Origin of the sequence: Kocuria turfanensis (assembly GCF_001580365.1) — a bacterium.
GTDB classification, from domain to species: Bacteria; Actinomycetota; Actinomycetes; order Actinomycetales; family Micrococcaceae; genus Kocuria; species Kocuria turfanensis.
Genome location: NZ_CP014480.1, coordinates 2,982,946 through 3,094,252, shown reverse-complemented (window position 1 = coordinate 3,094,252; position 111,307 = coordinate 2,982,946). Strand labels below are relative to the sequence as shown.

107 protein-coding genes and 1 tRNA gene (2 of these 108 running past the window's edge) are annotated in these 111,307 nt (G+C 74.4%); 49 read left to right on the top strand and 59 right to left on the bottom strand.

Translation table 11 applies throughout. From position 1 onward, the window contains the following. From folE to dacB, 7 genes are all read right to left on the bottom strand, one after another. Window positions 1–42, bottom strand: partial view of a GTP cyclohydrolase I FolE gene (gene folE, locus AYX06_RS14245; protein WP_147017518.1) — the beginning only. The gene continues 702 nt to the left of window position 1, outside the view; the window shows 42 of its 744 coding nt (coding positions 1–42); the start codon lies at window positions 40–42; its stop codon lies off the left edge, out of view. 12 nt (window positions 43–54) lie between these two features. Further along, on the bottom strand, window positions 55–2,163 hold the full coding sequence (gene ftsH / locus AYX06_RS14240; protein WP_062736330.1) for an ATP-dependent zinc metalloprotease FtsH: 2,109 nt from the start codon (window positions 2,161–2,163) through the stop codon (window positions 55–57). Between the two features lie 204 nt (window positions 2,164–2,367). Next, window positions 2,368–2,919 carry a hypoxanthine phosphoribosyltransferase gene (gene hpt / locus AYX06_RS14235; RefSeq protein ID WP_047804729.1) on the bottom strand — a complete coding sequence of 184 codons (552 nt, stop codon included), beginning with the start codon at window positions 2,917–2,919 and terminating at the stop codon, window positions 2,368–2,370. Further along, window positions 2,909–4,039, bottom strand: a complete 1,131-nt coding sequence (gene tilS / locus AYX06_RS14230; protein ID WP_062736329.1) for a tRNA lysidine(34) synthetase TilS — start codon at window positions 4,037–4,039, stop codon at window positions 2,909–2,911. The genes hpt and tilS overlap by 11 nt, the downstream gene beginning before the upstream one ends. Continuing rightward, complete coding sequence (locus AYX06_RS14225) at window positions 4,036–4,515, bottom strand: hypothetical protein (RefSeq protein WP_062736328.1); 480 nt, start codon at window positions 4,513–4,515, stop codon at window positions 4,036–4,038. Before AYX06_RS14225 ends, tilS begins: the two co-directional genes overlap by 4 nt. A gap of 162 nt (window positions 4,516–4,677) precedes the next feature. After that, window positions 4,678–5,835: a zinc-dependent metalloprotease gene (locus tag AYX06_RS14220; protein WP_062736327.1), complete on the bottom strand. Its 1,158-nt coding sequence runs from the start codon at window positions 5,833–5,835 to the stop codon at window positions 4,678–4,680. Between the two features lie 46 nt (window positions 5,836–5,881). Next, entirely contained in the window at window positions 5,882–7,309 is a 1,428-nt protein-coding gene (gene dacB / locus AYX06_RS14215; RefSeq protein WP_186815624.1) for a D-alanyl-D-alanine carboxypeptidase/D-alanyl-D-alanine endopeptidase, read from the bottom strand. 208 nt (window positions 7,310–7,517) lie between these two features. Here dacB and AYX06_RS14210 point away from each other — a divergent pair, with 208 nt between their 5' ends. The 4 genes from AYX06_RS14210 (at window position 7,518) to AYX06_RS14195 (ending at window position 13,455) form a co-directional block, all read left to right on the top strand. Beyond that, window positions 7,518–8,045 (top strand): inorganic diphosphatase, encoded by a 528-nt coding sequence (locus AYX06_RS14210; RefSeq protein WP_047804724.1) that lies wholly within the window; start codon window positions 7,518–7,520, stop codon window positions 8,043–8,045. Between the two features lie 409 nt (window positions 8,046–8,454). Continuing rightward, window positions 8,455–12,072, top strand: coding sequence for a TM0106 family RecB-like putative nuclease (locus AYX06_RS14205; RefSeq protein ID WP_062736325.1), 3,618 nt, complete (start codon window positions 8,455–8,457; stop codon window positions 12,070–12,072). Continuing rightward, window positions 12,069–12,740 (top strand): hypothetical protein, encoded by a 672-nt coding sequence (locus AYX06_RS14200; RefSeq protein ID WP_147017525.1) that lies wholly within the window; start codon window positions 12,069–12,071, stop codon window positions 12,738–12,740. Before AYX06_RS14205 ends, AYX06_RS14200 begins: the two co-directional genes overlap by 4 nt. A 52-nt stretch (window positions 12,741–12,792) precedes the next feature. Beyond that, window positions 12,793–13,455, top strand: coding sequence for a hypothetical protein (locus AYX06_RS14195; RefSeq protein WP_062736323.1), 663 nt, complete (start codon window positions 12,793–12,795; stop codon window positions 13,453–13,455). On the opposite strand, the gene AYX06_RS14190 is transcribed toward AYX06_RS14195, so the two are convergent. From AYX06_RS14190 to AYX06_RS14175, 4 genes are read right to left on the bottom strand one after another with little or no spacing between them, the layout of a single operon-like run. Then, the gene (locus tag AYX06_RS14190) at window positions 13,413–14,393 is read right to left on the bottom strand and encodes a glycine betaine ABC transporter substrate-binding protein (protein WP_062736322.1); all 981 of its coding nucleotides are present in this window, start codon (window positions 14,391–14,393) and stop codon (window positions 13,413–13,415) included. The two genes, AYX06_RS14195 and AYX06_RS14190, sit on opposite strands and share 43 nt — an antisense overlap. Next, window positions 14,390–15,202, bottom strand: a complete 813-nt coding sequence (locus tag AYX06_RS14185) for an ABC transporter permease (protein WP_084271644.1) — start codon at window positions 15,200–15,202, stop codon at window positions 14,390–14,392. The genes AYX06_RS14190 and AYX06_RS14185 overlap by 4 nt, the downstream gene beginning before the upstream one ends. Further along, window positions 15,199–16,437, bottom strand: a complete 1,239-nt coding sequence (locus AYX06_RS14180; protein WP_062736320.1) for an ABC transporter ATP-binding protein — start codon at window positions 16,435–16,437, stop codon at window positions 15,199–15,201. The genes AYX06_RS14185 and AYX06_RS14180 overlap by 4 nt, the downstream gene beginning before the upstream one ends. Continuing rightward, complete coding sequence (locus AYX06_RS14175) at window positions 16,430–17,071, bottom strand: ABC transporter permease (RefSeq protein WP_062736319.1); 642 nt, start codon at window positions 17,069–17,071, stop codon at window positions 16,430–16,432. The genes AYX06_RS14180 and AYX06_RS14175 overlap by 8 nt, the downstream gene beginning before the upstream one ends. 150 nt (window positions 17,072–17,221) lie before the next feature. Between AYX06_RS14175 and AYX06_RS14170 the strand changes: the two genes are divergently transcribed. Next, window positions 17,222–18,646: a dihydrolipoyl dehydrogenase family protein gene (locus AYX06_RS14170; RefSeq protein WP_062736318.1), complete on the top strand. Its 1,425-nt coding sequence runs from the start codon at window positions 17,222–17,224 to the stop codon at window positions 18,644–18,646. A gap of 10 nt (window positions 18,647–18,656) precedes the next feature. On the opposite strand, the gene AYX06_RS14165 is transcribed toward AYX06_RS14170, so the two are convergent. Continuing rightward, window positions 18,657–19,655 carry an HAD family hydrolase gene (locus AYX06_RS14165; RefSeq protein ID WP_062736317.1) on the bottom strand — a complete coding sequence of 333 codons (999 nt, stop codon included), beginning with the start codon at window positions 19,653–19,655 and terminating at the stop codon, window positions 18,657–18,659. A 74-nt stretch (window positions 19,656–19,729) separates the two neighbouring features. Further along, window positions 19,730–21,034: a serine--tRNA ligase gene (gene serS, locus AYX06_RS14160; protein WP_062736316.1), complete on the bottom strand. Its 1,305-nt coding sequence runs from the start codon at window positions 21,032–21,034 to the stop codon at window positions 19,730–19,732. 164 nt (window positions 21,035–21,198) lie between these two features. Between serS and AYX06_RS14155 the strand changes: the two genes are divergently transcribed. Beyond that, complete coding sequence (locus tag AYX06_RS14155; protein ID WP_062736315.1) at window positions 21,199–22,140, top strand: diacylglycerol/lipid kinase family protein; 942 nt, start codon at window positions 21,199–21,201, stop codon at window positions 22,138–22,140. Between the two features lie 44 nt (window positions 22,141–22,184). On the opposite strand, the gene AYX06_RS14150 is transcribed toward AYX06_RS14155, so the two are convergent. From AYX06_RS14150 to AYX06_RS14135, 4 genes are all read right to left on the bottom strand, one after another. Beyond that, complete coding sequence (locus AYX06_RS14150) at window positions 22,185–22,502, bottom strand: hypothetical protein (RefSeq protein ID WP_062736314.1); 318 nt, start codon at window positions 22,500–22,502, stop codon at window positions 22,185–22,187. A 143-nt stretch (window positions 22,503–22,645) separates the two neighbouring features. After that, complete coding sequence (gene pheA, locus AYX06_RS14145) at window positions 22,646–23,620, bottom strand: prephenate dehydratase (RefSeq protein WP_186815626.1); 975 nt, start codon at window positions 23,618–23,620, stop codon at window positions 22,646–22,648. Next, complete coding sequence (locus tag AYX06_RS14140) at window positions 23,617–23,952, bottom strand: rhodanese-like domain-containing protein (protein ID WP_062736312.1); 336 nt, start codon at window positions 23,950–23,952, stop codon at window positions 23,617–23,619. The genes pheA and AYX06_RS14140 overlap by 4 nt, the downstream gene beginning before the upstream one ends. 180 nt (window positions 23,953–24,132) lie before the next feature. Continuing rightward, a complete protein-coding gene (locus AYX06_RS14135; protein ID WP_062736311.1) occupies window positions 24,133–25,551 on the bottom strand; it encodes an NAD-dependent succinate-semialdehyde dehydrogenase in 1,419 nt (472 codons plus the stop codon). A gap of 206 nt (window positions 25,552–25,757) precedes the next feature. On the opposite strand from AYX06_RS14135, the gene AYX06_RS14130 reads away from it, so the two are divergent. From AYX06_RS14130 to gabT, 3 genes are all read left to right on the top strand, one after another. Beyond that, entirely contained in the window at window positions 25,758–27,233 is a 1,476-nt protein-coding gene (locus AYX06_RS14130) for an APC family permease (protein WP_062736310.1), read from the top strand. A 350-nt stretch (window positions 27,234–27,583) separates the two neighbouring features. Then, the gene (locus tag AYX06_RS14125; RefSeq protein ID WP_062736309.1) at window positions 27,584–29,122 is read left to right on the top strand and encodes an NAD-dependent succinate-semialdehyde dehydrogenase; all 1,539 of its coding nucleotides are present in this window, start codon (window positions 27,584–27,586) and stop codon (window positions 29,120–29,122) included. 87 nt (window positions 29,123–29,209) lie between these two features. Further along, window positions 29,210–30,565 carry a 4-aminobutyrate--2-oxoglutarate transaminase gene (gene gabT, locus AYX06_RS14120; protein WP_062736308.1) on the top strand — a complete coding sequence of 452 codons (1,356 nt, stop codon included), beginning with the start codon at window positions 29,210–29,212 and terminating at the stop codon, window positions 30,563–30,565. Window positions 30,566–30,669: 104 nt separating this feature from the next. Here gabT and AYX06_RS14115 read toward each other — a convergent pair whose 3' ends face one another. Next, complete coding sequence (locus AYX06_RS14115) at window positions 30,670–31,071, bottom strand: hypothetical protein (protein WP_062736307.1); 402 nt, start codon at window positions 31,069–31,071, stop codon at window positions 30,670–30,672. Window positions 31,072–31,205: 134 nt separating this feature from the next. On the opposite strand from AYX06_RS14115, the gene AYX06_RS14110 reads away from it, so the two are divergent. Next, complete coding sequence (locus AYX06_RS14110) at window positions 31,206–32,696, top strand: amidase (RefSeq protein WP_062736306.1); 1,491 nt, start codon at window positions 31,206–31,208, stop codon at window positions 32,694–32,696. A 192-nt stretch (window positions 32,697–32,888) separates the two neighbouring features. Here AYX06_RS14110 and AYX06_RS19890 read toward each other — a convergent pair whose 3' ends face one another. Then, window positions 32,889–33,047 carry a hypothetical protein gene (locus AYX06_RS19890; RefSeq protein WP_157093468.1) on the bottom strand — a complete coding sequence of 53 codons (159 nt, stop codon included), beginning with the start codon at window positions 33,045–33,047 and terminating at the stop codon, window positions 32,889–32,891. Window positions 33,048–33,221: 174 nt separating this feature from the next. Here AYX06_RS19890 and pgm point away from each other — a divergent pair, with 174 nt between their 5' ends. Then, complete coding sequence (gene pgm, locus AYX06_RS14105; RefSeq protein ID WP_062736305.1) at window positions 33,222–34,856, top strand: phosphoglucomutase (alpha-D-glucose-1,6-bisphosphate-dependent); 1,635 nt, start codon at window positions 33,222–33,224, stop codon at window positions 34,854–34,856. 16 nt (window positions 34,857–34,872) lie between these two features. Here the strand turns inward: pgm and AYX06_RS14100 are convergent, their stop codons facing one another. From AYX06_RS14100 to AYX06_RS14090, 3 genes are read right to left on the bottom strand one after another with little or no spacing between them, the layout of a single operon-like run. Next, entirely contained in the window at window positions 34,873–35,538 is a 666-nt protein-coding gene (locus AYX06_RS14100; protein WP_062736304.1) for a metal-dependent transcriptional regulator, read from the bottom strand. 43 nt (window positions 35,539–35,581) lie between these two features. Further along, window positions 35,582–35,836 (bottom strand): CDGSH iron-sulfur domain-containing protein, encoded by a 255-nt coding sequence (locus AYX06_RS14095; RefSeq protein WP_307725494.1) that lies wholly within the window; start codon window positions 35,834–35,836, stop codon window positions 35,582–35,584. Beyond that, on the bottom strand, window positions 35,833–36,894 hold the full coding sequence (locus tag AYX06_RS14090; protein ID WP_062736303.1) for an iron-containing redox enzyme family protein: 1,062 nt from the start codon (window positions 36,892–36,894) through the stop codon (window positions 35,833–35,835). The genes AYX06_RS14095 and AYX06_RS14090 overlap by 4 nt, the downstream gene beginning before the upstream one ends. 212 nt (window positions 36,895–37,106) lie before the next feature. On the opposite strand from AYX06_RS14090, the gene AYX06_RS14085 reads away from it, so the two are divergent. From AYX06_RS14085 to AYX06_RS14060, 6 genes are all read left to right on the top strand, one after another. After that, window positions 37,107–38,468, top strand: coding sequence for a uracil-xanthine permease family protein (locus tag AYX06_RS14085; protein WP_062736302.1), 1,362 nt, complete (start codon window positions 37,107–37,109; stop codon window positions 38,466–38,468). A 145-nt stretch (window positions 38,469–38,613) separates the two neighbouring features. Beyond that, the gene (locus AYX06_RS14080) at window positions 38,614–39,033 is read left to right on the top strand and encodes a hypothetical protein (RefSeq protein WP_062736301.1); all 420 of its coding nucleotides are present in this window, start codon (window positions 38,614–38,616) and stop codon (window positions 39,031–39,033) included. A 45-nt stretch (window positions 39,034–39,078) separates the two neighbouring features. Further along, complete coding sequence (locus AYX06_RS14075; protein WP_062736300.1) at window positions 39,079–39,504, top strand: hypothetical protein; 426 nt, start codon at window positions 39,079–39,081, stop codon at window positions 39,502–39,504. A gap of 1 nt (window position 39,505) precedes the next feature. Continuing rightward, on the top strand, window positions 39,506–41,926 hold the full coding sequence (gene ppsA, locus AYX06_RS14070) for a phosphoenolpyruvate synthase (RefSeq protein ID WP_147017526.1): 2,421 nt from the start codon (window positions 39,506–39,508) through the stop codon (window positions 41,924–41,926). Beyond that, the gene (locus tag AYX06_RS14065) at window positions 41,923–43,827 is read left to right on the top strand and encodes a heavy metal translocating P-type ATPase (RefSeq protein WP_084271643.1); all 1,905 of its coding nucleotides are present in this window, start codon (window positions 41,923–41,925) and stop codon (window positions 43,825–43,827) included. Before ppsA ends, AYX06_RS14065 begins: the two co-directional genes overlap by 4 nt. Before the next feature lie 140 nt (window positions 43,828–43,967). Continuing rightward, window positions 43,968–44,474 (top strand): hypothetical protein, encoded by a 507-nt coding sequence (locus tag AYX06_RS14060; protein WP_147017528.1) that lies wholly within the window; start codon window positions 43,968–43,970, stop codon window positions 44,472–44,474. Window positions 44,475–44,496: 22 nt separating this feature from the next. Here AYX06_RS14060 and AYX06_RS14055 read toward each other — a convergent pair whose 3' ends face one another. Both AYX06_RS14055 and AYX06_RS14050 read right to left on the bottom strand, forming a co-directional pair. Beyond that, complete coding sequence (locus tag AYX06_RS14055) at window positions 44,497–45,822, bottom strand: erythromycin esterase family protein (RefSeq protein ID WP_062736298.1); 1,326 nt, start codon at window positions 45,820–45,822, stop codon at window positions 44,497–44,499. Beyond that, on the bottom strand, window positions 45,819–47,168 hold the full coding sequence (locus tag AYX06_RS14050) for a phosphoribosyltransferase (protein WP_186815627.1): 1,350 nt from the start codon (window positions 47,166–47,168) through the stop codon (window positions 45,819–45,821). The genes AYX06_RS14055 and AYX06_RS14050 overlap by 4 nt, the downstream gene beginning before the upstream one ends. 270 nt (window positions 47,169–47,438) lie before the next feature. On the opposite strand from AYX06_RS14050, the gene AYX06_RS14045 reads away from it, so the two are divergent. Next, entirely contained in the window at window positions 47,439–47,993 is a 555-nt protein-coding gene (locus tag AYX06_RS14045) for a hypothetical protein (RefSeq protein ID WP_062736297.1), read from the top strand. A gap of 19 nt (window positions 47,994–48,012) precedes the next feature. On the opposite strand, the gene AYX06_RS14040 is transcribed toward AYX06_RS14045, so the two are convergent. The 4 genes from AYX06_RS14040 to AYX06_RS14025 form a co-directional block, all read right to left on the bottom strand. Then, window positions 48,013–49,065 (bottom strand): enoyl-CoA hydratase/isomerase family protein, encoded by a 1,053-nt coding sequence (locus AYX06_RS14040; protein WP_062736296.1) that lies wholly within the window; start codon window positions 49,063–49,065, stop codon window positions 48,013–48,015. A gap of 39 nt (window positions 49,066–49,104) precedes the next feature. Further along, window positions 49,105–49,929, bottom strand: coding sequence for a glycerophosphodiester phosphodiesterase family protein (locus tag AYX06_RS14035; protein WP_062736295.1), 825 nt, complete (start codon window positions 49,927–49,929; stop codon window positions 49,105–49,107). A 10-nt stretch (window positions 49,930–49,939) separates the two neighbouring features. Next, window positions 49,940–50,821: an HAD family hydrolase gene (locus AYX06_RS14030; protein ID WP_232319319.1), complete on the bottom strand. Its 882-nt coding sequence runs from the start codon at window positions 50,819–50,821 to the stop codon at window positions 49,940–49,942. Between the two features lie 121 nt (window positions 50,822–50,942). Further along, on the bottom strand, window positions 50,943–51,872 hold the full coding sequence (locus AYX06_RS14025; protein WP_062736294.1) for a carbohydrate kinase family protein: 930 nt from the start codon (window positions 51,870–51,872) through the stop codon (window positions 50,943–50,945). Between the two features lie 204 nt (window positions 51,873–52,076). Between AYX06_RS14025 and AYX06_RS14020 the strand changes: the two genes are divergently transcribed. Further along, the gene (locus AYX06_RS14020) at window positions 52,077–53,528 is read left to right on the top strand and encodes a glyceraldehyde-3-phosphate dehydrogenase (RefSeq protein ID WP_084271642.1); all 1,452 of its coding nucleotides are present in this window, start codon (window positions 52,077–52,079) and stop codon (window positions 53,526–53,528) included. 122 nt (window positions 53,529–53,650) lie between these two features. On the opposite strand, the gene AYX06_RS14015 is transcribed toward AYX06_RS14020, so the two are convergent. The 4 genes from AYX06_RS14015 to fdhD all read right to left on the bottom strand — a co-directional run bounded on the left by AYX06_RS14015 (window position 53,651) and on the right by fdhD (window position 57,789). Beyond that, complete coding sequence (locus AYX06_RS14015; protein WP_062736293.1) at window positions 53,651–54,976, bottom strand: M18 family aminopeptidase; 1,326 nt, start codon at window positions 54,974–54,976, stop codon at window positions 53,651–53,653. Between the two features lie 9 nt (window positions 54,977–54,985). Then, window positions 54,986–56,083 carry a CPBP family intramembrane glutamic endopeptidase gene (locus AYX06_RS14010; protein WP_084271641.1) on the bottom strand — a complete coding sequence of 366 codons (1,098 nt, stop codon included), beginning with the start codon at window positions 56,081–56,083 and terminating at the stop codon, window positions 54,986–54,988. A 66-nt stretch (window positions 56,084–56,149) separates the two neighbouring features. Next, window positions 56,150–56,884 carry a glutamine amidotransferase gene (locus AYX06_RS14005; RefSeq protein WP_062736291.1) on the bottom strand — a complete coding sequence of 245 codons (735 nt, stop codon included), beginning with the start codon at window positions 56,882–56,884 and terminating at the stop codon, window positions 56,150–56,152. 41 nt (window positions 56,885–56,925) lie between these two features. Continuing rightward, on the bottom strand, window positions 56,926–57,789 hold the full coding sequence (fdhD, locus tag AYX06_RS14000) for a formate dehydrogenase accessory sulfurtransferase FdhD (RefSeq protein ID WP_062737089.1): 864 nt from the start codon (window positions 57,787–57,789) through the stop codon (window positions 56,926–56,928). A gap of 387 nt (window positions 57,790–58,176) precedes the next feature. On the opposite strand from fdhD, the gene AYX06_RS13995 reads away from it, so the two are divergent. From AYX06_RS13995 to AYX06_RS13980, 4 genes are all read left to right on the top strand, one after another. Continuing rightward, a complete protein-coding gene (locus tag AYX06_RS13995; protein WP_062736290.1) occupies window positions 58,177–58,764 on the top strand; it encodes an alternate-type signal peptide domain-containing protein in 588 nt (195 codons plus the stop codon). Between the two features lie 86 nt (window positions 58,765–58,850). Next, window positions 58,851–59,447 carry a hypothetical protein gene (locus tag AYX06_RS13990; RefSeq protein ID WP_062736289.1) on the top strand — a complete coding sequence of 199 codons (597 nt, stop codon included), beginning with the start codon at window positions 58,851–58,853 and terminating at the stop codon, window positions 59,445–59,447. Between the two features lie 15 nt (window positions 59,448–59,462). After that, on the top strand, window positions 59,463–60,431 hold the full coding sequence (locus tag AYX06_RS13985; protein WP_062736288.1) for a hypothetical protein: 969 nt from the start codon (window positions 59,463–59,465) through the stop codon (window positions 60,429–60,431). Further along, a complete protein-coding gene (locus AYX06_RS13980) occupies window positions 60,428–61,045 on the top strand; it encodes a signal peptidase I (RefSeq protein ID WP_062736287.1) in 618 nt (205 codons plus the stop codon). Before AYX06_RS13985 ends, AYX06_RS13980 begins: the two co-directional genes overlap by 4 nt. Here the strand turns inward: AYX06_RS13980 and AYX06_RS13975 are convergent. Continuing rightward, window positions 61,035–61,400 carry a DsrE family protein gene (locus AYX06_RS13975; RefSeq protein ID WP_062737088.1) on the bottom strand — a complete coding sequence of 122 codons (366 nt, stop codon included), beginning with the start codon at window positions 61,398–61,400 and terminating at the stop codon, window positions 61,035–61,037. The two genes, AYX06_RS13980 and AYX06_RS13975, sit on opposite strands and share 11 nt — an antisense overlap. 163 nt (window positions 61,401–61,563) lie before the next feature. Here AYX06_RS13975 and AYX06_RS13970 point away from each other — a divergent pair, with 163 nt between their 5' ends. Beyond that, window positions 61,564–62,316 (top strand): PIG-L deacetylase family protein, encoded by a 753-nt coding sequence (locus tag AYX06_RS13970; RefSeq protein WP_062736286.1) that lies wholly within the window; start codon window positions 61,564–61,566, stop codon window positions 62,314–62,316. Window positions 62,317–62,341: 25 nt separating this feature from the next. Here AYX06_RS13970 and AYX06_RS13965 read toward each other — a convergent pair whose 3' ends face one another. The 3 genes from AYX06_RS13965 to AYX06_RS13955 all read right to left on the bottom strand — a co-directional run bounded on the left by AYX06_RS13965 (window position 62,342) and on the right by AYX06_RS13955 (window position 65,840). Beyond that, entirely contained in the window at window positions 62,342–63,565 is a 1,224-nt protein-coding gene (locus tag AYX06_RS13965) for an MFS transporter (protein ID WP_062736285.1), read from the bottom strand. Beyond that, on the bottom strand, window positions 63,558–64,844 hold the full coding sequence (locus AYX06_RS13960) for a glycosyltransferase family 87 protein (RefSeq protein ID WP_062736284.1): 1,287 nt from the start codon (window positions 64,842–64,844) through the stop codon (window positions 63,558–63,560). Before AYX06_RS13960 ends, AYX06_RS13965 begins: the two co-directional genes overlap by 8 nt. 198 nt (window positions 64,845–65,042) lie before the next feature. Continuing rightward, window positions 65,043–65,840, bottom strand: a complete 798-nt coding sequence (locus AYX06_RS13955) for an SDR family oxidoreductase (protein WP_062736283.1) — start codon at window positions 65,838–65,840, stop codon at window positions 65,043–65,045. Between the two features lie 181 nt (window positions 65,841–66,021). On the opposite strand from AYX06_RS13955, the gene AYX06_RS13950 reads away from it, so the two are divergent. After that, window positions 66,022–66,693 carry a hypothetical protein gene (locus tag AYX06_RS13950; protein ID WP_084271639.1) on the top strand — a complete coding sequence of 224 codons (672 nt, stop codon included), beginning with the start codon at window positions 66,022–66,024 and terminating at the stop codon, window positions 66,691–66,693. 64 nt (window positions 66,694–66,757) lie between these two features. Here the strand turns inward: AYX06_RS13950 and AYX06_RS13945 are convergent, their stop codons facing one another. Beyond that, window positions 66,758–67,687: an NADP-dependent oxidoreductase gene (locus AYX06_RS13945; protein WP_062736282.1), complete on the bottom strand. Its 930-nt coding sequence runs from the start codon at window positions 67,685–67,687 to the stop codon at window positions 66,758–66,760. 173 nt (window positions 67,688–67,860) lie between these two features. On the opposite strand from AYX06_RS13945, the gene AYX06_RS13940 reads away from it, so the two are divergent. Both AYX06_RS13940 and AYX06_RS13935 read left to right on the top strand, forming a co-directional pair. Continuing rightward, window positions 67,861–68,307, top strand: coding sequence for a VOC family protein (locus tag AYX06_RS13940; RefSeq protein WP_062736281.1), 447 nt, complete (start codon window positions 67,861–67,863; stop codon window positions 68,305–68,307). Continuing rightward, on the top strand, window positions 68,289–68,741 hold the full coding sequence (locus AYX06_RS13935; RefSeq protein WP_062736280.1) for a VOC family protein: 453 nt from the start codon (window positions 68,289–68,291) through the stop codon (window positions 68,739–68,741). The genes AYX06_RS13940 and AYX06_RS13935 overlap by 19 nt, the downstream gene beginning before the upstream one ends. 64 nt (window positions 68,742–68,805) lie before the next feature. On the opposite strand, the gene AYX06_RS13930 is transcribed toward AYX06_RS13935, so the two are convergent. From AYX06_RS13930 to moaC, 5 genes are all read right to left on the bottom strand, one after another. Continuing rightward, a complete protein-coding gene (locus tag AYX06_RS13930) occupies window positions 68,806–69,264 on the bottom strand; it encodes an SRPBCC family protein (protein ID WP_062736279.1) in 459 nt (152 codons plus the stop codon). Window positions 69,265–69,377: 113 nt separating this feature from the next. Next, entirely contained in the window at window positions 69,378–70,556 is a 1,179-nt protein-coding gene (gene moeB / locus AYX06_RS13925) for a molybdopterin-synthase adenylyltransferase MoeB (RefSeq protein ID WP_062737086.1), read from the bottom strand. A gap of 5 nt (window positions 70,557–70,561) precedes the next feature. Continuing rightward, entirely contained in the window at window positions 70,562–71,014 is a 453-nt protein-coding gene (locus AYX06_RS13920) for a molybdenum cofactor biosynthesis protein MoaE (protein WP_062736278.1), read from the bottom strand. Then, window positions 71,011–71,634 carry a molybdopterin-binding protein gene (locus AYX06_RS13915; RefSeq protein ID WP_307725495.1) on the bottom strand — a complete coding sequence of 208 codons (624 nt, stop codon included), beginning with the start codon at window positions 71,632–71,634 and terminating at the stop codon, window positions 71,011–71,013. The genes AYX06_RS13920 and AYX06_RS13915 overlap by 4 nt, the downstream gene beginning before the upstream one ends. Beyond that, window positions 71,631–72,128 (bottom strand): cyclic pyranopterin monophosphate synthase MoaC, encoded by a 498-nt coding sequence (gene moaC, locus AYX06_RS13910; RefSeq protein ID WP_062736277.1) that lies wholly within the window; start codon window positions 72,126–72,128, stop codon window positions 71,631–71,633. The genes AYX06_RS13915 and moaC overlap by 4 nt, the downstream gene beginning before the upstream one ends. A 156-nt stretch (window positions 72,129–72,284) precedes the next feature. Here moaC and AYX06_RS13905 point away from each other — a divergent pair, with 156 nt between their 5' ends. Together AYX06_RS13905 and AYX06_RS13900 are read left to right on the top strand one after the other, a co-directional pair. Continuing rightward, window positions 72,285–72,752 carry a pyridoxamine 5'-phosphate oxidase family protein gene (locus AYX06_RS13905; RefSeq protein WP_062736276.1) on the top strand — a complete coding sequence of 156 codons (468 nt, stop codon included), beginning with the start codon at window positions 72,285–72,287 and terminating at the stop codon, window positions 72,750–72,752. Further along, window positions 72,745–73,611, top strand: coding sequence for an alpha/beta fold hydrolase (locus tag AYX06_RS13900; RefSeq protein ID WP_084271637.1), 867 nt, complete (start codon window positions 72,745–72,747; stop codon window positions 73,609–73,611). The genes AYX06_RS13905 and AYX06_RS13900 overlap by 8 nt, the downstream gene beginning before the upstream one ends. Before the next feature lie 4 nt (window positions 73,612–73,615). Here the strand turns inward: AYX06_RS13900 and AYX06_RS13895 are convergent, their stop codons facing one another. Together AYX06_RS13895 and AYX06_RS13890 are read right to left on the bottom strand one after the other, a co-directional pair. After that, on the bottom strand, window positions 73,616–74,026 hold the full coding sequence (locus tag AYX06_RS13895; RefSeq protein ID WP_232319318.1) for a hypothetical protein: 411 nt from the start codon (window positions 74,024–74,026) through the stop codon (window positions 73,616–73,618). A gap of 110 nt (window positions 74,027–74,136) precedes the next feature. Continuing rightward, the gene (locus AYX06_RS13890) at window positions 74,137–75,366 is read right to left on the bottom strand and encodes a molybdopterin molybdotransferase MoeA (protein ID WP_062736274.1); all 1,230 of its coding nucleotides are present in this window, start codon (window positions 75,364–75,366) and stop codon (window positions 74,137–74,139) included. A 63-nt stretch (window positions 75,367–75,429) separates the two neighbouring features. On the opposite strand from AYX06_RS13890, the gene AYX06_RS13885 reads away from it, so the two are divergent. From AYX06_RS13885 to AYX06_RS13860, 6 genes are all read left to right on the top strand, one after another. Continuing rightward, a complete protein-coding gene (locus tag AYX06_RS13885; RefSeq protein ID WP_062736273.1) occupies window positions 75,430–75,759 on the top strand; it encodes a hypothetical protein in 330 nt (109 codons plus the stop codon). A 170-nt stretch (window positions 75,760–75,929) separates the two neighbouring features. Beyond that, window positions 75,930–77,105: a GTP 3',8-cyclase MoaA gene (locus AYX06_RS13880; RefSeq protein WP_062736272.1), complete on the top strand. Its 1,176-nt coding sequence runs from the start codon at window positions 75,930–75,932 to the stop codon at window positions 77,103–77,105. A gap of 6 nt (window positions 77,106–77,111) precedes the next feature. After that, on the top strand, window positions 77,112–77,381 hold the full coding sequence (locus tag AYX06_RS13875; protein WP_062736271.1) for a MoaD/ThiS family protein: 270 nt from the start codon (window positions 77,112–77,114) through the stop codon (window positions 77,379–77,381). A gap of 4 nt (window positions 77,382–77,385) precedes the next feature. Further along, the gene (gene mobA / locus AYX06_RS13870) at window positions 77,386–77,979 is read left to right on the top strand and encodes a molybdenum cofactor guanylyltransferase (protein WP_062736270.1); all 594 of its coding nucleotides are present in this window, start codon (window positions 77,386–77,388) and stop codon (window positions 77,977–77,979) included. Between the two features lie 39 nt (window positions 77,980–78,018). Continuing rightward, window positions 78,019–78,315: a DUF6457 domain-containing protein gene (locus AYX06_RS13865; protein WP_062736269.1), complete on the top strand. Its 297-nt coding sequence runs from the start codon at window positions 78,019–78,021 to the stop codon at window positions 78,313–78,315. Beyond that, window positions 78,315–79,679 carry a molybdopterin molybdotransferase MoeA gene (locus AYX06_RS13860; protein ID WP_062736268.1) on the top strand — a complete coding sequence of 455 codons (1,365 nt, stop codon included), beginning with the start codon at window positions 78,315–78,317 and terminating at the stop codon, window positions 79,677–79,679. The genes AYX06_RS13865 and AYX06_RS13860 overlap by 1 nt, the downstream gene beginning before the upstream one ends. Window positions 79,680–79,806: 127 nt before the next feature. Here the strand turns inward: AYX06_RS13860 and AYX06_RS13855 are convergent, their stop codons facing one another. Continuing rightward, complete coding sequence (locus AYX06_RS13855) at window positions 79,807–80,307, bottom strand: DUF456 domain-containing protein (protein ID WP_062736267.1); 501 nt, start codon at window positions 80,305–80,307, stop codon at window positions 79,807–79,809. A gap of 83 nt (window positions 80,308–80,390) precedes the next feature. On the opposite strand from AYX06_RS13855, the gene AYX06_RS13850 reads away from it, so the two are divergent. Beyond that, window positions 80,391–81,017 (top strand): lytic transglycosylase domain-containing protein, encoded by a 627-nt coding sequence (locus AYX06_RS13850; protein ID WP_062736266.1) that lies wholly within the window; start codon window positions 80,391–80,393, stop codon window positions 81,015–81,017. A gap of 129 nt (window positions 81,018–81,146) precedes the next feature. Here the strand turns inward: AYX06_RS13850 and AYX06_RS13845 are convergent, their stop codons facing one another. From AYX06_RS13845 to AYX06_RS13825, 5 genes are all read right to left on the bottom strand, one after another. Further along, entirely contained in the window at window positions 81,147–82,601 is a 1,455-nt protein-coding gene (locus tag AYX06_RS13845; protein WP_062736265.1) for a phytoene desaturase family protein, read from the bottom strand. An 8-nt stretch (window positions 82,602–82,609) separates the two neighbouring features. Next, window positions 82,610–87,535: an NAD-glutamate dehydrogenase gene (locus tag AYX06_RS13840; protein WP_084271636.1), complete on the bottom strand. Its 4,926-nt coding sequence runs from the start codon at window positions 87,533–87,535 to the stop codon at window positions 82,610–82,612. A 134-nt stretch (window positions 87,536–87,669) separates the two neighbouring features. Continuing rightward, window positions 87,670–88,248 carry a histidine phosphatase family protein gene (locus AYX06_RS13835; RefSeq protein ID WP_062736264.1) on the bottom strand — a complete coding sequence of 193 codons (579 nt, stop codon included), beginning with the start codon at window positions 88,246–88,248 and terminating at the stop codon, window positions 87,670–87,672. Window positions 88,249–88,335: 87 nt separating this feature from the next. Further along, window positions 88,336–88,542 (bottom strand): hypothetical protein, encoded by a 207-nt coding sequence (locus tag AYX06_RS13830; protein WP_062736263.1) that lies wholly within the window; start codon window positions 88,540–88,542, stop codon window positions 88,336–88,338. Between the two features lie 46 nt (window positions 88,543–88,588). After that, entirely contained in the window at window positions 88,589–88,882 is a 294-nt protein-coding gene (locus AYX06_RS13825; RefSeq protein WP_062736262.1) for a hypothetical protein, read from the bottom strand. A 152-nt stretch (window positions 88,883–89,034) separates the two neighbouring features. Between AYX06_RS13825 and AYX06_RS13820 the strand changes: the two genes are divergently transcribed. Further along, window positions 89,035–90,417, top strand: a complete 1,383-nt coding sequence (locus AYX06_RS13820; RefSeq protein ID WP_062736261.1) for a TIGR01777 family oxidoreductase — start codon at window positions 89,035–89,037, stop codon at window positions 90,415–90,417. Window positions 90,418–90,482: 65 nt separating this feature from the next. Here AYX06_RS13820 and AYX06_RS13815 read toward each other — a convergent pair whose 3' ends face one another. Further along, window positions 90,483–92,708, bottom strand: coding sequence for a catalase (locus AYX06_RS13815; RefSeq protein WP_232319317.1), 2,226 nt, complete (start codon window positions 92,706–92,708; stop codon window positions 90,483–90,485). A gap of 229 nt (window positions 92,709–92,937) precedes the next feature. After that, window positions 92,938–93,846, bottom strand: a complete 909-nt coding sequence (locus tag AYX06_RS20255) for a YsnF/AvaK domain-containing protein (protein WP_084271635.1) — start codon at window positions 93,844–93,846, stop codon at window positions 92,938–92,940. Between the two features lie 145 nt (window positions 93,847–93,991). On the opposite strand from AYX06_RS20255, the gene AYX06_RS13805 reads away from it, so the two are divergent. Genes AYX06_RS13805 through AYX06_RS13795 form a run of 3 tightly spaced genes read left to right on the top strand, consistent with a single transcriptional unit; the run spans window position 93,992 to window position 95,936 of the window. Continuing rightward, on the top strand, window positions 93,992–94,255 hold the full coding sequence (locus AYX06_RS13805) for a PLD nuclease N-terminal domain-containing protein (protein WP_062736259.1): 264 nt from the start codon (window positions 93,992–93,994) through the stop codon (window positions 94,253–94,255). Window positions 94,256–94,299: 44 nt separating this feature from the next. Next, a complete protein-coding gene (locus AYX06_RS13800) occupies window positions 94,300–94,983 on the top strand; it encodes a tetratricopeptide repeat protein (protein WP_062736258.1) in 684 nt (227 codons plus the stop codon). Next, window positions 94,980–95,936, top strand: a complete 957-nt coding sequence (locus tag AYX06_RS13795; RefSeq protein WP_084271634.1) for an aldo/keto reductase — start codon at window positions 94,980–94,982, stop codon at window positions 95,934–95,936. The genes AYX06_RS13800 and AYX06_RS13795 overlap by 4 nt, the downstream gene beginning before the upstream one ends. 6 nt (window positions 95,937–95,942) lie before the next feature. Here the strand turns inward: AYX06_RS13795 and AYX06_RS13790 are convergent, their stop codons facing one another. Beyond that, the gene (locus AYX06_RS13790) at window positions 95,943–96,416 is read right to left on the bottom strand and encodes an acyl-CoA thioesterase (protein WP_062736257.1); all 474 of its coding nucleotides are present in this window, start codon (window positions 96,414–96,416) and stop codon (window positions 95,943–95,945) included. 264 nt (window positions 96,417–96,680) lie between these two features. Between AYX06_RS13790 and AYX06_RS13785 the strand changes: the two genes are divergently transcribed. Further along, complete coding sequence (locus AYX06_RS13785) at window positions 96,681–97,271, top strand: YdcF family protein (RefSeq protein WP_147017698.1); 591 nt, start codon at window positions 96,681–96,683, stop codon at window positions 97,269–97,271. An 18-nt stretch (window positions 97,272–97,289) separates the two neighbouring features. Here AYX06_RS13785 and AYX06_RS13780 read toward each other — a convergent pair whose 3' ends face one another. Beyond that, window positions 97,290–97,541 carry a hypothetical protein gene (locus AYX06_RS13780; RefSeq protein WP_062736256.1) on the bottom strand — a complete coding sequence of 84 codons (252 nt, stop codon included), beginning with the start codon at window positions 97,539–97,541 and terminating at the stop codon, window positions 97,290–97,292. A gap of 45 nt (window positions 97,542–97,586) precedes the next feature. On the opposite strand from AYX06_RS13780, the gene AYX06_RS13775 reads away from it, so the two are divergent. Then, window positions 97,587–97,874 carry a hypothetical protein gene (locus tag AYX06_RS13775; protein WP_062736255.1) on the top strand — a complete coding sequence of 96 codons (288 nt, stop codon included), beginning with the start codon at window positions 97,587–97,589 and terminating at the stop codon, window positions 97,872–97,874. A 10-nt stretch (window positions 97,875–97,884) separates the two neighbouring features. Here the strand turns inward: AYX06_RS13775 and AYX06_RS13770 are convergent, their stop codons facing one another. Then, the gene (locus AYX06_RS13770; RefSeq protein ID WP_062736254.1) at window positions 97,885–98,640 is read right to left on the bottom strand and encodes an alpha/beta fold hydrolase; all 756 of its coding nucleotides are present in this window, start codon (window positions 98,638–98,640) and stop codon (window positions 97,885–97,887) included. Between the two features lie 181 nt (window positions 98,641–98,821). Between AYX06_RS13770 and AYX06_RS13765 the strand changes: the two genes are divergently transcribed. Next, the gene (locus AYX06_RS13765) at window positions 98,822–99,604 is read left to right on the top strand and encodes a metal-dependent hydrolase (protein WP_062736253.1); all 783 of its coding nucleotides are present in this window, start codon (window positions 98,822–98,824) and stop codon (window positions 99,602–99,604) included. Window positions 99,605–99,608: 4 nt separating this feature from the next. On the opposite strand, the gene AYX06_RS13760 is transcribed toward AYX06_RS13765, so the two are convergent. Beyond that, window positions 99,609–100,466, bottom strand: coding sequence for a formate/nitrite transporter family protein (locus AYX06_RS13760; protein ID WP_062736252.1), 858 nt, complete (start codon window positions 100,464–100,466; stop codon window positions 99,609–99,611). A gap of 148 nt (window positions 100,467–100,614) precedes the next feature. Here AYX06_RS13760 and AYX06_RS13755 point away from each other — a divergent pair. The 3 genes from AYX06_RS13755 (at window position 100,615) to AYX06_RS13745 (ending at window position 103,841) form a co-directional block, all read left to right on the top strand. Next, a tRNA-Leu gene (locus AYX06_RS13755) sits at window positions 100,615–100,698 on the top strand. 692 nt (window positions 100,699–101,390) lie between these two features. Beyond that, window positions 101,391–102,020 carry a hypothetical protein gene (locus tag AYX06_RS13750; protein WP_062736251.1) on the top strand — a complete coding sequence of 210 codons (630 nt, stop codon included), beginning with the start codon at window positions 101,391–101,393 and terminating at the stop codon, window positions 102,018–102,020. Window positions 102,021–102,596: 576 nt separating this feature from the next. Then, window positions 102,597–103,841, top strand: a complete 1,245-nt coding sequence (locus AYX06_RS13745) for a heparan-alpha-glucosaminide N-acetyltransferase domain-containing protein (RefSeq protein WP_232319315.1) — start codon at window positions 102,597–102,599, stop codon at window positions 103,839–103,841. Between the two features lie 68 nt (window positions 103,842–103,909). On the opposite strand, the gene AYX06_RS13740 is transcribed toward AYX06_RS13745, so the two are convergent. From AYX06_RS13740 to AYX06_RS13730, 3 genes are all read right to left on the bottom strand, one after another. Beyond that, the gene (locus tag AYX06_RS13740; RefSeq protein ID WP_232319314.1) at window positions 103,910–105,076 is read right to left on the bottom strand and encodes a sensor histidine kinase; all 1,167 of its coding nucleotides are present in this window, start codon (window positions 105,074–105,076) and stop codon (window positions 103,910–103,912) included. Next, window positions 105,073–105,810 (bottom strand): response regulator transcription factor, encoded by a 738-nt coding sequence (locus tag AYX06_RS13735; RefSeq protein ID WP_062736250.1) that lies wholly within the window; start codon window positions 105,808–105,810, stop codon window positions 105,073–105,075. Before AYX06_RS13735 ends, AYX06_RS13740 begins: the two co-directional genes overlap by 4 nt. Before the next feature lie 243 nt (window positions 105,811–106,053). Next, entirely contained in the window at window positions 106,054–107,238 is a 1,185-nt protein-coding gene (locus AYX06_RS13730; protein WP_062736249.1) for a M14 family zinc carboxypeptidase, read from the bottom strand. 273 nt (window positions 107,239–107,511) lie between these two features. On the opposite strand from AYX06_RS13730, the gene AYX06_RS13725 reads away from it, so the two are divergent. The 3 genes from AYX06_RS13725 to serA form a co-directional block, all read left to right on the top strand. Continuing rightward, window positions 107,512–108,144, top strand: a complete 633-nt coding sequence (locus tag AYX06_RS13725; RefSeq protein ID WP_062736248.1) for a TetR/AcrR family transcriptional regulator — start codon at window positions 107,512–107,514, stop codon at window positions 108,142–108,144. 86 nt (window positions 108,145–108,230) lie between these two features. Beyond that, window positions 108,231–110,795: an MMPL family transporter gene (locus tag AYX06_RS13720; protein WP_062736247.1), complete on the top strand. Its 2,565-nt coding sequence runs from the start codon at window positions 108,231–108,233 to the stop codon at window positions 110,793–110,795. 74 nt (window positions 110,796–110,869) lie between these two features. Continuing rightward, window positions 110,870–111,307: the 5' portion of a phosphoglycerate dehydrogenase gene (gene serA, locus AYX06_RS13715; protein WP_062737079.1), read on the top strand. The gene runs 759 nt beyond the window's last position; the window shows 438 of its 1,197 coding nt (coding positions 1–438); it begins with the start codon at window positions 110,870–110,872; the stop codon falls past the right edge of the window.

Sequence of the window (111,307 nt, the reverse complement as noted above, 5' to 3'; positions counted from 1 at the left end):
GACGCGACGGGGATGGGCGGACGCGACCGGCTGTCGCTCCATCCTAGGCCCGGCTCAGTCCGTGCCGGCGCCCGGGGCGGTCCCCGCGGCGCTCGAGGACCCGGCGCCCTCCCCCGACGGCACGGAGTGGCCGCGCTCGGGGACCTCCAGGGGGTGCTCCGGCTTCGCGGCGGCCGCCTGGTCCTGGGGCGCCAGCGTCGCGGGGTCCTGGGCGTGGATCCGCCGGGCCTCCTCGCGCTCGGCCTGGGTGACCACCGGCGGGTCCTCCGAGAGCGGGCGGGTGTCCTTGGACAGCCACACCGGGCGCAGGTCCCGCTTGCGGATGTCGTGGAAGATCTCCGCGACCTGCGCCTCGTTCAGCGTCTCCTTCTCGAGCAGCTCCAGGGCGAGGCGGTCGAGCACGGGGCGGTTGTCCATCAGGATCTGGTGGGCCTCGTCGTGGGCCTGGTCGAGCAGCGCCCGCACCTCCTCGTCCACGATGGCGGCGGTGTGCTCGGAGTACTCCCGGCCCCCGCCGGCGGCGTCGCGGCCCAGGAACGGCTCGGAGCTGTCCCCGCCCAGCTTGATGGAGCCCACCCGGGCGCTCATCCCGTACTGGGTGACCATCTTGCGCGCGGTGTCGGTGGCCTTCTGGATGTCGTTGGAGGCGCCGGTGGAGGGGTCCCGGAACACGATCTCCTCGGCGGCCCGCCCGCCCATGGCGTAGGCCATCTGGTCGAGCAGCTCGTTGCGGGTGGTCGAGTACTTGTCGTCCAGGGGCATGACCATGGTGTAGCCCAGGGCGCGGCCCCGGGGCAGGATCGTGATCTTGGTGACCGGGTCCGTGTTGCGCAGGGCCGCGGCCACGAGCGCGTGCCCGCCCTCGTGGTAGGCGGTGACCTTGCGCTCGAGCTCCTTCATGATCCGGCTGCGCTTCTGCGGACCGGCGATGACGCGGTCGATCGCCTCGTCCACGGCGCGGTCGTCGATGAGCTGGGCGTGGGACCGGGCGGTGAGCAGCGCCGCCTCGTTCATCACGTTGGCGAGCTCGGCGCCCGTGAAGCCCGGGGTGCGCTTGGCCACGCCGGCGAGGTCCACGTTGTCCGCCAGCGGCTTGCCCTGGGCGTGCACCCGCAGGATCTGCAGGCGGCCCTTCATGTCGGGGGCCTCCACGCCGATCTGCCGGTCGAAGCGGCCCGGGCGCAGCAGCGCCGGGTCGAGGACGTCCGGGCGGTTGGTGGCGGCGATGAGGATGACGTTGGTGGTGGCGTCGAAGCCGTCCATCTCGACCAGGAGCTGGTTGAGGGTCTGCTCCCGCTCGTCGTTGCCGCCGCCCATGCCGGCGCCGCGCTGGCGGCCCACGGCGTCGATCTCGTCCACGAAGATGATCGCGGGGGCGTTCTCCTTCGCCTGCTGGAACAGATCGCGGACGCGGGAGGCGCCCACGCCCACGAACATCTCCACGAAGTCGGAGCCGGAGATGGAGAAGAAGGGCACTCCGGCCTCCCCGGCCACCGCACGGGCGAGCAGGGTCTTGCCGGTGCCGGGCGGGCCGTAGAGCAGCACGCCCTTGGGGACCTTGGCGCCGAGGGCGGTGAAGCGGTCGCGCTCCACCAGGAACTGCTTGATCTCGTCGAGCTCCTGGACGGCCTCGTCCGCCCCGGCGACGTCGGCGAAGGTCACCGTGGGGTTGTCCTTGTCGAACATCTTGGCCCGGGAGCGGCCGAAGCGCATCACCTGCGAGCCGCCGCCCTGCATCCGGGAGAAGACGAACCAGAAGATGGCCAGGATGATCAGGAACGGCAGGAGGAAGCCGAGCAGGCTGGTGAACCAGTTGGACTCGACCGGCTGGTCGGTGAAGCCCTGGAGGTCGGCCGCGTTCATCGCGTCGACGACCTCCTCGCCGCGCGGGGTGACGTAGTAGAACTCGACGTTGCGCCCCAGGTCACGGCCGTCGAGGCTGAGGTCCTCCTCGAGCTGGAGCTCGACCTTCTGCTGGCCGTCGTAGATCTTGGCCTCGGAGGCCTGCCCGTCGCGCAGCAGCTTCAGCCCGACGTTGGTGTCCACGCGGTTGCCGGCGCCGGTCGTGAGGGAGCCCACGACGGGGAAGAGGACCAGAACGGCCAGAAGGACCCAGAACCAGGGTCCTCTGAAGAAGTTGTTGGGTTTTTTCGCCGTGGCCAAGCCGCTGATCCTCCCGTGGATGGTTGTCCGGGCCCCTCGAGCCGGGGCCCGCCCAGGGCCGGGGGTCCAGGGGACGCAGACCTTCAATGTACAGCCCGGACGGCGGGTCTCCCCCGGAACGGGCCGGGAGTTCCCTGTCAGCGGACAGCCGGCTCGGACGCGGGCGGGCGGGAGTGCCCGGCGGACGTCCGCCGGGCACTCCGGTCACGCGTAGACGTGCGGGGCGAGCGTGGCGATGCAGTCGAGGTTGCGGTACTTCTCGTCGTAGTCCAGCCCGTAGCCCACCACGAACTCGTTGGGGATGTCCCAGCCGACGTACTTCACGTCGATGGAGGTCTTCGCGGCCTCCGGCTTGCGCAGCAGCGCGCAGACCTCCACGGAGGCGGCGCGGCGGGACTCCAGGTTCGCGCGCAGCCAGGACAGGGTCAGCCCCGAGTCGATGATGTCCTCGACGATCAGGACGTCGCGCCCGGAGAGGTCGGTGTCGAGGTCCTTGAGGATGCGGACCACGCCGGAGGACTTGGTGCCCGAGCCGTAGGAGGACACCGCCATCCAGTCCATGGGGTACTGGCCCTGGAGCGCCCGGCACAGGTCGGCCATGACCATGACCGCGCCCTTGAGCACGCCCACGAGCAGCACGTCCCGCCCCTGGTAGTCGGCGTCGACGGCCGCCGCCAGTTCGGCGATCTTCGCCTCGATCTCTTCCTTGCTGAACAGGACCTCGGTGAGGTCCCCCTGGACGTCCTCAGCCTTCACGGCGCTCCTCGTGTGATGCGTCAATAGGATGCGGGCCGGCGGCGCCCGCCCCGGCCGCGGTGCGCGGGCGGAGCAGCTCCAGGTGTCCCGGACCACGGGTGCCTGCCGGCGGGCGGCGGCGCCACACGGACACCTTACCCGCCATCTGCACGGGCCCCGCGGCCCCGTGCTCCTCGGCGAAGGCGTCGAGGGCGCCGAGGCGCTCGTGGGCGGGGGTCTCCCCGCCGGCGGCCACCACGGCCGCGGACAGGGCGCGGCGCCGCAGCGCGGGGTGGGCCGCCCGCAGGGTCGCCAGGTCCAGGGCCAGCGCGCCCGGCAGCTCCGGGGCGGCGGCGCGGGCCCGCTCGAGCAGCTCCCGCGCGGCGCCGTCGAGGTAGTCGGCGTCCGGGCCCAGGATCGCCGCGGAGCGGGCCAGGGCGCGGGCGAGGCCGGGCCCGAGCTCCTGCTCCAGCAGGGGGAGCACCCGGTGGCGGACCCGGGAGCGCATCAGGGAGGTGTCCCGGTTCGTGGGGTCGTGCCAGGGCTCGAGCTGCTCGGCCGCGCAGATCCGCCGGGCCTGCTCGCGGGAGAGGTCGAGGAAGGGCCGGAGGTAGGTCACGCCGTCGAGCTCGCGCGCCGGGGGCATCCCGGCGAGGGAGCGGGTGCCGGAGCCGCGGGCGAGGCCCAGCAGCACGGACTCGGCCTGGTCGTCGAGGGTGTGCCCGAGCAGCACGGCGTCCGCGCCCGTGCGCGCCACGACCTCCGCGATCCCCGCGTAGCGGGCGGTGCGGGCGGCCATCTCCGGCCCGCCGCCGCCCGGGTGCACGGTCACGGCGGTGACGACGACGGGGGCCAGCCCCAGGTCCTCGAGGGTGCGCGCGGTGCGCTCGGCCACCGCGGCGGACCCCTCCTGGAGGCGGTGGTCCACCACCACCCCGCCCACGCGCAGCGTGCCGCGGCGGGCGAAGTGGGCCGCCACGGCGGCCAGGGCGAGGGAGTCGGGCCCGCCGCTGCAGGCGACCAGCACGAGCGGCGGCTCCTGCCGGGGGCGGGGGACGTGCTCCCGGACGGCGGCGAGCACACGGCGGCGCCCCGCGGCGACGTCCGGGGACAGTCGGCCGCGGCGGGCGAACTGGGTCACCGGCGGGCGTCCTCGCGGGCGCTCGCGGCCTGCTGGTTCTGGGCCTCCCGCACGGCCAGGCGCACGACCTTGGCCAGGGTCGGGGCGGTGTCGCCCAGCAGGTCGAGGGCGGCCTCCAGCTCCCGCTGCGGGACCACGTGGGCCAGGGCGGCCACGGCGTTGGTCTCGCTGTGGATGCCGGCCTGGATCTGCGTGGTCGACAGCACCGGCTGCGAGGCCTCCACCGCGGAGAGCGTCTCCTCGATGTCCGGGGTGCCGATGCGCTGCTCCAGCATCACGAGGCGCTCGTAGACCGCGGGGTTGCCGATCTTGATCCGGCGGCCGCTGTTGAGCTGTGACAGCATGGGGGCGGAGAGGCCCAGGACCTCGGCCAGGCGCCGTTGGGTGATGCCGTAGGCCTGCACCACGGTGTTGAAGCGCTCCGACAGGGGCTGGCCGTACAGCTTGACCTGCTGTTCGATATTCTCTGTGCTCACGTAAAAATACTGTCACACAAAGGTGATCCTCACCTACCGCGTGTCGGCCTGTGACCGCCGCCGGCACGCCGGTCCGTGCACCCCGAAAACTCGATGAAACTGCATGTCAGCGCGGGGTCGGCGAGGTGTAGCACATTTTCCGGCACCGTGGGCGCGGACGGCTCAGCGCGGCGGCGCGCCGGCGCCCAGGACGCGCTCGATCCAGCGCTCCGGGGCGTGGATCTCGGCCTCCGTGGGCAGGTGCTCCGGGGCCTGCCAGATCCGGTTGAACTGCTCGAGCCCCACGGCCTTCACCACGGTGGAGACGAAGCGCTGGCCGTCGCTGTACTGGCGCATCTTCGCGTCCATGCCGAGCAGGCGCCGGACGAAGCGGTCCAGGCTGCCCTGCAGCTCCGAGCGGCGCTCGAAGCGCCGCCGGATGGTCTTGACGGTGGGCACCACCGAGGCGTCCACCCCGTCCATCACGAAGTTCGCGTGCCCCTCGAGCAGGCTCATCACGGCGGTGAGGTGGGAGAGCACCTCCCGCTCGCGCCGGCCCATCAGCAGGCCCACCACGCCGAGCGAGGGCTGGGGCTCCCCGCGGCCGGTGGCCCGCCCCGGCAGGGACCGGACGGCCTCCGTGAGCCGGGCGCCCAGCGTCTCGGCCTGGCCCATGAGCGAGTCGGCGAGCTCGTCGATCTGCTCCATCATGTGCGCGCGCAGCCACGGCGCCGCGGCGAACTGGACCCGGTGGGTCTGCTCGTGCAGGCAGACCCACAGCCGGAAGTCCTCGGGCTCCACGTTGAGCTCCCGCTCCACGGTCAGGATGTTGGGGGCCACGAGCATCAGTCGCCCGCCCGGGTGGCGCTGCGCGGCGAGGGCGGAGACCAGTCCCGCGTAGGGGTCGTACTGGCCGAGGACCTTCGACGACAGGAAGCCGAGCACCGCGGCCATCTCCATCGCCGTGGCCGTTCCGCCGAGGGCGGTGGCGGCGGCCCCGAACTGCTCCGGACGGCGGCGGCGCAGCGCCTCCACCGCCGGCTCCATCAGCAGCTGGAAGGTCTGGGCGTTGGCACGGGACCACCCGGCGCGGTCCACCACCAGGACCGTGGAGTCGCGCAGGTCCCGGGCGGCCTCCAGCCCGGTGATGCGGTGGACGTGGTCCACGGACGCCTCGGCGTGGCGGCGCATCGAGGCGACCGCGGCCTGCATGGCGCCGGCGGACATCTTCGGCCCCGGCGGGGTGATCCGTGCGGCGGCGGCGGCGGCGAGGTCCCAGCGGACGATCCCCGGCGCCTCCGAGGGCGCCCCGGTCTCCGGGGTGCGGTGTGCTGCGGTCATGGCCTCATGCAACCACACGCTCCTGGGAGCTGCCGCCGTGCCCGCGTCACAGTCGGGCGAGGGCCGCGACCGCGCGGTCGGCGGCGTCGCGCGCGGCGGAGGGGTCCGCGACCTCGTTGAGCACCACCGAGTACGTGAGCAGCCGCCCCTCCCGCGTGCTGACGTGGCCGCTGAGCGAGACCACCGTGTTCAGCGTGCCGGTCTTGGCCCGGGTCAGCCCCCGGGCCGCGGTCCCGGCCTCGTCGTCGAACCGGTCGGCGAGGGTCCCGGACCCGCCGGCCACCGGCAGCGCGCGGGCCCCGGGGGCCAGCGCGCCGGTATCGTCCACGGCCATGGCCCGCACCACCTGCTCGAGGGCGCGGGCCGGGATCCGGTTGTCCAGGGACATCCCGGAGGCGTCGGAGAGCACGAGGCCTGCCGGGTCGACCCCCCGGGCCGCGAGCGCCTCGGCCGCGGCCTCGCGTCCGCCGGTGATGCTGCCCGGGTGGCCCGCGGCCCGGGCCGCGATCCGGGACAGGACCTCGGCGAGGTGGTTGTCGGAGTCCTGGAGCATCAGCTCGGCCTGCTCGGCCAGGGTCGCGGACTCCACCGCGGCCAGCTCGGCCGCCCCCCGGGGCGCCGGTCCGGGGACGAGCCGCAACGGCGGGGCGGCGACCCCCTCGGCGGCGAGCGCCGCCCGCAGCTCGGCGGCGAAGACCGCGGCCACGTCCGCCGCCGCGTCGTCGGGTCGCACGGGCGAGGCCAGGTCCCCGGCCGGCACGTGGTGGGACCAGAACGCCATGGGGGCCACGGGCCCGATCTGCCCGGCCGCGACGTCCCCGGCGGCCCAGGCCTCGTTGAGGGCCGGGCCCGGGAAGAGCCCGGCGTCCCACCGCACGGTGCTGGGCGCGCTCGCCCCCCGGGCGGCGAGCGCGCGGGCCGTGTCCTGGGCCAGGGTCCGCACGCCGGCGCGGCCCTGCACCGCCTCCGGGTCGGAGCGGCCGGGCCGCAGCAGGGTGTCGCCCCCGGCGACGAGCACCACCGTGTCCGGCTCCTCCCCGGCGACGACGGCGGTGCGCAGCCGCTCCCCCGGGTCGGCGTGGGTCAGCAGCGACAGCAGGGTGACCAGCTTCTGGTTGGAGGCCGGCACGAGGGCGGTGTCCGGGTCCTGCTCGTGCAGCGGGGCACCGGTGAGGGCATCGGCCACCAGGACGGAGCGCCGATCGGCGGAGGCGCCGTCGAGGGCGGGGCCCACCGCCGCCGCCACCTCGGCGGCGGACGGCAGCGGTGCCCCCGGGTCCGGGGGCACGGCGCCGTGCGGGGTGGGCGCGGCCGAGGGCAGGGCCCGTGCCGCCGGCGGCACGGCTCCTCCGAGGTGCAGCGCAGGGAGCCAGCTCGGGTGGGACCAGCCGGCCAGGCCGGCGCCGAGCGCGAGGAGCAGGGTGGCCAGGACCCGGCGCCGGCGGCCGGGCGCGGGGCGCCGGGGGGTGTGCATGGTGCCCATTGTGGCCCGCGCGGCGGGTCCGTCCCGGCGTGTCCCGCGCCCGGGCGGTTACCGCCGCCCGCGGGGCCGCGGTTATCGTGGGGGCGGATCTGCCCCCACCCTGCCGGGTGGTGCGGCCGCGCCCGGCCGCTGTCAGCCCTGTCCGGCCGCCCCGGACGACCCGGGGTGGCCGGCCTTCGCACGCACGAGGAGAAACACCATGGAGTTGGACGTCACCATCGAGATCCCCCGGGGATCGCGCGTCAAGTACGAGATCGACCACGAGACCGGCCGCCTGCGCCTGGACCGCGTGCTGTTCACCTCGATGCAGTACCCGGCGCACTACGGGTACTTCGAGGACACCCTGGGCGAGGACGGCGACCCCCTGGACGCCCTCGTGCTGCTGGACTTCGAGATCGTCCCGGGCGTGCTCGTGGAGTCCCGCCCGATCGCCGTGTTCAACATGAACGACGAGGCCGGCGGGGACGCGAAGATCCTGTGCGTGTCCACCGACAAGCGCTACGACCACATCCAGGGCCTGGACGACATCGACGAGTTCAAGCTCAAGGAGATCCAGCACTTCTTCGAGCGCTACAAGGACCTCGAGCCGAACAAGTGGGTCAAGGGCGAGGGCTGGGAGGGCCGGGAGACGGCCGAGCGCCTCGTCACGGAGGCCCTCGAGCGCTTCGAGCAGTCGCACTACGAGTCCGCCGCCGAGGCGGAGGAGAAGGCCGCGTCCACCGACTGAGCGGACGGCGCACCGGCGGGGGCCGGGGACCACACCGGTCCCCGGCCCCCGCCGCGTCGCGACCCCTGTGGCAAATCCATGAATTTCGTTATATTGGGATCGGCCGGCTCAGCCGGCCCGACGGTCCGGGATGCATCCCCCCATGGCATCCGGGCCGCCGGCCGGGATCGAGATCGCCGGTGAGCACCCGAGAGGTGCCCGGTGGCGGCGGGGGTCCCCCCACCCGCGCCGCGATCCACCGATCTCTCCCGGCCCATCCCGGCGGACCGGTTCCGCCGCCGCCGGGAGTCGGCCGGCAGGTCCGAGGACCTGCCGGCCGATCCCGGTCCGCCCCGTCCTACGCCGTCCGGCCCCTGTGGTTCGATGGTCCCGGACCCGGGACGGCCCCGGTCCCGTCGGAAGGATGCGCATGTTCCTGCTGGGCCCCGAGGCGGACCTCGTCTTCTCCGCGAGCGACCTGGTGCGCGCGGCCGAGTGCCCGTTCGCGAGCCTGAGCGTTCTGGACGAGCTGCTCGGCCGGGCGCCGCGGCGCCCCGAGGAGCGCGACGCGATGCGCACCCGCACGGCCGCCCTGGGCGACGCCCACGAGCACCGGGTCCTCGCCGCCCACCGGACGGCGTTCGGCGCCTGGGACCCCGCCACCGGCCGCGGCGTCTACGAGGTCGAGCCGGCCCGCGGCACGGACCGGGCCGGGCTGGCGGCCAAGCACGCGGAGTCCCTGGCCGCCCTCCGCGCCGGGGCGGACGTCGTCTTCCAGGCCTCCTTCTTCGACGGCGGCTTCCACGGCCGCGCCGACTTCCTCGTCCGCCGCCCGGACGGCGCCTACGCCGTCCACGACACCAAGCTCGCCCGGCACGCCAAGGTCACCGCCCTGCTCCAGCTCGCCGCCTACGCCGACCAGCTCGAGCGGGCGGGGGCTCCCGTGGCGCCGGAGGTCACGCTGGTCCTGGGCGACCAGCGCGAGGCCGTCTTCCCCGTCGCCGAGCACCTGGCCGTCTACCGGGAGCGCCGGGAGCGCTTCGTGGCCGCCGCCGCCGCCCACCGGGCGCGCACCGGTCCCGTCCAGTGGCACGACGACCGCGTGGGCCGCTGCGGGCGCTGCGGGCACTGCGCGCGGGCCGTCGCCGAGCACCGGGACCTGCTGCTGACCGCCGGCATGTCCGTGCGGATGCGCCGCACGCTGCGGGAGCGGCACGGGGTGCGCACCGTCGACGAGCTCGCCGGGCTCGCGGACCCGCGGCTGCCGGCCGCGGTCCGCAGGCTGCGGGACCAGGCCGCGATGCAGACGGGCCGCGGCGGTGAGGACGGGGCCGTCGAGTGGGTGAAGGACGGGCGGGCCCACCGCACGGCCTACCGGGTCACCACCACGGAGCCGCTGCGGCGGCTGCCCGCCCCGAATCCCGGGGACGTGTTCTTCGACTTCGAGGGCGACCCCCTGTGGCAGGATCCCGGGGACCCGGCGTCCTGGGGGCTCGAGTACCTCTTCGGGGTCGTCGAACAGCCCCCCGTCCCGGGCGCCGAGCCCGTCTTCCGGCCGTTCTGGGCCCACTCGCGGGACCAGGAGCGCACCGCGCTGCGGGAGTTCCTGGACTACGTGGCCGAGCGCCGGGAGCGCTTCCCCGGGATGCACGTCTACCACTACGCCGACTACGAGAAGGCGGCCCTGCGCCGGCTCTCCCTCGTCCACGCCGTGGGCGAGGACGCCGTGGACCGGCTGCTGCGCGAGAACGTCCTGGTGGACCTCTACGACACCGTGCGGGGAAGCCTGCGGCTGTCCGAGAACTCCTACTCCATCAAGAAGCTGGAGCCGCTGTACATGGGCCGGCACCTGCGCACCGGGGACGTGGTGGACGCCGGGGCGTCGGTGGTGGCCTACGCCGACTCCTGTGCCGCCCGGGACGCCGGGCGGGCGGAGGAGGCGGACCGGATCCTGGCGGGCATCGCCGACTACAACGCCTACGACTGTCTCTCCACCCTGCGGCTGCGGGACTGGCTGCTCGGCCTCGCCGGGATCTCCCCCGACCCCGCGCGGCACCGGCCCGCCCCGGCCCCGGCCGGGCCCGCCGAGGAGCTGCCCGGGACCGCGATGACGGACGCGGAGCAGCGGCTGCGCGAGTTCCTGGACCGCCCGGAGGCCGCCGCCGGCCTCGGGCCCCGGCAGCGCACCGCCGTGGCGATGGTCGCCTCCGCCACCGGCTACCACCGCCGTGAGCGCAAGCAGTACTGGTGGTCCCACTTCGACTGCCTGGAGGGCCCGGTCGAGGACTGGGAGGACACCCGCGACGTGTTCGTGGTGCAGCGGGCGGAGGTGCTGGAGGACTGGGCGAAGGACCCGGCCAAGCGCGGCAGCGCCGCGCCCACCCGCCTGCTGCGCCTGGCGGGCCGGTTCGGCGAGGGCTCCACGCTCCGGCCGGGGGCCACCGGGCTGTTCCTGGTGTACGGCCCGCCCGTTCCCGCCCACCTCGCCGAGGAGGCCGCCGGACGCGGCAGCGGCCGGGCCGGGGACTGGACAGCCGCCCTGGAGGAGCTCGACGAGCGCGAGGACGGCACGGCGGTGCTCACCGTGCGGGAGCGGCTGCGCACGCCCCGCGGCGCCCCCGCCCCGGAGCCCTGGGCCGAGCTGCCCCTGGCGCTGACCCCGGAGCGGCCGATCGCCACCGCCTCCCTCGAGGAGTCGCTGCAGACGCTGGCCGCCCGCACCGCCGACGCCCTGCCGGAGCTGCCCGAGCTGCCGGGGCTGCGGCTGCTCCTGCGCGAGCCGCCGCGACCGGCCGGCGGCGGGGAGCTGCCCGTCCCGGGCCCCGGCGGCACGATCGACGCCGTGGTCGAGGCCCTGCGCGCGCTGGACCGCACCTTCCTCGCCGTCCAGGGCCCTCCCGGCAGCGGCAAGACGCACCTCGGCTCCCACGTCATCGGCCGGCTCGTGGAGGCCGGGTGGCGGATCGGCGTGGTGGCCCAGTCCCACGCGGTCGTGGAGAACCTGCTGGGCGGGGTGATCGCGAAGGGCGGTGTGCCCGCCGAGCGCGTCGGCAAGAAGGCGCCGGCCGGGCGTCCCGCGCACGGGCAGGGGCCCTGGCGGACGCTCGCGGGCCGGGACTTCGCCGCCTTCCTCGCCGAGGGCGGCGCCGTGGTCGGCGGCACGGCGTGGGACTTCTCCAACGCCGCGTACCTCGAGGACGAGGCCCTGGACCTGCTCGTGGTCGACGAGGCCGGGCAGTACTCGCTCGCCAACACCCTGGCCGTGTCCCGCGCCGCGCGCCGGCTGCTGCTGCTCGGGGACCCCCAGCAGCTGCCGCAGGTCTCGCAGGGCACCCATCCCCTGCCCGTCGACGAGTCGGCGCTCGGCTGGCTCTCCCACGGGTCGCCCACGCTGCCCGCCGAGTACGGCTACTTCCTGGACCGCACCTGGCGGATGCACCCCGAGCTGTGCGAGCCGGTCTCCGAGCTCTCCTACGCCGGGCGGCTGGGCTCCGCCCCGGCCGCGGCCCGGCGGGAGCTCACCGGTGTGCCCCCGGGCCTGCGCACCTGCTACGTCGAGCACGCCGGCAACCGCACGGCCTCCCCCGAGGAGGCCCGGCAGGTCGTGGCGCTGGCCCGGGAGTTCGTGGGCACCCCGTGGCGGGCCGGCCCGGACGCCGCGCCCGTGGCGCTGACCCCCGCGGACGTGCTCGTGGTGGCGGCCTACAACGCCCAGGTCGAGCTCGTGGCCCAGGAGCTGCGCGCGGCCGGGCTGCGGGACGAGGAGGGCGCCGGGGTCCGGGTGGGCACCGTCGACCGCTTCCAGGGGCAGGAGGCCCCCGTGGTGATCGTGTCCATGGCCGCCTCCTCCGCCGAGGGCCACCGGGGCATGGAGTTCCTGCTGTCCCCCCACCGGCTCAACGTGGCGGTCTCCCGCGGGCAGTGGTGCGCCGTGCTCGTGCGCTCCCCCGCCCTGACGGACTACCTGCCCGCCACCCCGGAGGGCCTGCAGCTGCTGGGCCGGTTCACCCGGCTGTGCCGCCGCGGGGCGGGTCCGGGATCGCCGTGAGCGGCGAGCGCTCGGCCCGCGTGCCCTACGTCCTGCACTTCGAGAGCCGGACGGTGGTGCTCGGGGAGCCGGCCCACCTCGAGGAGCTCGACGCCCTGCTCCGGGGCGCGGGCGTGGCCACCCGTCCCACCTACTGGCACGGGATGCAGCGGGACGACCCGGGCGCGGCCCTGAACAGCGTGGGCACCGACCTCACCGCGGAGCACTTCTGGGACCGGGTCGACGCCGGGGCCTTCGCGGCCGCGCGCTGGCCCGTGGACCTGGACGGCCCGCTCTACCTGCCCGCCCCGCCGTGGTGGCTGCAGCGGGCCCGGGCGTGGGAGTACGATCCCGTGGCGCCGGCCCTGGGCGCGGCCGAACCCGGCGGCTGGCTGCGCGTGCCCGGCTGGGCCGGCACCGAGAACAACGACGCCGGGGGGCCGGTGGGGCTGCTGCAGCTCACCGACCCGGCGTCCTTCTGGGTGCTCGCCTCCGACGCCGACCTCACGGAGGTCGCCGCCACGGCCAAGGAGCTCTCCCGGTTCCGGCAGGGCTTCGACCGGCTCACGGCCTACTTCGACCCCGACGACCGGATCGGCTGCCTGCGCCTGCCCCTGATCTGCCGGGAGCCGCTGGAGGACGAGCTGCTCGCCCGCGGCACGGACATCGAGCCGCGGTTCTGGGAGTGAGTCCCGGCCGCGCCGCCGGGACCGGGCCGCCGCGGTGACCGATACTGGGAGCGTGTACGTCGTGAGCCTGGACCAGCGCCGCCGCGAGGCCGGGGACCTCGCGCCGGCGCTGCTGCGCCGGCTCGGGGACCTCGGGACCGTGGTGCCCTTCCAGTGCGCCCGGGCCCACGCGGTGCAGGGCATCACCGCGGACCCGGCCGCGGCGGTGGCCGCGGCCCTGGCCGGGCTGCGCGGCGAGGCGTGGAGCGTGGGGATCGGGGTGGGCCCGGTCGGGCTCGAGACCGTGACCGGCGCCGACGGCCGATCGGGTCTGCGCGCCGACGGTCCCGGCACGGTGCAGGCCCACCACGCGGCGGCGGCGGCCGCCCGGACCGGGCGGGTCCCGGTGTGCGTGGCCGCGGAGGACGCCGCGGCCGCGGCCCGGGCCCAGGCCGTGCTGCGGCTGCTGGGGCGGATCGTGGCCCAGCGCACGGCGGCGGAGTGGCGCGTCGTGGACCTGCTCGTCCCCGGGGCGCGCGGCCAGCAGAAGATCGTGGCCGGGGAGCTGGGCATCACCCCGCAGGCGGTCTCCAAGGCGGTGGCGCGCGCCCTGTGGCAGGAGGAGTGGGACGCCCGCCCCGCCGCGGCGCGGCTGCTGGAGCTGTGCGAACCGCCCCGGACCGGCCCGGGGGCTCAGGCCTCGACGATGAACCCCTCGGAGAGCATCCACTCGTAGGCGACGTCGGCCGGGTCCCGCCCGTCGACGTCCACCTGCCGGTTGAGCTCCTGCATCACGTCGTCGGTCAGCGCCTGGGAGATCGGCTCCAGGACCTGTTCCAGGGCCGGGAACCGCTGCAGCAGGTCCGTGCCGAACACCGGGGCGGCGTTGTAGGCCGGGAAGAACTGCCGGTCGTCCTCGAGGACGGTCAGGTCCAGGGCGGGGATGCGGCCGTCGGTCGAGAAGACCTCCCCGAAGTTGCACTCGCCGCTGTCCGTGGCGGAGTAGATCGCCCCGGTGTCGTAGATGCCGATGTTGTCCTCCGGCACCTCGCTGCCGCGGTCCAGGCCGTAGTGGGCGAGCAGGGGGGTCAGCCCGTCGCTGCGGGAGTTGAACTCCGCCTCGACGCAGAACGTGCGCTCCGCCACCGGCAGCTCGGCGATGTCCGAGACCGTCCGCAGCCCGTGGGCCTCGGCGTACTCCGAGCGCACGGCCATGGCGTAGGTGTTGTTGAGCGCGGCCGGCGCCCCCCAGGTCAGCCCGTTGCCGAGGTCCTCGTCGTGCACGGCCTGCCACTGCTCCTGCTGGTCCGGGATGCCCTGCTCGTGGCCGAGGAAGGTGAGCCACGCCGTGCCGGTGTACTCGACGGTCAGGTCGGCACCCCCGGAGAGCATGAGCTCGCGCACCGGCTGGGAGCCGGGCACGTTGGTGAGGTCCTCGGTCTCGAAGCCGGCGGCCTCCACGGCCAGCACGGCGATCTTGCCGAGGATCAGCTGCTCGGTGAAGTTCTTGGACGTCACCTTCACCTCGGTCCCCTCGGCGCCCTCGACGGGCTGGATGGAGCCGGGCTCGGCGGCGGGCACGTAGGCGGTGGAGGGCTCCAGCCCGCAGCCGGCCAGCAGCAGCGCGGCGCCGGAGAGCAGCAGGGCGGCGCCCGCGCAGCGTGGGGTTCTCATCGCAGTCCCTTCGGGCGCGCGACGTGCTCCACGACGCGGCCGATCCAGTCGATGCTCAGCGCGAGCAGCGCCACGAGGATCGAGCCGGCGACGAGCACCCGCACGAGGTTGAGGTTGACGCCCGTGGTGATCAGCAGCCCCAGTCCCCCGCCGTTGACGAAGGTGGCCAGGGTGGCGGTGCCGACCACCAGGATCAGCGCGGTCCGCACCCCGGCCAGCATCACCGGCACCGCCAGCGGCAGCTCGACGCGGAGCAGGACCGCGAGCGCGCTCATGCCCATCCCGCGACCGGCCTCCACGAGGCTGCGGTCCACGCCGTCGAGGCCGACCATGGTGTTCTTGAGCACGGGCAGGATCGCGTAGACGATCAGGGCGACCACGGACGCCTGGAAGCCGAAGCCCAGCCAGAACGCGAACAGCACGATCAGCCCCACCGCCGGGGCGGCCTGGCCGATGTTCGCCACGGTGATCACCGGGCCGGTGAGGAAGCGCAGCGGCGCGCGGGTGAGGAGGATCCCCACCGGCACCGCCACCAGCAGCACCACCACGGTGGCCACCACGGTCAGCTGCAGGTGCTGCACCGTGAGGTCCCACAGGGCCCCGGGGCGCAGGGTCACCGCCTCGGTCTCCGTCAGCTCCGCGGTGGACAGCCACAGCCCCAGCAGGCCCAGCGCCGCGAGGATCGCCACGGGCTGCAGGAGCAGCCCGCGCCAGGTCCTCCGGTCGACGTCGGCGGAGGGGTCCGGGGCCACCGGGCCGTCCTGGGGTTCCGGGCCGGCCGTCGCGGGCCGTTCCGTCTGCGCGCTCATCGGCCCTCACCGCCGGGACCGGCCGGGCTCACCGTGGGCATCTCCCCGGTGTTGTGCCCCAGCGGCGCGTCCTCCGGGTCCACGGCGCGGCGGGCCTCCGTGATGGCGGCCATGACGGTCTCCACGTAGATGACGCCCTCGAAGCGGTCCCGGGGCCCCACCACGAGGGCCGCCCCGGTGCTCGAGACGAGCATCGTGTCCAGGGCGTCGTTGAGCGTGGCGCCCGTGCCGACCAGCGGCAGCCGCTCGTTGCGCTCGCCGGGGACCGTGCTGAAGCGCTCCAGCTGGCGGCGGGCGGGCCAGGACAGCGGGCGGTCCCGGTCGTCGAGGACCACGACGTCCCGGGTGCCGGCCTGCTCGCCGCGGGCGAGCACCGCCTGCACGTCCTCGCCGGGCCGGGCGGTCACGGCGGGCACGAGGTCCACCTCCCGGACCCGGGTGAGGGTCAGCTGCTTGAGGCCGGCGCCCGTGCCGATGAAGTCCTCCACGAACTCGTCGGCGGGCTCGGCCAGGATCCGCTCGGGGGCGTCGTACTGGACCACCCGGGCGCCCTCGTCGAAGACCGCGATCCAGTCGCCCAGCTTCACGGCCTCGTCGAAGTCGTGGGTGACGCACACGATGGTCTTCTGCAGCTCGTGCTGGATGTTGATGAGCTCGTCCTGCAGGCGCTGCCGGGTGATGGGGTCCACGGCGCCGAAGGGCTCGTCCATGAGCAGCACCGGCGGGTCCGCGGCCAGGGCACGCGCCACCCCCACGCGCTGCTGCTGCCCGCCCGAGAGCTCCCGGGGATGGCGGTCCCGGTAGACGGCCGGGTCGAGGGAGACGAGCTCCAGGAGCTCGTCCACGCGCGCGGCGATGCGGGCCCGGTCCCAGCCGAGCATCTTCGGGACCATGCCGATGTTGGTGGCCACGCTCATGTGCGGGAACAGCCCGCCGGCCTGGATGACGTAGCCGATGCCGCGGCGCAGCTCGTCGCCGTTCATCGAGGTGACGTCCTGGCCGTCGATCACGATCCGGCCCTCGGAGGGCTCGATGAGCCGGTTGATCATCTTCAGGGTGGTGGTCTTGCCGCACCCGGAGGGTCCCACGAGCATCACGGTGCTGCCCGCGGGGATCTCCAGGGTCAGCCCGTCCACGGCGGCCCTGGCCTGCCCGGGGTACCGCTTGGAGACGTTCTCCAGCAGGATCCGGGCCCCGGTGACGGAGGAGGCGGTGCGGGGGGCGGAGTCAGACACGGATACCTCGCGATGTGGTGAGTCGGCCGAGCAGCACGAGCAGCCCGTCCAGGATGAGGGCGACGACGACGACCGCCACGACGCCGGTGAGGACCGAGGCCAGGGAGTTGGCGCCGCCGAGACGGGACAGGCCGGAGAAGATGAAGCCGCCCAGGCCCGGGCCGAGGACGTAGGCGGCGACGGCGGCCACGCCCATCACCATCTGGGCCGAGACGCGCATGCCGGCCTGGATGACCGGCCAGGCCATCGGCAGCTCGACCCGCAGGAACGTGGCGGCACGGCTCATGCCCAGGCCGCGGGCGGCCTCGACGGTGGCCGGCGGGACGCCGGCCAGGCCGACCACCGCGTTGCGCAGGACCGGCAGCACGGCGAAGAAGGTGACGACCACGACCGCGGGCAGCACCCCGAAGCCCAGCGGGGCGATGAGCAGGCCGATGAGGGCGAAGGAGGGGATGGTCAGGCCCACGGCGGAGACGTTGTTGGCCACGGTGGTGAGCCGGGGCGAGCGGTAGCACAGGGCCGCCAGCGCCACGGCGAGGACCGTGGCCAGCACCAGGCACTGGACCACCAGGGAGAAGTGCTGCCAGCTGGCGAAGAGGATCTGCTCCCACCGGTCGGACACGTACTCGATCACGGCACGCCTTTCGGCTCGTCGGCGATGACGTGGTCACCCGGTCTGCCGGAAACCCTATCACCGGGATCTGCCCCGGCGTGGTCCGGGTCACCCCCCAGGGGCGGTGCGGGGCCGGTTGTCCGGTGCCCCCGCCGTTGGCAGACTCGGGGGATGACACGGACCCCGCAGACGTACGACGTGGTGGTGATCGGCGGCGGGCCGGTCGGCGAGAACGCGGCCGGCCGCGTGGTGCGGGGCGGACTGAGGGCCGCGCTCGTGGAGGCGCAGCTCGTGGGCGGGGAGTGCTCCTACTGGGCCTGCGTCCCCTCCAAGGCGCTGCTCCGCCCGGGTGCTGCGGTCGCGGCCGCCCGCGGGGTGGGCGGGGCCGCGGAGGCCGTCACCGGGGCCCCGGACGCGGCCGCGGCGCTGCGCCGCCGGGACGGCTTCGCCGCGCACTGGGACGACTCGGGCCAGGCCGAGTGGCTCGCCGGCGCCGGCGTGGAGCTGGTCCGGGGACGGGGGCGGCTGGCCGGGCCGCGGCAGGTCGAGGTGACCACCGGGGACGGGGCCGTGCGGCGGCTCGCGGCCCGCCACGCCGTGGTGCTGGCCACGGGCTCGCGCCCGGCCGTGCCCCCGGTGCCGGGGCTGGCGGACGCGCCGTTCTGGGGCACGCGGGAGGCCACCGCCGCCCGGGAGGTCCCCGGCTCCCTCGCGGTGCTCGGCGGCGGGGTGTCCGGCACGGAGCTGGCGCAGGCCTTCGCCCGGCTGGGCTCCCGGGTCACCGTGGTCGCCCGCAGCCGGCTGCTGGGCGCGTTCCCGCGACCGGCCGCACGGCTGGTGGCCGACGCGCTGGAGACCGAGGGAGTCACCGTCCTCGAGGGGCGGGGCACGGAGCGGGTCCGGCGCGGCGGGGACGGCATCGAGCTCGTCCTCGACGACGGCGGGACGGTCTCCGCGCAGCGGCTGCTGGTGAGCACCGGACGGCGCCCGGCCCTGGACGGCCTCGGGCTCGAGGAGCTCGGCCTGGACCCCGCGGCGCTGCGGGTCGACGACTCCGGGCGGGTGGCCGGCCCGCAGGAGCAGTGGCTGTACGCCGCCGGGGACGCCGCGGGCGGCCCGCTGCTGACCCACCAGGGCAAGTACGAGGCGCGGGCCGTGGGGGACGCCGTCGTGGCCCGCGCCGCCGGGCGGCTCGGGGACTCCGTTCCCGCGTGGTCGCGGTACGCGTCCACCGCCGACGCCTGCGCCGTGCCGCAGGTGGTGTTCACCGACCCCGCGGTGGCCTCCGTGGGCCGCTCCGCGGAGCAGGCCCGCGCGGACGGGCTGGAGGTGGACGTCGTGGAGCACGACATCGACGTGGCGGGGGCCTCCCTGCACCGGGACGGCTACCGCGGCTGGGCCCGCCTGGTGGTCGGCCGGCGCCGCCGCACGCTCGTCGGGGCGGTCTTCGCGGGCCCGGACGTGACGGAGCTGCTCCACGCGGCGACCGTGGCCGTGGTCGGCGAGGTGCCGCTGGAGCGGCTGTGGCACGCGGTGCCCGTCTTCCCCACGATCAGCGAGGTGTGGCTGCGCCTGCTCGAGGAGTACGGCCTGTGAGCCGCACGCCTCACAGCAGGGAGCGCAGGATCCGGGCGACGCCGTCCTCGTAGACGGTGTGGGTGACCTCGTGGCAGGCGGCCGCGACCTCGTCCGGGGCCTGGCCCATGGCGACGCCGCGGGCGGCCCAGTCGAGCATCTCGATGTCGTTGCGGCCGTCGCCGACCGCGACCGTGTGGGAGGGGTCCACGCCGAGCCGGCGGCGGACCTGTTCCAGGGCGCTGGCCTTGGAGACGCCGTTGGCTGCGATGTCCAGCCAGGCGCTCCAGCCCACCGAGTAGGTGACCCCGTGCAGGCCGGCCTCGTCGATGGCCAGGGCGAACTCCTCCGGGGTGTGCTCGGTGCTGTAGACGACCATGCGCACGGCCTGCATCTGGGCGAGCTGGTGCAGGTCCACGCCCACGGCCTCGATGCCGAAGGAGGCGTCCTGGAAGCGCTCCGTGGAGTAGAAGGACCCGTCCTCGGTCTCGAGGGCGAACTTCGCCGTGGGCAGGCGCTGCTCGAGGGCCTCGAGGGCCTGGCCGGGGTCGAAGGAGACGCACTCGAGGACCCGGTGGTAGTCGGGCAGCCCCGGGTCCAGCTCGAGGGTCATGCCGCCGTTGGAGCACACCGCGTAGCCGCGCTCCTGGCCGATGAGCTCGACCACGGGCAGGGTGGCCCCCTTGGAGCGGCCGGTCGAGATGACCACGTGGTGGCCGGCCCGGAGCACGGCGCGGGCGGCGTCGCGCACCGCCGGGGACATGTGCCCGTCGTGGTCCACGAGGGTGCCGTCGACGTCGAGGGCCACGAGGTAGCGGACCCCCGCCTCCTTCTTCCACCCGTTGGAGCGGGGCGGCTGGACCTTGAGCGGGATGCGGACGTCCGCGGCCGAGCGCGTGGGGGCGGTGGTGCCGCCGGTGTCGCCGAGGTCCTCCGAGTGTTCGACCTTCAGCGGGACGGTGGAGTTGATGCTGATCAGTTCGTGCTGGTCCTCGGTGCCAGCCGTCTTTTCTTTCGTCATGCGGGACATGGTGCCACATGACACCGACAGGGTGACCAGCATTTCGGTAAGAGATGAATACGGGTCGAACGCGAACCGTCGGTTCAGCGCCGGACGGGGATGGTCTCCTGGCCGCGCAGGTACGGGCGCAGCGCCTCCGGCACGCGCACGGACCCGTCCGCCTGCTGGTGCGTCTCCAGGATCGCGGCCAGCCAGCGGGTGGTCGCGAGCGTGCCGTTGAGGGTGGCCACCGTGCGGGTGCCGCCCTTGCGCGCCTTGCCGGCGTCGTCCGTGCTGCCGGGCAGCCGCTCGCGCACGTTGAGCCGCCGGGCCTGGTAGGTGGTGCAGTTGGAGGTCGAGGTCAGCTCGCGGTACCGGCCCTGCGTGGGCACCCACGCCTCGCAGTCGAACTTGCGCGCGGCCGAGGCGCCGAGGTCCCCGGCGGCGGTGTCGATCACCCGGTAGGCGAGCTCGCAGCGGGTGAGCATCTCCTCCTCCCAGCCGAGCATCCGCGCGTGCTCGGCCTCGGCGTCCTCCGGGGAGCAGTAGACGAACATCTCCAGCTTGTTGAACTGGTGGACGCGGATGATGCCGCGGGTGTCCTTGCCCCCGGAGCCGGCCTCGCGCCGGTAGCAGGAGGACCAGCCCGCGTAGCGCAGCGGCCCGTCGGCGAGGTCGAGGATCTCGTCCGCGTGGTACCCGGCGAGGGGCACCTCGGAGGTGCCGACCAGGTAGAGCTCGTCCTTGCCCACGTGGTAGATCTCGTCCGAGTGGGCGATGTCGAAGCCCGTGCCGCTCATGATCTCGGGGCGCACCAGGTTGGGCGTGGTCATGGGGACGAAGCCGTTGTCCAGGGCGAGGTCCTGGCCCATGAGGAGCAGGGCGGTCTCGAGCCGGGCGACGTCGCGCTTGAGGAAGTAGAACCGGGCCCCGGAGACCTTGGCGCCGCGCTCCATGTCGATGCCGTCCACGAGCTCGCCGATCTCCAGGTGGTCGCGGGGCTCGAGGCCCTCGGCGGCGAAGTCCCGCGGCTGTCCCACGGTCCGCAGCACGGCGTAGTCGTCCTCCCCGCCGGCGGGGACGCCGTCGAGGATCAGGTTCTCGACCACGGAGACCAGCTCGTCCTGCCGGGCGCGGGCCGCCTCGGAGGCCGCCTGCGCCTCCTTGACGCGGGCGGCGAGGTCCTTGACCTCGGCCAGCAGCGCCTGCTTCTCCTCCCCCTGGGCGCGGGCCACCTGCTTGCCGAACGCGTTCTGCTCGGCCCGCAGGCTCTCGTACTCGGTGATCAGGTTGCGGCGCGCGACGTCCGCCTCCAGGATCCGGTCGATCAGGGACTCGTCCGCCCCGCGGGCGCGCTGCGAGGCGCGGAAGACGTCGGGGTGCTCACGGAGCTGGTTGATGTCGATCACCCTGACAGGGTACCCAAGACCCGCGCTCGGGCCGGGCGGGGCCGCCGGGTTAGGCTGGAGGATCGCCGCGATCCGCCCGGCGCCCCGGGACGGGCGCGCCGCGCCGTGCGGTCACCGCACGATGCCGCCCCACCCCCAGCACCGCCGAACCGAGGAGTCCTCCCGTGACCGCCACTCCAGTGGGCCCGAAACGGGTCGCCGTCGTCATCAACCCCATCAAGGCCGACGCGGACCTCGCCCGCGACGCCATCATCATCGGATGCCGCAAGGGCGGGCTGCCGGACCCGGTCTTCTTCGAGACGGAGGAGGACGACCCCGGGTTCTCCATGACCCGCCGGGCGCTGGAGGAGGGCTTCGACCTCGTCCTCGCCGCCGGCGGCGACGGCACCGTGCGGGCCGTCGCGGAGACCCTCGTCGACGGGGACGTCCCGATGGGCCTGCTGCCGCTGGGCACGGGCAACCTCCTGGCCCGCAACATCGGCGCCGACCTCGGTGACCCGCACCGCAACGTGGACATCGCGCTCTTCGGCGCGGAACGGGCCATCGACATGGCGACCTTCCGGCTGGAGCTGGCCGACGGGACGGTGCAGGACCACGCCTTCTGCGTGATGGGCGGGGCGGGCTTCGACGCGCAGATCATGACGGACACCAAGGACGAGCTCAAGAAGCTGGTCGGCTGGGCCGCCTACGGGGAGGCCGGTGTCCGGCACCTGTTCGCCCCGCCGCGGTGGGCCCGGTTCCGGATCGACGACGGCGAGTGGCAGAGCCGGCGGGTGCGCTCGGTGATGGCCGCCAACTGCGGGATCCTCACGGCGGGGATGATCCTCGTGCCCCAGGCGAAGATCAACGACGGCGTGCTGGACCTCGTGGTGATGTCCCCGCGCAGCACCCTGGAGTGGGCGCTGATGGCCGCGAAGGTGGTGTTCCGGCAGCGGCGGGACCTGCCGGTGATCGAGTTCTTCGCCGGGAAGAAGGTGCGCGTGGAGTTCCACGAGCCCATCGAGTCCCAGGTGGACGGGGACGGCACGGGGCTGATCACCGGCTTCGAGTCCGAGATCCTGCCGGGCGTGCTCTCGGTGCGGGTGCCCCCCTCCCAGGCCGACTGACGCGCGCGCCCGGCCGGACGGCCGGTCCCGCCCGTGCAGCCGGCTCAGTCCACCGGGTCGGGCCGGCGGCTCAGGCCCGCCACGAACGCGCCCATGAGGGCGACCACCGCCCCGCCCACCGCGAGCAGGGGGCCCCGCCCCTGCTCCGGGAACGAGGACACCGGCTCGAGGACGACCCGGGCGGCCGGCACGAGGTCCTCCACCGTCCGCGGGTCGCCGGCGGCAGGGCCCGGACCGATCTCGGTGCGGACCACCCCGGAGGTCTCCGGGGCCCCGGCGGCGGCCGGGGGGACGGCGAGCACGCAGGCCAGCACGGCGGGCGCGGCGGCGAGAGCGAGACGGCGGGCGGCGGGAGCAGGCATGGTGGCACCTCCGGTCGGGCTCGGCACCGACCCGGGGGGTCGATCGACACCGGCTGAAGATCGCGGGAACGGACGTGCCCGCACCACCCATGGTGCATGTATTCGCAATAGCTAACAAGCGGCGGGCGGCGCGGGACGTTCCGTTACGCGGGCACGTGCCCGGCGCCCGCCGCCCCCGGCCCGTGGGCCCCGTGGCCCTGCAGCGCGGCGACCCAGGCGGCAGCCTCGCGGAAGGCGCCGTCGGAGTGGTGCCGCGCCACGGTGGCGACCTTGTGGTCGGCGCGCGGGTAGGAGCCGAGGAACCGGGTGCTCGGGCAGACCCGGCGCAGGCCCATCAGGGCGTCGGCCACGCGGGCGTCGTGCAGGTGCCCGTCCACGTCGACGCTGAAGAAGTACTCCCCCAGGAAGTTGCCCGTGGGACGGGACTCGATCCGGGAGAGGTTCACCCCGCGGGTGGCGAACTGCTCGAGGATCTCCATCAGCGCCCCGGCCCGGTCCTCCCACAGCGGGATGACCAGCGTGGTGCGGTCCGCGCCGGTGCGCGGCGGCAGGGGCGCGTCCGGGCGCGCCACGAGCACGAAGCGCGTCACCGCGGCCCGGTTGTCCCCGATGTCCTCGGCGAGCACCTCGAGCTCGGGGTGCTGCTCGACGACCACGGGAGAGCAGACCGCGGCCTCGAAGCCGGGCTCCGCCGCACCGGGCAGCAGCGACAGGGCCGCCGCCGCCGTGGAGGACGCCGGGACGTAGTCGGCGCCCGGCAGGTGCTCGTCCATCCAGCCGCGCACCTGCGCCCAGGCGTGGGAGTGCGTGGACACGGTGCGGACGTCGGCGAGGGCCGTGCCCGGCGCGGCCACGAGCACGAAGCTGATGGGCACGAGCGCCTCGCGCACGATGCGCAGCTCGCTGCCGGTGGCCACGGCGTCGAGCGTGGCGGTCACCCCGCCCTCCACGGAGTTCTCGATGGGGACCATCGCGGCGTCGACCTCGCCGGCGCGGACGGCCGCCAGTGCGACGGGCACGGAGGACACCGGACGGCGCTCGGCCTCCCGCGCGCCTTCCACGCCGAGCAGGGCGGCCTCCGTGAAGGTGCCGGCGGGGCCCAGGTAGGCGTATCTCAACGGACGGTCGGCGTCTGGCCCGTCTCGGACACCATGGGCCTCTCGGCGTCCATCCACGCCCCCATGCCGCCCAGGACGTTGACCGGGTCGAAGCCGTACTGCTGGAGGTAGGCCGTGGCCCTCAGGGAGCGGCCGCCGGTGCGGCAGATCACGTAGACGTCCTCGTCCGCGGGCACCTCGCCGTAGCGCTCGGGGAGCTGGCCCAGCGGGATGTGCTGGGCACCGTCGATGTGCCCGGCCTCCCACTCGGCGTCCTCGCGCACGTCCAGGATGCGCGCGTCCTCGGGGATCTCCTCCACCGAGGCGCTGGGCAGGCTGTCCAGGTTGTCCATCGTGCGGGTCCTCTCGTTGCGGGTGGTTCTGCGCTGTCCAGCCTAGTCCGCGGGCGCGGCGGCCGGGCCGCGGACCGGTCCGCGGCCACGGCCGCAGGACGGCCACGAGCGGCACTGTGACGGCCACCGCGCCGGGGCGCCGGTACCGGAGGGGCGCCTTGGCACCGGAGGGGCGCCCGGTCAGGGAGAGACGGCCTCCTCGTCCTGCAGCGGGAGCTTCTCCTCCCGCCGGGGCGCGTGGATGAGCTTCTTGTTGGCGAACTCCTCGATGCCGAACCGGCCGAGCTCCCGGCCCACCCCGGAGCGCTTGATGCCGCCGAAGGGCAGGTCCGGGGCGGTGCCCGTGACCTCGTTGACGAAGACCATGCCGGACTCGATCCGGGCGGCGACCTCCCTGGCCGCGTCGACGTCCGCGGCGAACACCGACCCGCCCAGGCCGAAGGGCGAGGAGTTGGCCAGCTCGACGGCCTCGTCCGCGTCCCGGACCCGGTGCACCACGGCGACGGGCCCGAAGATCTCCTCCTCGTAGGCGCGCATCTGCGGGGTGACGTCCGTCAGGACCGTGGCCTCCATCCAGGCCCCCGGGCGGTCCACCGGCGTGCCGCCGGCGCGGACGGTCGCGCCCTTCTCGACGGCGTCCTGCAGCTGCGCGGCCACGCCGTCGCGGGCCGCCACCGAGGACAGGGGGCCCAGCAGGGTCTTCCGGTCGGTCGGGTCCCCCGGTTGGACGGCGTCCATGGCATGCGCGAACGCGTCGACGAACCGGTCGTAGGCCTCGTCGACCACGATGAAGCGCTTGGCGGCGGTGCACGCCTGCCCGGTGTTGCCCAGCCGGCCCAGCACGGCGTGCTTGACCGTGTTCTCGAGGTTCTCGGCGTCGAGCACGATGAACGGGTCGGACCCGCCCAGCTCGAGCACGACCTTCTTGAGGTGGCGGCCGGCGAGCTCGGCGACGGCCGACCCCGCACGCTCGGAGCCCGTGAGGGAGACGCCCTGGACGGTCCGGGCGGGGATGACGATCTCGGCGATCTGCTCGTTCGTGGCGAAGACGTTGCGGTAGACGTCCTCCGGGAACCCGGCCTCCCGGAAGAGCTGCTCCTGGACCAGGGCGGCCTGCGGGACGCTGGGCGCGTGCTTGAGGACGACGGTGTTGCCGAGCATCAGGTTCGGGGCCGCCAGCCGGGCGACCTGGTAGTACGGGTAGTTCCACGGCATGATGCCGAGGATCGAGCCGGTGGGCTCCAGCACCACCTCGGCGTCCCCGCCCGTGGAGGGCTCGAGCTTCTCCCCGGCCATGAACCGCTCGGCGTTCTCGGCGTAGAAGTCGTAGATGCCGGCCACGAGGAGCACCTCGCCCACCGCCTGGCGGGCCGGCTTGCCCATCTCCTCGGTGAGCAGGGCGGCCAGCTCGTGCTTGCGCTCGCGGTAGAGCCCCGCCAGCGTGCGCATGCGCGCGGCGCGCTCCGGCACGGGCGTGGCGCGCCAGCCGCCGAAGGCCCGGTGCGAGCGCTCGACGACCTCCCGGACCTCGGCGTCGGTGGCGGTCGGGAACTCCTGGACGGTCTCCCCGGTGGCGGGATTCACGGTGGCGTAGGTCATGTCCCGACCCTAGACGCGGGCGCCGCCGGGCCGCAGGGGCTCGCGTGCGTGTTCGCCGCGGGCATGCCCCGGCGCCGGCCTTCCAGGCGGCTCACAGAAACGAAACAATGGCTGTGTACCCTGTCCCCCGGCCGCCGGACCCCCCGTGCGGCCCCTCCCCACCGGACACCCCACCCCGGCGTCCTCGACACGAAGGAACCACGGCCATGAGCACCAACGAACCCCGGGGCGCGACACCGCTCGCCCCGGACCGCGAGGACCACGGCTTCAAGAGGGTCCTCGGGCGCCTCGACGCGATCGGCCTCGGCTTCGGCGCGATGATCGGCTTCGGCTGGGTCATCCTCACCGGCGACTGGCTGGTGGAGGCCGGCACCATGGGCGCCGTGCTCGCCCTCGTGACCGGCGGGCTGATCATGGCCGTGGTCGGCCTGGTCTACGGCGAGCTCGTGGCGGCCATGCCGTACGCGGGCGGGGAGCACAACTACCTGCTGCGCGGCATGGGAGCCCGGTGGGCCTTCATCGGCTCGTGGGCCATCACCGGCGGCTACATCACCATCGTGGCCTTCGAGGCCGTGGCCGTGCCCCGCACGGTGCAGTACATCTTCCCCGGCCTGAGCCAGATCCCCCTGTGGACCGTCGCCGGCTTCGAGGTGAACCTGACCTGGGCCCTGGTCGGGGCGCTGACCGCCGTCCTGATCACCGCGATCAACATCCGCGGCGTGAAGCACGCGTCCACGGTGCAGATCTTCGTGATCCTGTTCCTGCTGATCGTGGGGCTGATGATGCTCTTCGGGGCGTTCACCCGAGGCTCGGTCGCCACCATGGAGCCGTTCTTCACGAGCGGGACCGCCGGCTTCTTCCTCGTGCTCGTCACCGTCCCGTTCCTGTTCGTCGGCTTCGACGTCATCCCGCAGGTCTCCGAGGAGATGCACCTGCCGGCCAAGCAGCTGGGCGGGACCATCATCGTCTCCGTCCTGCTCGCCGCGGCGTGGTACGTCATGGTCGTGCTCACCACGTCCTCGGCGATGTCCGGGGCGGACGTCGCCGGCGCGGACATCGCCGTCGCCGACGCCATGGGCGCCATGTTCAACAGCACCGCCGTCGCCAACCTGCTCATCGCCGGCGGTCTGGCGGGCATCCTCACCTCCTGGAACTCCCTGCTCATGGGCGCGTCCCGCCTGCTCTGGGCGCTCGGCAACTCCCGGATGGTGCCGCAGTGGTTCGGGCGGCTGCACCCCAAGTACGGCACCCCGGCCAACGCCCTGCTGTTCGTGGGCGCCATCTCGTTCGTGGCGCCGTTCTTCGGCGCGGAGATGCTGGGCTGGCTGGTGGACTCCGGCTCCCCGTCGATCGTGATCGCCTACGCCCTGGTCTCGGTGGTCTTCGTGATCCTGCGCCGGCGCGAGCCGGACATGGACCGCCCCTTCAGGATCGGCGGCCGCAGCCACGGCGGCACGGTCATCGGCGTGCTCTCGGTCGTCCTGTGCGTCGGCCTGATCAGCCTGTACCTGCCCGGCATGCCCGCGTTCCTGAGCGCGCCCGCCTGGACGATCTTCGGGCTGTGGTGGCTGCTCGGGCTGGTCTTCCTGCTCCGCATCCCCACCGGGATCCACCCCGGGGTCGACGCCGAGCACCGCCTCGTCGCCGAGGTCGACCGCCGGCGCCGGAGCGCCCGGGCCTGATCCCGATCGAGCCGGCACAGCGCCCCGGGGGCGGCATCCGAGCCGCCCCCGGGGCGCTGTGCACTGTGCCCGTCCGGGTGCGGAAAGTTCAGCACTCCGCCTTTTGGCCGGAGCGCTAGTCTGAACTCGTCGACGGGCCGTGGGGCCTTCCCGGCAGCACCCGGCGACCGGCCCGGCACCCGGTGCGGCGTTGCTGCGGGACACCGGAGCCCGTGACGGTCGTCCCGGGACTCGTACCATGGACGAGCGGGCCCAGTGTTGTCGCCCGCCCGTCCGACCACCCCGTTGACGCACCGAGCAGGCACCGGCCCCGGTGCCCGGGGCGTGCGTCGAGCAAGAGAGGCTGATACATGAGCATCACGGACCAGGCCGCCACGGCCGCTCCCATCCAGGACCGCATCGCCGCGCTGCTGGCGAAGACCCCCACCGGGCTGCTGATCAACGGGCAGTGGCGGGCCGCCTCCGACGGGGGCACCTTCGAGGTGGAGAACCCGGCCACCGGGGAGGTGCTCGCGACCATGGCCTCGGCCACCCGGGCCGACGCCCAGGCGGCGATGGACGCCGCCGCGAACGCCCAGGCCTCCTGGGCCCGCACCCCCGCCCGGGTCCGGGCGGAGATCCTGCGTGCGGCCTTCGATCTCGTCCAGGCCCGGGCGGAGGACCTGGCGCTGCTGATGACCCTGGAGATGGGCAAGCCCGTCGCCGAGGCGATGGGCGAGGTGAAGTACGGGGGTGAGTTCCTGCGCTGGTTCTCCGAGGAGGCGGTGCGCGACTACGGCCGCTACGTGGAGTCCCCGGAGGGGAATCTGCGGATGCTGGTGACCCGCAAGCCGGTGGGCCCGTGCCTGTTGATCACCCCGTGGAACTTCCCGCTGGCGATGGCCACCCGCAAGGTCGCCCCGGCCGTGGCCGCCGGGTGCACCATGGTGCTCAAGCCGGCGCGGCTGACCCCGCTGACCTCCCAGTACTTCGCCCAGCTCATGCTGGACGCGGGTCTGCCGGCCGGGGTGCTCAACGTGGTCTCCTCCGCCTCGGCCGGCGACGTGTCCGAGCCGATCATGGCCGACCCGCGCCTGCGCAAGGTCTCCTTCACCGGCTCCACCCCGGTGGGCAAGCAGCTGATGAAGGCCGCCACCGACAACGTGCTGCGCACCTCCATGGAGCTGGGCGGCAACGGCCCGCTGATCGTCTTCGAGGACGCCGATGTGGACAAGGCCGTCACCGGGGCGATGGCCGCGAAGATGCGCAACATGGGCGAGGCCTGCACCGCGGCCAACCGGCTGCTGGTGCACGAGGACGTGGCCGAGGAGTTCATCGCCAAGCTGGCCGAGAAGATGGCCGCCCTCACCGTCGGCAACGGGGTCGAGGACGGGGTGCAGGTCGGCCCGCTGGTGGAGGCCAAGGCCCGGGACTCCGTGGAGGCCTTCGTCGCCGACGCCGTCGAGCGCGGGGCGAAGGTCGTGGTCGGGGGCAAGCGCGTGGACGGGCCGGGCTACTTCTTCCAGCCCACCCTGCTGCGCGACGTGCCCCAGGACGCCCGGGCGGTGTGCGAGGAGATCTTCGGCCCCGTCGCCCCGGTCGTGACCTTCAAGGACGAGGACGAGGCCGTGGAGCTGGCCAACGCCACCGAGTACGGGCTGGCCTCCTACGTGTTCACCGAGAACATCTCCCGCGGGCTGCGCATCGGCGACCGCATCGAGTTCGGCCTGATGGGCCTCAACGTCGGGGTGATCTCCAACGCGGCCGCCCCCTTCGGCGGCGTCAAGCAGTCCGGACTGGGCCGGGAGGGCGGGGCCGAGGGCATCGCCGAGTACACCACCACCCAGTACATCGGCGTGGAGAACCCCTGGGCCGGCGTCCCCAACCCCGGCACCGGCACCCCTGCCTGATCCCCGTCCCCGGACGGTCCGCCCCACCCCGGTGCGGTCGCCGCGCTCCCGCGGCGACCGCACCCCGTTCCCGAAAGGACGTCTCCCATGACCGAGACCCTGCCCGACATCCAGTACCGGCTGGAGCAGGTCCGCCGCATCGAGGGCACCCTGCCCGGCCCCCGCTCCCGGGAGCTGTCCGCCCGCCGGCAGGAGGCCGTCGCCTCCGGCGTCGCCTCCAGCGTGCCCGCCTACGCGGCGGACGTGGACGGCGGGATCGTGCTCGACGTCGACGGCAACCAGCTCGTCGACCTCGGCTCCGGCATCGCCGTGACCACCGTGGGCGCCTCCGCCCCCGCCGTGGTCGCCCGGGTCAAGGAGGCCGTGGAGCACTTCACGCACACCTGTTTCATGGTCACCCCCTACGAGGGCTACGTGGCCGTCGCGGAGAAGCTCGCCGAGCTCACCCCCGGCGACTTCCCCAAGAAGGCCGCGCTCTTCAACTCCGGCTCCGAGGCCGTCGAGAACGCCGTGAAGATCGCCCGGGTGCACACCGGCCGCCAGGCGGTCGTCGTCTTCGACCACGCCTACCACGGCCGCACCAACATGACCCTCGCGATGACCGCCAAGGTCATGCCCTACAAGCAGGGCTTCGGCCCGTTCGCCGGCGAGGTCTACCGCGTGCCGGTCTCCTACCCCTTCCGCGACCCGGAGGGCATGACGGGCGCCGAGGCCGCCCGCCGCGCTCTGCTCCAGGTGGAGAAGCAGGTGGGCGCGGGCAACGTGGCCGCCGTCGTGATCGAGCCCATCCAGGGTGAGGGCGGCTTCATCGTGCCCGCCGAGGGGTTCCTGCCGGCGCTGTCCCAGTGGTGCACCGACAACGGCGCCGTGTTCGTCGTCGACGAGGTCCAGGCCGGCGTGGCCCGCACGGGCAAGTGGTTCGCCGTGGACCACGAGGGCGTGGTGCCCGACCTGATCACCGTGGCCAAGGGCGTGGCCGGCGGCATGCCGCTGTCCGGCGTCGTCGGCCTCGCCGAGATCATGGACTCCGTGCACGCCGGCGGCCTCGGCGGCACCTACGGCGGCAACCCCGTGGCCTGCGCCGCCGCCCTGGGGGCGCTGGAGACCATCGAGGAGTGGGACCTCATCGCCCGTGCCCGGCGGGTCGAGGAGATCATCCGCGAGGAGCTGACCCCGGTGGCCGAGGAGACCGGCATCGTCGGGGAGATCCGCGGCCGCGGCGGCATGATGGCGCTCGAGTTCGTGCTGCCCGGCGGCAAGGAGCCGGACGCGGACGCCGCCAAGGCCATCGCCGCGGAGTGCCTGGCGCAGGGCGTCATCATCCTGACCTGCGGCACCTTCGGCAACATCGTGCGCCTGCTGCCCCCGCTCGTCATCGGCGAGGAGCTGCTGCGCGACGGCCTGCGCGTGTTCGCCGAGGCCATCCGCCACGCGGCGCAGTAGTCCCCGCCGCACACCGCCACGAGGGGCCGTTGCCCGCCGGAGACGCCGTCGCGCTCCGGCGGGCGACGGCCCCTCGTGCTCGTCACCGGGCGGAGCGGGCGCGGTCAGCCGGAGCAGCGCTCCTGGAGGGCCCGTGCCTCCCGGGCGACGCTGAGCATGGACCGTTCGCCCTGCCGGTAGTCGTCGACGGCCTCGCGGATCGAGCTGATCTGCCCGGAGAGCTCGGGCGGGGCGGTGGCGGCGAGGTCCTCGACCTCGGCGAGCAGCGCGGCCGGGTCCTCCTGCAGCCGCTCCGGGGCGGTGCGCGCCGCCTCCAGCACCCGGGCGCACGTCTCCTCCACGGTGCTGACCGAGGCCTGGTCCGAGGCGCTGCCGGAGGCCGACGGCGCCGGGGCGCCGGACCCGTCCTCGCGGTCGAAGAGGGAGCAGCCGGTCAGGGCCAGGAGCAGGGCGGCCGCCGCCGCGGCACGGGCCGCGGCGGAACGGGGCGGGCGGGAGGTCGGCACGGAGGGCCTCCTGTGCGGTTCGGGGACCGCATGTCGCGGTCCGGGCGCCCTCACCCTACTAGCCTGGGCACCACGCCCCACAGTGTGTCCCGGACCGCCGTCCCCGGGCCGCCGTGGCCGAGACAGGAGCCGCCGTGACCGGGATCGGGGACCTCACCGCCGTGCAGCTGCGGGACGCGCTCGCGCGCGGGGAGCTGGGCGCGGCGGAGACCACGGAGTTCTTCCTCGCCCGGATCGAGGAGCGCAATCCGCAGCTGGGCGCGTTCGTGCACGTGGCGCACGGACCGGCGCTCGAACGGGCCCGCGCCCTCGACGCCCTGCCCGCCGGTGCGCCCCGCGGTCCGCTGCACGGGGTGCCGCTCGCGGTGAAGGACCTGCACGACGTCGCCGGCATGCCCACCGGCTACGGCTCCGCGGCCGTGGCGGACCCCGGGACCGGGGCGCCGGCCGCCGCCGAGGACGACGACCTCGTGGCCGTGCTCGCGGCCTCCGGCGCCGTGTGCCTGGGCAAGACCCAGGTTCCCGAGTTCGGCCTCAACTGCTACTCCGAGAACCTGGTGGCCCCGCCCGCGCGGAACCCGCACGATCCCACCACCGGCGCCGGAGGCTCCTCCGGCGGGCAGGCCGCGGCCGTGGCGGCCGGCATGCTGCCCCTGGCCCCGGGCTCCGACGGCGGGGGCTCCGTGCGCATCCCGGCGGCGGCGTGCGGGCTGGTGGGCCTGAAGCCCAACCGCGGGCGGGTGCCCACCGCCGACGCGCAGTCGGACGCCGCGCAGCTCGTGGTCAACGGCCCCATCGCCCGCACCGCCGAGGACGCGGCCCTGCTGCTGGACGTGCTCTGCGCCCCGGCCCGCGGACCGGCCCACGGCAACGTGGTGCACCGGGCGGTGGCGGCCGCACCGCAGCCCTCCTTCCTCGAGAGCGTGCGGGCGGCCCGCCGGGGAGACCTGCCGTGGGGCGGGCGGCCGCTGCGCATCGGGGTGAGCACCGCCTCGCCGTTCGACACCGTCTACGACATCGAGGTCTCCCCCGAGGCGCGGGCCGCCCTCGACGCGGGGGTCGCCCGGCTGCGAGCGGCCGGGCACGAGGTCGGCGAGGCCTCGATCGGCTACGACCCCGAGTATCCCGGGGCCTTCTTCGACGTCTGGACCACCTCGATGGGCACCGCGTCCCTCGACCACGGGCAGGCGCAGCGGCTGACCGGCCTGGCGGCGGCGTTCCGCGCCCGCGCCCTGCGCCGCTCGGCCGTCGAGCTCGCGCGGGCCGTGGGCACCCTGCGCCGGGTCGAGCAGGACGTGATCTGGGCGTACGGGGCCTGGGACATGGTGCTCACGCCCGCGCTCGCCATGACGCCGCGGCCCCTGGGCTGGTACTGGGCGGGACACGACCAGGCGGACCCCGCCGGCGCGGACCAGGACTACAGGCGCCAGTGCCAGTACACGCCCTGGACCTCGATCGTGAACGTGGTGGGCCTGCCCGCGGTGACCGTCCCGACGCTGTGGACCGGCCCGGCGGGCGGCGCCGGCGGGCCGGTCGTGCCCATGGGGGTCCAGCTCATCGGCCGCCCCAGCGCGGAGGCGCACCTGCTCGCCGTCGCCGCACAGCTCGAGGACGCCTCGCGCTGAACAGCCCCGCGCCGATCCGCCCCGCGCCGATCCGCCCCGCGCCGGGACGCGGCCCGCGCACCGCGCCGGAATCCGCCGCGCGGACCTGCGGCACGGACCTGCAACACGGACCTGCAGCACGGACCTGCAGCACGGACGCGCCCGCCGGCCGTGCAGGGCACGGCCGGCGGGCGCGGTGGGGCCGCGGAGGGCTCAGGCGTCCGGCTCGGTGGCCGCCTCGGGGTCCTCCTCCGGCTCGAAGCCGGTCCGGTCCTCGTCGGTGGTCAGCCCGATGCCCTGCTCGCTGTCCGGGACGGTGCCCTCCGGGCCCTTGCCCGAGTTCTCGGTCGTCTCGTCGGGTGCTTCGCTCATGCTGCCGGCCTCCTCGCTGGGTCGTGCGCTCGCTGGTGCCCTCATCCTGACCCACCGCTCCCGATTCCTCCAGCCCCGCGCCCGCGCCTCGCGCAGAGCGGAATCGCCGCAACCTGGCGACGTGATCGCGTGCCCGCCTCGGCGCGCCGGTGGCCCGGCGGTAGGTTGGGCGGCATGACACAACGAGCGGGCACCGTCGCCCAACCCAGTGACCTCGTCGACCTCGGCAAGCTCCTCGATGCCTACACGGACGTCGTGCCCGACCCCTCCGACCCGGACCAGCGCGTGGCCTTCGGCACCTCCGGGCACCGGGGCTCCTCCCTGCGCGGCTCGTTCAACGAGCAGCACATCGCGGCGATCACGCAGGCCATCGTGGAGTACCGCGCCGGCCAGCGGATCACCGGGCCCCTGTTCATGGGCAAGGACACCCACGCTCTCTCCGGGCCCGCCCAGGACACCGCGCTCGAGGTCCTGGCCGCCAACGACGTGACCGTCCTGCTGGACTCCCGCGACGGATACGTGCCCACCCCGGCGCTGTCCCACGCGATCCTCACCCACAACACCGGCCGGGCCGAGGGCATGGCCGACGGCATCGTCATCACCCCGTCGCACAACCCGCCCTCCGACGGCGGCTTCAAGTACAACCCGCCCAACGGCGGCCCCGCGGACACCGACGCCACCGAGTGGATCGCCCAGCGCGCCAACCAGTTCCTGGAGAACGGCATGGCGGGGGTCCGCAGGGTGCCCCTGGCGCAGGCGCGCGCGGCGGGGACCACCGGCGGCTACGACTTCCTCGAGGAGTACGTGCGGACGCTGCCGGAGGTCATCGACCTCGACGTGATCCGCGCCTCGGGGCTGCACATCGGCGCCGATCCCATGGGCTCCGCCTCCGTGGCCTACTGGGGCGAGATCGCCCAGCGCTTCGGGCTGAACATGACGGTTGTCAACCCGTCGGTGGACCCGCAGTGGGCGTTCATGACCCTGGACTGGGACGAGAAGATCCGGATGGACTGCTCCTCGCCCTCGGCCATGGCCTCCCTCATCGGCGCCCGGGACAAGTACGACATCGCGACCGGCAACGACGCCGACACGGACCGGCACGGCATCGTGACCCCGGACGCCGGACTGATGAACCCGAACCACTACCTCGCCGTGGCGATCGACTACCTCTTCCGGCACCGCACCGGGTGGTCCCCCGAGGCCGGGGTCGGCAAGACCCTGGTGTCCTCCTCGATCATCGACCGCGTCGCGGCTTCCCTGGGCCGCGAGCTCGTGGAGGTGCCGGTGGGCTTCAAGTGGTTCGTGCCCGGGCTGATGGACGGCTCGATCGGCTTCGGCGGCGAGGAGTCCGCCGGCGCCTCCTTCCTGCGCACGGACGGCACCGTGTGGTCCACCGACAAGGACGGGATCATCCTGGCGCTGCTGGCCTCGGAGATCACGGCCCGGACCGGGAAGACCCCCTCCCAGCGCTACGCCGAGCTCACGGAGGACTTCGGCGCGCCCGTCTACCAGCGCATCGACGCGCCCGCGACCCGCGAGCAGAAGGCCGCGCTGAAGCAGCTCTCCCCCGCCCAGGTGGAGGCCGACACCCTGGCCGGGGAGCAGATCACCGCCAAGCTCACCAACGCCCCCGGCAACGGCGCGGCGATCGGGGGGCTGAAGGTCACCACGAAGAACGCCTGGTTCGCGGCGCGCCCGTCCGGCACCGAGGACGTCTACAAGATCTACGCGGAGTCCTTCCTCGGCGCGGAGCACCTGGCGCAGGTGCAGCAGGAGGCCAAGGCCCTGGTGGACGCCGTCATCTCCTGAGCCGGCCGGGGCCGCCTCAGGGCCGCGGCCGGACCCAGACCGCCTCGGCGGCCAGGACGCCCACCTCGACGACGGCCCCGCCCACCGTCACGGCCACGGCCCGGGACAGGTGCTCGCCCAGCACGAGCTCCGTCCCGGGCCGGATCCCGGCCTCGCCGAGCCGGCGCAGCTGGTCGGGGTCGGCGTCGGAGACCCGTGCCACCACCGCGGTCGTGCCCGGCGGGACGTCGGCCAGCAGCACGGCCGTGGCCGGCGGGACGGTGCCGTCCCGCCGCGGGATGGGGTCGCCGTGCGGGTCCCGCTCCGGGTGGCCGAGGAGGGCGTCCACCCGGGCGATGAACTTCTCGCTCACCGCGTGCTCGAGCACCTCGGCCTCCTCGTGCACCTCGTCCCAGGCGTAGCCGAGCCGGGTGGCGAGGAAGGCCTCGAGGATCCGGTGGCGCCGGACCATCTGCACCGCGACCGCCCGGCCCCGGTCGGTCAGCACGATCCCCGCGTGCTCGGTGCGGCCCAGCAGGCTCTGCGCGGTGAGCTTCTTGACGGCCTCCGAGACGGTCGACGGCGACAGGCCCAGCCGCTGGGCCAGGCCGGTGGTGGTCACCGGGTCGGCCGACCACTCCTGGGCCAGCCAGACGGTCTTCAGGCAGTCCTGGACGGACCGGTTCAGCTCCTCCGCGCGCATTCCCCCAGGCTACCCACCGCGCCGCCCCGGGGAGCGCCGCCGGTCACCGGGCCCGGAAGCGGGCCCGCTTGTGCGAGCCGTCGCAGAAGGGCTTGATGGAGGAGGCCCCGCACCGGCACAGCGCCACGGTGGCCCGCCCGGGGTCGATGGGGCGGTCGTCCCCGTCCAGCAGCTGGTAGCCGCCGCGCACGAGCAGCGGGCCGTCGGGGCACACGGTGATCGACACCGGCTCGGCGGGCCCGCCGGACCCGGGGTCCCGGACCGGTTCCTGGTCCTCGGCGGGGCGCTCCGCGCTCACCGCACCAGCTCCGCCGCAGCGGACCGGGAGAACTCCGCCGGGGCCGGGCGCAGCGCGGACTCCCCCGCCTCCCAGCGGGCCAGCGCCTGGCGGGCGGCGAGCGCGTCCAGGTGCAACACGCAGCGCGCGCCGAAGAAGACGTCCGCCGCGACGGCGGGGTCCTCGACCACCAGCCCCCCGGCCATGTCCCGCGCGGCGATCTGCTCGTGGGCGGCGTCGGCCTCCACGTGCTCGTCGTAGAACGCGGCCGCGGCCGGCAGGCCCAGGCGGTGGAAGCCGCGGGCCAGGAACTTGGAGGGCACCGAGGACGTCATCTCGTACATCGCCAGGTGGCCGACCACCGCCCCGCGCAGCCGGCGGTGCAGGCCGAACATGCTCACGGTGTTCACGCCGGCGAGCCACTCCGCGGGCACCCGGTCCACGGCGCTGCCGTAGGCGTCGTCGAGGCCGGCCTCGCGCATCCCGGCCGCGAACAGGGCCGCGTGCATCCGGGCGGCGTTGCCGCCGCCGTACTCGTCGATCTGGATCTCGATCAGGCCGGCCTTCGCCCGCCCGGCGAGCCGCGGGATCCCCCAGGTGTGCGGGTCGCCCTCCATCAGCTGGTAGGCCGACTTCAGCTGCAGGAACTCCCGTGCCTGCACGGCGTCGGCCCGGCCGGAGAGGTGGCGTGCCAGGCTCGGGCCGTCGTCGTCGGCGGCCATGGCGAACAGCGCGTCCGCGACCGACTGCGGGGTGCCCGGCACGGTGTCGGCGGGCAGCTCGGCGCGCAGCTGCGTCTCGAGCGCGTCCGAGAGGATCCCGCGCGTGCGCAGCAGCTCGGGGTCGCTCTCCCAGCGGTCGTCGACCCCGTCGATGCCCTGGTAGTGCAGGGCGTGCAGGAGGAAGAGGCTGAGCTGGACGTCGTCGTCGGCGAGGACGCCGTCCGCGCGGGACACGGCGGCGCGGGCGGCGTCCGGCAGCGCCGCGGCCCGGGACTCCGCCGCCGGGGCGCCGGGTGCCTCCCGGAGCGCGGCGAGGAGGTCCTCGCCCAGCGGGCCTCGTGGCTGTGGCTGACGCATGTGTCGACTCCTGTCCGTCCGGTGGGGTGAACCGGCCACCATCATAGTTTCCATCACCGTGCTGATCATATGGAGGGCGTCCGACACGTGCCGTGTCCCGGGTCCGGGCCCCCTCTCCGGCCGCTCGGCGCCCCGAGCACTCCCGCACGGGGCACCGAGTACAGTGGTGGGGGCCCGGCTCCGGGCTGCACCCCGCCGTCGAGGAGACCCGCATGAGTTCCCCCGTGCCCGGACAGACCACCACCGCCGCCCGCCTCGGACTGGGCTGGCGCCTGCACGGCGACGGGCGCACCGTCACCCCCGGGGAGGTCGTCACTCCCCGGGAACGGCTCACCTGGCCCCGGACGGTCACCATCGGCGCGCAGCACGTGGTGGCCATGTTCGGCGCCACCTTCCTGGTGCCGCTGATCACCGGGTTCCCGCCCTCCACGACGCTGTTCTTCTCCGGGGTGGGCACGATCCTCTTCCTGGTGATCACGGCGGGACGGGTGCCCTCCTACCTGGGGTCCTCCTTCGCGTTCATCGCCCCGATCAGCGCCTCGACCAACCAGTACGGCCCGGGCGGGGCCCTCGGCGGCGTCCTCATGGCCGGCGCGGCGCTGTTCGTGATCGGGCTCGTGGTGCAGTTCGCGGGCACGTCCTGGCTGCAGCGGCTCATGCCGCCCCTGGTCACGGGCACCATCGTGGCGCTCATCGGCTTCAACCTGGCCCCGTCCGCCAAGGACAACTTCATGCAGGCTCCCGTCACCGCGCTCGTGACGCTGGCCTCCATCATCCTCATCTCGGTGCTCTTCCGGGGCCTGCCCGGGCGCCTGTCGATCCTGCTGGGCGTGTGCATCGGCTACGTCACCGCGGTGCTGCGCGGGGAGGTGGACTTCTCCGTGCTCGGCACCGTGTGGCGGGAGCAGGGCCTCTTCGGGCTGCCCCCGTTCCAGGCCCCCGAGTTCCACCTGCCCCTCATGGGCCTGTTCATCCCGGTGATCCTGGTCCTGGTGGCCGAGAACATCGGGCACGTGAAGTCGGTGGCCCTCATGACCGGCGAAGACCTCGACCCCTGGATCGGGCGGGCCATCATGTCCGACGGGCTGGCCACCGTGGTCGCCGGCTCGGGCGGCGGCTCCGGGACCACGACCTACGCCGAGAACATCGGCGTCATGGCCGCCACGCGCGTCTACTCGACGGCGGCCTACTGGGTGGCCGCCCTCGTGGCGGTCCTGCTGAGCGTCTTCCCCGTGTTCGGCGCCGCCGTGGCCACGGTCCCCGCCGGCGTCCTCGGCGGGGCGGCCACGGTGCTGTACGGGATGATCGGCATGCTGGGCGTGCGGATCTGGGTGCAGAACCGCGTGGACTTCTCCAACCCGGTCAACCTGACCACCGCCGCGGTGGCCATGATCATCGGCATCGCCGACTACACGTGGGAGGCCTTCGGCCTGCAGTTCGCGGGCATCGCCCTGGGCACCGCCGCCACGCTCGTGGTCTACCACCTCATGGCGGCGCTGGCCCGCGGTCGCGGCACGGTGGGCAGCGACCCGCTCGCCCCGGACACCACGCGCATGCCCTCCCCGCTGGGCTGAGCCGCCCTCCCCGCTACCCGTCGGTAGAAGAAATGTGCGCCCGGACGGCCGCATTCCTTGGTGACGGAGGTCACCTGTCCCCTAGCGTGGAGTGCGGGGGCCGAGCAGCCGGCCACGTTCGACGCGCTGCGGGGAGAGAAACCACATGCACCACAAACTGTCCGTTCTCGTCCAGGTCGACCTGGACGGCAGGCACGTCCGGCTCGTCGTCACCGGGTGCGTCACCGAGGTCAACCACCGGGCGCTGTGCCCGCTGGTGCGCCGTGCCCGCACGCTGGTGCCGGGGATCGCGGTGATCGTGGACGCCACCTCCGCCCACCACGTCGAGCCCGCCGCCGTGGACCTGCTGCGCTGGGCCGCGGAGCACGACGACGCCGTGCAGGGCACCCCGCCCGTGGAGTTCGTGCTGCCCGACGAGCTGCCCGCCCACGGCACCGTCACCCGGCTCGCCACCTGGACGCCCGCCCGCCGTGGCCCGGGCGCCCCCGAGCCCGCGGGCACCCGGCACCCCGCACGGCACCCCGCACGGCGCCGCCCCGCGCCCCGGACGCGGCTCGCCGGCTGACCCGGGTCCGTCCCGCCCCGGTCCCGCCCGTTGGAGGAGAAGCCCGTGAGCACGATCCGCCGCGCCCTGACGGCCCACCCCGCCGCCCCGGAGCTCCCCCGCCAGGAGCGCTCGGCCGAGTCCGAGTGCCTCGAGGCGTGCGTCGAGACGGCCCAGGTGTGCCTGATCGCCGCCGACGCCTGCGTGGAGGAGGACGCCGTCGCGGAGCTGCGCGAGTGCCTGCGCGCCGAGCAGGACTGCGCGTCGATCTGCACCGCCACCGCGCAGGTGCTGGCCCGCCGCGGCTTCCCGGAGCCCGGGAACGGCCGGGCCGTGCTGGTGCCGCTGCTGGAGTCCTGCCGGGCCGCCGCCCGGGACTGCCGGGAGGCCTGTCTGCGCCGGGCCGAGGTCTACGAGCACTGCGCGCTCGCGGCCGAGGCGTGCGCACGGTGCGTGCAGGCCTGCACGGAGCTGCTCGCGCGGAGGAGCTGACGTGGGCGCGCCCCAGGTGTTCCGGTTCGAGGAGCTCGGGATGGCGGACGTCGCCCGGGTGGGCGGCAAGAACGCCTCCCTCGGGGAGATGGTGCGCGAGCTGACGGCCCAGGGGGTCCGCGTGCCGGGAGGCTTCGCGACCTCCGCGGACACCTACCGGGCGTACGCGGCGGCCAACGGGATCGGCCCGGCCCTGCGGGAGCGGCTCGAGGAGCACCGGGCGGGTCGTGCGACGCTGCGGGAGACCGGCGCCGCGGTCCGCGAGCTGTTCCTGCGCGGCGAGTTCCCCGAGGACACGGCCCGGCAGATCCGCCGCGCCTACCGGGAGCTCTGCGCGCGCACCGGCCGCGCGGACCTGTCCGTGGCGGTGCGCAGCAGCGCCACGGCGGAGGACCTGCCGGACGCCAGCTTCGCCGGCCAGCAGGAGACGTACCTGCACGTGGTCGGCGAGGAGCAGCTGCTGGCGGCCTGCCGGCGGTGCTACGCCTCGCTCTTCACGGACCGCGCCATCAGCTACCGGGAGCTCAAGGGCTTCGACCACCTCACGATCGCCCTGTCCGTCGGGGTCCAGAAGATGGTGCGGGCGGACCTGGGCGCATCCGGGGTGATGTTCTCCATCGACACCGAGAGCGGTTTCCCGCACGTGGCGGTGATCAGCGCCGCGTGGGGCCTCGGCGAGACCGTGGTGCAGGGCACCGTGGACCCGGACAAGTACCTGGTCTTCAAACCCCTCCTCGACGTCGCCGAGGCCCCGGTCGTGGAGCGGACCCGCGGCGCCAAGCTGCACAAGCTCGTCCGCGACCCCCACGCCCCCGCCGGCACCCGGCTCGAGGAGACCTCCTCCGCCGAGCGGGCGGCGTGGGTGCTCGACGACGCCGACGTCCTGCGGCTGGGCCGCTGGGCCGCGCTCGTCGAGGCGCACTACGGCCGCCCGATGGACATGGAGTGGGCGAAGGACGGTCCCACGGGTGAGCTGTTCCTGCTGCAGGCACGGCCGGAGACCGTCCAGGCCGGGCGCAGCGCGACCCGCTTCACGATCCACCACCTGCAGCGGAAGGGGCGGGTGCTCGCCGTGGGCTCGGCCGTCGGCGACGCCGTGGCCGGCGGCCCGGCCTGCGTGGTCCGGACCGCCGCGGACATCGAGTCCTTCCGCGACGGCGCGGTCCTCGTCACCGAGATGACGGACCCGGACTGGGTGCCGGTGATGAAGCGCGCCGCCGGGATCGTCACCGACCACGGCGGGCCCACCAGCCACGCCGCGATCGTGAGCCGGGAGCTGGGCCTGCCGGCCGTCGTCGGCACCGGCGACGCCTCCCGCCGGGTCGCGGACGGCCAGGAGCTGACCGTCTCCTGCGCGGAGGGCGACCGGGGCACCGTCTACGAGGGCCGGCTCCCGTTCACGGTGGAGGAGGTCGACCTCGGGGCGCTGCCCGGGACGCGCACCGCCGTGATGGTCAACGTGGCCAGCCCCGCCGCGGCGTTCCGCTGGTGGCGGCTGCCGGCCGACGGCGTGGGCCTGGCCCGGATGGAGTTCGTGGTGAACAACATCGTGCGGGCCCACCCCATGGCCCTGGTCCACCCGGAGCGGGTCGCGGACGCGGGAGACCGGCGCCGGATCGCCGAGCTCACCGCGGGCTTCCCCGACGGCCCGGAGTACTTCGTGCAGACGCTGGCGCTGGGCCTGGCCAAGCTCGCCGCCCCCTACCACCCGCGCCCCGTGGTCGTGCGGCTGAGCGACTTCAAGACCAACGAGTACGCCCACCTGGTCGGCGGGGCCGCGTTCGAGGAGGCCGAGGAGAACCCGATGCTCGGCTTCCGCGGGGCGTCCCGCTACTACGACCCCCGGTACCGCGAGGGCTTCGCCCTCGAGTGCCGGGCCCTGCGCAGGGTGCGCGAGCGCATCGGCTTCGACAACGTGGTGGTCATGGTCCCGTTCTGCCGCACCGTGGCGGAGGCGGACCGGGTCCTGGCGACGATGGCCGAGCACGGGCTCGAGCGCGGGCGGCACGGGCTGAAGGTCTACATGATGTGCGAGATCCCCTCCAACGTGGTCCTCGCCGAGCAGTTCGCCACGCGGTTCGACGGCTTCTCCATCGGCTCCAACGACCTCACGCAGCTCGTCCTGGGCGTGGACCGGGACGCCGAGGCCCTGCGCGCGCTGTTCGACGAGCGCGACGAGGCCGTGACCCGGATGATCAGCGAGGCGATCCGCAAGGCCCACGCCGCGGGCATCCCGATCGGCATCTGCGGTCAGGGGCCCAGCAACCACCCGGACTTCGCGGAGTTCCTCGTGCGGGAGGGCATCGACTCGATCTCCCTGAACCCGGACAGCTTCCTCCGGACCGTGCGGCGCATCGCCGAGACGGAGCAGCGGATCGGCCACGACCCCGCGAGGAGGCGCAGGGCGACCATGGAGTCATGACGCTCTCCGTCGGCTCGCGCCCGGACACCGACGTCGACCCGGACCGCGCCGGCCGGTTGCTGGCGTTCCCCCGGCGCTATCCGCTGGTGGCCGTGACCCTGGCCGTGCTCGCCGTGGTCCTGGGGCTGCTGGCCGCCGGGCAGCCGGTGCCGGCCCAGTGGCTGGGCTCGGGCTGGGCGCTGGCCGTGGCCGCCCGGGTGGCGTGGGGCATGGTCGAGGACGTCCTCGCCGGGCACTGGGGAGTGGACCTGCTGGCCGTCACCGCGATCGGCTCCACCGTGGCGGTCGGGGAGCACCTGGCGTCCCTCGTGGTCGTCCTCATGCTCACCGGCGGGCAGGCCCTGGAGGACTACGCCGCGAACCGGGCCCGCAAGGAGCTCAACGCGCTGCTGGAGCGCGCCCCGGTCCTCGCCCACCGGAGGCGCCCGGACGGGTCGGTCCAGGACGTCCCGGTCGAGGAGGTCCGCCCCGGGGACGAGCTGATGGTCCGCCCGGCCGAGGTCGTGCCCGTGGACGGGGAGCTGGTCGGCGCGGACGCCGACTTCGACGAGTCCTCCATCACCGGGGAGAGCCTGCCCGTGACCCGCCGCGCCGGGGAGGCGGTGCTCTCCGGCGCCCTCAACGAGCAGCGGGCCGTGGTGCTGCGGGCCACCGCCACCGTGGCGGACAGCCAGTACTCCCAGATCGTGGCGATGGTGCGCGAGGCCGCCACGTCCCGCGCGCCGGTGGTGCGGCTGGCCGACCGCTACGCCGTGCCCTTCACCGCGTTCGCCTTCCTGGTGGCCGGCCTGGCCTGGTGGTACCACGGGGACCCGGTGGTCTTCGCCGAGGTCCTCGTGGTGGCCACCCCCTGCCCGCTGCTGATCGCGGCGCCCGTGGCGTTCCTGGGCGGCATGAGCCGGGCCGCCCGCAACGGCGTCATCATCAAGAACGCCGGCACCCTGGAGCGGCTCGCGACGGTGCGCACGGCCGCCTTCGACAAGACCGGCACCATCACCTACGGCCGCCCCGAGCTGCTGGCCGTGCACGCCCGTCCCCCGTTCCGCCCGGACGAGCTGCTGCTCCTGGCCGCCTCGGCCGAGCAGTACTCCTCCCACGTGCTCGCGGCCTCGGTCCGGGAGGCCGCGCTCGCCCGGGGGCTGGCCCCGGTCCCGGCCGAGGACGCCCACGAGGAGGCCACCCACGGGGTCACCGCCACCGTGGCCGGGCGCCGGGTGGTGGTCGGCAAGCCCGCCCACGTTGCCCGCGGCGCCCCGGACGTGGCGGAGCAGGCCCTGGGCCCCGGTGAGCTGGCCGTCTACGTGGCCGTGGACGGCCGCTTCGCCGGCACCCTGGTGATGAGCGACCAGGTGCGCGAGGACGCCGCCGCCACGATGGCCGACCTCACCCGGCTCGGGGTGCGGGAGATCCTCGTGCTCAGCGGCGACGCCCGCGCCACCGTGGAGCACGTCGCCGCGGCGCTGGGCATCTCCCGGGTGCTGCCCGAGTGCCTGCCCGAGGACAAGGTCCGCGCCGTCCGGGACGCCCCGGAGCGCCCGGTGCTCATGGTCGGCGACGGCGTCAACGACGCCCCCGTGCTCGCCGCCGCCGACGTCGGCGTCGCGATGGGCGCCCGGGGCGCCACGGCCGCCAGCGAGTCCGCCGACGTCGTCGTCCTCACCGAGGACCTCGCCCGGACGGCGGGCGCGGTGCGGATCGGCCGGCGCACCGTGCGGGTGGCGCTGCAGAGCATCTGGCTGGGCATCGCCCTGTCCGTGGTGCTCATGCTCGTGGCCGCCACCGGGGCGATCCCGGCGATCGTGGGGGCCCTCAGCCAGGAGGTGGTGGATCTCCTGGCCATCCTCAACGCCCTGCGCGCCCTGGGCGGACCGCGCCGTGAGCGAGGGCCCTCCGCCCGGTGACGGTCGTCCCCCCGGTGCGGGGCGGGTCTGGTGGTGCCGGGCACGGCGGGTCGATAATCGGGGCATCCCCGCGGGACCCGCCGCCGTCCGGCGACCGGCCCGGGAGGGGACAGATCGGGGCGCCTGCCGTGGAGAACACCGTGATGAAGATCGTCTACACGTTCTTCCTGGGGGCCCTGCTGGCCCTGTTCGTCGGCCTGGGGATCCAGACCTTCTACCCCGGGCCGGACATGCCCGACTATCCCGTGGAGATGGAGTACGGGGCAGGGCCCGGCGAGCTCACCGAGGAGCAGCGGGAGCAGGAGCGGGAGTTCAACCAGCGGATGGCGCAGTGGCAGGAGGAGCAGCAGGTGTACCACCGCAACGTCGGCGTCGTGGCCCTGGGTGCGGCCGTGCTGCAGCTCGTGCTCAGCCTCGTGCTCGAGAAGCGCAACAAGGTGCTGACCAACGGGGTGATGCTGGGCGGGCTCTTCACCCTGTTCTACGCCATCGGCCGCAGCTTCGCCTCCAGCGAGACCACCATGACGTTCGTCGCCGTGGGCGTGGGCCTGGCCGTGGTGCTGGTCCTGGGCCACCGCCGGTTCTTCCAGGAGCGCCCCGCACCGGCCGCGGCGGACCCGGCGCGGCGCGAGAGCAGCGGCGTCTGATCCGCCCCCGGCGCCGCGGGCCTCAGAAGCCGGAGGGCTCGGTCTCCAGCTCGGGCTCCTCCGGCGGCGGCTCGTGGCTCAGCGGGCGCAGCGCGGAGGTCCCCTCGAACCAGAGCAGGGCGTCGTAGCGCTCCCCCATGCGCGTGGGGACGTAGTTGCCGGCCTCGCGCCACGGGTGGTACACCACCCCGATGGCCCGGTGGCCGAACCGTCCTGACAGCCAGGCCCCGGAGCGGTCCCGGCCGAACACGAGGACCGCGGGCTCGCCGAGGGCCCGGTGCAGGAGGTCCTCGGAGGAGCCGGACCGGGCCTCGGGCACGGCCACGACCTCCTCGGCCTCCCCCCAGGACTCCGCCGCGATCACGGTCCCGCTCCAGCCCGCCATGCCGACGAGCACCACCTCGGGGGCGCTGTGCCGCTCGCGCAGCAGCTGTCCCACGTTGACCAGCCCGGCGTCGAACATGTCGGTGGCCCGGGCGTCTCCCACGTGCGAGTTGTGCTCCCACACGAGCCCCTTGGCGCCGGGGCCGTGGTGCCGGGAGAGCAGCTCCGCCGTGTCCGCCATGTGCTCGTCGCGCACGTTCCAGGACTGCCGGTCCCCGCGGACCATGGTGCGGTAGTAGCGCTCGGCGTCGGTGGCGACCATGGCGTTGAGCGCGACGTCGAACGCGGCGGGGTCCTCCTCCAGCCGGCCGAGCGTGCGCCGGCGGACCTCCGCCAGGAGGGCGACGACGTCGGCCTCGCAGCTCTCGGGCACGATCCGGGTGCTCCACGCGTACTCGTGCGGGTCCTCGTGGAACGGGACGAAGCACTGCCACGCCTGCAGCGCGGCCGGCAGGGCCTCGGGGGCGTTGGCCTCGAGCCAGGTGATGATCTCCCGCAGCGAGTCCCACAGCGAGTAGACGTCCAGGCCGTAGAAGCCCACCTGCTCCGCCTCCGGCCGGCGCGCGTTCTCCTCCCGCAGCCAGTCGAGGAACTCGGCGACCTCCTCGTTCGCCCACATCCAGCGGGGCCAGCGGCCGAAGCCGGCCAGGACCCCGCGGGCGTCCCGGTCCTGCTCGGCCTGTCCGCGCACCCACCGGTTCAACCGCCAGCAGTCGGGCCAGTCGCCCTCCACCCCGATCCAGGTGAAGCCGTGCTCCTCGATGAGCCGGCGGCTGAGCAGCGCCCGCCACCGGTAGTACTCGTGGGTGCCGTGCGAGGCCTCCCCCACGGCCACGAACCGGGCCCCGGCGCAGCGCTCGACGAGCCGGTCGAGGTCCGGGGCGCCCGTCAGCGGAGCGGCCAGGGAGCGGATCTCGGCGAGGACCCCGGCGGCCCGGGACCGCCCGTGCGCGGCGGCGGTCACCGGAGGTCTCCGCCGGTGTGCTCCCGGGCCGGCGCCAGGTGCCGGAGGAACCAGTCCCGGGCCAGCCCGGCGGCCTCGTCGAGCGTGCCGGGCTCCTCGAACAGGTGCCCGGCGCCCTCCACGACGGCCAGCCGGGTGGGGCACTGCATCGACTCCTGCGCCCAGCGGTTGAGGCCCAGCACCTCGACGTCACGGCTGCCGACGATCAGCAGGGTGGGCGCCTGCACGAGGCGCAGCCGCTCCCCGGCGAGATCGGGGCGCCCGCCGCGGGAGACCACGGCCGTGACCGGCGCCCCGGGCTCGGCCGCCGCCCACAGGGCGGCACCGGCCCCGGTGCTCGCCCCGAACCAGCCGACCGGGGACGCGGCGGAGCCCGGCTGCTCCCGCAGCCAGGCGGTGGCCAGGAGCAGCCGGCGGGCGAGCAGCTCGATGTCGAAGACGTTGGCGCGCTCGGCCTCCTCCTCGTCGGAGAGCAGGTCGAGCAGCAGGGTTCCCAGGCCCGCCCGCTGCAGCACGGAGGCCACGTACTGGTTCCGCGGACTGTGCCGGCCGCTGCCGCTGCCGTGGGCGAAGACCACCACCCCGGCGCCGGGAGCCGGCAGGTGCAGGTGGGCCTCGAGCCGCGTCGACCCGGCCGGGATGCGCACGTCGGCGTCCACGGGATCCCCGGGCGCGGCGGCGCTCCGTGCGGGGGGCAGCTGCGCCTCGTGCCGGCGGCGGGCGGCGTCCAGCAGGGCGACCACCTCGTCGTCCTCGGTCGCGGAGAAGTCGCGGTAGTGGTGGCCCACGGCCGCGAAGTAGGGCGGGGTGGCCAGGCAGATGACCTCGTCGGCCTCGGTCACCCGGCCGAGGGCCTCCTCCGGGGCCACCGGCACCGCGAGCACCACCCGCCCGGCGCCCAGCTGACGGGCGATCCGGCAGGCCACGCGCGCGGTGGAGCCGGTGGCGATGCCGTCGTCGACCACGAGGGCGATCCGGCCCGTGAGGTCGATCCGTTCCCGGCCCTCCCGGAAGCGGGCGGTCCGGGCCTCGAGCACGGCGCGCTCCCGCTCCTCGATCCGCTCCAGCTGCGCGTCCGTCACCCCGAAGTACTGCAGGGTGCGCTCGTCGAGCACCCGGGCGCCCTCCTCGCCGATGGCGCCCATCGCCAGCTCCGGCTGGGAGGGGACCCCCAGTTTGCGGACCACGATGACGTCGAGCGGGGCGTCGAGCATCTGGGCCACCTCGTAGGCAACCGGCACTCCGCCGCGGGGCAGTCCCAGCACCACCACGTCCCGGCCGCGCAGGGGCAACAACCGCCTGCCGAGCCGGTGTCCGGCGTCGGCCCTGTTCTCGAAGACCACCATGTCTCCCACCACCCCTCCGGCGGGCGCGTCCCGCCGTCCCGGCGCTGCCTCGCCCCCGGCGCCACCGGCACCGGGGACCGGACGCCGGAGCGGACGCTCCCAGCGTAGGCAGGGGCGGAACCCGGTGGAAGACCCGCCCGTCAGGTGACGGACGTGGACATCGCCGCGGGTCGGGTCGATAATGCGAGCACCCGGGGCCGACGACGGACCGTCCGGCCCGCACGACACCGCACGAACGAGCCCGCACGGCGGGAGGACGGAGCACGCCGCATGGGCGACCGCACGCAGACCCGGACCATGGGCACGGTCTACGCGCTCTTCCTGGGGGCGCTGATCGCCCTCTTCGTGGGTCTCGGCGTCAGCACGGTCCACCCCGGACCGCAGGAGCCGGAGGCGTCCCCGGAGCTCGTCGCCGCGCAGGAGGTCCGGGAGCTGACCGCGGAGGAGCAGCAGCAGTGGGCGGAGCACCTGCGCGACCGGGAGGCGCGGGAGGAGCGGTCCATGCGGCACAGCCGGGACGTGGGCGTGGCCACCCTGGTCGTGGCCGTGGGGCTGCTCGGGCTCGGGCTGCTGGTCGAGCGGCGCGGGCCGGTGCTGGCCAACGGCGTCCTGCTGGGCGGGCTGTTCACCCTGCTCCACAGCGTGGTGCGCAGCCTGATCTCCCAGGACACCCTCGTCACCTTCGGGGTGGTCACGGTGTCCCTGGTGGTGGTCCTGTTCCTGGGCTACCGCCGCTTCGTGGACCGGCCCACCGGCTCCGGGGAGACGGCCGGCCCGGTGCGCGTGGTGGTCAGCCGCAACGGCAAGGACGCCTCCCACCGCTGAGCGCGCCGGGCGGGCCCGGTCACAGCGGCAGCGGGAGCTTCTCGTCGAGCACGGCCCGGACCGCGTCGGCGTCGACGTCCGCGACGGAGGCGTGCTCCCACACCGGGGCGTTGTCCTTGTCCACGAGGACCGCGCGCACGCCCTCCGCGAAGTCGGGCCGGGCGATCGTGTCCGCGGCCAGGCGCAGCTCCCGCTCCAGGCAGGAGCGCACGCTGTCGTCGGCCGCGCCGCGCTCGAGCAGCTCGAAGGTGCGCACCAGCGAGGACGGGCTCATGCCCGTGAGGTCCTCGGGGGCGGCGGCGACGATCTCCCGCAGGGTCGGGGCCCCGTAGCGGTCCTCGATCTCCTCCCACCGGGCGACGACGGGCGAGGGCTCCGGCTCGCGCGCGAAGCGGGCGAGGGCCTCGGCGGGTCCCTCCTCCACCACGGCCGCCGCGAGGTCGGGGAAGTCCTCGTCGGCCACGAGGACGTCGGCCAGTCCGAGGGCCACGGCGTCCGCTCCGCTGATCCGCTGCCCGCCGAGGGCGAGCCAGCGCCCCACGGCGAGGCTGGGCTCCCCCCGGCGGTCCGGGCGGGAGACGCGCGGCAGGAACCAGGAGGCGCCGATGTCGGTGAAGAAGCCGATCTTCGTCTCCGGCATCGCCATGACGGTCGATCCGCCGACCACCCGGTGGGACCCGTGCACGGAGATGCCCATGCCGCCGCCCATGCAGATGCCGTTCATGAGCGCCACGTAGGGCTTGGGGTAGTCCGCGATCAGGCAGTCGAGGGCGTACTCGACGGCGAAGACCTGCGTCGCCGCCTCCAGCTGGCCCTCGCGCACGGCGTCGCGCACCTGCCGGATGTCACCGCCGGCGCACCAGGCCTTGGCGGAGGCCGAGGTGACCAGGACGTGGCGCACGGCGTCGTCGTCCTGCCACGCGTCCAGGGCGGCCTTCAGGTCGTGGTACATCTGCGCGGTGAGCGCGTTGAGCTGGCGGGGACGGTTGAGCACGAGGTGCCCGGTCCCGTTGCGGACCTCGGCGAGGACGTGCTGGTCGGTGTCCGCGGGCGGGGCGGCGGTGTGGGTCATGGCCCCACCCTGCCACGCGGGACCCGGGCGTGTCATGGCTCACACGCCCGACGGCGGCCACTGCCCCCGCTCGGCCAGCAGCTCGGCGAGGAGGTCGGCGCGGTCGGTGACGATCCCGTCCACGCCCAGCTCCAGCAGCTCGGCCATCTCGGCGGCGTCGTTGATCGTCCACACGTGCACGTCGATGCCGTGCCGGTGGGCGAAGTCCAGGAAGCGCGGGGTGACGAGCTCGAGCTCGGCCCCACCGCGGAGCCGGTGGCGCCGCGGGATCTGGACGGTGTCGAAGGGCGCGATCCACCGGGCCGCCGCCCGCCGGGCCAGACGCCAGCTCGGCCCGCCCAGCCAGGAGCACACGAGCAGCAGGCGCATCCCGCCCTGGCCGGAGGAGGTGGGCACGGGCCGCCCGGCGAGCTCGTGGAGCCGGCGCAGCGTGCGCCGGCGCCGGCTCTCGGAGAAGGACGTCACCCGCACCCGGTGCACGGCCCCCAGCGCGTGGAGCAGCGGGGGCAGGGCGGTCACCGACGCCTCGTCCTTGACGTCGATGTTGAGCTTGAGCTCCGGGAGCTCGGTGAGCAGGTCGGCGAGCCGCGGGATGCCGCCGGCCCCGGCCACCCGCCGGGACCGGATCTGATCCCAGGTCAGGCGGGAGACCTCGCCGGCGTCGCCGGTCACGCGGTCGAGCGTGCCGTCGTGGAAGGACAGGACCACGCCGTCGGCGGTCGTGTTGACGTCGGTCTCGATCCACTCGTAGCCGAGGTCGCGGGCCGCGCGGAAGGCGTCGAGGGTGTTCTCGGCGCCCTCGCGCGAGAAGCCGCGGTGGGCGAGGGCGGCAGGGGCGTCGCGCCGGCGCGCTGGTGGGGTCACACCCCCATTGTTACCCCGCGGTAGCGGAATGTCCCGCCCGTGACGCGCCGGGTCGGCGGCCGTGCAGCAGCGCCTCGATCACCTGGGCCACCCCGTCCTCCGCGAAGGGCGGGGCCGTGCGGCCCACGGCCCGGGCGACGGCGGGGTGCCCGCTCGCCATCGCGTAGCCGTGGCCGGCCCAGGTCAGCATCTCCAGGTCGTTGGGCATGTCCCCGAAGGCCATGACCTCCTGCGGCAGGACCCCGCGCTCGGCCGCGTACTGCTCCAGGGTGCGGGCCTTCGTCAGCCCCCGCTGGCCCATCTCCACGAGCGGGGCGGCCGCGACCGAGTGCGTGACGGACAGCCGTCCGGCCACCAGATCGGTCAGCGCCCGGTAGTACTCCTGCGGGTCGGCGGAGTCCAGCTTGGCGAGGAACTTCACGAGGCCCGTGCCGGCGGGCAGGCGCTCCCGCAGCGGGCCGACCCGCGGGGCGCCGATTCCCATGCGGTCGGTGCGGGCCCAGCCGTGGTCGGTGTAGACGCCGTCCAGCGTCTCGGCGGCGAACAGCGTGCCGGGATGGCGCGCGGCCACCTCGTCCATGACCGTGAAGGCCTCGGAGACCGGGAACAGGCTGGACTCCACCACGACGTCGGCGGTGAGGTCGTAGACCACCGCGCCGTTGGAGCAGATCACCACGCCCTGGTGCGCCAGCTGGTCGCGCAGCGGGTCGAGCCAGCGCATGGGCCGGCCCGTCACGAACACCACGTGCAGGCCCTCGTCCTGGGCGGCCCGGATCGCCTCGACGGTGCGCGGGCGGAACCGGAAGTCGTCCCCCAGGACGGTGCCGTCCAGGTCGCTGGCGATCAGCTTGACGGGTGCGGCGTCGCCGGGCACCTCCAGGGGCGGGGTCACGGGAGCGGGCTCACGGCTCCTCGCGGCGCCGGCCCGGCCGCACGCGGGCCGGGGGACGGTGCGCGGTCGGGCACGGGGTCCTCCTGTCGGTCGGGCACGGATCTGCTCTGCTCTGCTCTGCTCAGGAGGAGGGCAGCTCGTCCGCGCGCGGCAGGTCGGCACCGGCGCGCGAGACCGTGACGCCCGCCGCCGAGGCGGCGTAGCGCAGCAGCTCGCCCACCTGCTCCGCATCGAGGTCGTCGAGCCGCTCGCGGGCCGGCGCCCCGGTGAAGCCGTGGTCGGTGAGCCAGGCCAGCAGCGCGGCCATGAACGAGTCGCCGGCGCCCACGGTGTCCACCACCTCGGCACGGGCGGCGGGCACCTGCACCCCCCGCGGGCCGGTGGCGCGGGTGAGTGCCCAGGGCCCCAGCGGGCCGCGGGTGACGACGACGAGCTCCGCGCCGGCCCGGAGCCAGGCCGCGGCGCTCTCCTCGACGCTGCGGTGGGGGTAGAGCCACAGGAGGTCCTCGTCCGAGGCCTTCACGACGTCGGCGAGGGCCACGAGCTGCTCGGCGCGCGCCCGGGCCCGGGAGGAGTCGGGGATGATGGACGGCCGGCAGTTCGGGTCGTAGGAGACGAGCGCGGTGTGCTGGGCCAGCTCCACGGCGTGGCGCACCTTCGAGGCGCCGGGCTCGAGCATCGCGCCGATCGACCCGACGTGCAGCAGGGTGGTGTCGCGGAGCATCTTGCCCAGCTGCTCGTCGCCGAGGTCCAGGGACCAGTCCAGCTGGAAGTCGTAGGTCGCGGCGCCGTCGTCGCCGATCACGGCCTCGGCCACGGACGTCGGCCGCGCGTCGGCCTCGAACGGCAGGAGCACGCCGTTGTCCCGCAGGTGGGCCTCGACCTGGGCGCCGTACTCGTCCTCGCCGTAGCGGCCCAGGAACTGGACCCGGTGCCCGAGGCGGGCCAGGCCCACGGCCACGTTCATGGGGCTCCCCCCGGCGTGCGCGCGGGGCTCCTGTCCGCGCTTCGAGACCACGTCCACGAGCGCCTCACCGATCACCGTCAGCATGTCCTCACGGTAGCACCCGCCGCTCCGGCCGCACCGGCGTCCCAGGGCCGTAACGCGGCCCCGTCCCGGCGTCGCGGTGCCCTTAGAATGGGCGGTGGCACCCTGCGCGACCCGCAGCGGCGCGCGCACCCGAGACCGCGCAACGAGGCGCGGCCCGTCACGGCCGGACACGATGACGTCCCCGGCCGAGGAAGAGAGTCATTCTTGAGCACTCCCGAAAGCTGGTCCGACCGCGAGGCCCTCGCCGAGCTCATGGTTCCCCTGGTCGGCCGCCTGCACCGCGAGAACAAGGTCGTCCCGACCGTCTACGGCCGTTCGCTGGTGCACAAGTCCGTCACCCAGATCCTCAAGGCCCACCGCTTCGCCCGCCGCATCGACGGCCAGGAGCTGCCGCTGGAGGACACCACCCGCCTGCTCGAGGTGATGTCCGGGCTCAACCTCGGCACCTGCGCGGTGGACCTCGGCAAGCTCAACCGGCTGGCCCAGGCGTCGGACCAGGACCTCGAGGCGTTCCTGCGCGAGGAGCTCGCCCCGGTGGTGGACCGCAAGGCGCAGAACCTCCCGGAGTCCCAGGACGTGGTCCTCTACGGGTTCGGCCGCATCGGCCGCCTGCTCGCCCGCATCCTGGTGAACCGCAACGACGGCACCGGGCTGAACCTGCGCGCCGTCGTGGTGCGCAAGAAGCCCGGCAACGACCTGGTCAAGCGCGCCTCGCTGCTGCGCCGCGACTCGGTGCACGGGAAGTTCGACGGGACGATCCACGTCGACGAGGAGAACAACGTCATCACCGCCAACGGCGTGGCGATCAAGTTCATCTACGCGAGCGACCCCTCCGAGATCGACTACACCGCCCACGGCATCGACAACGCGATCGTCGTGGACAACACGGGCGTGTGGCGCGACGAGGCGGGCCTGTCCAAGCACCTGCAGTCCAAGGGCGTGGCCAAGGTCCTGCTCACGGCGCCGGGCAAGGGCGAGCTGAAGAACATCGTGTGCGGCGTCAACGACGACATGATCGCCCCGGAGGACACCATCCTCTCCGCCGCGTCCTGCACCACCAACGCCATCACCCCGGTGGTGAAGGTCGTCAACGACAGGTACGGCATCGCCCAGGGCCACGTCGAGACGGTGCACTCCTACACGAACGACCAGAACCTCATCGACAACTGGCACAAGGGCGACCGCCGCGGCCGCTCCGCCGCCCTGAACATGGTCATCACCGAGACCGGCGCCGCCAAGGCCGTGGCCAAGGCCCTGCCGGAGATGGCCGGGAAGCTGACCGGCAACGCGATCCGCGTGCCCACCCCGGACGTCTCCATGGCCATCCTGAACCTCCAGCTCGAGGAGGCCCCGGAGTCGGAGGCCGCCGTCAACCGGTACCTGCGGGACATCTCCCTGAACTCGTCCCTGCGCAAGCAGATCGACTACACCGACTCCCCGGAGGTCGTCTCCACCGACTTCGTCGGCTCCCGCCGGGCGGGCGTCGTGGACGGCCTGGCCACGATCGTCAACGGCAGCTCGCTGGTGCTCTACGTCTGGTACGACAACGAGTTCGGCTACTCCTGCCAGGTGGTGCGGGTGCTGGCCCGGATGGCCGACATCGCCATGCCGCAGTTCCCGGCGGAGCGGGTCGCGGTGGGCGCGCTGCCGGGCTGATCCGTTCCCGGGCGGTGCCCGCGAGGAGGGGCCGTGCCACCCGGGCACGGCCCCTCCTCGCGCGTCCGGGGCCTGCCCGGGGTGGTGACAGGGGTCTGCCCCGGCGGTGACGGGGGCCCGTCTCAGGCGGTGAAGAAGGCCCCGGCGACGGCGCCGAGGGCGGCGACGTCGTCCACGTGGCACAGCTCCCGGGCCGAGTGCATGGACAGCAGGCCGATCCCGACGTCGATCGTGCGGATGCCCAGCCGGGCGGCCGTGATGGGCCCGATCGTGGACCCGCAGGGCACCCGGTTGTTGGAGACGAACTCCTGGTAGCCGACCCCGGCGCGCCCGCAGGCCTCGGCCCAGATCCCGGCGCCCACGGCGTCCGTGGCGTAGCGCTGGTCGGCGTTGATCTTCAGCAGCGGACCCGCCCCCGGCACGGGCCGGTTCACCGGGTCGTGGTGGCCCTGGTAGTTGGGGTGCACCAGGTGCCCGGCGTCGGCGGACAGGCACACGGACCCGGCCAGAGCCCGGCGGTGCTCGGCCGCGGTGCGCCCCAGACCGTCGGCGACGCGCACCAGCACGTCCTCCAGGAACGGTCCGGCGGCCCCGGAGCGGGTGCCGGAGCCGATCTCCTCGTGGTCGAACGCGGCGAGCACCGCGATGTGCCGCCCGGCCTCGACGGCCTCGGCCTCGCGGAGCAGGGCGCTGAGCCCGGCGTGCACGGAGGAGAGGTTGTCCAGCCGTCCGGAGGCGAGCAGGGTTCCGCCGTGCCCGAACACGGCGGGCGGCTGGGCGTCCGCCAGCACCACGTCGTAGCCGAGAATCCCCTCCGGGTCCACGGGCCCGCCCGCGGCGTGCTCGGCCAGCAGCGCCAGGACGTCGGCGTCCTCCGGCCGCCCCACGCCCCAGATCGGCTGCACGTGCTGCTGCCGGTCCAGCTGCAGCCCCTTGTTGGCCTCGCGGTCCAGGTGGATGGCCAGCTGCGGGATCCGCGCCACGGGACCCGTCGCGGTGAGCCGCTCGACCGGCGCGCCGTCGTCGCCGCGCAGCACCAGCCGCCCGGCCAGGCGCAGCTCGCGGTCCAGCCACGAGTTCAGCAGCGGCCCGCCGTAGACCTCCACGCCCGCCTGGTACCAGTCGTGGGCGGTGGTGGTGGGCCGGGGCTTGAGCTTGAAGCCCGGCGAGTCGGTGTGCGCGCCGAGGATCCGGAAGCCCGCCGCGGGGGTGACGTCCGCCGGCGTGGTCCACGCGATGAGGGCCCCGTCGCGGAGCACGTAGCGCCGCCCGCGCACGCCGGTCCCGGACCAGTCCACGGTCTCGTCGAGCCGGGTGAAGCCGGCCTCCTCCAGCCGCGCGGCCGCGGCGTGGGCCGCGTGGAAGGAGCTCGGCGAGTCCAGCACGTAGCGGCCGAGGTCCTCGGCGGTGGACAGCGGGTCGGCGGTGGGGGCGGGGCGGGGGTCCATGGCGCCAGTCTACGGAAGGCGCTGCGGCACCGGCCCGGGAGCCTGGCCGGCCCAGTGGCCGGGGCAGGCGGGAGGACCGGGGCACACCCAGGCGCCGGCCCCGGGACCGCCCCACGCCGGCGCGCCGGGACCGAGCACGGCCGGGCGCGGGGGACGCACGGTGCGGGTGACCTCCACCCCGTGCTTGCGCGCGGACCGGACCGCGAGCCACGCGAAGAGCACCTGCATGGCCGCGGAGAGCGCGAGCGCCAGCCCCGTGGACTCCTGGGCGTCCGGATCCGCCAGGCCGAAGGCCCCGAAGAGGGTCGCCACCACGTTGTTGACCACGTGCAGCGCGATCGCGGCCTCGAGCCCGCCCGTGCGCCAGGTCAGCCACCCGGCGACGACCGCCATGACCGCCACGGCCAGCAGGCCCCAGGCGTCGTACAGGTGCCCGAAGGTGAACAGGGGCACCGGCAGGAGGATGGCGAACACGGGCCGGCGCAGCCAGCGGCCGACGGTCTGGAGCAGGTAGCCGCGGAAGACGAGCTCCTCGGCCGCGCACTGCAGCGGCACCACGAGCACGATCATCGCGATCAGCCACCAGAAGCCCGCGACCGGCCGGGGCGGGGGCGGCGTCCCGAGCATCGCCAGCTCCAGCAGGAGTGCGGCCGCGTGGCCGAGCGCGTAGATCGCCAGCGCCACGAGCAGGCAGCGGGCCAGGAAGCCCCAGCGCAGCCGCCCGGTGACCGACAGCAGCAGTCCGATCGGGCGGGGGCCCATGATCGCCCGGGCCGCCAGCAGCGCGGGGATCATGAGGACCAGGGAGAAGAAGAGCATGAAGAAGATCGCCGGGTCCATGATGTCCAGGGCCGTGGCGTCGAGGACGAGGTCGTCCATGGCCTCCTCCCCGCGCACGGCCATCAGCCCGACGGCCCACACGATGCCGAAGACGACCGTCAGCACCAGGTAGAAGGCGCCGAAGAGCAGCAGCTCCACGAGGGGCTTCCACCACCGGTGCTCGGGGTCGGCGTGGGCCAGGCGGTGGTACGGCAGGACCCGGGGCGCGGGCTCCGGGCGGTGGTCGTCGAGGGGTCCCGGGCTCCACGGGGCGGCGCGCATGGTCATGTCCCTACGCTATCGGCCCCGGCGTCCCGCGGACACGCGGCAGTTCCGGGGGCGGCCGCGCCGGGCTCAGCGCGCGTAGCGGTCCACGAACGCCGCGAGGAGCTTCGCCGGCTCGGTCACGGGCGGGCCCCGGCGGATCCGGTCCTTGACCTCCTCGGCCCCGTCGGCCGGGAAGTAGCCGTGCTCCTTGTACGCCTCGATCCGGTTCAGCAGGGCGGGGGCGTCCAGCTCGGGGTGGAACTGGGTGGCGTAGAGGTTCTGCTTGATCCGGAACATCTGGACGGGGCACCCCGTGCCGGTGGCCAGCAGGACGGCGGCGGGCGCGAGCGTGCGCGTGCCCTCCTTGTGCCCCACGAACCCGTGGAAGACGGCCGGGAACTCCCGGAGCAGCGGATCCCGCCGCCCCTCCTCGGTGAGGCTCACCTCGATGACGCCGATCTCCTCGCCCCGGGTGCGGTCCACGATCCCGCCCTGGTGGGTGCCGAGGGTGCCGACGCCGTAGCAGGCGCCCAGGAAGGGGAAGTCCCGGGCGACGACCTCGTCGAGCAGGTCCCGCATCTCCGACTCGGCGCGCCGCTGCGTCTCCGACTTCAGCTCGGGAGGGTCGGAGGAGTTGAACGGGGAGCCGCCGATGATGACCCCGGAGTAGCGCTCGAGGTCGATCGGCGGCATCGGTCCGGCCTCCAGGCGGACCCGGTCGAGCGAACTCTCCTGCAGACCGCTGAAGCGGCAGATGGTCTCGTACTCCTCGTCCGCGACGTCGTCCTCGGCGCGGGTGGCGAGCAGCAGGAAGGGCTTCATGACCCCATCGTAGTCAGCGCCGGGGGTGCTCCCCCGCCGGCTCAGGGGACGAGGCGCTCCCGGTGGGCGTAGGCGTTGAACGAGGTGCCCCGGCTGAAGCCGAGCAGCGTGATGCCCACCTCGTCCGCGAGGTCGACCGCGAGGGCGGAGGGCGCCGAGACGGCCGCGAGCGCGGGGACACCGGCCATGGAGGCCTTCTGCACGAGCTCGAAGGACGCACGCCCGGAGACCTGCAGGACGGTGCCGCGCAGGGGCAGCAGGCCCTCCCGCAGCGCCCAGCCCACGACCTTGTCCACGGCGTTGTGCCGCCCGACGTCCTCGCGCACGCACAGCAGCTCCGGCTCGGCGGGGCCGTCGGCGGGCTCGGCGGAGTGCGCGGGCCAGCGGAAGAGCCCGGCGGCGTGGACGCCACCGGTCGTGGCGAACAGCTTCTGCCCGGTGCGCAGCCGGTCCGGCAGGGCGAGCAGCCCGGGCACGGGGAGCCGGACGGGGTCCGCCGCGGGGTCGAAGGAGGAGACCTTGGTGACGGCCTCGATGGACGCCGTGCCGCAGACCCCGCACGACGACGAGGTGTAGACGTGCCGCTGCATGGAGGTGTCCGGCAGGGCGACCCCCGGTGCGAGCCGGACGTCGACCACGTTGTAGGTGCGCTGCCCGTCGGGGCCGATGCCGCTGCGGTAGTCCATCTGCGCGAGCTCGGACGGCGCCCGGACGACGCCCTCGGAGACGAGGAACCCGGCCACGAGATCGAAGTCGTGGCCGGGGGTGCGCATGGTGACGGTGAAGGGGCTGCCGTGGAGCCGGATCTCCAGGGGCTCCTCCCCGGCGAGGGTGTCCGCGCGGCCGCCCTCGTCCCCCTGGGCCGTGTACCGGTGCACCCGGCGTCGCTGGGATGCTCGGGTCATGGGGTCCTCCGCTCCGGGGCCCTCCGGGTGGGAGCCCTCCCCCGGCATCCTAGGCCCGGGCCCGGACCGGCCGGAACGCCGTCCTTACTCGGCGGTAACGTCGGGCGAAGTGGGGACAATCAAGATCTGTTCGAATTCATAGACTTTTGTCTAGAGTTGACGTGTCAAGGCGATCCGGCGGTAGGGCTACCGGCGGACCGCCCGGCGATCCACCGCGGTCCCGCGGACCCGCGCCCTCTGGCGCGGCCGTCGCACCGGGGACGCCGGCCCCCCTGATCCCGGGGCCGGCGTCCCCCCCTGCTCCACCGGGCCTCGCACCGGATGCCGCGCGCTGCGCACCGATCCCGCGCAGCTCTCCTCCCACACCTCTCGCACGAAGGCGGAACCATGTCCTCTGCAGCACAGCACCTCCCGTCCGAGTCCCCCGCGCGGGGCGCCAAGAACGGCCGCACCGGCAAGGCCGTCCTGGCCGGCGCCGTGGCCGTCGGCCTCCTCGCCGCCGGCGGCGGCACCTTCTCGAAGTGGTCCGACTCCGAGGCCGTCGCCTCCGACGACAAGGTCGCCACCGGCGAGCTGAGCCTCGCCCTGGACCAGGGCGCCACCTGGACGGACGGCAACGACAAGCCCATCGACATCAACACGTACAAGGTCGTCCCCGGCGACACCGTCAAGCTCAAGGTCTCGCCGATCATCCAGGCCGAGGGCGAGAACCTCAAGGCCACCCTGGCCCTGGAGCTGCCGGCGAATCTCCAGTCCGTGATCGGGAAGTACGTCGACTACACCCTGCAGATCGACGGTCTCTCCGACACGAACAACGACAAGGTCTACGAGGTCACCGAGGCCAACGACGGCAAGCCGGTCGACGTGGTCGCGGCCTTCACCTGGAAGGCCGACAGCGTCACGGGTGACCAGGGACAGAACGTCCCGGCCCAGCCCGTGAAGGGCTTCAACCTGGTGCTCGACCAGAGCGTCTGACCGCCCTGCGGCGCCCCGGTGCGGTGGGAGACCACCGCACCGGGGCCTCCACCCCCACAGATTCCCTCTCATCCCCAGAGGCCCCCGTGACACACCCCGTCCGCCCCCGCCCCTCGGCCGCCGGCCGCGCCTTCGCGGCCACCGCGGCCTCCCTGCTCGCCCTGACGCTGCTCGGCAGCAGCACGGGCACGGACGCCCGGTGGTCCGACGCCGTCCCGCTCGAGACGCGGGCCGTCAGCACCGGGACGCTCGACCTGGTGCTCGAGCCGGCGCGGACGACCCTGCGGCACACCGACTTCGACCCGGCGACCGGCGCCGTCCAGCGCGGCACCACCGACCTCACAGGATCGGCAAACGCCGTTCCGGCGCTGGCTCCCGGCGACACGGTCGTCGTCACGACCCGGGCGCATCTCGACCTCGCAGGCTCGAACCTCACCGCGACCCTCGCGGTCGACCCCGGCGTGCCGGCCGGCAGCGCGGTCGTGCCGCGCGTGGAGCTGGCCCCGGCCCCCGGCACGGGGCCCCTGCCCCCCGGTGCCGGGCCGTCCACCTGGACCGTGACCGCGGCCCAGGACGGCGCCGTCTACGACGTCACCGTCTCCTACGACGTCCCCGCCGATCCGGCGGTGCAGGGCACGGCGCTCGCGCCGGGCCCGCTGACGGTCGCCCTCACCCAGAACTGATCCCCGGGAGCCCCGATGAGGAAGTACCGCACCCCCGCGGCGTATGCGCTGGCCGTCCTCCTCCTGCTGGTCGTCGTCGTGCTCATGACCCCGAACGGCACCACCCGCGCGCGCTGGTCCGCCGCCGGGCAGGCGGAGGTGCCCGTCCTGACCATGGGGGTGATCGGGTTCGACGTCGCCGGCGACGGGAGCTCGGCGACCCTGACCAACACCTCCGGGTTCGGGATCCGCTACCGGCCGGTGCAGGTCGCCCTCGTCGACACGACCGGTGCGGCCGTGACCCCGCCGGCGGGCCTGCGCTTCGCCTACCGCACCGGCGCGGCCTGCGGCGCCCCGGAGTCACCGGCGTCCTGGACCGCCGTCGCGCCGGGCGGGTCCACCCCGGTGGCCGTCCCGGGGAGCACCCCGGCGCCCCTGGAGCGGGACCGGCCCGCGGAGCTGTGCCTGACGGTGTCCACCGACGGCGCCGCCGAGGACGCGCTGCGCGCCCTGGCCGGGCGGTCCCTGCAGGTGGTCACCCGGCTGGAGGCCTCCTCCCTCGACGGGGGCACCTGGTCGGCGACCCGCTCGTGGACGGCGCCGTTCACGGTGGACCTCCCGCCCGTGACCGCGCCCTCGGTCCCGGTGCCGGCGGATGCGGCGCAGTGCGGGGCGGACAAGAGCACGGCGGTGCTGCGGTGGACGTGGAGCGACCGGCCCGGCGGCCCGGCTGTCGAGGAGTGGCAGGTCCTGGCACGGCCCATGGGCAGCACCCAGGCGCCGACGGTGCTCATGACCGTGTCGCACGGCGCGGCGCGAACGGCTCAGCTGGGCGCCGTCGATCTGCGGCGAGTGTCGGACCTCCGATCCAGCCAGGACTACGAGGTGCTCGTCCGGGCCGTGTTCGCCGCCGGAGGCACCACCCACGCGGACAGCGCCTACGCCTGGAAGATCAAGACCCCCGGCGCCAGCGGCAACATCAACTGCGAAGGACTCCCGTCATGACCGCCATGGTCCGCAAGGCTCTCCACCCGCTGCTCGTCGTGCTCCTGGCCGCGGTGTCCGCGCTGCTGCTGGCCGTCGTCGTCGCACCCCTCGTGCTGGGCTGGGTGCCGCTGACGGTGCTCTCCGGCTCGATGGAGCCGACCGTCCCGACCGGCAGCCAGGTCGTCGTCGAGCCCCTCGAGGGCGAGGCCGACGCCGCGCGGCTGAGCACCGGGGACGTCGTGACGTTCATGCCCCGGCCCGACGACGACACCCTGGTCACCCACCGGATCGTGGCCGTCGCGGTGGACGGCGAGGGCAGGCGCAGCTTCACGACCCAGGGCGACGCCAACGCCGTCCCGGACGCGGAGCCGGTCACCGCCACCCAGCTGCGCGGCGTGGTGAAGTACCACGTGCCCTGGGCCGGCCACGCCGCCACGCTGCTGGACGCGGAGCAGAAGCGCGGCGGGGTCGTGCTGGTCGCCGCGGCCCTGTTCGGCTACGCCCTGTGGCAGCTCGTCGGCGCGGTCCGGGACCGGGGCGGGCGCCCGGCCGGGGCCGGGGCACCGGTGCCGCCGCAGGACGCCCGGACGGCGCAGCTGTCGGTGGTGTCCGGCGGGTCCGTCAATAGCTGAAGGTCGTCGCCGCTTCTTCCCCGATCCACTTCCACATCGGTACGGTTCCGCCCATCTCGGCGTTGCCGAGCAGGTTCGACGGGTCCAGTTTTCGGGCGTCGAAGCAGACCGTGCACACCAGGTAGCGCCCTCCGGCCTGCTCGTAGCGGCCGAGCAGGTCCGGCAGGGGTGGGCATCCGTCGCAGGCCACGGCCCGTGCGAATCCCGGAATGGCCAGCCGCACCGCCTCCTTGGTCAGGAACATGAGCGTCGGGCGCCCCTGCTCGGCGGCTCCGACCGCGACGAGGAACGCCACGGTAACCCGTTCGGCGTCCTCCAGCCCGGTTGTCAGACTGACCACGGCTTTGTTGCTCATGTTGGTCTCCTCGCTCCGGTCCTGCACTCGGCGACGGATCGACGAACGCCGCCCACCTCTATTCCAGGACCACCCCGCCGGAGGATCAACAGGGCCGCGGAGCATTTCGGCAACGATCCGGCGGCCGTTGCCGGTCCCCGCGGCGCGGGCCATGATGGGCACCATGACCGAGACGCCGCTCACCGCCCTGCCCGAGAACTGGAACCGCGCGCTCGTGGTGGTCGCCCACCCGGACGACATGGAGTTCGGCGCCGCGGCCGCCGTGGCCCGGTGGACCGGCCAGGGCAAGGACGTGGTCTACTGCCTGGTGACCAGCGGGGAGGCCGGGATCGACGGGATGGCCCCGCCGGAGGCGGGCCCGCTGCGGGAGGACGAGCAGCGGGAGTCCTGCCGGGTGGTGGGCGTGGACGAGGTCGAGTTCCTGCGCCTGCCGGACGGGGTCCTGGAGTACGGGGTGGCGCTGCGCCGCCGGATCGCCGAGGTGGTCCGCCGGCACCGGCCGGACGTGGTGGTCACCAACAACTTCCGCGACACCTGGGACGGCGCCACGAACCTCAACCAGGCCGACCACATCGCGGTGGGCCGCGCCACCCTGGACGCCGCCCGGGACGCCGGCAACCGGTGGATCTTCCCGGAGCAGATCGAGGCGGGCCTGCAGCCCTGGCCCGACGTGACGGCGGTGTGGGCGGCGGCCTCCCCGGAGGCCCGGCACGCCGTGGACGTCACGGAGACCTTCGACGCCGGTGTGGCGTCCCTGCGCGCCCATCAGGCGTACCTGGACGGCCTGGGCTGGGCCGACTTCGACCCGGACGCCTTCCTGCGCGGCAACGCGCAGACCGTGGGCGAACGGGCCGGGGTGCCGCTGGCGAGCTCCTTCGAGGTGTTCCCCCTGCAGTGGGGCGGCGCGGACGACTGACCGCTCCCCCCGGCCGGGCCCCGGGTCAGGTCCGCGCAGGGTCCCGGAGCACCACCAGCACGAGCAGGACGGCGACGACGACGAGCGCCGCCACGAACGCGACCGCCCCGGACCAGCCGGTGGCGGTGTAGAAGACGCCGCCGGCGGTGCCGAGCACGGAGGAGCCCCCGTAGTAGAAGAGCGTGTAGAGGGACGACGCCTGGGCCTTGCCCGTGCGCGAGCGCACCGGCACCCAGCCCGAGGCCACCGCGTGGGCCGCGAAGAAGCCGGCGGTGAACAGCAGCAGCCCCGCCACGATCACGGGGATCGAGGGGACGAGGGTGGCCAGCAGCCCCGCCAGCATGACCAGCCCGCTGCTCACGAGCACCACCCTCCGGCCGTGGGCGGCCGCGAGCCGCCCGGCCGTCCCCGAGGACCACGTGCCGGAGAGGTAGGCCAGGAACAAAAGGCTCACCACGGTCTGGGAGACGCCGAACGGCTCCTCGCCCAGGTGGAAGCCCAGGTAGTTGTAGATCGCCACGAACCCGCCCATGAGCAGGAAGCCCTGCAGGTACAGCACCAGCAGGCCCCGGTCCGCCAGGTTGGCGCCCAGCCGGCGCAGCAGCCCGGACGGCCCGGTGAGCCGGATCGTCTGGCGGACGAAGCCGCGCTGGCGCGGGGCGATCAGGACGAACACCACAGCGGCGAGCGCAGCGAGCACGCTCACGGTGACCGTGCCGGTCCGCCAGCCGAACGCGTCGCCCACGGGGGCGGCGATGATGCGCCCGGCCAGCCCGCCCAGGCTCGTGCCCGCCACGTAGGTGCCGGCGGCGACGGCCGTGTGCCGGCGGTCGAGCTCCTCCGCGAGATAGGCCATGGCCACGGCAGGGATGCCGCCGAGGGCCACGCCCTCCACGAAGCGCAGCGCCACCACGGTCTCGAAGGCCGGGGCGAAGGGCATCACGAGCCCGAAGGCCGTGGCGGCCACGACCGCCATCACCATGGTCCGCAGCCGCCCCCAGCGGTCGGAGACCACGGACCAGGGCAGGACGCCCACGGCCAGCCCGAAGGTCGCGGCCGAGACGCCCAGGGACGCGCGGGCGGCGTCGATCCCCAGGTCGGCCGCCATGAGCGGCAGGACGCCCTGCACGGAGTAGAGCTGGGCGAACGTGGCGACCCCGGCGCACAGCAGGGCGAGCAGGACCCGGCGGTAGCCCCGGCTGCCGCGGTCGTAGCCGGTCCACGTCCCCGGCGGGAGGCCCTCAGCCACGGCCGGCGCCGGCCGCCGGGATCCCGGCCCGGAGCCCGGTGACCACCCACAGGGCCAGGAGCGCGAGCAGCGCGAGGTAGGGCAGGGCGGCCACCACGTCGATCACCGGGCCGGTGACGCCGAGCGGGCGCAGCCAGGCGTCCCAGCGGATCGGGCCCACGTACAGGCCCACCAGGGCGACTCCGCCCAGCGCCGGGACCAGCCGGCGCGGGCCGTCCCGGAGGAACGCGGGCCAGGCCTCCACCCACAGCGCGGTCAGCACGAGCCCCCACCACAGGTGGTGGTGGGACCAGGTGACCGGCGACAGGTAGAGCATGACGAGGGCGTTGACGGCCACCACGGAGAGGACCATCCCGCGCGCGGCGAGGACCCGGATCAGCAGGGCGGCGCCGACCAGCAGCACGAGGAGCAGCCCCCAGCGCAGCAGGGGCTCGGGGCCGGCGGGAACGCCGAGGTGGAGCAGCACGCCCTGCAGCGAGGTGTTGTCCACGTAGGAGGGGTCGCCCACGCGCTCGTCGCTGACCACGGCCTCGGTCCAGAACACGACCGCGTCCCGCGGCAGCACGAGGAACCCGGCGAGCACGGTCGCGGCGAAGGTGAGGCCCATCGTGAGGATCGGCCGCAGCTGCCCGCGCATCAGGAACACCAGCCCGAAGGCCAGCGGCGTCAGCTTGATCCCGGCGGCCAGCCCGATCCAGAACCCGCGCGGGATCCGGCCGAGCGGGCTGTCGTCGCGGGTGCGCAGGAGGTCGTAGAGCACGAGGGCGATGATCAGCGCGTTGATCTGTCCCAGGCCGACGTTGCGCATCCACGGCCCGGACCACAGCAGCACGGCGGTGCCCGCCGCCACCGCCGTGGCCGGGTCCAGGCGGGTCTGCAGCGGCAGCGGCCGCCCGCGGTCCGCCGCGTAGCGCAGGAGGAGCCACGAGAGCCCGGCCGCGAAACCGATCGTGAACAGCGCCAGGGCGAGCTCGGTGAGCCACTCGGGCAGGTAGGCCAGCGGCACGAACAGCAGGGCGGCGAACGGCGGATAGGTGAAGGGCAGCCCCCCGTCGCCGTCCGGGCTCAGGCCCGGCCCGTAGAGCTCGTCGTCGAACCCGTGGCGGTCCACCACGGCCATGCCGCCGAACCGGTAGACGTCCAGGTCGATGCTGCCGTCGAAGACCAGCCAGACGGACCGCACCAGCGCCCCCGCCAGCAGCAGCCACACCAGTCCGGTCAGCGGCGCGGAGCGCCGGGGGCGGGACGCCACGGCGGCGGAGGTGGAGGGAACGGTCACCAGGGCCTCGGCTTCCGGATCGGGATGCCGGCCCGCGGGCGGGAGGACTCCGGGCCGACCGCGGCCACGATCCCGTGGTGGTCGGGACCGGTCACGGTCGTGCTGGCGCGCATGGCAGGACTCCTCGTGCGGCGGGCGGGGCGGTCCCTACTCTAAGCCCGCCGCGGGAAGGGACCGGGCCGGGACCGGGCGGGCGGCCTAGCCCCTGCGCCAGTCGTCGCTCGTCAGGTGGGAGCCGGCCTGCGGCCCCATCTGCACCATGCCGCCGTCGACCACCCAGGACGCGCCGGTGACGTAGGCCGAGGCCGGGGAGGCGAGGAAGGCGATGACCGAGGCGATCTCCCGGGCGTCCCCGGGCCGGCCCAGCGGAACGCCGGGACGGTGGGTGCGCCGGGGGTTCTCGTCCTCCTGTCCCGTCATGGGGGTCGCGATCTCCCCCGGGGCCACCGCGTTCGCCGTGATCGCGTGCTCCCCCAGCTCCAGGGCGATGGTCTTCACGAGCCCGCCCAGCCCGTGCTTGGCGGCGTCGTAGGCGCTGGAGCCGACCCGGGGCAGGTGCTCGTGCACGCTGGTCACGGCGATCAGCCGCCCGCCGCGCCCGGCGGCGACCATGTGCCGGGCGGCCGCCTGGAGGCAGACGAACGCCCCGTCCAGGTCGGTGGCCACGACCTTGCGCCAGGTCCCCAGCGAGGTCTCCAGGAACGGGACGTTCGCCCCCGTGCCGGAGTTGTTCACGAACACGTCGACCCCGCCGAGCCGCTCCACCAGGTCGTCCACGACACCGCCGCAGCCGTCGAGGTCCGTGGTGTCCAACCGGGCGACCACGGCGCGGCGGTCGTAGGAGCGGACCTCCTCCGCGGTGCTCTCGGCACCGGCCTCGTCCTGGTGCCAGGTGATGCCGACGTCCATCCCGGCCGCCGCCAGGGCGACGGCCGTCGCACGGCCGATCCCGGAGTCCGAGCCGGTCACGATGGCGGTGCGAGGGATGAAGTCCATGGTCGTGCCTCTCCGCCCGCCGCCGGCGGGCTGCTCTCGAGGTGCTGCCGGAACCATCAGTCTACTACCGGTTCCGGGCGGCGGCACCGGTTCCCGCCGGGTCCGTGACGGACGGTTGCGGGTCCCGGGCATTCGGAGGAAACTGTTAAGCAAGCTGATGGTTCGAGGTGAGGAGAACGCCATGGTGCGCCAGGAATCGGCAGGAGCGTCCGTGCCCGAGGGCGCCGGGAGAGGCGTCCCGGACGGTGCGGGCGCCACGACGCCCCGGGGGCGCCGCCAGGAGGTGGTCGCCGCGGAGAAGCAGGAATACGGGGGCGTGAAGTTCGGCTGCGCGTTCTTCGGCTGGATGACCGCCACCGGCATCGCCGTGCTGCTCACCGCCCTGCTCACCGCGATCGGGGCAGGCGTCGGCGTGGCGACCAGCACCGACCCGGCCGAGATCGCGGACCAGGTCGGGCAGAACGCCGGCACCGTGGGGATCGTCAGCGGCATCGTCCTGGCCGTGATCCTGTTCGTCGCCTACTTCGCCGGAGGCTACGTGGCCGGCCGGATGGCGCGGTTCGACGGCGCCAAGCAGGGCGTGGCCGTGTGGGTCTGGGCCGTCGTCATCGCGATCGTGCTGGCGGTCCTGGGCGCCGTGGCGGGCGAGCAGTTCAACGTCCTGCGCGACCTCAACGGCTTCCCGCGGATCCCGATCGACGAGGGCACCCTGACCGCCGGGGGCATCATCGCACTGGTCCTCGCCGTGGTCATCCCGCTGATCGCCGCGATCCTCGGGGGACTCGCCGGGATGCGCTTCCACCGCAAGGTCGACCAGGCCGGGATCGACCACCAGTACCGCTCCGGTCTCTGAGGCACCGGCCTCCGAAGCACCGAACGCTGAGGCACCGGCGTCCGGGGGCGGTGCGGTCCCGCGGTCAGAAGCGCAGGACCAGCCGTCCCCGGACGCCGCCGGCCTCGAGCCGGCGGTGGGCCTCGGCGGCCTCCGCGGCGGGCAGGACGTCGGCCACGCGCAGGGTCAGCACTCCCTCCTCCACCCAGCGGCGCAGGAACTCGAGCTTGTGCCCGGAACGGTACTCGCGCGGCACGCTGATCCGGTGCACGGTGATGCCCCGGCCCGGGTTCCCGTCCCAGTGCCGGACGGTCGCAAAACGGCCGCCGTCCCGCACCGCCGGGGCGGCCTTCTCGTTCAGCACGGCGGCGTCCACCAGCGCGTCCACCCCCTCGGGGAAGAACTCCCGGATCCGCTCCGCCACGTCGTCGCCGCGGGCCACCACGTGGTCGGCACCCAGGCTCTCCACCAGCTCCAGGTCCCGGTCCGCGGCGTCCGCCACCACGATGAGTCCCTGGTGCTTGGCCAGCTCGACCACGTAGTTGCCCAGGGTACCGGCGGCCCCGGTGACGGCGAGGGTCTGCTCGGGCTGGAGGTGGAGCTCCTCGAGGATCTGCAGGGCCGTCAGCCCGTTCATCGGCAGGGTCGAGGCCGTGGCGAAGTCCGTGTTCGCCGGGATCCGGGCGACCGAGTCGTCCGGGGCGACCAGCAGCTCCGCGTAGGCGCCCCCGTGCTCGCCGCGGGGCAGGGCGATCGCCATCACGGCGTCCCCCACCCGCCAGGCGCTGCCCTCCCCGATCTCGTCGACGGTCCCGGCCGCGTCCATGCCCGGCACGTACGGCGGGCGCCGCTCCCGCAGCGGCTGTCCGCCGGCGCGCAGGACCGTGTCCGTGGGGCTGACGGCCGCGGCCCGCACCCGGATCCGCACCTCGCCGGGGCCCGGGTGCGGGTCCGGCACCTCGTGGGCGGTGAGGGCCTCCGGCCCTCCGAACGACGCGACTCCGATGACCAGCATGACCGTTCCAACGGCGGGGGCCCTGCGCCCATTCCGGGGTCCCGCCGATGACGCACCGATGCCGTGCCGTTGCCGTGGCGACATCCGCGCCGATCCCCCGTCACACGGTTGCAGCGGCACACACCCCGGGACCATCCTGGAGCCGAGCTCAGCCGCACTCTGGAGGAGACGTCATGATCACGGCCGACTTCGTCGCCCTTCCCGTCGCAGACCCGGAACGGGCCAGGCAGTTCTACACCCGTCTCGGCTGGGAGCTGCGGCCCCCGAGCCGGAACGTCCCGGAGGGCGCCACGATGCTGGTGCGGGGTGCGGCGCACGTCATGGTCCTCAGCGAGGACCGTCACCGGTGCCCGGTGGGTCCGGGGGAACCCGGCACCGAGTCCGACTCCTCCGTGGTCGCCGCGATCGACGTGGGCTCTCCCGCGGAGGTCGACGCCGTCGTCGAGCGGGCCGTCCGCGCCGGCGCGACGGAGGGCGAGATCATGGACTACGGCTTCCTGCGCTCGCGCAGCTTCCAGGCCCCGGACGGGCACCACTGGGAGGTCCTGTGGGTGGATCCGGCGCCGGTGCCGGCCCGGGCCGGCGGGGCGGGTGAGCAGCCGTGGCGCCGGCCGTCCTGATCCACCTGCCGGTGGTCGACCTCGCGGCGTCCCGGAGCTTCTACACCGCGCTGGGCTGGACCCCCGACCCCGGGTTCTCGGACCAGCACGCCGTGACCGTCGTGGCCGGCGAGGACCTGTGGGTCGTGCTCCTCGACCACCTGACGTTCCGCGGCCGCGCGGACAAGGACGTCACGGACACCAGGCGCTGCGCCGCGGCCATCCACTCCCTGTCCGTGGCGACCCCGGAGGAGGTCGACGAGTTCGTCGACCGCGCCGTGGCCGCCGGCGCCCCGGAGGGTCGCCCCCAGGACCGGGACTTCCTGCGCTCGCGCAGCTTCCAGGACCCGGACGGCCACCTCTGGGAGATCATGTGGATGGACCCGCTGGCCGGCTCCGGGGACTGGACGGCGGTGCAGCAGAAGTACCCCCTGGAGGGCTCCGGACACGCCTGAGCGGCGCCGGAGGCACGCCGCCGCCCGGCCGCGGAGCGACCGGGCGGCGGCGTGCCTCCGCCGGTCACTTCTCCGAGACGGCCGCCGCGAGCCGCTCGAGGGAGTCCTCCAGGGCGCCCTCCTCGAAGAGCGGGAAGGACACGGCCTTCCTGGCCTCGGGGCTCGCGTGCTCCCAGGAGTAGGTCTCGGTGACCAGGGTGGCGCCGGGGCCCTGCGGCTCGAGCTCCCAGATCCACTCCCAGCCCTCGAGCTCGGCGCCCTGCGGCTTCGGCCGCCAGGCCAGGAGCTTGTTCTCGTCGAAGCCCGAGACGGTGTTCTCCATGACGTAGTCGCCGCCCATGTGCTCACCGTTCATGTTCATCACGAACACCTGGCCGACCTGCTGGATGCGCTGGTCGTCGCCGGAGACCACCGTGCCGGAGCCGTCGATCTGCTGGTGCCGGGACGGGAGGCTGAGGACGTCGAAGATGGCGTCGGCGGGGGCGTCGATGAGGCGGCTGGCGGAGATGCTGTTCTCGGACATGCGGGGAATCCTTTCGTCGGGACGGTACGGCCCCACCGTAGGCAGGTACAGGGGCGGACCCGCCAGCGCATTCCGCTCCCCGCGTACCCGGACCGGCCGGGCGCCCCGGACGGTCAGTAGGGCCGCTGGGCGGGATCCACCTGCTCGATCCAGGCCAGCACCCCGCCCTCCAGGTGGGCGGCGTCGGCGTGCCCGGCCGCCCGCAGCAGCCGCAGCGCCCGCTCGGAGCGCGCCCCGGCCTTGCAGTGCAGCAGCACCCGGCGTCCCGGGTCGATCCCCGCCAGCGCCTCGCCGGACTCGAACCGGGCCAGGGGGACCAGCCGCGCGCCCGGGATGGCCGCGAGACGGGCCTCGTAGGGCTCGCGCACGTCGAGGAGCTCGAACTGCGCCTCGCCGCGCTCCCGGGCGGCGAGCAGCTGCGCGAGCTGCGGCGCCGTGACCGTGGGCAGCTCCTCCCCCGCCGGCCGCGCCGGGGCGGGTGCCGCGCAGAAGGGAGTCCCGGCGTCGTCCTGCAGGGAGCGCACGGGCGGGCGTCCCGGCGTGGGGGCCAGCGGGATCTCCCACCAGCGCGCGGACAGGGCGTCGTAGGTGGCCACCCGGCCCAGCATGGTGGTGCCGATCCCGGTGACCAGCTTGACGGCCTCGACCGCCAGGGCGGTCCCCAGCAGGCCCGGCAGGACGCCGAGCACCCCGGCCTCGGCGCAGCTGGGCACGGTGCCCGGCGCCGGCGGCACCGGGTAGAGGTCCCGGTAGGTGGGCCCGTGCGCGCCCCAGAAGACCGAGTACTGGCCGTCGAAGCGCAGGATCGAGCCCCACACGTGCGGGACACCGCCGAGCTCGCACGCGTCCGAGACGAGGTAGCGGGTCCCGAAGTTGTCCGAGCCGTCCAGCACGAGGTCGTAGCCGGCCAGGATCCGCCGCGCGTTCGCCGCCGTGAGCCGCTCGCGGTGCTCGACGACGCGCACCAGCGGGTTGAGGTCGGCGATCCGCGCCGCGGCCGAGGCCGTCTTGGGCGCGCCCAGGGCGGCCTCCCCGTGGATCACCTGGCGCTGGAGGTTGGAGGAGTCCACCACGTCGTCGTCGACGATCCCGAGGGTCCCCACCCCCGCGGCGGCGAGGTAGAGCAGCGCCGGGGAGCCCAGTCCGCCCGCGCCCACGCACAGCACCCGGGCGTTCTTCAGCCGCCGCTGGCCCTCCTCCCCGATCTCGGGGACGGTGAGGTGCCGGGCGTAGCGGCGCAGCTCGGCGTCGGTGAGCGCGGGGGCGGGGTCGACGAGCGGGGGCAGGTCCACGGCGCTCAGCCGTCCAGCCCGACCCACTCGGTGGAGCCGTCGGCGAAGGACTGCTCCTTCCAGATGGGCACCTCGGCCTTGATCCGGTCGACGAGCGCGTCGCAGGCGGCGAACGCGAGCTTGCGGTGGGCGGCGCCGACGGCGGCCTCCAGCGCGGAGTCCCCGACCTCCAGGTGGCCGATCCGGTGGGCCGCCCAGATCCGGGTGCCGGGGAACTCCTCGGCGACCGCCCGGGCCACGTCCTTGACCGCCCGGTCGGCGCCGGGGTGGCAGGTGTAGTCCAGGCTCGTGACGGAACGGCCGCCGTCGTGGTCCCGGATCACGCCGCTGAAGGAGACCACGGCGCCGGTGCGCTCGTCCTGCACGGCCGAGACCGCCTGTGCGTGGTCCAGCGGCTCGTCGGTCACGAACGCGGCGACCACGGCGGTGTCGGCCTGGATGGGTCCGGGAGTGCTCATCGGTCGTTCTCCTCGTGCGGCTCGGGGTCCTGCGGTCCGGGGTCCCGCGGCCCGGGGTCCTGCGGTGGCGGGGCCTGCTGCTCGGGGGCCTGCGGGGCGGCGGCGTGGTGCCGGAGCCCGGGGTCGGTGTGCCCGCGGTCGCGGTGGCCCTCGAGCTGGTCGCAGACGTGGTCGAGCAGGGGCTCGAGCACCTTCAGCCCGTCCCACACCCCGCCCGTGGAGCCGGGGAGGTTGACCACGAAGGTGTGCCCGCTGACGCCGGCGTGCCCGCGGCTGAGCACCGCCAGGGGCGTGGTCCTCCGGCCCTCCGCCCACAGTGCCTCCATGATCCCCGGCAGCTCCCGGTCGAGGAAGGGGCGGGTGACCTCCGGGGTCAGGTCGTCGGGGGCCAGGCCGGTGCCGCCGCTGGTCACCACGACGCTGGGCCGGTCCTCCGGCGCCCGTGCCACCAGCAGGCGCTCGAGCTGGGCGCGGACGTCCTCGCCGTCGGCCACCACGAACGGGCCCTCCACGGTGAAGCCGTGGGAGCCGAACCAGTCCGCGGCGATCCGCCCGCTCCGGTCCCGGTAGACCCCGGCGGCCGCGCGGGTGGAGGCGACGATGACGGCGGCGCTCCTCATGCGCGGTCCCCGCCGTCCCGCGACCAGTCCCCCGACTTCCCGCCGGACTTGGCGAGCACCCTGACCCGGTCGATCTCGGCGAGCTTGTCCACGGCCTTGATCATGTCGTAGAGCGTCAGCGCGGCCACCGACGCCGCGGTCAGGGCCTCCATCTCCACGCCGGTCACCCCGCGGGTGCGCACGGTGGCGGTGATCCGCACCCCGTCGACCAGGCGCTCGAAGTCCACCACCACCTTGCTGATCGGCAGGGGGTGGCACAGCGGGACGAGCTCCGGGGTCCGCTTGGCCGCCATGATCCCCGCGACGCGGGCCACCGGGAGGGCATCGCCCTTGGGGAGGTCCGCGGCGAAGACCTGCTCGACGACGTCGGGCCGGGTGCGCAGCGTGGCCGTCGCGGTGGCCTCGCGGGTGGTGACGTCCTTGTGCGAGACGTCCACCATGTGCGCGGAGCCGTCCGCCCGGACGTGCGTGAGGCCCTGCTGCTGATCGGTCATCTCGGTGCGGTCCCTTCGGGTCTCCGGTCGGTGCGTCCTCCTATTCTGGCCCACGTCCGCTCCGGGGCCGGGCCTGGTCCCGGGTCGGGCGCGGTGCTAGCTTGGCCGCACGCCATCCCGCGCCGCCGATGCCGCCGACCTGCGAAGGAGCACACGATGACGGACGAGCACGCCACCCACGTCGAGGACCTGCCGGTGCACACCTGCTGGGAGCTGCTGCGGGACGCCGGGGTCGGCCGCCTCGCCGTGTGGGTGGAGGACCACCCGGACATCTTCCCGATCAACTTCGTGGTGGACCACGGGACGCTCGTCTTCCGCTCGGCCGAGGGGACGAAGCTCGCGGCCGCTCTGGCCGACGTCCCGGTGGCGGTGGAGATCGACGGGTACGACGCGTCCTCGGCCCAGGGGTGGAGCGTGGTGCTCAAGGGCCGGGCCGAGCGCATCCAGCAGATCCAGGAGCTGACGGACACCCTGGACCTGCCGCTCTTCCCGTGGCAGTCGGGCCGGAAGGGCGTCTTCGTCCGCGTCGTGCCGGGCCTCGTGACCGGCCGCCGGTTCCCGGTCGCGGACCCGGGAGAGTGGCGCACCCCGGTGTCGGAGGCGCGGCGGGCCCCGGATGAGTGAGCGGGTCGACGACGGGACCGGCGAGCCGGCCGGGGCCCAGCGGCTCACCCGGTGCCCGTCGGCCGGCCTGCTGCTCGACGTCCGCGACGCGGGGCCCGCCGACGGCCCCCCGGTGCTGCTGCTGCACGGCTTCCCCCAGGACCGCACGAGCTGGGACCGTCTCGCGCCCGCGCTGCACGCCGCGGGCCTGCGCACCCTCGCCCCCGACCAGCGCGGCTACTCCCCCGGGGCGCGGCCCCGCGGCCGCGGGGCCTACCGGCTGGAGCTGCTCGTCGAGGACGCCGTGGCGGTGCTCGACGCCGCCGGGGTGGAGCGCGCGCACGTGCTGGGCCACGACTGGGGCGGGATCGTGGCGTGGGCCCTGGCGGCGCACCGGCCGGAGCGGACGGCGGCCCTCACGGTGGCCTCGGTGCCCCATCCGCGGGCGCTGTCCCGGTCCCTGGTCCGCTCGGGGCAGGGGCTGCGCTCCGCCTACGTGGCCGCCTTCCAGCTGCCCCGGCTCCCGGAGACGGTGCTGGGCCCGCGGCTCGGGGACCTGCTGCGCCGCTCCGGGCTGCCCGCCGCGGAGGCCGCCCGCTACGCCGCCCGGATGCAGCAGCCGGGCGCGCTGACCGCGGCCCTGGACTGGTACCGCGCCGTGCCGCTGTCGCGGCTGCGCACGGGCCCGGTCGACGTCCCGACCACCTACGCGTGGGGCAACCGGGATCTTGCCCTGGGCCGCCGGGCCGCGGAGCTGACGGCCGGGCACGTGCGCGGCCCGTACCGGTTCGTGGAGCTGGACGCCGGGCACTGGCTGCCCGAGACCCGCCCGGAGCAGCTGGCGGCGCTCGTCGTGGCGCGAGCCGGCGGAGCCGGGTAGCCGCTCAGCGCCGGGCGGGCCCTTCGTCCGTGGGTGCGCCGCGCCCCCGGCCGGGAGTCCCGGCGATCCGCAGCGCGGCCTCGAGCGCCACGAGCGCGAACGCGGTGTAGTAGACCCACACCGAGGGGTACAGCTGCGGGACGGTGCCGTTGCGGCCCACCAGGCTGAGCACGAACAGGAGCGCGCCGGCCACGAGCAGCACGAGGTGCGTGGTGCCGAAGGCCCCCTCCGTCCCGCGCCGGGCGAGGAAGATCGCCAGGACGGCGAAGAAGATGGGGAACAGCATCTGGCCCACCACGGTGATCGCGTTCTGGTGGTACTCGTAGCGTCCGAGCGCCTGGATCACGGCGGTGGCGGCGAGCAGCAGGGGCGCGGGCAGGGACTTCATGAGGGCCTGTTCTGTAGCGGTCGTCACGGGAGCGGTCGTCGTCGGAGCGGTCGTCACGGGGTCCCCGGTCCCGGACCGGGGACCGGGCGAGGTGTGCAGGCCAGTCTAGTCAGCGGGGCGGACGGTCCCGGCCACCGTCAGTCGAGCCCGAGCAGCTCCACGGGAGCGCCCGCCGGCAGCTCCGCGTCCCCCGGCGGCAGCAGGACGAGGGCGTTGGCCCGGGCCGCGGCGGCCAGCAGGTGGGAGCCGGGACCGCCCGCCAGCCGCACCACGGTGCCGTCCCACACGCCCCGGCGGACCTGGGTCCTGCCGGGCAGCGGGCGGACGGCCTCTGCGAGCCGCGCCGTGCGGAGCGGGCGGGGGACGGGGGCGCCGACGGTCTCCGTCAGCGCCGGCCGCAGGAACATCTCGAAGGACACCAGCGTGCTCACGGGGTTGCCGGGCAGGCACACGAAGGGCACCCCGTCCCGGTGGGCGAGCCCCTGCGGCCCGCCCGGCTGCATCGCCACGTGCACGAACTCGCCGTGGGGCCCGAGCACCTGGCGGACGACCTCGTAGGCGCCCTCGCTGACACCGCCCGAGGAGACGAAGAGGTCGGGTCCCTGGGCGGCGTCGGCGGCCAGCCGCGCGGCGAAGGCCTCGGGGTCGTCGGGAACCAGGTGGGCGGCGAGCACCTCCACGTCCGCCTCCGTCAGCTGCGCGCCCAGGATCGCCGCGTTCGCGTCGAAGATCTGGGCGGGCCCGCGGGCGGTCCCGGGGGCCACCACCTCGTCCCCCGTCGTGTAGACCACGGCCCGGGGCCGGGCCCGCACCCGCAGCGCGGCGCACCCGAGGGCGGCGGCGAGGCCGATCCGGGCGGGCGTCAGCCGCTGCCCGGCCGACAGGGCGGTCGCCCCCTCGGCCAGGTCCTCGCCCGCCCGGCGCACGAACCGTCCGGCCGGCTGGTCGGCCGGGACACGGAGCACGCTCCCGGGAGCCGGGAAGCCGCCCGGGAGCGTCTCCTCGACCGGGACCACGGCGTCCGCCCCGGGCGGCAGCGGCGCACCGGTCATGACGGGGGCCGCCTCCCCGGCCGCCAGGGGCCCCGGGACGTGACCGGCCGGGACGGGTGCGACGACGACGAGCCGCGCCTCCTCCTCCCCCGGCGCCCCCCGGGTGTCGGCGGCACGCACCGCGAAGCCGTCCATCTGCGAGTTGTCGAAGGGCTGCAGGCTCAGGGGCGCCACCAGGTCCTCGGCCAGGACCCGGCCCAGTGCCTCACGCAGGGGGACGGTCTCCCCGCGCGGGCGGATTCCGCGCAGTGCCTCGGTGACCGCACGGCGGTGCTCGTCGACGCTGCGGACCGGGTGCTGCGCGTGCCTGCTCATGCCCCCAGCGTAGGGGCCCGCCGAGGAGCACCCGGGGTGGGCGGACCTGGCAGGATCGGTGGCATGGCACAGCGGGAGGTGGAGCACACGTCGGACGGGCGGTGGATCGTGGTGGACGGGCGGCGCTGGCGGCGGCAGGACCCCGCGCTGCCCGACGACGTCGCGGCCCGGCTCACCTCCCACCTGGGGCGCGCCCGCGCGGCGGTGCGCACCGCGCGCCGGGAGGGCACGGAGGACCGGCTGCGGGCCGCGCGGGACCGGGTCGGGCTGGCGAAGCGCGGCCTGGGCGAACGCGGCACGCCCTGGTGGGAGCAGAGCCCGGCCGAACGGGAGACCCGCTGGACGGAGGCCCTCGCGCGGCTGGACGGACAGGCCCCGCCGGAGCCGGGCTGACCCCGGCCAGGGCGCGGCACGGACACGGCGCGGACACGGCGCGGACCAGCGGCGGACGACCCGGCCGGCGCACGGGAGATTCTCGGCATGCTGGGGACTGATTACACTGGGCGGACCACCCCGGCACGCCGAGCACCGTGCGGGCCGGGCGCGACCACCGAGGCGGTGACATGAGCGTTTCCCTGGGCATTCCGCAGATCCGCAGTGCGGGACCGGCACCCAGTCCCGCCCCGCCCCGGGCAGGACTGGTGGACCGGCACGGGCGGCGGGCCACCGATCTGCGGCTGTCGGTGATCGACAAGTGCAACCTGCGCTGCACCTACTGCATGCCCGCCGACGGGCTGCCCTGGCTGCCGGCCTCCCAGCTGATGAGCCCGGCCGAGATCACCCGGATCGTCACCGTGGGGGTGGACCGGCTGGGGATCACCGAGCTGCGCCTGACCGGTGGGGAACCACTGGTGCGCGGTGACCTGGAGGAGATCATCGCCGCGGTGCGCGCCACCCACCCGCAACTGCCGATCTCGCTGACCACCAACGGCATCGGCCTCACCACCCGCGCTCCCGCCCTGGCGGCGGCCGGGCTGAGCCGGATCAACATCTCCTTGGACTCCCTGGACGCGGCCACCTTCCGCGCCCTGGCCCGCCGGGACCGGCTGGCCCAGGTGCTGGCCGGGGCCGAGGCCGCCGCGGCGGCCGGGCTGACCCCGGTGAAGATCAACGCGGTGCTGATGGCCGGGATCAACGACCACGAAGCCCCCGGCCTGCTGGCCTGGGCGCTGGAGCGCGGCTTCGCGCTGCGCTTCATCGAGCAGATGCCCCTGGACGCCGACCACGGCTGGACGCGGGAGGAGATGGTCACCGCCGCCCAGATCCGGGCCCGGCTGGCCACCCGGTTCCGGCTCACCCCGCACCCGGCACCCCGCGACGGCGCCCCGGCCCAGCTGTGGGACGTCCACCCCGGCCCCGCGACCTCCACCGGGGCCGGGACCACCGGGACCGGCGCGGCCCCCGGCGGGACCACCGGGACCGGGGACGACGCCGGGGGCGGGGCCGGGAGCGGGCCGCTGGGCACGGTGGGGATCATCGCCTCGGTCACCGAGCCCTTCTGCGCCGACTGCACCCGCACCCGGATCACCGCCGAGGGGAGGATCCGCTCCTGCCTGTTCTCCCACCAGGAGGTCGAGCTGCTGGAGCTGCTGCGCGCCGGGGCCACCGACGCGCAGCTGGCCGAGCGGTGGCAGGCGGCGATGTGGGTCAAACCCGCCGCGCACGGGATGGACCGCCCCGGCCTGGACTCCCCCGACTACGTCCAGCCGGCCCGCTCGATGAGCGCGATCGGCGGCTGAGCGGGGGTGCTGATCCGCTACTTCGCCGCCGCCCGGGCCGCCGCCGGCACCGACACCGAGACCGTGGCGGTTCCTGCCGACCGGCCCTGCACCCGCCGGGACGTGGAGGCCCTGCTGGTCCGGGCCCACCCGCAGCCCCCGCCCGGGCAGCCCCCGCTGGCCCAGGTGCTGGCCCGCTCCAGCTTCCTGCTCGACGGGGTGGCCTGCCCCGACCCGGCCACCGTGCTCACCGACACGTCCGTGCTCGACGTCCTGCCGCCCTTCTCCGGCGGGTGAGCCGGTGAGCGCCCCGGGCCCGGGCCCGGTCTTCTCCGCCGTGGTCCTGGCCGGCGGGCGCTCCTCCCGGCTGGGCGGACGGCCGAAGGCGGGCCTGCGGCAGGGCGGGCGCACCCTCGTGGAGCTCACCCTGGACGCGGTCCGGGAGGCGACCGGGGTCGTCGTCGTCGGGCCCGCGGAGCTCGCCGTTCCCGCGGGCGTGCTGCGGGCCCGGGAGGACCCGCCGTTCTCCGGACCGGCCGCAGGCATCGCGGCGGGCCTGCGCGCCCTGGAGACGCTGCCCGGGACGCCGTGGACCCTGGTCCTGGCCTGCGACATGCCCGGGGTGGCACGTGCCGTCCCGCTGCTGCTGGAGGCCACGAGGAGCGTGCCCGGGACGGACGGGCACGTCAGTGTCCCGCCCGACGGCCGCCGCCAGCCCCTCGCGGCCCTGTACCGCACGGAGGCGCTGCGCGCCGCGTACGCGGGCCAGGACCCCACGGACCGCTCGGTGTTCTCCTTCGTGCGACACCTCGGCCTGCACGACGTCACCGTGGCCGAGGACGCCACCGCGGACGTGGATACGTGGGACGATGTGCGGAGGCACCACCTGACCTGACCACGAACGGGCGGCCCCACCGCCCGGGAGGAGCACGGCATGCCCAAGGACCTGAGCCCGGCGGAGCACGAGACGCTCGAGCGCTGGCTCGCGGCGGTGCGCGCCGCCCTGGACGTCCCCGACACCGAGCTCCCGCTGGACGCCGTGCTGGGCCTCACCGGGCGGGTGGCCCACAGCACCGTGCGGCCGGCCGTCCCGCCCACCGCCTACCTGCTGGGCTACCACGTGGCCCGGGCGGTCGCCGCGGGCGAGGAGGAGCACGATGCGCTGCGCCGCGCCCTCCGCACCGTCGGCGACCTCGTCCCCGCCGCCCGCCGAACTCCCGAGGAGAACTGATGTCCGGACTGCCCCTGCCCCACGACACCAACAGCCCCTACACGCACGCGCTGCCCGTCATCGACGACGACGACGCCCCCGCGCCCGCGCCCGTGGAGGTCGAGACCATCCAGGACGCCGAGTGGCACCGCGCCCGGCAGTTCTCCTACGAGGTGGCCACCGCCCTGCCCAGCCACTGGCTGCCCCTGCAGGAGGCCCTCGGGGGGGTCCTCGCCGAGGACGTCACCGCACCGATCCCCGTGCCGCACTACGCCTCCTCCGCCATGGACGGCTACGCGGTGGCCGGCCCTCAGCCGTGGACCGTGGTCTTCCCGGAGCCCGTGGAGACCGACCCCCGCAAGATGCTCACGATCCCCCCGAAGGAGCTCTACCGCCCGGTGCTCAACCTGGAGCCGGGGCAGGCCACGCGCATCGTCACCGGCGGGCTCGTCCCCGCCGGTGCCCGGGCGGTGCTGCGGGACGAGTACGCGCACCTGTCCGAGGAGGGCACGGTGCTGACCATCGCCGCCCACGCCCCCTCGGCCGAGGACATCCCCTACGGGCAGAACATCCGCCGCACCGGCGAGGAGGTGGCCGCCGGGGACGTCATCCTGCGCGGCCAGTGCCTGCTCAACCCGGCGCACATCGCCTTCGCAGCGATCAGCGGCCACGACATGCTCCCCGTCCGCCGCCGCCCGCGCGTGACCATCCTGCTGACCGGCAGCGAGGTGGTCGAGGACGGGATCCCCGAGCCCGGCCAGGTCCGTGACGCCTTCGGCCCGCAGCTGCCCACCTTCGTGGAGATGCTGGGCGGGTCCGTGGACCAGCTGCGGCGTGTGGAGGACACCGCCAAGGCGATGCTCTCGGCCCTCACCGAGGCGCCCTCCGGCATGGCCTCGGTGCTCGACGCCCGCACCGAGGTGGTCATCACCACCGGCGGGACCGGGCACTCCGACGCCGATCACGTGCGCTCCGCGCTGGAGGAGCTCGGGGCGGTGTTCCTCCTCGACGGGCTCGCCCAGCGCCCGGGCCACCCCACGTTCCTCGCCCGCCTGCCCGAGGACGGGCCGTTCGTCGTCGGGCTGCCGGGGAATCCGCTGGCGGCCATGACGAGCATGTTCACGGTGGCCCAGCCGCTGCTGGCCAAGCTGCACGGCGACCCGGCCCCGGCCACGCGCGCGCTGCCCGCGGCCGAGGAGCTGCCGGGCCAGAAGGTGACCGCCCTGGTGCCCGGCTACCTGCAGGACGGGAAGGTCGCCCCGCGGGACCGGGTCGGCGCGAACATGCTGCGCGGGCTCGCGCACGCGGACGTCATCATCGTGGTGCCCCCGGGCGGAGTGGCCGCCGGGCAGGACGTCGAGGTCGTGCCCCTGCCCTGGCGCTGAGCCGCGGCCGGAGGGACGAGAGGGCCCGGGCACGAGGGTGCCCGGGCCCTCGCTCCGCCCTGAGGTCCTCCCGGGTGCGCGGTGCGCTCGGCAGGTTCGGCTTCCTCGCCGCGGGCGGCGGAACCGCTCAGGCGGTGAGGAAGAGGACCAGAGCGCCCAGGACGAACACGCTGGAGGCGGCGAGCGCGCAGCCGAACTCGACCACGATGCCCAGGCCCGCGGCCTTGAGGGCCACCCAGCTGGAGTCCAGGGCGGTGCGCAGGTCGCGCTGGCGGGCGGTCTCGCTCAGCAGCAGGCCGACGAAGAAGCCCACGAAGATCCCCACGACCGGGATCACGAACAGCCCCACCACGGCGCCCGCCGCCGCGTACAGCAGGGAGCGGTTGGGGATCTGCCGCTGCTTGAGCCGGGCGCCGGTGAGCACCGCGCTCGCGGCCATCCCGGTGAGCGCCAGCACGGAGCCGACGGCCAGCACCGTCCAGCCCTCCACCGCCTGCACGGTGAGCGCCCAGACCAGCAGCCCCACGACGATGAGGATCGAGCCCGGCAGGACCGGGACGATGACGCCGAGGCACCCGACGACGAGCAGGACGGCGGTGATGAGGGTCGCGATGATCTCGGCGGTCACGTCCTCATCGTAGGCGGTCCCTGCCCGCTGTCCCCCCAAGAGGCCGCAGACCCGCCCGCGCCGGCGCTCCTAGCCTGGGACGGATGTCCACCACCGTCCTGCGGCCGGCACGCCCGGACGCCGAGCAGCCCGAGGAGCGCCCCGCGCGCAGCTCCTCGTGGTTCCTGCTGGCCTCGGTGCTGCTGCTGCTGATCGGCACGGGAGGACTGATCCACGCCAACACCTCCGACCGCGGCCCGGGCGCCCCCGGGACCGGCGCGCCGAGCCGCACCGCTCCCGTGCCCGAGCCGTGGGGTGAGGACGTCCTGGCCGCCGCCGAGCTCTCCGGGCTGCCGCCGCAGATCGTGGCCGCCCAGCTCGACGTCGAGAGCCGCTGGGACCCCCGGGCCGTGAGCCCGGCCGGGGCCCGGGGCCTCGCCCAGTTCATGCCCCGGACGTGGGCGCGGTACGGGCGGGGAGACCCCTTCGACCCGCGCGACGCCATCCGCGCCCAGGGCCGGTACCTGAAGGACCTCCGGCGGATGGTCGGCGGCCTCGAGCCGGCCACGGCCGAGGAGGAGATCGACCTGGTGCTGGCGGCCTACAACGCCGGGCCCACCGCGGTGCTGCGGCACGGGGGGATCCCCCCGTTCGCGGAGACCCGGGGCTACGTGACGCGGATCCGTGAGCTGGCGGACACCACCTACGCCGGGGTGTGCGCCTGCGGCTGAGGCCCCGCACCGCCCCGCCGCCCGGCTCCTCCGCCCGACTGCTCCGCCCGACTGCTCCGGCCGACTGCTCCGCCCGGCTCCTCCGCCCGGTGCGCCGCTTCTCCCGTCCGGTCCGGCGAGCCGGTGCGCTCAGCCGGTCTGCCCGCCGGTGCGGCGCCGGTCGCGGGCCAGGCCCGTCAGGGCGCGGCGGGCCGCGTGGTAGCCGGCCATCCCGTGCACCCCGCCGCCGGGCGGGGTCGAGGAGGAGCACAGGAAGACCCCGGGCACGCCGGTGGCGTAGGGGTCGGCCTGCACGACGGGCCGGAAGACCTGCTGCAGCCCGTCCAGGGCGCCCCCGCCGATGTCGCCGCCCACCAGGTTGGCGTTCCACGCCTGCAGCCCGGACGGCGGGGTGTCGACCCGGGCGAGGATCCGGTCGCGGACGCCGGGGGCGAAGCGCTCCAGCTGGTCGAGCACCCGCTCCCCCGCCCGCGGGTCGTCACAGCCGTGCGGGACGTGGGCGTAGGCCCACAGCACCTGCTGTCCCGCGGGTGCCCGGGACGGGTCCGCGGCCCCCTGCTGGGCCACCAGGACGAACGGCCGCTCCGGGAGCCGTCCCGCGCGGGCCTGGGACTCCGCGGCCCCGATCTGGGCGAGCGTCCCGCCCACGTGCACCGTCCCGGCCCGGGCCACCCGTGGGTCGCACCAGGGCACGGGCCCGTCCAGCAGGAGGTCGACCTTGTAGCAGGCCGTCCCGTAGCGCCAGCGGGACAGCGCCCGGCGGTACCGGGGCGGCAGCTCGAGCCCGCCCAGGCCCAGCACCTGCCGGGGCGTGAGATCGAGCAGGACGAGCTCGGCCGGGCGCACCTGGGCGAGGTCGGTCACCGGGCGGTCCAGCAGCACCCGGCCCCCGTGCTCCCGGAGGTCGGCCACGAGCGCGTCGGCGATCGCCTGGGACCCGCCCCGGGCCACCGGCCAGCCCGTGGCGTGGGCGGCGGCGCCGAACAGCGTGCCGAACGCGGAGGTCAGCACGTGGCGCGGGGGCAGCACGGCGTGCGCCGCGGACCCGGCGAACAGACCCCGGGCCTGCTCGGTGCGGAACACCGCCCGCGCCGTGGCCGCGGCCGGCCACGGCGCCCGGAGCCCGAAGGACGCCAGGGCCGCCGGGTGCTCGGGCACCCGCACGAGCGGGCCCAGGGCGGACTCGACCGTCTGCTCCCAGCGCTCCACCACGCCACGGTGCAGGGCCGACCAGGCCCGGCCGTCCGGGCCCAGCTCCGCGGCGGTGCGCTCGAGGGAGCGGTGCAGCAGCCCGGGCGGGCCGTCGTCGAGGGGATGGGCCGCGACCACCGGCGGGTGCAGCCACTCCAGCCCGTGGCGGTGCAGGCCCAGCCGCGAGAACAGCGGGCTGGCCACCCCGAAGGGGTGCACCGCGGAGCCGAGGTCCACCACCGTGCCGGGGCCGAGCACGGCGGCGGAGCGCGCCGCCCCGCCGGGCGCGCCCGCCGCCTCGTGCACCGTGACGTCGAGCCCGGCGCGGGCCAGCACCACGGCCGCGGCCAGCCCGTTGGGCCCCGCGCCGACGACCGCGGCCGCTCCCTCCACCGACCGGCCTATCCGGCCAGGGCGTTGCGCATGGTCCGCAGGGCCACGGACAGGGACGCGAGCTCGGTCCCGGGCTCGCCCCGGCCCTCGGCCTCGATCTCCCCGAGCACCTCGCGCAGCCGCGCCAGGCGGGACTCGTTGGCCTCCTCCCAGGCGTCGACCTTCTCGCGCGCGGTCCGCCCCGGTGCCCGGAGCGCCCGGTCGGCGAGGGCCACGAGCGTGGCGTAGACGTCCTCCCGCATCGCCATGCGGGCCAGCACCTGCCAGCGGGTCTCCTGCGGCAGGTCCGTGATCCGGTTGAGCAGGCCCTCCATGCGGTAGCGGTCGTAGAGCTCGAAGTAGACCTTGGCGATGGTCTTGATCTGCTCCTCGTCGATCCTGCCGTCCTCGTCCAGCCCGGTGCCGGAGGCGTGCGCCAGACGGGCGACGTCGAGCAGCGCGAACGCGTCCAGCAGCTGCGACCACTCCGTGGCCAGCGGCCCCGGCACCCCCTGCCGCACGGCCGCCTCCGCGCGGGAGTCGACCCGCTGGCGGGAGTCCTCCCCCAGCAGCCGGTCCTCGAGGAAACGGATGTCCACCGTCGGCTTGTACCGCTCGATGACCTCGGTGACCGGGTCGGCGGTCTCCTGCCGGTGGAGGAGCCAGCGCACCACGCGGTCCAGGACCCGGTGCATGTCCAGGAACATCCGGTCCCACAGCTCCACGGGCGTTCCCGCGGGCAGGACCCGGTGCCGTCGGACGTAGTCCTCGAGGTCGTAGATCTCGACCGCGGCGACGAACGCCCGGGCGATGTCCGCCGGAGAGGCCCCGGTCTCGTCGATGACCCGCTGGACGAAGGTGACCCCGCCGTAGTTGATCATCCGGTTCGCCACCACGGTGCAGATGATCTCGGCGCGCAGCGGGTGGGTGTCCACGAGCCGGCCGAACCGGTCGGTGATCTGCGCCGGGAAGTACTCCTCCAGCACCCGGGCGAACCACGGGTCCTCGGCGAGGTCGGAGTCCACGAGGGCCTCGAACAGCTGGATCTTGGCGTAGGCCGCGAGCACGGACAGCCCCGGGGAGGTGATCCCCAGCCCCAGCCGGGTCACCCGCTGGCGCAGCTCCTCGTCCGAGGGCAGGCTCTCGATCTGCCGGTCGAGCTCGGCGTTCTCCTCGAGCCAGTGCATGAAGCGGAGGTAGGACTCGTTGAACCGGGCGGTGCGCGAGCGCTCCGTGGTCAGCAGCACGTTCTGGGCCACGTTGGTCTCGAGCACGAGACCGGCCACCTCGTCCGTCATGGCCTCGATGAACCCGGCCCGCTCCTCGGCGGCCAGCTCCCCGGCCACGACCATCCGGTCCACGAGGATCTTGATGTTGACCTCCCGGTCGGAGGACTCCACGCCGCCGGAGTTGTCGATCGCGTCCGTGTTCAGCAGCACGCCGCCGAGGGCGGCCTCCACGCGCCCGAGCTGGGTGCAGCCGAGGTTGCCGCCCTCGCCCACCACCTTGACCCGCAGGTCCGCGCCGTCGACCCGGATCGCGTCGTTCGCCTTGTCCCCCACGTCCGTGTGGGACTCCTGCGACGACTTCACGTAGGTGCCGATGCCGCCGTTGTAGAGCAGGTCCGCCGGGGCGGTGAGGATCGCGCGGATCAGCTCGATCGGGGTCATCTCCTCGACCCCGTCCGGCAGGCCCAGGGCCTCGCGGACCTGCGGGGAGACCGGCACGGACTTCACCGTGCGCGAGTACACCCCCCCGCCCGCGGAGATCTTCTCCCGGTCGTAGTCCTGCCACGAGGAGCGCGGGCGGCCGAAGAGCCGCTCGCGCTCGGCGTAGGAGACGGCCGGGTCCGGGTCCGGGTCCAGGAAGATGTCGCGGTGGTCGAACGCGGCGACCAGCCGGATGTGCTCGGAGAGCAGCATGCCGTTGCCGAACACGTCCCCGGACATGTCGCCCACGCCCACCACGGTGAAGTCCTCCGTCTGGGTGTCCACGCCCAGCTCGAAGAAGTGCCGCTTGACGGACTCCCACGCCCCGCGGGCGGTGATGCCCATGGCCTTGTGGTCGTAGCCCACCGACCCGCCGGAGGCGAAGGCGTCGCCGAGCCAGAACCCGTACTCCGCGGAGATCGCGTTGGCGGTGTCGGAGAAGGACGCCGTGCCCTTGTCCGCGGCCACCACCAGGTAGGAGTCCTGGCCGTCGCGGCGCACCACCTGCTCCGGGTGCACCACGACGTCGTGGCCGGTCTCGTCCCGCACCAGGTTGTCGGTGATGTCCAGCAGGGAGGCGATGAACAGCTTGTACGCCTCGCGGCCCTCGCGCACCCAGGCGTCGCGGTCCACGGCGGGATCCGGCAGCTGCTTGGGGTAGAACCCGCCCTTGGCCCCGTTGGGCACGATCACCGAGTTCTTCACCATCTGCGCCTTGACCAGGCCCAGCACCTCGGTGCGGAAGTCCTCGCGGCGGTCCGACCAGCGCAGCCCGCCGCGGGCCACCGGCCCGAAGCGCAGGTGCGTGCCCTCGACCCGCGGGGACCACACCCAGATCTCGAACATGGGGTGGGGCCGCGGGGCGGTGCTGATCCGCCCGGGGTTGAGCTTGAACGCCATGGTGGGCCGGTGCTGGTACACGTTGGTGCGCACGGTGGCGGCCATGATCTCGGTCAGCGCCCGCAGCAGCTTGTCCGCGTCGAGGGTCGGGACCTCGTCGAGGGCCTCCATCAGACGGGTCTGCGCGGCGTCGCGCTGGGAGCCGCGCACGGCGTCGTCGAGGGCGGGGTTGAAGCTCGCGTCGAAGAACTCGACCAGTCCGCGGGTGACCGCGGGGAAGGCCAGGAGCGTGTCCGCGATGTAGTCGAACGAGTTGGAGTGCCCCAGCTGCAGGAGGTACCGGACGTAGGAGCGCAGCACCGCCACGGTCCGCCACGTCAGCCGCTCGGTGAGGACCAGCCGGTTCAGGGAGTCGGACTCCGAGCGGTTGGACAGCACCGCGCACAGGGTGTCCTCGATGAGGTCCTCGGTCCGGGCGTCCTCCGGGCCGATGGCGTCCACGCCCTCGGGCAGGCGCACCCCGAAGTCGTAGAGCTGGAAGTGGCGTCCGTCGGCGGGCGTGACCTCGTAGGGCTTCTGGTCCAGGACCGTGAGGCCCAGGTTCTGCAGCATGGGCAGCAGCTCGGTGAGGGACAGGGACCGGGTGAGGTAGATGTTCAGCCGCACGCCCCCGGGGTCGTCGACCACGCGCACCTCCGCGGGCAGGTCCGGGTCGCGCCCCCAGAGCTCCTCGCAGCGCTGGAGGTCCTCGACGGCCTCCTGGATCTCGTAGTCCGCCCGGTAGGCGTCCGGGAACGCCTCCGCCCAGTTCTCGGCGTGCCTGCGGGCGAGGTCCTCCGGGAACTCGCGGTGGATCGCCCGGACCAGCGCCTCGGACCAGGAGCGCACGGCCGCGCGCAGCCGCGCCTCGAGGCCCGCCCGGTCGAAGGACTGCACCTGCCCGGTGTAGGGCAGGCGGATGCGGAAGAACAGCCGGGCCAGCGTGGAGGCGGAGAGCCGGGCGTCGAAGTCGATGGACTCGGCGTCGAAGGTCCGCCGCAGCTCCGCCTCGATCCGCCCGCGCACCGATGTGTTGTACCGGTCCCGGGGCAGGAAGACGACCGCGGACATGAACCGCCCGAAGTGGTCCTGGCGCAGGAACAGCCGGGTCTGGCGCCGCTCGTCCAGGCCCATGACGCCGCGCATGATGTCGTAGAGCTCGTCCGCGGTCATGTGGAACAGCTCGTCCCGCGGGTAGTCCTCGATGTTGCCCATGAGGTCCCGGGCGGAGTGGGAGTCCTCGAGGAAGCCGAAGCGATCGGCGACCTCCGCCAGCTTCTCCTTGAGCAGCGGCGTCTCCCGCGCCGGGGTGTTGTAGGCCCGGCGGGTGAACAGCCCCAGCACCAGGTACTCCCCCACGATCCGGCCCTCGTCGTCGTACTTGGCGACGCCGACGTAGTCGAGGTACTCGCGGCGGTGGATGGAGGAGCGGCGGTTGGCCTTCGTGACGAACAGGGTGCCGGCCTCGCGGGCGTGCTCCCGGCCCAGGCCGGTGAGCTGCTGGCGGTGGGGCTTGCCCTCGTGCTCCACGAGCAGGCCCAGGCCCGTCCCGGGCCGGCTGACGAGGGCAAGCCCGTCGCCGGTCTCCTCGAGGTCGTACTCCTTGAAGCCCATGAGGATGAAGTTCCCGCCGATCAGCCAGCGCAGGAAGTCCTGGGACGGGCCGACCATCGGGGGGTGCCCGCCGCCCGGCAGCTCCAGGGTGCGCAGCCGGTCCAGCTCCCCGGACAGCCGCTCGACGCGCGCCTTGAGCTGCTCCTGGTCCTCGTCGACGCGCTGGACGTCGCGGAGCAGGGTGGAGAGCCGGTCCACGAGCTGCTGGGCGGTCTCGTCGGAGATCGTGCGGGAGAGCTCCACGGAGATCCAGGACTCCACCACGTGCCGGGTCCCGCCGGAGGCCCGGAAGTTCGCCAGGCTCGGCAGCGCGGTGGTGTCCCCGCTGGCGCTCGCGGAGAAGTCGGGCACCTGCTGGAGCTCGCGCAGCTCGTGGCTGCCCTCGTCCCGGGTCGCCACCAGCACGGGGTGGATGACCAGGCGGGCGCCGCCCCACTTGGCGGCGATCTCCGCGTTCACGGTGCTCACGAGGTAGGGCACGTCCTCGGTGACCACGAAGACCACCGAGTTCGAGTCCTCCTGGCGCACGCCCACGGCGATCTCGCCCGGGGCGCGCACCCGGCCCACTTCGTGGTGGTGGTCGGCGCGCTCGCGCAGCTGCTCCTCGGTGCGCGCGAGCAGGTCCTCCTGCGGGACGTGGCGGTAGTACTCGTTGATCCACGCCCGGTCGCCGTCCCACTGCGGGGTCTGCGGGATCACCCGGAGCGTCTCCGTGCGGTCCTCATCGGGGATCGTGTACTGGTCAGGGGCCACAGCCGCATCACGCCTTCGTCGCCGTGGGCGGCACGGAGCGCGGTCTGTGCGCCGCCGTCGCCGCCCCAGGGGGTGGACGGCACCTCGTGGGACCGTCCCTGGTCCGTCCAGCTTATTGAACGAACACCGCCGTGTCAGGGGGCGGTGGGCTCGGGCACGTCGTCCCGCAGCCGGGCGTCGTCGAGGGCCTCGGTCCGCACCGGGACCACCTCGCAGTTGCGCACCCGGGGATGGGTCTCGCCGTTGAGCACGGAGACCGTCAGGCGGATCAGCGAGCCGTGGGCCACCACCAGGACGTTGCGCCCCGGGTGCGCGTCGCGGATCCGGCGCAGCGCGGCCGTGCCGCGGCGGGCCACCGCCTCCGCCGGCTCCCCCTCGGCCAGGATCGCCTCCCGGGCGTGCGGCTCGAGCCCGGCCAGGCTGGAGCCCTCCCACACGCCGAAGCCGCGCTCCACGAGCCCGGCGCAGGTCGCGCTCAGCTCGAGGCCGAGGACCCCGCCGATGATCCGCGCGGTCTCCACGGCGCGGCCGAGCGGCGAGGAGACCAGCACGTCCCAGGTGGTCGCCTCGGCGTGCAGCTGCCGGGCGACGGACCGGGCCTCGTGCCGTCCGGTGTCGTTGAGCGGGACGTCCGTGGCGCCCTGCAGCCGCTCCTCCAGGTTCCAGTCGGTCTGGCCGTGGCGGATGAGCGCGATGCGTCCGGGAGTGTTCACGCCCTCCACTGTGGGCGACGGCCCGCCGCGGGGCAAGCCCGGGACGGCCCCGGCCCGCCGCGGACGGCGGGCCGGGGACCGGGCCTGCTACTGCCGGCCCTCGGGGCGCTCCGGGCGCTCGCGCTCCTCGACGGAGGAGCGCACCTCGGGGTCGTCGGTGTCGTCGACCCACGGCTCGGTCTGACGGTGCTCCTCCACGTGGTTCGGCTGCCGGGCCTGCAGCGCGTCCTCGACCTCGTGCTTCATCTGGTCGTCGAGCTCCGACCCGTGCTTGGTGTTGCCTCTCTCGGCCATCACGTCGCTCCTTCGGTGGTGGTGCCCGGCCGGCCCGGGCGTGGGATCAGCTGCCGCCCTCGTCCTCGACCAGCCCGCGCTGGGCGCGGTCGGCCGCCTCGGAGGAGCCCTCGGGCAGAGGGTCGGCCGCGGGCGGGACCTGGCCGGGGGCGTAGTCCTGCAGCCCGGCGGCCACCCGCTCCTGCTCGGTGGCCGCGGCGAGGGCGTCGTCGTCGAGCTTCTCGGGCATGCCCGCGTGGCCCTGGTGGATCGGGCGGGGCAGGGCGTCCTCCTGCGGCTCGATGACGTCGTCGAGATTCGGGGCGTCGAGGTTCGGGGCGTCGTCGTTCGGGGTGCTCATAGGAAGCCTCCTTACGTTGTGCCGTGTGCCCACCCTAGCGAACCGGGCGGGGCCGGGGAAGGGCGCGGGGTGGCCCGACCCCGGCGGGACACGGCGGAGCCGCGGGGTCGGGGTCCTGGACGAACCGCGGCGATGGGGGTTGAGTAGCGGTCATGACCACCTTCACGTTCAGCTCCCGCGTGCCCCACCCCGTCGAGGACGTCTTCGCCTGGCACGCCCGCCCGGGAGCCCTCACGCGGCTGACCCCCGCGTGGACGGGCTCCGTCGTGGAGGAGTCCTCCCCGCCGCTGCAGAACGGCACGCGGTCCCGGCTGCGGGTCGCCGTGCCCGGCAGCTACGGGCTCGCCTCGGTGCCCTGGACGGCGGAGCACCACGGGTTCGTCCCGGGCCGGGAGTTCCGCGACCGGATGGTCAGGGGTCCGCTCGCCTCCTGGGAGCACCACCACCGGTTCGACGACGACGGGCACGGGGGGACCGTGGTCACCGACACGGTGGAGTACTCCGCGCTGCCGGGCGACCGGGCCTTCGGGGACCGGCTGATGGGACCGGCCCTGGGCCGGCAGTTCGAGGCCCGCGAGCGCCGGCTGACCGCGGACCTGGAGTTCCACGCCCGATATCCCGGCCGGCCGCTGACGGTCGCCCTCACCGGGGCGTCCGGCACGATCGGCACGCAGCTGGCCGCGCTGCTGGGCACCGGCGGGCACACCGTGCTGCGCTTCGTGCGCCGCGAGGCGCGCACCCCCGGGGAGATCTCCTGGGACCCGGAGGCCGGGGTCCTGGACCCCGGCGCCCTGCGGGGCGTGGACGTGGTCGTGAACCTGGCCGGGCGCAGCATCGGGGGGCGGCTCACGCGCGCGGCGAAGGAGCAGATCCGCGACTCCCGCGTGCGCGGCACCGAGCTGATCGTGCGCGCCCTCGCCGCTCTCGGCGAGGACGCCCCGGCGGCCCTGGTCAACGCCTCCGCGATCGGCTACTACGGGGCCGACACGCACGGGCAGACGGTCACCGAGAAGTCCCCGGCGGGCGGGGACTTCCTCGCCGAGGTCTGCACCGCCTGGGAGCGGGCCGCGCAGGGCGCCGAGGCCACCGGGACACGCGTGGTGACGGTGCGCACCGGGGTGGTGCAGACCCCCGCCGGCGGCGCGCTCAAGGCGCAGCTGCCGCTGTTCCTCGCCGGGCTGGGCGGGCGGCTGGGCTCCGGGAACCAGTGGCTGAGCTGGATCTCCCTGGACGACGCGGTGGGCCTGTTCGCCCACGCCGTGCTCTCCGCCGGGCTGCACGGTCCCGTCAACGCCGTCGCCCCCATGCCGGTCACGGGCCGGGACTACGCGCGGACCCTCGGCAAGGTGCTCGGCCGGCCCGCGCTGCTGCCCACGCCGGGCTTCGGGCCGAAGCTGGTGCTCGGCGCCGAGGGGGCGGAGCTGATGGCCCTCGCGGACCAGCGGGTCTCGGCCGACCGCGCCATCGACCGCGGCTACCGGTTCCGGCACCCCGACCTCGGCTCCGCGCTGCGCGAGGAGCTCGGCCGGTTCTGAGGGCGGGCGCCGAGGACCCGTCCGGCGGGGCCGGACGGGTCCTGGGCGCCGGGGCGGCGCCGGGCTCAGAGCCGCCCGGTGACCGGGAAGCGCTCCCAGGCCCGGTGGCTCTTCATGAGCGCGACGACCTGCTCCACCACGGCGGCGGAGTCCTTGCCGGTGACCACGCCGGGCGCGCCCTCGGGCAGGCCGGCCGCGGCGAGCGCGCGCCCCTTGTCGCCCCACACGCCGATGGCCTTGGCCTGGCGGAACGCCTCGCCGAGCAGCAGGTGCACGCGGGGGTCCAGGGCGCCCGTGGACACGGCGCCGGCCTTGGCGTCGAGGCCCGGCCGGGCGTCCGGGGCCGGCGGCACGGCACCGGCCACGAGCACGGAGTCGAACTCGACGGAGCGGGCGGTGAGGTAGGTGCGCTGGGCCACGACCCTCCCGCCGCGCCCGACCGGCCCGCCGTGCGGGGCGATCACCAGCGGGACCATGCCCGCGGCGTCGACCGCCTCGACCACGGCCAGCAGGTCGGACTCGTCCGGGTCGGACCCGACCACGATGCCGACCTGCCGGCCGTCGAGCGGCCACTGCCCGCCGATCTGGGACAGGGCCGGGCTCGGCTCGATCCGGCCGTGCTCGACGGTGGGCCGCGGCGCGGGCAGCCCCAGGCCCTCGGCGACCACGGCGCACAGCTTCGCGTCGATGTTGGCCAGCGACTGCAGCTGGCGCTCCTTGACCGACTGCTCCCAGCACTTGCCGAGCTCGAAGGTGTAGGCCTGCGCGATGTGCTCCTTCTCGACGTCGCTCATGGACAGCCAGAACAGGCGGGCCTGGCTGTAGTGGTCGTCGAAGGACGCCGGGGCCCCGCGCTCCTTGACCGACTCCGCGACCGGGGCCGGGTGGTCGATGAAGGGACGGGCCGGCTCCTCGGCGGGGAACGGGTTGTTCCCGTCGAGGGTGTTCGGGTGGTAGGGCGCGACCCCGGTGTGCACGGCGGTCTGGTGCATGCCGTCCCGCAGCATGTCGTTGACCGGGGCGTGCGGGCGGTTGATCGGCAGCTGCGTCCAGTTGGGCCCGCCCAGCCGGCTGAGCTGGGTGTCCAGGTAGGAGAACAGCCGGCCCTGCAGCAGCGGGTCGTTGGTCACGTCGATGCCGCGCACCAGGTTGTTGGGGTTGAAGGCGACCTGCTCGGTCTCGGCGAAGTAGTTGGAGGGGTTGCGGTCCAGCGTCATCAGTCCCACCGGCTGCACGGGCGCCAGCTCCTCCGGGACGATCTTCGTGGGGTCGAGCAGGTCGATGCCCTCGAACATCTGCTCCTCGTTGTCCTCGAAGACCTGCACGCCGAGCTCCCACTCGGGGTGGGCGCCGGCCTCGATGGCGTCGGCGAGGTCGCGGCGGTGGACGTCGGGGTCCATGCCGTTGGCGATCTGCGCCTCCTCCCACAGCACGGAGTGCACGCCCAGCTTCGGCTTCCAGTGGAACTTCACGAGCACGCTGCCGCCCTCGTCGTCCAGGAGCCGGAAGGTGTGGACCCCGAAGCCCTCCATCGTCCGGTAGGAGCGCGGGATCGCGCGGTCGGACATGTTCCAGATCGTGTGGTGCTGCGCCTCGGTGTGCAGCGAGACGAAGTCCCAGAAGGTGTCGTGGGCGGACTGGGCCTGCGGGATCTCCCGGTCCGGGTGCGGCTTGCCGGCGTGGATGACGTCCGGGAACTTGATCGCGTCCTGGATGAAGAACACCGGGATGTTGTTGCCCACCAGGTCCCAGGTGCCCTCGGACGTGTAGAACTTCGTGGCGAAGCCGCGGGTGTCCCGGGCCAGGTCGGCCGAACCCCGGGAGCCGAGGACGGTCGAGAAGCGCACGAAGACCGGGGTCTCCACGTCCTTGCCGAACACGGCGGCCGACGAGATCCGGCTCGCGGTGCCGTAGGAGCGGAACACGCCGTGGGCGCCGGCGCCGCGGGCGTGGACCACCCGCTCGGGGATGCGCTCGTGGTCGAAGTGGCTGATCTTCTCGCGGAAGTGGTGGTCCTGGAGCAGCACGGGCCCGCGCCGGCCGGCCTTCAGGGAGTGGTCCGTGTCGCTGCGCCGGGACCCGTGGGCGGTGGTCAGGTACTCCCCGCCCTGGGCGGCGAGCGTGGGGTCGGCCCCGGTGTCGCGGCCGGTGGGGCTCACGGGCGCCGGCGCCGCCTGGTCGGGCTTCGGCGGCAGCGGGGGCCGGGGCTCGGTGGGCTCCGCGGCCGGGGCCGTCCCGCTGCCGGGAACACCCGGGGGCATCGGTGCCTGCCCACCCGCTCGGTGCCTCATCCTGTTGAGCCTCTTGCGCATGTGCTTCTCCCGCTCGTCCTCGTTCACGTGGTCGTCGCCGGCCGGCCCGGCCCCGGCGGGGCGCGGAACAGCCAGTCCGCTGACCATTCAGTCACCGGCGGACGGGACCGCACAAGCCCCCACGCGGCACTCCGCGCTCGGTGAACAGCCCCGGACACGGCGCGGCCCCCCGCCGGCCGGAGCCGGCGGGGGGCCCGCAGGACAGGGCTCAGGCCCGGTCGTCCTGCTCCTGCACGTCGATCCGCTCCTGGCGCACCGTCTCCTCGATCACCTCGGTGCGCTCGGTGCGGCGCACGGCCAGGCGCACCCGCTGGTAGGGCACCCGCACGGTCTGCACCACGGGCACCTCGCGGTAGAGGATGACCTCGTCCTCCCCCACCGGCAGGTCCTGCCCGGCGAGGAAGGCCTCGCGCTCCTCCTCGGTGATCGGGGTGCGGATCTCCTCGACGTCCTCGGAGGCCAGGGTCTGCTCCTCGCGCACCGGCTCCTCGACCACGTACTTGCGCAGGCGCAGCCGCCCGGACTCGACCCGCTCCGTGCCGGCCCGCAGCCGTTCCTCGTGCCGGACCACGGTGGCCGCGTCGTCTCCGGCCCGGCCCCCCTCGAACCGGTCGCGCGCCGGCGCGTCGTCCTCGAACCGGTCGTCCTCGAACCGGTCGGGCCCGGACCGGTCGTGCCGAGCGGCGGCCTCCTGGTCGAAGGCCCGCTCCCCGGCGCCGGCGGACGGTTCGCGGCGCTCGTCCGCGACGCTCTCCCGGGCCCGGCCGGCGGTGGCGTCGGCGCCCGTGAGGGACTCCCCCGTCCGGCGGACGTTCGTGCCGTCGTCGTCGCCGGCGTCGTCGCCGTGCCGGTGGGCGTCGTCGTCCCCGGCGTCGATGTTGTAGGCGGGCGCCCCGCCGCGCGGGTCCCGCGTGTCGGTCGGCCCGGACGTCGCGTCGCCGCCGACGTCGCGGCCCTCCCGGCCGTAGGCGTTGTGGTCCCACAGCTCGGTCGACGAACTGGGGGCGTGGCGCTCCACGCCCGTGTCGTCCACGTCGCGCGTCCGGTCGGGACGCGTCCCGGGGCGCTCCGGGTGGGCGGTTTCCTGGTCGTACGGGCGGTCGTCGGAGGTGGACATCGTGGACTCTCCTCAGGATTGCTGTGGTGGTCGGATTTTATCAGCGTGCTGAGCGGTGCTTCCGCCCACTCTATGGGGGACCGGCCCGGGACACGCCCCGGCGCCCGCCCTTGTCCGCCCGCTCCCGCGGTGCCAGTATCGATGCATGAGCACCTGGACCGTCCTCGCGGCCGGCGGCGCCGAGGCCGCGCGGAGCGGGGTGTGGGAGAGTGGTGCGACGGTGGCCGGCGCGGTCGTCGTCGTGCTGATGGTGGCCGCCGTGACCTCCCTGCTGCGCACCCCGGGACAGGACCCGGTCCTGCGGCTGTTCTGGCTGCTCGTGATCCTCGCGTTCCCCGTGGCCGGCGCCGGCCTGTGGTTCGTGCTGGGCCGCCGTGCGGGCAGCGCCCCCGACGCGCACCCCGCGTAGTCGGTCCCGTCCCCGTGGAGGACCCGGCCGAGAAAGGAATCCGCATGAGCTACTCCCAGGACGGGCACGGGTTCTTCACCCAGGCCCTCGACGCCGAGGACCGCGGGCGGCTCGACGAGGCCGAGACCGCCTACCAGCAGGCCATCCTCCTCTTCGAGGAGGAGGGCGACTCCCTGCAGGAGCAGGCCGCCTGCCACTACAACCTGGGCCACCTCTACCTGGGGATGAACCGGCCGGGCCGGGCCGTCACCGCCTACGAGGAGGCCCTGCGCCTGTTCCACCGGATCGGCGGCAGCGGCAAGCACCAGGCCCGCACCCACCTGATCCTGGGCAGCCTGTGCCTGGAGCTGGACCGCGCCCACGACGCCGAGGAGCACCTCCTGGACGCCCTGGGGCAGTACCTCGACGCCCCGCACGACGCCCACGACCAGGCGCAGTGCCACGTCAACCTCGGCCGGGTCTACGAGCTCGGCGAGCGGCACACCCAGGCCATCACCGCCTACAACCGGGCCCTGGACTTCTACCAGGAGACCGAGGCCACCACCGCGGACCAGGCGGAGTGCTTCACCGCCCTGGGGCGGCTGTACGAGCGCGCGGGGCGGCTGAAGGAGTCCGGCGCGGCCTACGCGGCCGCGGCCCGGCTGCGCTGGGCCGCCGAGCAGCAACGACTGGAAAGTGCCGATCCCGCCCGGGACGCCGGCGTGCCCGACGGAGAGGACCGCACGTGAGCTCACGCCTGATCTACGGGTGCATGACCATCGGGGGCTCGTGGGACGACGTCCCGCACGACACCGCCACCGTGGACCGCGCCCGGGCGGCGGTGCACGCGGCCCTCGACGCCGGCATCACCGACTTCGACCACGCCGACATCTACGCCCACGGCAAGTCCGAGGCGGTCTTCGGGGAGCTCCTGGCCGAGGACCCGGCGCTGGCGGGCCGGGTGCGGCTGCAGACCAAGTGCGGGGTGCGCCTGCCCGGCAACACCGCCGCTCCCGGCGCCCCGGCCCACTACCGGCTGGACCGGGACACGATCCGCGCCGGGCTGGAGGGCTCCCTGCGCCGGCTCCGCGTGGACTCGGTGGAGCGGTTCATGCTGCACCGCCCCGATCCCCTCGCCGACCCCCACGAGGTGGCGGATGCCCTGGACGAGCTCCGCAAGGAAGGGCTCATCCGCTCGGTGGGCCTGTCCAACATGTCGACCCGCCAGGTGGCCCTCTACCAGCAGCTGCTCACCACGCCGGTGACGGCCCTGCAGCTCGAGCTGAGCCTGCGCCACCGCGGCTTCGTGGAGCAGCAGATCCTCGCCAACCACCCCGAGGGCGCCGAGCACTCGTTCCCGGAGGGGATCCTGGAGTACTGCGCGGCCGACGGCATCGAGGTGCAGGCGTGGGGCGCCCTGGCCCGGGGCCTGTACACCGGGGCGCCCATCCCGCCGGAGGACCAGCACGCCGCGGCCACGGCCGGGACGGTGCACCGGATCGCCGCCGCGCACGGGGTGTCCGGGGAGGCGGTGGTCCTCGCGTGGCTGATGCGCCACCCCGGCGGCATCCGCCCGGTCCTGGGCACCACCGACCCGCGCCGGATCGCCGCGTGCGCCGAGGCGGAGGCGCTGACGCCCCGGCTCGGCCACGAGGACTGGTACGCCCTGCTCACCGCGGCGCGCGGCAACCCGGTGCCCTGAGCCCGGTCAGCGGAACAGGGGCGGACCGGAGTAGGGGGCGAGGACCTCCTGCTGCTCCGGGGTGATCCGCAGGACCGTTCCGGTGGCGGGCACGAAGAACGCGAGCTGGGTCTCGGCGCGCACGCACGCCCGGCGGCTCACCACGTCCGTGATCTCGAAACCCAGGGTGAGTGCTCCGCCGCGGGCCGAGACGACCCACACGCGCACCTCCACCGGGGTGTTGCGGTACTCGAGGGAGCGCAGGTACTTGATCCGGTTCTCGGTGATCAGCGCCTGGGTGCCGGCGGGGAGCGCGGAGAAGAACGGGATGAGCGGGGCCTCCACCTCGTGACCGGTGCCCACGGGCACGCCGAGCGCCGCGATCCGCGCCTCCTCCAGCAGCCGCACGACCTCGACGTTGTTCACGTGGCCGTACGGGTCCATGTCGCCCCAGCGCATGGGCACCCGGCACAGCACCCCCGTCTCCTGCGTCACCGTCATGCGGTCGTCCTCCTCGGTCGTTCGGGCCCGGGGTCCGGCGGACGGACCGGCCGCGGCCGCCGCCCACGGGCGTCCCCATCGTAGGCCCCGGGCCCGGCCGGGCCGGACGCGCCCCGCGGCGACAGGGGCCGGGGTGCCAGAATGGGCGCGGACCCCGGGTCCTCCCGACGAGCGGCAAGGAGCAGCGGAATGACCGGACGCTCCCGCGCTGCCCGCCGGACGCGGCAATCGACACGGTCGGCACCGCGACGTCCGGCGCGGTGGGTGACGTGGGCCGCCGCCTCGCTGCTGGCCCTGGCGCTGGCCTGGCTGCTGGCGTGCTGGGCCGTGCTCCAGCACCCGCGCACGGACCAGCCGTCCCGGTCGGACGCCCTGTTCGTCCTCGGTCCCCCGGACCGGACCCGCATGGCGGAGGCGCAGCGGCTCATGGACGCCGGGGTGGCGCCGGTGCTCGTGATCGCCGTCCCCGGCGCCGGGGACCTCGGCGACGGCTCCGGACGCGTCCACTACCCGCGGGCCCAGCAGGTCTGCGCGGCGGAGCCGGCCTACGAGGTGATCTGCTTCCGGCCGGACCCGTCCACCACCCAGGGCGAGGCCCTGCGGCTGCGGGAGCTCAGCGAGCAGCGGGGCTGGGACCACGTCAGCGCGCTCACCTACCGCCAGCACGTCGGCCGGTCCCGGCTGATCCTCGAGCGCTGCTACGCCGGCGAGCTGGACGTGCTCTCCTTCGACTACCCGCAGGTGCCGCGGGGCCTGCTGCGGGAGTTCGCCTACCAGTCCGGCGGTTTCGCCAAGGCCTGGCTCACCCCCGGCTGCGACCAGCAGCTGCCCTGGCGGCCGAAGTCCCGGAGCTGAGCCGGGACGCCGGCCGGCTCAGCCGCCGCGGTCGGCGAGGTCGCGGGTCCACTCGACGGAGCGTCGGTCGCTGTCGGAGGAGACCGTGTGGGCGTCGTCGCGGCCGGAGAGGACGTCCGCCGCGGAGGTCCTCGGCGCCCCCGGACGGTGCGGCCCGCCGGACTCGGCGATCCCGGCGATCCAGGCCTCGCTCTCCACGCCGCGGTGCGCGTCCGCGGCCAGGCGGGCCCGGGCGGCGGCGACGGTGATGGGGTCCACGGGGTCGGCCATGGTCCCATTCTTCCCCCGCCGCCGCCCGGGAGGAAGACTGGGGCCATGACCGACCTGCAGTGCCCGGCCACCGCCGTCCTTCTCGACGACGCCGCCCCTCCCCCGCCGTGGACGGCCCGCCTGCGGGTGGCCGAGCGGTTCACGGCCCGCGACGAGGCGGAGCTGACGGCGCTCGTGGAGGACTCGGCCGACCTGTTCCGCGGGGAGACGTTCGTGGTCGCCGCCCCTGCCGGTGAGATCGAGGAGGCGCTGCGGCGGCGGGGCGTCGGCGGGCGGGCGCCGGCCGTCGTCGAGGTGGACTCCGCGGGGTGGCGGCCCCGGACCGCGCCCTGACGCGGACCGGTCAGGCGGAGCGCTCGATCTCGTCGGCCACCCAGCCGTGGACGATGCCCGCGAAGGTGTGCGGGTCGGTGAGCACACCCATGTGGGCGGTGTCCGTGACGATGCGGGTGACGTGGCGCTCCTGCGGGTCGAGGGCGCCGATCGCGGGGTCGTCGTCCCCCTGGACGAGCAGCACCGGCAGCTCGGAGTGCTCCAGGAGCAGCGGTGTCCGGTCGGGGCGGTCCCGCATGGCCTCGAGCGCACGGACCACGGCGGCCTCCGGCCAGTCCTGGGCCTGCCGGATCGCGGCCTCCACGTCCTCCCGGCGGGCGTCCTCCCGGAACGTCCGGGGCATCTGCCGGCGCGCGTAGGCCCCCACGCCCTGCTCCCGCACGGCGGCGATCCCCTTGTCCCGGCCGGCCCGTGCCCCCGCGTCGTCGGCCGCGGTGGTGCTGTAGGCCAGGACCGCGTGGCTGATCCGCGCGGCGTGACGCTCCAGGGCCGCGGCCAGCACGTAGCCGCCCAGTGAGTGCCCCACCCACACGCAGCGCTCGATCTCCTCGGCGTCGAGCACCTCGCACACCCGGTCCGCGTACGCGGCGAGGTCCGCGGGGCCCTCCGGGAGGCTGCCGCCGACCCCCGGCAGGTCCACCGTGAGGACGTCGTGGAAGGCCTCGAGCAGCGGCCGGGCCCGGCCCCAGAGCTGCTGGGTGCACAGCAGCCCCGGGAGCAGCAGCACGGTGGACGCCCCCGAACCGGAGCGGGTGAAGCGGAGCACGGCACTGTCCTTCCGTCGGCGGAGTCCTGGCCGTCAGCCTACGGACCCGGCGGTCCCGGTGTCGCCGGGCGCTCGCCGCGCAGCGGCCGGCACTGTGCTGTCCGGCCCGCCCTCTAGTGTTTCCGCAGGTGAGGTCGGCCTGACCTAACCGCACCGGGAATCCGAGGAGGACATCACTTCCATGATGGGACCGAGCCATGCGGCCTGCGGGGCAGCCGCATGGGTGGCACTGACCGCCGACTACCAGCTGCACCTGCAGGACCTCAGCATGCCGATCGGGTGGGGGCTGCTGGACGTCGGCGACGCCGGGGTGCTCACCGGCGCCCTGGTCACCGCCGGCGCGGCGCTGCTGCCGGACCTGGACCATCCGGGCGGCACCGTGGCCCGGTCCCTGCGGCCCCTGTCCACGTGGCTGTCCCGCGGGATCTGCCGGCTCTCGGGCGGGCACCGCCGCGGCACCCACTCGGTGCTGGGGGTGCTGGCGTTCACCGGTCTGGCGGCGGCCGCGCAGAAGATCGGCATCCCCGTCGGGGACCTGGGCCGGGTCTGGCCGCTGGCGGCGGTCATGTCCGTGCTGCTCATCGCGTTCGCCGTGCAGGTGCTCGCCTTCGTGCCGGAGCGGGTGGCGAAGCTCAACTGGGTCGTGGGGATCGGACTGGGCGTCGTCGTGGGCCTGTACCCGCCCGCCCACGAGTGGTGGTTCGCCGCCGCGGTGGGCACGGGCGTGGTGGCCCACCTGGCGGGGGACCTCGTGACCACGCGCGGGATCCACCTGCTCTACCCGCTGCGGATGCCGCTGCCCCTGCCGCGCGCCGTGTACAAGAACCGGTCGTTCCTCACCGTGCCGCTGATCGGCAACGCCGGGTCGGCCGCGGAGCTCGCGCTGCTCGCCCCGATCACGCTCTTCGCCCTCACGGGCCTGTGGGGCGCCTTCGCCCTGGCGACCGGGCTGGTGGTCGCCTGAACCGTCAGCCCGCCAGGCCCTGTGCCGCCAGCTTCTCGCCCTGCTTGGCGCGCTCCTTCTTGATCAGCTCGAGGGTGCGGATCAGTCGCGGCAGGGTGATGATGGCCAGCCCGCCGACCATGTTCAGCGGAATGACCCACAGGAACCACAGGAACCAGTCCGTGTAGGAGATCGCCGCGCCCATGTGCATGGCGCCGAAGATGACGATGGAGTTCAGGGCGCCGTGGAGCATGCCCAGTCCCACGACCAGCAGACCGCTGATCAGGGAGATCAGCGCGGTGACGACGTCGTTGGAGGTGCCCTGGCTCATCCGGGTGCTCAGCGTGATCGTGCTGCCGGCGAGGATCGCCAGCGCGGCCGTCTCCAGCGTGAGACCGCCCTCCATGTACTTCACCGAGGTCTCGAGCAGAAGCTGCTCGAACTGTGGGAAGGCCGCCCCCACCACCCACATGAACAGCCATCCGCCGGCGAGGTTGGCCACCAGGGTCACGGTCCACAGGCGGACCAGCTGCAGCCAGGTGCCGTGCTTGGCGACCACCGCGTTGATGGGGATCAGGAAGTCCTCGGTGAACAGCTCGGAGTGCGCCAGCCGCAGCGCGAACAGTCCGATCCCGAACGCCATGCCGGCCAGCAGGTCGGAGCCCGTCGCCTCCTTGACCGCGAGCATCGCCATGATGCCCAGGCCCACGTCGATGCCGCCGAACAGGCCCGTGATCACGAGCGCCCGCCAGGTCCGGTTGAGCCGGTCCGCGCCCTCCGCGACGGTGTTCTCGAACTCCTCGACGAGCTCGTCCTCGACCGGCTCGTCGCTGCGACCCAGCTCCTTGCGCTTGTCCTCGGTCTGCTGGTGATCGGGCTGCATGTGCACTCCCCTGCTCGGCGCCGGCGCCCCCTCCTGGAGGACGGTCCCAGCCTACCGACCGGGGCTCACGGCACGATTGGCCAACCGGGGGAAGTGTGGGTAGGATTGTCGTCGTTGCTCACGGCGGTCCGCCGCCGGGGGTCGACGAGCGCGAGTGGCGGAATAGGCAGACGCGCACGGTTCAGGTCCGTGTGCCCGAGAGGGCGTGGGGGTTCAACTCCCCCCTCGCGCACCGCAGGTTTCCCGCAGAACCCAACGGTTCTGTCCGTGAGACCCGATGTGGTGTCGAAGGCCGGTTGTTCGGAGGTTTCCGAGCAGCCGGCCTTCGGCGTTCCCGGCTCGTCGCCCCCGCACGACGCCTCCCGGAACGGCCGATCGCCCCCGGCCGGAGGGTCGAGCGCGGCCTGTTGCTCCGCTTCCGGATCGACCCGGCGGTCGACCGGCTCCACCCGGCACGGCGGACCGGTCGTCGGTCCCGGACGCAGCCGCCATGTCACACAGTGCATCGGACCGTCATGTTCCTGACGGCCTCCGGACTCCCCCGGGCGTGGGCCGCGCCTCACGGGCGGCGGCTCGTGCGCGCCGTCGTCGGGTGCGGCGACGGCCGTGACCGGGGGGCGCCCCCGGGTGTGAACACGCCGTGACCAGCGCAAACGCGGACTACTTACCGGTCAGGAACGGCCGCCGGCCGCGCGGGCACGAGTCGGCGCGGGCCACGGCGGACCAGGCGCCGCTCCGGGACGGCGGGTCACGACGCACGGCGCTTCACGATCGTTTGCCCTAGTGAAAGCCTTGAACCCCGCACGAGGACCTTCTTACGGTGATGCCACCCAGTTCACAGGGAAGATCTGTCTCACAGGTCTCGAAACATCCTTTCTCGCACGCATGACGGTGTATTCGTCATGCCCTTTTTTGGGGGACATCATGGACGATCTGCGTAAAACCCTTGCCGGCGCGGCCATTGCGACCGCTCTCCTCGGCGGATCGCTCGCCACGCCTGCTTTCGCTGGTGACGGCTCGCACGACGGGTCCAAGGACGATCACGGGAACCACCACGACGGCCACTACTGGTACGACGACAAGGACGACAACGGCAAGGACGACAACGGCAAGGACGAGGAGTCCGAGGACGAGAAGTACGTCCACGAGTACGACTGGAAGCACGACGGCAAGCACTGGTACCACGACGCCGACGACAACGGCGAGAAGAGCGACGACGAGAAGTACGACCACGAGCACAACTGGAAGCACGACGGCACGCACTGGTACCACGACGCCGACGACAACGGCGAGAAGAAGGACGACGAAGAGGACGACGAAGAGGACGAGAAGTACGTCCACGAGTACGACTGGAAGCACGACGGCAAGGACTGGTACCACGACGCCGACGACAACGGCGAGAAGAGCGACGACGAGAAGTACGACCACGAGCACAACTGGAAGCACGACGGCACGCACTGGTACCACGACGCCGACGACAACGGCGAGAAGGACGACAACGGCGAGAAGAAGGACGACGGCAAGGACGAGTACGCGTCCCACCACAAGAAGTGAGCCGACCGGTGCCGGGCCGATCGACGGCACCGGCACGATCCGCGCCGACAGGTCCTCGTCCCGGGTGCTGTGGCCGGCGTGAGCGGGTCGGGCGACCCGCCCGCTTTCTCCGGTCCGACCGCACGGGCGGGCCCTTGCCGGGGCAGATCTGAGCATGCAGGAGCACCCCATCCGGTCCGTGGACGGGGTGCTCCTGCATGCTCGGCCCCGTCTGCCGCCGGTCCCGGGGGTTCCGTCCGGCGCGGGCGCCCAGCGCCCCAGGGACCCTCCCCGGGGCGTCGACGGCGCCCGGTGCGAGCGGCGGGGCCGCAGGGCGGTGCCCGCCGGCAGGGCCGGAGCCGCTCGGTCACGAGCAGGAGGACGCCGACCGGGGTGGGCCGGCCGGTTTCTTGACCGAATCTCCATGTGCGCTCGACCCGACCGCCACTCGGGCGCCCCATGCTGGGGGCAGCGCCCCGGGAAGGCACAGGGCAAGGTGCAGGGGGAGGTGCAGGGCCTGCGGACGGGTTCCGGGCTCCTGCTGGTCCTCCTCATCGGGGCCCTGGTGCCGCCCGGGTCCGGGCACCAGCAGGAGGGATGAAGATGGGCAACGGCCGGGACTCCACTGTTCGTCCGCGGGACGGCCACGCCGTCGGTCGCACCGGACGAGGGGGCGGCACGCCGCGCCTGGTCGGTGTGGACGCGGCCCGCGGCCTGGCGCTGATCGGGTTGATCGCCGTGCACATCCTGCCGGAGGAGAACGACGCCACCGGTGACCCGACGTGGAGCTACCTGCTCTTCGCCGGGGACTCGGCCGCGTTGTTCGCGCTGCTCGCGGGGGTGGGCCTGGCACTGTCCACGGGCAGGACCCGGCCCCACCGGGGCCGGCAGCTGGTCGCCGATCGGGTCGGGCTGGCAGTGCGGGCGGTGCTGATCGCCTGCGTGGGCCTGCTGATCGGCTACACGATGACCGAGGACGCCTCGGCCAACGGGATCCTGGTGTTCTACGGGATGTTCTTCCTGCTGGCCATCCCGTTCCTGTCCCTGGGCCCGAGGTCCCTGTTCGCCGCCGCCGGTGTGTTCGCGGTGACCGCCCCGCTGCTGATCCTGGGCCTGCAGGACTCGCTGCCGGATTACTCCTCGTCCAATCCCACCTTTCAGCACCTGCTGACCGAGCCGACGGCGGTGCTGGCGCAGCTGTTGCTCTCGGGCGCCTATCCGGCGCTGGCGTACATGACGTACATCCTGGCCGGCATGGGCATCGGGCGGCTGGACCTGCGGGCGACGGAGGTGCAGGCGCGCCTGGCCGCGGTCGGGGCGGGGCTGGCGATCGCGGCCCAGTTCACCTCCTGGGTCCTGCTGTACGCGGCCGGCGGGTTCCAGCGCCTGGTCGGGTCCTCGCCCGAACTGGACGAGGAGGCTGTCATGAGGGCGTTGATCTTCGAACCGGACGTCGACCGGCTGGGCACGCCCTGGTGGCTGGCGGTGACCACCCCGCACATGAACACGCCGCTGTCCATCGCCTGGAGCCTCGGGGTCGGCATGACGGTCCTGGGCGTGTTCCTGCTGGCCTCGCGCCGGCTCCAGGCGTGGCTGCGGCCGTTGGCGGCGATGGGGGCGATGACGCTGACCCTGTACTCGGCGCACCTGGTGGTGCTGTCCTTCGAGCTCCACGAGGACGAGCCCTACCTGTGGTTCCTCGTGCACGTGGTGGCGGCCGCGCTGTTCGCCCTGGTGTGGCAGGCCCTGGTGGGGCAGGGTCCGCTGGAGAAGGTCGTGGGCACGGCCGTGAGGGCCGCCCGTCGGGCGGTGCTGCGCGGATCCCCCGCCCGCCGGACCTAGACCGCCCCGCACGGTGGTCGGGGCCCGTCGCACGCCCTCCGGTTCCGCGGTCCTGGTGCGTGCGCCGCTCAGCTGCCGGAACGGTGGGGCAGGAGCAGCCGGAAGCTGGCCCCCTGGCCGGGTCCGGGGCTGGCGGCCTCCAGGGTTCCGCCGTGGGCCTCCACGAGGGCCTTGCTGATGGCCAGGCCGAGTCCCGACCCGCTGCGGTCACGGTCGTGCTCGCGCCCCGGGGCGGCGCGGTAGAACCGCTGGAAGACGTGCGGCAGGTGTTCCGGCGCGATGCCCTCCCCGTCGTCGGCGACGGTGATGCCCAGGGCGTGGTCGGTGTGCTCGGTGTGCACCTGGACATGCCCGCCGGGCCCGGTGTGGCGCAGGGCGTTCTCCAGCAGGTTGGCGAGCACCTGCCCGATCCGCTCCGGATCCAGGAGCACCGGCCCGGCGCCCGATCCGGTGCTGGAGGTCGTCACGGCCACGTCCTTGGCGGCGGCGGCCGGCTGGATGCCGGCCACCGCCTGGGCCACGAGGTGCTGCGGGTCCACCGGGGACGGGTGCAGGCGGGTCATGCCTTCCTCGGCCACGGTGAGATCCCGGATGTCCCGGGCCAGGCGCTCCAGGCGAGCGATCTGGGCGGCCAGGATCGCCTGGGTGCGTTCGTCGAGATCCACGACCCCGTCCTCGACGCCCTCCAGATGGCCCTTGAGACTGGCCAGTGGAGTGCGCATCTCGTGGGCGAGATCGGCCAGCATCTGGCGGCGGGTGGTGTCGATGGCCGCGAGGCGGGCGGCCATGTCGTTGAAGGAGACGGCCAGGACGTCGAACTCCTTGCCCAGTCCGGTCGTGGGCACCTGCACGTCGTAGTGGCCGTCGGCGACCTCCCGGGCCGCGGAGGTGAAGGCCCGCAGGGAGCGGCCGACGGTGCGGTGGAGGTAGAAGCTGAGCAGCCCGGCGATGTAGAGGGCGGGGATCCCGCCCGTGGCCATCGCGGTGAGCCCGACCTCGCGGAAGGCGTCCTGCAGGTGGTCCAGCCCGGTGGCTTCGTCGGCGTGCCCGGCCAGGAGCAGCTCCCGGTAGAACATGGCCGGGCCGATCAGGGCGGCGGTGGCGATCACCGTGACCAGCCCGGCGGCCAGCACCGCGGTCTGGGCCAGCATCATCCGCGCGGTCAGGGTGCCCCAGTGCCGCGGCGCCCCCGCCGCGCCCGGCTGTGATCCCGTGGCCGGTGCTGCGGTGGTCATCGTCCGGAGCCCATCCGGTAGCCGATCCCGCGCACCGTGTGGATGAAGCGGGGAGCGGTGGCCTCGTCGTGCAGCTTCTTGCGGATCCGCCCGATGTGCACGTCCACCAGGTGCTCGTCCCCGGTCCAGTGGGCGTCCCAGACCAGGTCGACCAGCTGCCGGCGGCTGAGCACCGTCTGAGGGTTGGCGGCCAGGGCGGCCAGCAGGTCGAACTCGATGCGGGTCAGCGCCACCGGCTGCTCGTCCAGGTGCACCTCGCGCGCCATGTGGTCCACGACCAGGCTTCCGATCCTGTGCGAGCCCGGCGCGGCCTCCGCCGCCCCGGCGCCGTGCCCGAGGACGGGGTCGGAGCCGGCCTGGTGGACCCGGCGCATCATGACCTGCACGCGAGCCACCAGCTCGCGGGGACTGAACGGTTTGGTCATGTAGTCGTCAGCTCCCACCGACAGGCCCACGAGCTTGTCCACCTCGTCGTCGCGGGCGGTGAGCATGAGGATGTAGCAGTTCGAGAAGGTGCGCACCTGCCGGCACACCTCGACCCCGTCCATCCCCGGCAGCCCGAGGTCCAGCACCACGACCTGTGGGCCCTGCTCGCGCACGGCCTCCACGGCCTCGGTGCCGATGTGACGGACCGTGACCTCGAACCCGGCCTTGACCAGGTAGCCCTGGATCAGGTGCGCCAGATCCGCCTCGTCGTCGACGACCAGGACCCGGCCCGCCGGCGTCGTGGACATTGCCTTCTCCTTCGCAGGGGATGCAGGACCGCGCGGGGCGGTGCGGACGCAGGGCGGGCCCGGGCGGGTCCGCCCCTCGGTCGCCACCGGTGCCCCGTGGCTCTCATCCTCCCGTGGAACGGGAGCCTCCACCAGACCCGTCACGGGACAGCGCAGAAGAAGGAGCGGGACACCCGAGGGGCGTCCCGCTCCTTCCCGCCCGCGCCCGCCCGCGCCCGACGGCGCGGGCCCGGCCGGCCCGGCTCAGCCCACCGGGATGATCCCGGCGTAGTCGGTCTGGTAGCCGGTGACCGGGGCGTGCGGGATCTCGTCCCAGCGCTCCGGGTCCTCCTGCTGGACCTCGCCGGTGGCCAGGCCGAGCAGCAGCTCCTTGAGGGCGAGCACGTTCTGCTGCACGCTCTTGCCGCGGGCCTTCTGGCCGAGGCTGCCGTCCGAGGAGTTGCCCGAGGTCTCGAAGAACACCACCGGGTGGGAGTGCCCCTCGGGGTTGAGCCCGCCGTGGTCCAGGCCGAGCATCATCGCCGAGACGACACCGCCCTTGATGTCGATCTCGTAGCTGCCGCCCACCTGGTAGCGGTCGATGTTGATGAAGCCGTACTTCGAGAGCTCGTCGTAGACGTGCACGTTCATCTGCCGGGTGAGCCGGTCGTAGGCCCCGCCCTCGAGCCCCGGCAGGGTCGGGCCGCCGGGGGCGAGGGAGATGCCCAGGGACAGGGTGACGTCGTCGCCGGTCCCGTACTCCGTCTTGAGGCCCTGGTGGTGGATGTCCACGCCCCAGGCCGGGTCGACGGTCGTCCAGTACTCGTAGAAGGCGCGGGACTCGTCGGCCGCGAAGCCCTCGGCCGTCCAGTCGCGGTTGAGGTCGATGCGCTGCGGCGTCCCGCCCTCCGGCGCGCCGGAGACCTGGTCCCACAGGACGGTGTGCCGGATGTTCGCCTCGGCGCCGTCCGGGTTGTACATGGGGATGACGTGGAAGGTGAACTTCTCGCGCAGCAGCTCGTACTCGGCCGAGCCGTTGGTGCCCAGGTCCTTGAGCAGGGTCAGCAGGGAGTCGGTGCCGTAGGGCTCGTTGCCGTGGATGCGGCCCTGGAGCCACACGTGCTCCTCGCCGGAGCCCACGGTCGCGACCCACAGGTCCCGTCCCTGCTCGGAGGTGTTCACCTCCATCCCGGCCTCCGCGAGGGTGAAGGCGTCCACGCCGTAGCGGCTGGTCCGCTCGAGCTTCTGCAGCTCCTGCGCCACGTCGTCGGCGGTCAGGATGCTCGAGATGTTGGTCCTCCCCTCCGTGGAGGGGAAGTTCGCGTCCGCGGCGGCGGGTGCCGCCGCGCCGAGGGGCAGGGCGACGGCGAGCGCGAGCGCCGCCGCGGTCCGGCGGCGCGGGCGGTCCGAGGGGCGGGGGGTCGCGAGGTCGTGGTGCTGAGGGATCACGTGCTGGTCCTCCGGGGGTGAGCGGTGCGGCCGGCGCGTCCCTGGGGTGGTGGGCGCCGGCACGGGGTGCTGGTGATGCTAATCACGATCGCACACACCCGTCACCGTCCCGGGCGCAACAGCAGAAGTACTGCCCGGTAGCGCCGTGCCTGCGAGCGGATCGTCCACGGGCTCCGCCCGCGTCCGGGCACCGGGCCCGCGCACCGACCGCCCGGAGGACGCAGGGCACCCCGGAGTTTGCACACCGTGCAATGTTGCACTTAGTGTAAGGACGTGCTGCACTCCGACGACCGCCGGCGCCAGGTCAAGTCCGCCAACCGCCGCGCCATCCTGGACGCCGCCGCCGCCCTCGCCGAGGAGCACGGCCTCGGCCGCTTCACCGTCGAGGACCTCGCCGAGCGCGCCGGTGTCTCGCGGCGGACGATCTTCAACCACTTCGCCTCGGTCGACGACGCCGTCTACGCCCGGTGCAGCGAGCTGCTGGGCGTGATCGTCGACGACTTCGTCGAGCTCGCCGACGCCACCCCGCCGCCCGCCGCCCCGAGCACGGGCGCGGTCTTCGAGCAGCTGGCGGACGTCATCGAGCGCACCGACCTGGTCCGGCCCCTCTCCCGCATCGCCCGGCTTGTGGGCACCGGCGAGAACCACCCGGCCACCGTCATGTGGGGTCACGAGGTCCTGCAGAACGTCACGGCCCGGCTGACGGACGAGGTGGCCCGGCGCAACCCGCGCTCCGACCCCTTCACCGTGGCGCTCCTGGCCAGCTCCCTGATCAACGCCATGGAGGTGGCCTTCACGCAGTGGGCGGCGGAGACCGGCGCGGCCGACACGCCCGGCAGCCGGCTCGTCTGGCAGCGCCTCCTGCGCACCGCGGTGGAGCACCTGCGGCACGGCTTCGCCGGCTGACCCGCCGCAGCGTCCGCCCCGCACGCGTTCCCCGCCCGTTCCACCCCTCCCCGGGCCCGTCCCGGGACGACCGACAGAGAAGAGCCATGGCCCAATTCCTGTACCGACTCGGGCGCCTCGCCGCCCGCCGCGCCTGGACCGTGATCGCGGCCTGGGCGGCCGTGCTCGTCATCGCCGGCAGCACCTTCGCCGTGGCCGGCGGCCAGCTGACCACCGCGATCACGATCCCGGGCACCGAGACCCAGCGGCTGTCCGACCGCCTCCAGGACGAGCTGCCCGGCGCCGGGCACGGCACCGGGCGCATCGTGTTCCGCACGGAGACCGGTGAGCCGTTCACCGCCGGGCAGCGGGAGCAGATCGGCACGGCCCTGACGGCCGCCGGCGACTCCGCCGGGGTCGACGGCGTGCTCGACCCCTTCACCGCCCAGGCGGAGCGCGAGGACCAGCAGCAGCAGCTCGCCGACGGCCGCGAGCAGCTGGCCGACGGGCGGGACCGGCTCGAGGAGGGACGCGCCCGGCTCGACGACGCCGAGGCCACCCTGGAGGAGAACCAGGAGAAGCTCGACGCCGCCCGCGAGCAGGCCGAGCGGGCCGACGCCCCGGGCCCGGTGCGCGACGAGCTCGAGGAGCGCCAGGAGGACCTCGACGACGGGCGCGCGGACCTGGAGCGCAACCGGGCCGAGCTCGAGGCCGGCGCCGAGGAGCTCGAGGCCAGCGCCCCGGAGCTGGCCCGCGGCGAGCGGCTGCTGGCCCTGGCCGAGGACACCCGCACCGTCTCGGAGGACGGGACCGCGGCGATGGCCGTGGTGACCTTCACCGCCCAGCAGCAGGCGGTGACCGCCGAGGACAAGGAGGCGCTGCAGGCGGCCGTGGACGGGGTGGCGATCGACGGCGTCCAGGTCGAGTACTCGAGCGAGATCGCCCAGGACATCTCCCAGCTGTTCGGTCCCGCCGAGGTGATCGGCGTCCTGATCGCGGCCGTGGTGCTGCTGGTGATGCTCGGCACCCTGGTCGCGGCCGGCCTGCCCATCCTCACGGCCCTCACCGGCGTGGGCATCGGCGCCCTGGCGACCCTCTCCTTCTCCGGGGTCGTGCAGATGACCTCGGTGACCCCCATGCTCGGGCTCATGCTCGGGCTGGCCGTGGGCATCGACTACTCGCTGTTCATCCTCAACCGGCACCGCCAGCAGCTGCTGCGGGGCGTGGGGCTGCACGAGTCGATCGGCCTGGCCACCGGCACCTCGGGCAACGCGGTGGTCTTCGCCGGGCTCACCGTGATCATCGCCCTGGCCGCCCTGAACGTCACGGGCATCGGGTTCCTGGGGATGATGGGCACCGCGGCGGCGGTGTGCGTGGCCGTGGCCGTGCTGATCGCCGTCACCCTCACCCCCGCGCTGCTGTCGCTGGCCGGGCACCGGCTGCTCTCGGCCCGGGCCCGGGAGCAGGCCGCCCGCACCCCGGCGCACCGCGGCGAGCGGCGCGAGGGCCTGGCCACCCGCCGCCCGGTGCCGACCCTGCTGGCCGGGGTCACGGCCCTCGTGCTGATCGCCCTCCCGGCGGCCTCGATGCGGCTGGGCCTGCCGGACGCCTCCTCGGAGCCGGCCGACTCCACCCAGTACCGGGCCTACCGGATCATCGACGAGAAGTTCGGCGCCGGCGCCAACGGGCCGGTGCTGGTGGTCGCGGACCTGCCCGAGGGCACCGACGCGACCGAGGCCGCGGACCTGCAGGTGGCCGTCGGCGAGGAGCTCATGGAGCGGGAGAACGTCGTCTCGGTCGTCCCGGCCGGGCTCTCCGAGGACCGGCGCACCGCGGTCTTCCAGGTCACCCCCGCCGAGGGCCCGGCCGCCGCGTCCACCGAGGAGCTCGTCGACGACCTCCGCGCCTTCTCCCCCGCCCTGGAGGAGGAGCACGGCGTCGGCATCGGCGTCACCGGCCTGACCGGCGGCAACATCGACGTCTCGCAGAAGCTCGCCGCCGCGCTGCCGCTGTACCTGACCGTGGTGCTGGGACTGTCCCTGCTGCTCATGGTGCTGGTGTTCCGCTCGGTCCTCGTGCCGGTGATCGCCACCGCCGGGTTCATGCTCTCGCTCTTCGCGGCCTTCGGCGCCGTGGTGGCCATCTACCAGTGGGGCTGGCTGGGCGCCGTGTTCGGCGTCCACGACCCGGGCCCGGTGCTCAGCTTCCTGCCCACGCTGCTCGTGGGCGTGCTGTTCGGGCTGGCCATGGACTACCAGCTGTTCCTCGTCTCCGGGATGCGGGAGGCCTACGTCCACGGCCGCTCCGCCCGCGCCGCCGTGCGGGAGGGCCTCGACGCGGGCCGGGCCGTGGTCACGGCCGCGGCGATCATCATGATCTCGGTGTTCGCCGGCTTCGTCTTCTCCCACATGGCCATGGTGCGGCCCCTCGGCTTCGGCCTGGCCTTCGGGGTGCTCGTCGACGCCTTCGTGGTGCGGATGATGCTGATCCCCGCGGCCATGCACCTGCTCGGGGACCGGGCGTGGTGGCTCCCCCGCTGGCTGGACCGGGTGCTGCCCGACGTCGACGTCGAGGGCCAGTCCCTGGAGCGCGACCCCGGGACGGCTCCGCAGGAGCCCGCCCCGGCGCGCACGGGTGCCGAGGAGGCCAGGGAGCCCGTCGCCGTGCCGTGACCTGCAGCACACCCGGCGCGGAGGTGACGGCCCACGTCGTCGTCCTCCGCGCCGGAGTCATAGACTGGACCATTGTGAAAGCACTTCTGCTGGAGAACGTCCACCCCGAGGCCGAGCGCATCCTCAACGAGAAGGGCATCGAGGTCGAGACCCGCAAGGGCGCCCTCGACACCGAAGAGCTCATCGACGCCCTCGACGGCGTCGAGCTGCTCGGCATCCGGTCGAAGACCCAGGTGACCCGGGAGGTGTTCGACGCCCACCCGGAGCTGCTCTCGGTGGGCGCGTTCTGCATCGGCACCAACCAGATCGACCTCACGGCCGCCACCGAGCACGCCGTGACGTGCTTCAACGCCCCGTACTCCAACACCCGGTCGGTGGTGGAGCTCGCGATCGCCGAGATCATCTCGATGGCCCGGCACCTGACCGACAAGAACCAGGCCATGCACGAGGGCGTGTGGGACAAGTCCGCCACGGGCGCCCACGAGGTCCGCGGCCGCACCCTGGGCATCGTG

Bases quoted from the DNA above. Each gene is read 5' to 3' on its own strand.
- AYX06_RS14220 (WP_062736327.1), bottom strand. From the start codon at position 5,835: ATGACCGCAGCACACCGCACCCCGGAGACCGGGGCGCCCTCGGAGGCG.
- dacB (WP_186815624.1), bottom strand. From the start codon at position 7,309: ATGCACACCCCCCGGCGCCCCGCGCCCGGCCGCCGGCGCCGGGTCCTG.
- AYX06_RS14210 (WP_047804724.1), top strand. From the start codon at position 7,518: ATGGAGTTGGACGTCACCATCGAGATCCCCCGGGGATCGCGCGTCAAG.
- AYX06_RS14205 (WP_062736325.1), top strand. From the start codon at position 8,455: ATGTTCCTGCTGGGCCCCGAGGCGGACCTCGTCTTCTCCGCGAGCGAC.
- AYX06_RS14190 (WP_062736322.1), bottom strand. From the start codon at position 14,393: ATGAGAACCCCACGCTGCGCGGGCGCCGCCCTGCTGCTCTCCGGCGCC.
- AYX06_RS14185 (WP_084271644.1), bottom strand. From the start codon at position 15,202: ATGAGCGCGCAGACGGAACGGCCCGCGACGGCCGGCCCGGAACCCCAG.
- AYX06_RS14170 (WP_062736318.1), top strand. From the start codon at position 17,222: ATGACACGGACCCCGCAGACGTACGACGTGGTGGTGATCGGCGGCGGG.
- AYX06_RS14165 (WP_062736317.1), bottom strand. From the start codon at position 19,655: ATGTCCCGCATGACGAAAGAAAAGACGGCTGGCACCGAGGACCAGCAC.
- AYX06_RS14150 (WP_062736314.1), bottom strand. From the start codon at position 22,502: ATGCCTGCTCCCGCCGCCCGCCGTCTCGCTCTCGCCGCCGCGCCCGCC.
- AYX06_RS14140 (WP_062736312.1), bottom strand. From the start codon at position 23,952: ATGGACAACCTGGACAGCCTGCCCAGCGCCTCGGTGGAGGAGATCCCC.
- AYX06_RS14135 (WP_062736311.1), bottom strand. From the start codon at position 25,551: ATGACCTACGCCACCGTGAATCCCGCCACCGGGGAGACCGTCCAGGAG.
- AYX06_RS14130 (WP_062736310.1), top strand. From the start codon at position 25,758: ATGAGCACCAACGAACCCCGGGGCGCGACACCGCTCGCCCCGGACCGC.
- AYX06_RS14125 (WP_062736309.1), top strand. From the start codon at position 27,584: ATGAGCATCACGGACCAGGCCGCCACGGCCGCTCCCATCCAGGACCGC.
- gabT (WP_062736308.1), top strand. From the start codon at position 29,210: ATGACCGAGACCCTGCCCGACATCCAGTACCGGCTGGAGCAGGTCCGC.
- AYX06_RS19890 (WP_157093468.1), bottom strand. From the start codon at position 33,047: ATGAGCGAAGCACCCGACGAGACGACCGAGAACTCGGGCAAGGGCCCG.
- pgm (WP_062736305.1), top strand. From the start codon at position 33,222: ATGACACAACGAGCGGGCACCGTCGCCCAACCCAGTGACCTCGTCGAC.
- AYX06_RS14100 (WP_062736304.1), bottom strand. From the start codon at position 35,538: ATGCGCGCGGAGGAGCTGAACCGGTCCGTCCAGGACTGCCTGAAGACC.
- AYX06_RS14090 (WP_062736303.1), bottom strand. From the start codon at position 36,894: ATGCGTCAGCCACAGCCACGAGGCCCGCTGGGCGAGGACCTCCTCGCC.
- AYX06_RS14085 (WP_062736302.1), top strand. From the start codon at position 37,107: ATGAGTTCCCCCGTGCCCGGACAGACCACCACCGCCGCCCGCCTCGGA.
- AYX06_RS14080 (WP_062736301.1), top strand. From the start codon at position 38,614: ATGCACCACAAACTGTCCGTTCTCGTCCAGGTCGACCTGGACGGCAGG.
- AYX06_RS14065 (WP_084271643.1), top strand. From the start codon at position 41,923: ATGACGCTCTCCGTCGGCTCGCGCCCGGACACCGACGTCGACCCGGAC.
- AYX06_RS14050 (WP_186815627.1), bottom strand. From the start codon at position 47,168: ATGGTGGTCTTCGAGAACAGGGCCGACGCCGGACACCGGCTCGGCAGG.
- AYX06_RS14045 (WP_062736297.1), top strand. From the start codon at position 47,439: ATGGGCGACCGCACGCAGACCCGGACCATGGGCACGGTCTACGCGCTC.
- AYX06_RS14040 (WP_062736296.1), bottom strand. From the start codon at position 49,065: ATGACCCACACCGCCGCCCCGCCCGCGGACACCGACCAGCACGTCCTC.
- AYX06_RS14025 (WP_062736294.1), bottom strand. From the start codon at position 51,872: ATGCTGACGGTGATCGGTGAGGCGCTCGTGGACGTGGTCTCGAAGCGC.
- AYX06_RS14015 (WP_062736293.1), bottom strand. From the start codon at position 54,976: ATGGACCCCCGCCCCGCCCCCACCGCCGACCCGCTGTCCACCGCCGAG.
- AYX06_RS14010 (WP_084271641.1), bottom strand. From the start codon at position 56,083: ATGACCATGCGCGCCGCCCCGTGGAGCCCGGGACCCCTCGACGACCAC.
- AYX06_RS14005 (WP_062736291.1), bottom strand. From the start codon at position 56,884: ATGAAGCCCTTCCTGCTGCTCGCCACCCGCGCCGAGGACGACGTCGCG.
- fdhD (WP_062737089.1), bottom strand. From the start codon at position 57,789: ATGACCCGAGCATCCCAGCGACGCCGGGTGCACCGGTACACGGCCCAG.
- AYX06_RS13995 (WP_062736290.1), top strand. From the start codon at position 58,177: ATGTCCTCTGCAGCACAGCACCTCCCGTCCGAGTCCCCCGCGCGGGGC.
- AYX06_RS13985 (WP_062736288.1), top strand. From the start codon at position 59,463: ATGAGGAAGTACCGCACCCCCGCGGCGTATGCGCTGGCCGTCCTCCTC.
- AYX06_RS13980 (WP_062736287.1), top strand. From the start codon at position 60,428: ATGACCGCCATGGTCCGCAAGGCTCTCCACCCGCTGCTCGTCGTGCTC.
- AYX06_RS13975 (WP_062737088.1), bottom strand. From the start codon at position 61,400: ATGAGCAACAAAGCCGTGGTCAGTCTGACAACCGGGCTGGAGGACGCC.
- AYX06_RS13970 (WP_062736286.1), top strand. From the start codon at position 61,564: ATGACCGAGACGCCGCTCACCGCCCTGCCCGAGAACTGGAACCGCGCG.
- AYX06_RS13955 (WP_062736283.1), bottom strand. From the start codon at position 65,840: ATGGACTTCATCCCTCGCACCGCCATCGTGACCGGCTCGGACTCCGGG.
- AYX06_RS13950 (WP_084271639.1), top strand. From the start codon at position 66,022: ATGGTGCGCCAGGAATCGGCAGGAGCGTCCGTGCCCGAGGGCGCCGGG.
- AYX06_RS13945 (WP_062736282.1), bottom strand. From the start codon at position 67,687: ATGCTGGTCATCGGAGTCGCGTCGTTCGGAGGGCCGGAGGCCCTCACC.
- AYX06_RS13940 (WP_062736281.1), top strand. From the start codon at position 67,861: ATGATCACGGCCGACTTCGTCGCCCTTCCCGTCGCAGACCCGGAACGG.
- AYX06_RS13930 (WP_062736279.1), bottom strand. From the start codon at position 69,264: ATGTCCGAGAACAGCATCTCCGCCAGCCGCCTCATCGACGCCCCCGCC.
- AYX06_RS13920 (WP_062736278.1), bottom strand. From the start codon at position 71,014: ATGAGCACTCCCGGACCCATCCAGGCCGACACCGCCGTGGTCGCCGCG.
- AYX06_RS13915 (WP_307725495.1), bottom strand. From the start codon at position 71,634: ATGAGGAGCGCCGCCGTCATCGTCGCCTCCACCCGCGCGGCCGCCGGG.
- moaC (WP_062736277.1), bottom strand. From the start codon at position 72,128: ATGACCGATCAGCAGCAGGGCCTCACGCACGTCCGGGCGGACGGCTCC.
- AYX06_RS13905 (WP_062736276.1), top strand. From the start codon at position 72,285: ATGACGGACGAGCACGCCACCCACGTCGAGGACCTGCCGGTGCACACC.
- AYX06_RS13900 (WP_084271637.1), top strand. From the start codon at position 72,745: ATGAGTGAGCGGGTCGACGACGGGACCGGCGAGCCGGCCGGGGCCCAG.
- AYX06_RS13890 (WP_062736274.1), bottom strand. From the start codon at position 75,366: ATGAGCAGGCACGCGCAGCACCCGGTCCGCAGCGTCGACGAGCACCGC.
- AYX06_RS13885 (WP_062736273.1), top strand. From the start codon at position 75,430: ATGGCACAGCGGGAGGTGGAGCACACGTCGGACGGGCGGTGGATCGTG.
- AYX06_RS13880 (WP_062736272.1), top strand. From the start codon at position 75,930: ATGAGCGTTTCCCTGGGCATTCCGCAGATCCGCAGTGCGGGACCGGCA.
- AYX06_RS13865 (WP_062736269.1), top strand. From the start codon at position 78,019: ATGCCCAAGGACCTGAGCCCGGCGGAGCACGAGACGCTCGAGCGCTGG.
- AYX06_RS13860 (WP_062736268.1), top strand. From the start codon at position 78,315: ATGTCCGGACTGCCCCTGCCCCACGACACCAACAGCCCCTACACGCAC.
- AYX06_RS13850 (WP_062736266.1), top strand. From the start codon at position 80,391: ATGTCCACCACCGTCCTGCGGCCGGCACGCCCGGACGCCGAGCAGCCC.
- AYX06_RS13830 (WP_062736263.1), bottom strand. From the start codon at position 88,542: ATGGCCGAGAGAGGCAACACCAAGCACGGGTCGGAGCTCGACGACCAG.
- AYX06_RS13825 (WP_062736262.1), bottom strand. From the start codon at position 88,882: ATGAGCACCCCGAACGACGACGCCCCGAACCTCGACGCCCCGAATCTC.
- AYX06_RS13820 (WP_062736261.1), top strand. From the start codon at position 89,035: ATGACCACCTTCACGTTCAGCTCCCGCGTGCCCCACCCCGTCGAGGAC.
- AYX06_RS13815 (WP_232319317.1), bottom strand. From the start codon at position 92,708: ATGAGGCACCGAGCGGGTGGGCAGGCACCGATGCCCCCGGGTGTTCCC.
- AYX06_RS20255 (WP_084271635.1), bottom strand. From the start codon at position 93,846: ATGTCCACCTCCGACGACCGCCCGTACGACCAGGAAACCGCCCACCCG.
- AYX06_RS13805 (WP_062736259.1), top strand. From the start codon at position 93,992: ATGAGCACCTGGACCGTCCTCGCGGCCGGCGGCGCCGAGGCCGCGCGG.
- AYX06_RS13800 (WP_062736258.1), top strand. From the start codon at position 94,300: ATGAGCTACTCCCAGGACGGGCACGGGTTCTTCACCCAGGCCCTCGAC.
- AYX06_RS13790 (WP_062736257.1), bottom strand. From the start codon at position 96,416: ATGACGGTGACGCAGGAGACGGGGGTGCTGTGCCGGGTGCCCATGCGC.
- AYX06_RS13780 (WP_062736256.1), bottom strand. From the start codon at position 97,541: ATGGCCGACCCCGTGGACCCCATCACCGTCGCCGCCGCCCGGGCCCGC.
- AYX06_RS13775 (WP_062736255.1), top strand. From the start codon at position 97,587: ATGACCGACCTGCAGTGCCCGGCCACCGCCGTCCTTCTCGACGACGCC.
- AYX06_RS13765 (WP_062736253.1), top strand. From the start codon at position 98,822: ATGATGGGACCGAGCCATGCGGCCTGCGGGGCAGCCGCATGGGTGGCA.
- AYX06_RS13760 (WP_062736252.1), bottom strand. From the start codon at position 100,466: ATGCAGCCCGATCACCAGCAGACCGAGGACAAGCGCAAGGAGCTGGGT.
- AYX06_RS13750 (WP_062736251.1), top strand. From the start codon at position 101,391: ATGGACGATCTGCGTAAAACCCTTGCCGGCGCGGCCATTGCGACCGCT.
- AYX06_RS13745 (WP_232319315.1), top strand. From the start codon at position 102,597: ATGAAGATGGGCAACGGCCGGGACTCCACTGTTCGTCCGCGGGACGGC.
- AYX06_RS13740 (WP_232319314.1), bottom strand. From the start codon at position 105,076: ATGACCACCGCAGCACCGGCCACGGGATCACAGCCGGGCGCGGCGGGG.
- AYX06_RS13735 (WP_062736250.1), bottom strand. From the start codon at position 105,810: ATGTCCACGACGCCGGCGGGCCGGGTCCTGGTCGTCGACGACGAGGCG.
- AYX06_RS13720 (WP_062736247.1), top strand. From the start codon at position 108,231: ATGGCCCAATTCCTGTACCGACTCGGGCGCCTCGCCGCCCGCCGCGCC.